The 113013-nt window shown below is 60.8% G+C and carries 108 protein-coding genes, 4 tRNA genes, 2 pseudogenes and 2 riboswitches (1 of these 116 cut by a window edge); of the genes and pseudogenes, 66 read left to right on the top strand and 48 right to left on the bottom strand.

The annotated features are described in order from the left end of the window. The first annotated feature begins 87 nt into the window (after positions 1-87). The 5 genes from G6N82_RS06080 to G6N82_RS06060 all read left to right on the top strand — a co-directional run bounded on the left by G6N82_RS06080 (position 88) and on the right by G6N82_RS06060 (position 6071). Complete coding sequence (locus tag G6N82_RS06080) at positions 88-2232, top strand: TonB-dependent receptor (protein ID WP_165194760.1); 2145 nt, start codon at positions 88-90, stop codon at positions 2230-2232. A 313-nt stretch (positions 2233-2545) separates the two neighbouring features. Then, positions 2546-3340 carry an SDR family oxidoreductase gene (locus tag G6N82_RS06075; RefSeq protein WP_206520311.1) on the top strand — a complete coding sequence of 265 codons (795 nt, stop codon included), beginning with the start codon at positions 2546-2548 and terminating at the stop codon, positions 3338-3340. Between the two features lie 118 nt (positions 3341-3458). Further along, positions 3459-3965 carry a flavin reductase family protein gene (locus G6N82_RS06070; protein ID WP_165198005.1) on the top strand — a complete coding sequence of 169 codons (507 nt, stop codon included), beginning with the start codon at positions 3459-3461 and terminating at the stop codon, positions 3963-3965. Between the two features lie 255 nt (positions 3966-4220). After that, positions 4221-5282, top strand: coding sequence for an alkene reductase (locus tag G6N82_RS06065; protein ID WP_165194758.1), 1062 nt, complete (start codon positions 4221-4223; stop codon positions 5280-5282). Positions 5283-5312: 30 nt separating this feature from the next. Next, the gene (locus G6N82_RS06060; protein WP_165194756.1) at positions 5313-6071 is read left to right on the top strand and encodes an SDR family oxidoreductase; all 759 of its coding nucleotides are present in this window, start codon (positions 5313-5315) and stop codon (positions 6069-6071) included. Positions 6072-6127: 56 nt separating this feature from the next. Here the strand turns inward: G6N82_RS06060 and G6N82_RS06055 are convergent, their stop codons facing one another. The 3 genes from G6N82_RS06055 to G6N82_RS06045 all read right to left on the bottom strand — a co-directional run bounded on the left by G6N82_RS06055 (position 6128) and on the right by G6N82_RS06045 (position 9061). Further along, positions 6128-6685 carry a TetR/AcrR family transcriptional regulator gene (locus G6N82_RS06055; protein ID WP_206520310.1) on the bottom strand — a complete coding sequence of 186 codons (558 nt, stop codon included), beginning with the start codon at positions 6683-6685 and terminating at the stop codon, positions 6128-6130. Between the two features lie 412 nt (positions 6686-7097). Further along, entirely contained in the window at positions 7098-7994 is an 897-nt protein-coding gene (locus G6N82_RS06050; RefSeq protein WP_206520309.1) for an intradiol ring-cleavage dioxygenase, read from the bottom strand. Further along, on the bottom strand, positions 7994-9061 hold the full coding sequence (locus G6N82_RS06045; RefSeq protein WP_165194751.1) for a maleylacetate reductase: 1068 nt from the start codon (positions 9059-9061) through the stop codon (positions 7994-7996). Before G6N82_RS06045 ends, G6N82_RS06050 begins: the two co-directional genes overlap by 1 nt. A 285-nt stretch (positions 9062-9346) precedes the next feature. Here G6N82_RS06045 and G6N82_RS06040 point away from each other — a divergent pair, with 285 nt between their 5' ends. The 8 genes from G6N82_RS06040 (at position 9347) to G6N82_RS06005 (ending at position 19593) form a co-directional block, all read left to right on the top strand. Next, entirely contained in the window at positions 9347-11098 is a 1752-nt protein-coding gene (locus G6N82_RS06040) for a CocE/NonD family hydrolase (protein ID WP_165194749.1), read from the top strand. 350 nt (positions 11099-11448) lie between these two features. Next, a complete protein-coding gene (locus tag G6N82_RS06035) occupies positions 11449-11877 on the top strand; it encodes a heme-binding protein (protein WP_165194747.1) in 429 nt (142 codons plus the stop codon). Positions 11878-11900: 23 nt separating this feature from the next. Beyond that, a complete protein-coding gene (locus G6N82_RS06030; protein WP_165194745.1) occupies positions 11901-13115 on the top strand; it encodes an acyl-CoA dehydrogenase family protein in 1215 nt (404 codons plus the stop codon). A gap of 99 nt (positions 13116-13214) precedes the next feature. Next, positions 13215-13904 (top strand): 3-oxoacid CoA-transferase subunit A, encoded by a 690-nt coding sequence (locus G6N82_RS06025; protein ID WP_165194742.1) that lies wholly within the window; start codon positions 13215-13217, stop codon positions 13902-13904. 14 nt (positions 13905-13918) lie between these two features. After that, positions 13919-14608 carry a 3-oxoacid CoA-transferase subunit B gene (locus tag G6N82_RS06020; protein WP_165194739.1) on the top strand — a complete coding sequence of 230 codons (690 nt, stop codon included), beginning with the start codon at positions 13919-13921 and terminating at the stop codon, positions 14606-14608. Between the two features lie 873 nt (positions 14609-15481). Further along, entirely contained in the window at positions 15482-16696 is a 1215-nt protein-coding gene (locus G6N82_RS06015; protein ID WP_165194736.1) for an EAL domain-containing protein, read from the top strand. Between the two features lie 193 nt (positions 16697-16889). After that, complete coding sequence (locus G6N82_RS06010) at positions 16890-18443, top strand: EAL domain-containing protein (protein WP_206520308.1); 1554 nt, start codon at positions 16890-16892, stop codon at positions 18441-18443. A 547-nt stretch (positions 18444-18990) separates the two neighbouring features. Then, on the top strand, positions 18991-19593 hold the full coding sequence (locus G6N82_RS06005) for a LuxR C-terminal-related transcriptional regulator (RefSeq protein ID WP_165194730.1): 603 nt from the start codon (positions 18991-18993) through the stop codon (positions 19591-19593). On the opposite strand, the gene G6N82_RS06000 is transcribed toward G6N82_RS06005, so the two are convergent. After that, positions 19590-21197 (bottom strand): hybrid sensor histidine kinase/response regulator, encoded by a 1608-nt coding sequence (locus tag G6N82_RS06000; protein WP_241255249.1) that lies wholly within the window; start codon positions 21195-21197, stop codon positions 19590-19592. The genes G6N82_RS06005 and G6N82_RS06000 overlap by 4 nt on opposite strands. A gap of 7 nt (positions 21198-21204) precedes the next feature. Next, on the bottom strand, positions 21205-21747 hold the full coding sequence (locus G6N82_RS05995; RefSeq protein ID WP_165194726.1) for a heme NO-binding domain-containing protein: 543 nt from the start codon (positions 21745-21747) through the stop codon (positions 21205-21207). Positions 21748-22204: 457 nt separating this feature from the next. Between G6N82_RS05995 and G6N82_RS05985 the strand changes: the two genes are divergently transcribed. The 4 genes from G6N82_RS05985 to G6N82_RS05970 all read left to right on the top strand — a co-directional run bounded on the left by G6N82_RS05985 (position 22205) and on the right by G6N82_RS05970 (position 24534). After that, positions 22205-23038 (top strand): MarR family winged helix-turn-helix transcriptional regulator, encoded by an 834-nt coding sequence (locus G6N82_RS05985; RefSeq protein WP_165194720.1) that lies wholly within the window; start codon positions 22205-22207, stop codon positions 23036-23038. Between the two features lie 402 nt (positions 23039-23440). Further along, a complete protein-coding gene (locus G6N82_RS05980) occupies positions 23441-23851 on the top strand; it encodes a hypothetical protein (RefSeq protein WP_165194718.1) in 411 nt (136 codons plus the stop codon). 111 nt (positions 23852-23962) lie between these two features. Further along, the gene (locus G6N82_RS05975; protein WP_165194715.1) at positions 23963-24289 is read left to right on the top strand and encodes a hypothetical protein; all 327 of its coding nucleotides are present in this window, start codon (positions 23963-23965) and stop codon (positions 24287-24289) included. After that, a complete protein-coding gene (locus tag G6N82_RS05970) occupies positions 24286-24534 on the top strand; it encodes a hypothetical protein (RefSeq protein WP_165194712.1) in 249 nt (82 codons plus the stop codon). The genes G6N82_RS05975 and G6N82_RS05970 overlap by 4 nt, the downstream gene beginning before the upstream one ends. Before the next feature lie 141 nt (positions 24535-24675). On the opposite strand, the gene G6N82_RS05965 is transcribed toward G6N82_RS05970, so the two are convergent. Then, a complete protein-coding gene (locus tag G6N82_RS05965) occupies positions 24676-24918 on the bottom strand; it encodes a hypothetical protein (protein WP_165194710.1) in 243 nt (80 codons plus the stop codon). Positions 24919-25035: 117 nt separating this feature from the next. Between G6N82_RS05965 and G6N82_RS05960 the strand changes: the two genes are divergently transcribed. From G6N82_RS05960 to G6N82_RS05945, 4 genes are all read left to right on the top strand, one after another. Beyond that, entirely contained in the window at positions 25036-25314 is a 279-nt protein-coding gene (locus tag G6N82_RS05960) for a hypothetical protein (protein WP_165194707.1), read from the top strand. Next, positions 25311-26663, top strand: coding sequence for a VapE domain-containing protein (locus tag G6N82_RS05955; protein WP_165194704.1), 1353 nt, complete (start codon positions 25311-25313; stop codon positions 26661-26663). The genes G6N82_RS05960 and G6N82_RS05955 overlap by 4 nt, the downstream gene beginning before the upstream one ends. 268 nt (positions 26664-26931) lie before the next feature. After that, positions 26932-28092, top strand: a complete 1161-nt coding sequence (locus tag G6N82_RS05950; RefSeq protein ID WP_165194702.1) for a site-specific integrase — start codon at positions 26932-26934, stop codon at positions 28090-28092. After that, complete coding sequence (locus G6N82_RS05945) at positions 28089-28361, top strand: hypothetical protein (protein WP_165194700.1); 273 nt, start codon at positions 28089-28091, stop codon at positions 28359-28361. The genes G6N82_RS05950 and G6N82_RS05945 overlap by 4 nt, the downstream gene beginning before the upstream one ends. A 501-nt stretch (positions 28362-28862) precedes the next feature. Here G6N82_RS05945 and G6N82_RS05940 read toward each other — a convergent pair. The 5 genes from G6N82_RS05940 to G6N82_RS05920 all read right to left on the bottom strand — a co-directional run bounded on the left by G6N82_RS05940 (position 28863) and on the right by G6N82_RS05920 (position 33618). Continuing rightward, positions 28863-29705, bottom strand: coding sequence for a universal stress protein (locus G6N82_RS05940; protein WP_206520307.1), 843 nt, complete (start codon positions 29703-29705; stop codon positions 28863-28865). Between the two features lie 108 nt (positions 29706-29813). After that, a complete protein-coding gene (locus G6N82_RS05935) occupies positions 29814-31532 on the bottom strand; it encodes a cation:proton antiporter (protein WP_165194696.1) in 1719 nt (572 codons plus the stop codon). Between the two features lie 239 nt (positions 31533-31771). Further along, complete coding sequence (locus G6N82_RS05930; RefSeq protein WP_165194694.1) at positions 31772-32074, bottom strand: antibiotic biosynthesis monooxygenase family protein; 303 nt, start codon at positions 32072-32074, stop codon at positions 31772-31774. A 209-nt stretch (positions 32075-32283) separates the two neighbouring features. Next, complete coding sequence (locus tag G6N82_RS05925; protein WP_165194692.1) at positions 32284-32760, bottom strand: hypothetical protein; 477 nt, start codon at positions 32758-32760, stop codon at positions 32284-32286. 309 nt (positions 32761-33069) lie between these two features. Continuing rightward, the gene (locus G6N82_RS05920; RefSeq protein ID WP_165194690.1) at positions 33070-33618 is read right to left on the bottom strand and encodes a hypothetical protein; all 549 of its coding nucleotides are present in this window, start codon (positions 33616-33618) and stop codon (positions 33070-33072) included. Between the two features lie 136 nt (positions 33619-33754). Here G6N82_RS05920 and G6N82_RS05915 point away from each other — a divergent pair, with 136 nt between their 5' ends. The 3 genes from G6N82_RS05915 to G6N82_RS05905 all read left to right on the top strand — a co-directional run bounded on the left by G6N82_RS05915 (position 33755) and on the right by G6N82_RS05905 (position 35766). Continuing rightward, positions 33755-34807, top strand: a complete 1053-nt coding sequence (locus G6N82_RS05915; RefSeq protein WP_165194688.1) for a transcriptional regulator — start codon at positions 33755-33757, stop codon at positions 34805-34807. 231 nt (positions 34808-35038) lie between these two features. Next, entirely contained in the window at positions 35039-35257 is a 219-nt protein-coding gene (locus tag G6N82_RS05910; RefSeq protein WP_165194686.1) for a hypothetical protein, read from the top strand. Positions 35258-35511: 254 nt separating this feature from the next. Further along, positions 35512-35766 (top strand): cold-shock protein, encoded by a 255-nt coding sequence (locus G6N82_RS05905; protein ID WP_165194684.1) that lies wholly within the window; start codon positions 35512-35514, stop codon positions 35764-35766. Positions 35767-35899: 133 nt separating this feature from the next. Here G6N82_RS05905 and G6N82_RS05900 read toward each other — a convergent pair whose 3' ends face one another. Continuing rightward, positions 35900-36142: a hypothetical protein gene (locus G6N82_RS05900; RefSeq protein ID WP_165194682.1), complete on the bottom strand. Its 243-nt coding sequence runs from the start codon at positions 36140-36142 to the stop codon at positions 35900-35902. 543 nt (positions 36143-36685) lie between these two features. Between G6N82_RS05900 and G6N82_RS05895 the strand changes: the two genes are divergently transcribed. From G6N82_RS05895 to gcvPB, 9 genes and pseudogenes are all read left to right on the top strand, one after another. Then, positions 36686-37672 (top strand): metalloregulator ArsR/SmtB family transcription factor, encoded by a 987-nt coding sequence (locus G6N82_RS05895; RefSeq protein WP_165194680.1) that lies wholly within the window; start codon positions 36686-36688, stop codon positions 37670-37672. Beyond that, positions 37669-38595: a methylenetetrahydrofolate reductase gene (metF, locus tag G6N82_RS05890; protein WP_165194678.1), complete on the top strand. Its 927-nt coding sequence runs from the start codon at positions 37669-37671 to the stop codon at positions 38593-38595. Before G6N82_RS05895 ends, metF begins: the two co-directional genes overlap by 4 nt. Next, positions 38595-39644 carry a homocysteine S-methyltransferase family protein gene (locus G6N82_RS05885; RefSeq protein ID WP_165194676.1) on the top strand — a complete coding sequence of 350 codons (1050 nt, stop codon included), beginning with the start codon at positions 38595-38597 and terminating at the stop codon, positions 39642-39644. Before metF ends, G6N82_RS05885 begins: the two co-directional genes overlap by 1 nt. Further along, positions 39644-42272 (top strand): annotated as a pseudogene (gene metH, locus G6N82_RS05880) (methionine synthase). Before G6N82_RS05885 ends, metH begins: the two are co-directional and overlap by 1 nt. Beyond that, positions 42248-43189 carry a sulfite exporter TauE/SafE family protein gene (locus G6N82_RS05875; protein WP_165194674.1) on the top strand — a complete coding sequence of 314 codons (942 nt, stop codon included), beginning with the start codon at positions 42248-42250 and terminating at the stop codon, positions 43187-43189. Before metH ends, G6N82_RS05875 begins: the two are co-directional and overlap by 25 nt. A 72-nt stretch (positions 43190-43261) precedes the next feature. Next, positions 43262-43361: riboswitch (glycine riboswitch) on the top strand. A gap of 154 nt (positions 43362-43515) precedes the next feature. Further along, complete coding sequence (gene gcvT, locus G6N82_RS05870) at positions 43516-44646, top strand: glycine cleavage system aminomethyltransferase GcvT (protein ID WP_241255211.1); 1131 nt, start codon at positions 43516-43518, stop codon at positions 44644-44646. Positions 44647-44650: 4 nt separating this feature from the next. Beyond that, entirely contained in the window at positions 44651-45022 is a 372-nt protein-coding gene (gene gcvH / locus G6N82_RS05865; RefSeq protein ID WP_165194670.1) for a glycine cleavage system protein GcvH, read from the top strand. Positions 45023-45044: 22 nt separating this feature from the next. Continuing rightward, on the top strand, positions 45045-46406 hold the full coding sequence (gene gcvPA, locus G6N82_RS05860; protein ID WP_165194668.1) for an aminomethyl-transferring glycine dehydrogenase subunit GcvPA: 1362 nt from the start codon (positions 45045-45047) through the stop codon (positions 46404-46406). Beyond that, a complete protein-coding gene (gcvPB, locus tag G6N82_RS05855; RefSeq protein WP_165194666.1) occupies positions 46403-47971 on the top strand; it encodes an aminomethyl-transferring glycine dehydrogenase subunit GcvPB in 1569 nt (522 codons plus the stop codon). The genes gcvPA and gcvPB overlap by 4 nt, the downstream gene beginning before the upstream one ends. Here gcvPB and G6N82_RS05850 read toward each other — a convergent pair whose 3' ends face one another. Both G6N82_RS05850 and G6N82_RS05845 read right to left on the bottom strand, forming a co-directional pair. Beyond that, positions 47972-49273 carry a lipopolysaccharide biosynthesis protein gene (locus G6N82_RS05850; protein ID WP_165194664.1) on the bottom strand — a complete coding sequence of 434 codons (1302 nt, stop codon included), beginning with the start codon at positions 49271-49273 and terminating at the stop codon, positions 47972-47974. It lies immediately after the preceding gene. A 15-nt stretch (positions 49274-49288) separates the two neighbouring features. After that, on the bottom strand, positions 49289-50083 hold the full coding sequence (locus G6N82_RS05845) for an NTP transferase domain-containing protein (RefSeq protein WP_165194662.1): 795 nt from the start codon (positions 50081-50083) through the stop codon (positions 49289-49291). Positions 50084-50155: 72 nt separating this feature from the next. Between G6N82_RS05845 and G6N82_RS05840 the strand changes: the two genes are divergently transcribed. Further along, a complete protein-coding gene (locus G6N82_RS05840) occupies positions 50156-50899 on the top strand; it encodes a hypothetical protein (protein WP_241255210.1) in 744 nt (247 codons plus the stop codon). Here G6N82_RS05840 and mmsB read toward each other — a convergent pair. From mmsB to G6N82_RS05800, 8 genes and pseudogenes are all read right to left on the bottom strand, one after another. Next, positions 50886-51752, bottom strand: coding sequence for a 3-hydroxyisobutyrate dehydrogenase (gene mmsB / locus G6N82_RS05835; protein ID WP_165194657.1), 867 nt, complete (start codon positions 51750-51752; stop codon positions 50886-50888). The two genes, G6N82_RS05840 and mmsB, sit on opposite strands and share 14 nt — an antisense overlap. A 256-nt stretch (positions 51753-52008) precedes the next feature. Further along, positions 52009-52803, bottom strand: a complete 795-nt coding sequence (locus tag G6N82_RS05830) for an enoyl-CoA hydratase-related protein (RefSeq protein WP_165194654.1) — start codon at positions 52801-52803, stop codon at positions 52009-52011. 100 nt (positions 52804-52903) lie between these two features. After that, positions 52904-53956: an enoyl-CoA hydratase/isomerase family protein gene (locus tag G6N82_RS05825; RefSeq protein WP_165194651.1), complete on the bottom strand. Its 1053-nt coding sequence runs from the start codon at positions 53954-53956 to the stop codon at positions 52904-52906. Further along, positions 53953-55099: pseudogene (locus G6N82_RS05820) on the bottom strand (acyl-CoA dehydrogenase family protein). The gene G6N82_RS05825 and the pseudogene G6N82_RS05820 overlap by 4 nt, the downstream one beginning before the upstream one ends. A gap of 48 nt (positions 55100-55147) precedes the next feature. Further along, on the bottom strand, positions 55148-55534 hold the full coding sequence (locus tag G6N82_RS05815; protein WP_165194648.1) for a RidA family protein: 387 nt from the start codon (positions 55532-55534) through the stop codon (positions 55148-55150). Further along, positions 55534-55842, bottom strand: coding sequence for an I78 family peptidase inhibitor (locus G6N82_RS05810; protein ID WP_165194645.1), 309 nt, complete (start codon positions 55840-55842; stop codon positions 55534-55536). The genes G6N82_RS05815 and G6N82_RS05810 overlap by 1 nt, the downstream gene beginning before the upstream one ends. 24 nt (positions 55843-55866) lie before the next feature. Then, the gene (locus tag G6N82_RS05805) at positions 55867-56847 is read right to left on the bottom strand and encodes a polysaccharide deacetylase family protein (protein WP_241255209.1); all 981 of its coding nucleotides are present in this window, start codon (positions 56845-56847) and stop codon (positions 55867-55869) included. A gap of 75 nt (positions 56848-56922) precedes the next feature. Further along, positions 56923-58419 (bottom strand): CoA-acylating methylmalonate-semialdehyde dehydrogenase, encoded by a 1497-nt coding sequence (locus G6N82_RS05800; RefSeq protein WP_165194643.1) that lies wholly within the window; start codon positions 58417-58419, stop codon positions 56923-56925. A 165-nt stretch (positions 58420-58584) separates the two neighbouring features. Between G6N82_RS05800 and G6N82_RS05795 the strand changes: the two genes are divergently transcribed. Continuing rightward, a tRNA-Gly gene (locus G6N82_RS05795) sits at positions 58585-58658 on the top strand. A gap of 62 nt (positions 58659-58720) precedes the next feature. On the opposite strand, the gene G6N82_RS05790 is transcribed toward G6N82_RS05795, so the two are convergent. The 6 genes from G6N82_RS05790 to G6N82_RS05765 form a co-directional block, all read right to left on the bottom strand. Then, on the bottom strand, positions 58721-59074 hold the full coding sequence (locus G6N82_RS05790) for a DUF5056 domain-containing protein (RefSeq protein WP_165194641.1): 354 nt from the start codon (positions 59072-59074) through the stop codon (positions 58721-58723). Continuing rightward, positions 59071-59658 (bottom strand): RNA polymerase sigma factor, encoded by a 588-nt coding sequence (locus G6N82_RS05785; protein ID WP_165194639.1) that lies wholly within the window; start codon positions 59656-59658, stop codon positions 59071-59073. Before G6N82_RS05785 ends, G6N82_RS05790 begins: the two co-directional genes overlap by 4 nt. Next, positions 59651-60013, bottom strand: coding sequence for a DUF6249 domain-containing protein (locus G6N82_RS05780; RefSeq protein ID WP_206520306.1), 363 nt, complete (start codon positions 60011-60013; stop codon positions 59651-59653). The genes G6N82_RS05785 and G6N82_RS05780 overlap by 8 nt, the downstream gene beginning before the upstream one ends. A gap of 64 nt (positions 60014-60077) precedes the next feature. Next, a complete protein-coding gene (locus tag G6N82_RS05775; protein WP_206520305.1) occupies positions 60078-61586 on the bottom strand; it encodes a serine hydrolase domain-containing protein in 1509 nt (502 codons plus the stop codon). A gap of 234 nt (positions 61587-61820) precedes the next feature. Further along, a complete protein-coding gene (locus G6N82_RS05770; RefSeq protein WP_165194634.1) occupies positions 61821-62891 on the bottom strand; it encodes an NAD(P)-dependent alcohol dehydrogenase in 1071 nt (356 codons plus the stop codon). A gap of 118 nt (positions 62892-63009) precedes the next feature. Next, positions 63010-63804 carry an SDR family oxidoreductase gene (locus G6N82_RS05765; RefSeq protein ID WP_165194632.1) on the bottom strand — a complete coding sequence of 265 codons (795 nt, stop codon included), beginning with the start codon at positions 63802-63804 and terminating at the stop codon, positions 63010-63012. A 128-nt stretch (positions 63805-63932) separates the two neighbouring features. Here G6N82_RS05765 and G6N82_RS05760 point away from each other — a divergent pair, with 128 nt between their 5' ends. The 4 genes from G6N82_RS05760 to G6N82_RS05745 all read left to right on the top strand — a co-directional run bounded on the left by G6N82_RS05760 (position 63933) and on the right by G6N82_RS05745 (position 66298). After that, positions 63933-64487, top strand: a complete 555-nt coding sequence (locus G6N82_RS05760; protein WP_165194630.1) for a hypothetical protein — start codon at positions 63933-63935, stop codon at positions 64485-64487. Positions 64488-64643: 156 nt separating this feature from the next. Next, complete coding sequence (locus G6N82_RS05755) at positions 64644-65108, top strand: DNA starvation/stationary phase protection protein (RefSeq protein WP_165194628.1); 465 nt, start codon at positions 64644-64646, stop codon at positions 65106-65108. A gap of 90 nt (positions 65109-65198) precedes the next feature. After that, on the top strand, positions 65199-65822 hold the full coding sequence (locus G6N82_RS05750; RefSeq protein WP_165194625.1) for a 6-phosphogluconolactonase: 624 nt from the start codon (positions 65199-65201) through the stop codon (positions 65820-65822). Next, complete coding sequence (locus G6N82_RS05745) at positions 65810-66298, top strand: NUDIX domain-containing protein (protein ID WP_241255208.1); 489 nt, start codon at positions 65810-65812, stop codon at positions 66296-66298. Before G6N82_RS05750 ends, G6N82_RS05745 begins: the two co-directional genes overlap by 13 nt. On the opposite strand, the gene dinB is transcribed toward G6N82_RS05745, so the two are convergent. Beyond that, the gene (gene dinB, locus G6N82_RS05740) at positions 66295-67431 is read right to left on the bottom strand and encodes a DNA polymerase IV (protein ID WP_165194623.1); all 1137 of its coding nucleotides are present in this window, start codon (positions 67429-67431) and stop codon (positions 66295-66297) included. The genes G6N82_RS05745 and dinB overlap by 4 nt on opposite strands. A 117-nt stretch (positions 67432-67548) precedes the next feature. On the opposite strand from dinB, the gene G6N82_RS05735 reads away from it, so the two are divergent. Next, a complete protein-coding gene (locus G6N82_RS05735) occupies positions 67549-68808 on the top strand; it encodes a multidrug effflux MFS transporter (protein ID WP_165194620.1) in 1260 nt (419 codons plus the stop codon). A gap of 90 nt (positions 68809-68898) precedes the next feature. On the opposite strand, the gene G6N82_RS05730 is transcribed toward G6N82_RS05735, so the two are convergent. The 6 genes from G6N82_RS05730 to crtY all read right to left on the bottom strand — a co-directional run bounded on the left by G6N82_RS05730 (position 68899) and on the right by crtY (position 77192). Beyond that, positions 68899-70452: a carboxyl transferase domain-containing protein gene (locus tag G6N82_RS05730; RefSeq protein ID WP_165194617.1), complete on the bottom strand. Its 1554-nt coding sequence runs from the start codon at positions 70450-70452 to the stop codon at positions 68899-68901. Positions 70453-70583: 131 nt separating this feature from the next. Beyond that, positions 70584-72500, bottom strand: a complete 1917-nt coding sequence (locus G6N82_RS05725) for an acetyl/propionyl/methylcrotonyl-CoA carboxylase subunit alpha (RefSeq protein WP_165194615.1) — start codon at positions 72498-72500, stop codon at positions 70584-70586. 94 nt (positions 72501-72594) lie between these two features. Beyond that, on the bottom strand, positions 72595-73563 hold the full coding sequence (locus G6N82_RS05720) for a phytoene/squalene synthase family protein (RefSeq protein WP_165197995.1): 969 nt from the start codon (positions 73561-73563) through the stop codon (positions 72595-72597). Between the two features lie 32 nt (positions 73564-73595). Further along, positions 73596-74177 carry a TIGR00730 family Rossman fold protein gene (locus tag G6N82_RS05715; protein WP_165194612.1) on the bottom strand — a complete coding sequence of 194 codons (582 nt, stop codon included), beginning with the start codon at positions 74175-74177 and terminating at the stop codon, positions 73596-73598. A 241-nt stretch (positions 74178-74418) separates the two neighbouring features. After that, positions 74419-75984: a phytoene desaturase gene (locus G6N82_RS05705; protein WP_165194608.1), complete on the bottom strand. Its 1566-nt coding sequence runs from the start codon at positions 75982-75984 to the stop codon at positions 74419-74421. Further along, positions 75981-77192, bottom strand: a complete 1212-nt coding sequence (gene crtY, locus G6N82_RS05700) for a lycopene beta-cyclase CrtY (protein WP_346773753.1) — start codon at positions 77190-77192, stop codon at positions 75981-75983. Before crtY ends, G6N82_RS05705 begins: the two co-directional genes overlap by 4 nt. 110 nt (positions 77193-77302) lie before the next feature. Here crtY and G6N82_RS05695 point away from each other — a divergent pair, with 110 nt between their 5' ends. Both G6N82_RS05695 and G6N82_RS05690 read left to right on the top strand, forming a co-directional pair. Next, positions 77303-77890 (top strand): DUF2585 family protein, encoded by a 588-nt coding sequence (locus tag G6N82_RS05695; protein ID WP_165194606.1) that lies wholly within the window; start codon positions 77303-77305, stop codon positions 77888-77890. 60 nt (positions 77891-77950) lie between these two features. Continuing rightward, positions 77951-78877, top strand: coding sequence for a MipA/OmpV family protein (locus G6N82_RS05690; protein ID WP_165194604.1), 927 nt, complete (start codon positions 77951-77953; stop codon positions 78875-78877). Positions 78878-79046: 169 nt separating this feature from the next. On the opposite strand, the gene G6N82_RS05685 is transcribed toward G6N82_RS05690, so the two are convergent. Next, positions 79047-81116: a S9 family peptidase gene (locus G6N82_RS05685; RefSeq protein ID WP_165194602.1), complete on the bottom strand. Its 2070-nt coding sequence runs from the start codon at positions 81114-81116 to the stop codon at positions 79047-79049. Positions 81117-81257: 141 nt separating this feature from the next. Here G6N82_RS05685 and G6N82_RS05680 point away from each other — a divergent pair, with 141 nt between their 5' ends. Next, positions 81258-82532 carry an amidohydrolase family protein gene (locus tag G6N82_RS05680; RefSeq protein ID WP_206520304.1) on the top strand — a complete coding sequence of 425 codons (1275 nt, stop codon included), beginning with the start codon at positions 81258-81260 and terminating at the stop codon, positions 82530-82532. A gap of 18 nt (positions 82533-82550) precedes the next feature. Here G6N82_RS05680 and G6N82_RS05675 read toward each other — a convergent pair whose 3' ends face one another. Further along, positions 82551-83669: a nitronate monooxygenase gene (locus G6N82_RS05675; RefSeq protein ID WP_165194600.1), complete on the bottom strand. Its 1119-nt coding sequence runs from the start codon at positions 83667-83669 to the stop codon at positions 82551-82553. Positions 83670-83802: 133 nt separating this feature from the next. Here G6N82_RS05675 and G6N82_RS05670 point away from each other — a divergent pair, with 133 nt between their 5' ends. From G6N82_RS05670 to G6N82_RS05660, 3 genes are all read left to right on the top strand, one after another. Then, positions 83803-84204 carry a hypothetical protein gene (locus G6N82_RS05670; protein ID WP_165194598.1) on the top strand — a complete coding sequence of 134 codons (402 nt, stop codon included), beginning with the start codon at positions 83803-83805 and terminating at the stop codon, positions 84202-84204. A gap of 79 nt (positions 84205-84283) precedes the next feature. Beyond that, complete coding sequence (locus G6N82_RS05665; RefSeq protein ID WP_165194596.1) at positions 84284-85222, top strand: DUF4189 domain-containing protein; 939 nt, start codon at positions 84284-84286, stop codon at positions 85220-85222. A 185-nt stretch (positions 85223-85407) separates the two neighbouring features. After that, positions 85408-86391, top strand: coding sequence for an NAD(P)-dependent alcohol dehydrogenase (locus G6N82_RS05660; protein ID WP_165194594.1), 984 nt, complete (start codon positions 85408-85410; stop codon positions 86389-86391). Positions 86392-86409: 18 nt separating this feature from the next. Here the strand turns inward: G6N82_RS05660 and G6N82_RS05655 are convergent, their stop codons facing one another. Both G6N82_RS05655 and G6N82_RS05650 read right to left on the bottom strand, forming a co-directional pair. Then, positions 86410-87054 carry a hypothetical protein gene (locus tag G6N82_RS05655; RefSeq protein ID WP_206520303.1) on the bottom strand — a complete coding sequence of 215 codons (645 nt, stop codon included), beginning with the start codon at positions 87052-87054 and terminating at the stop codon, positions 86410-86412. Positions 87055-87120: 66 nt separating this feature from the next. Continuing rightward, positions 87121-87804, bottom strand: a complete 684-nt coding sequence (locus G6N82_RS05650) for a DUF6445 family protein (protein WP_165194590.1) — start codon at positions 87802-87804, stop codon at positions 87121-87123. An 84-nt stretch (positions 87805-87888) separates the two neighbouring features. Continuing rightward, positions 87889-87998: riboswitch (TPP riboswitch) on the top strand. A 35-nt stretch (positions 87999-88033) separates the two neighbouring features. Between G6N82_RS05650 and thiC the strand changes: the two genes are divergently transcribed. Together thiC and G6N82_RS05640 are read left to right on the top strand one after the other, a co-directional pair. Next, positions 88034-89938, top strand: coding sequence for a phosphomethylpyrimidine synthase ThiC (thiC, locus tag G6N82_RS05645; protein ID WP_165194588.1), 1905 nt, complete (start codon positions 88034-88036; stop codon positions 89936-89938). After that, positions 89935-90405: a RidA family protein gene (locus tag G6N82_RS05640; protein WP_206520302.1), complete on the top strand. Its 471-nt coding sequence runs from the start codon at positions 89935-89937 to the stop codon at positions 90403-90405. Before thiC ends, G6N82_RS05640 begins: the two co-directional genes overlap by 4 nt. Positions 90406-90417: 12 nt before the next feature. Here the strand turns inward: G6N82_RS05640 and G6N82_RS05635 are convergent, their stop codons facing one another. After that, positions 90418-90555 (bottom strand): hypothetical protein, encoded by a 138-nt coding sequence (locus G6N82_RS05635; protein ID WP_165192547.1) that lies wholly within the window; start codon positions 90553-90555, stop codon positions 90418-90420. A gap of 129 nt (positions 90556-90684) precedes the next feature. Between G6N82_RS05635 and G6N82_RS05630 the strand changes: the two genes are divergently transcribed. The 6 genes from G6N82_RS05630 to G6N82_RS05605 all read left to right on the top strand — a co-directional run bounded on the left by G6N82_RS05630 (position 90685) and on the right by G6N82_RS05605 (position 93266). Next, positions 90685-90760, top strand: a tRNA-Met gene (locus G6N82_RS05630). Positions 90761-90811: 51 nt separating this feature from the next. Continuing rightward, positions 90812-90888, top strand: a tRNA-Arg gene (locus tag G6N82_RS05625). Positions 90889-90904: 16 nt separating this feature from the next. Beyond that, positions 90905-90979: transfer RNA gene (locus tag G6N82_RS05620), tRNA-Phe, on the top strand. A gap of 42 nt (positions 90980-91021) precedes the next feature. Beyond that, positions 91022-91378, top strand: coding sequence for a hypothetical protein (locus G6N82_RS05615; protein ID WP_165194586.1), 357 nt, complete (start codon positions 91022-91024; stop codon positions 91376-91378). A 217-nt stretch (positions 91379-91595) separates the two neighbouring features. Then, positions 91596-92555, top strand: coding sequence for a sulfotransferase domain-containing protein (locus G6N82_RS05610; RefSeq protein ID WP_165194584.1), 960 nt, complete (start codon positions 91596-91598; stop codon positions 92553-92555). An 84-nt stretch (positions 92556-92639) separates the two neighbouring features. Then, positions 92640-93266, top strand: a complete 627-nt coding sequence (locus G6N82_RS05605) for a protocatechuate 3,4-dioxygenase (protein ID WP_165194582.1) — start codon at positions 92640-92642, stop codon at positions 93264-93266. A gap of 4 nt (positions 93267-93270) precedes the next feature. Here the strand turns inward: G6N82_RS05605 and G6N82_RS05600 are convergent, their stop codons facing one another. Further along, positions 93271-93729 carry a DoxX family protein gene (locus G6N82_RS05600; protein ID WP_165194580.1) on the bottom strand — a complete coding sequence of 153 codons (459 nt, stop codon included), beginning with the start codon at positions 93727-93729 and terminating at the stop codon, positions 93271-93273. A 163-nt stretch (positions 93730-93892) separates the two neighbouring features. Between G6N82_RS05600 and G6N82_RS05595 the strand changes: the two genes are divergently transcribed. From G6N82_RS05595 to G6N82_RS05580, 4 genes are all read left to right on the top strand, one after another. Beyond that, positions 93893-94237, top strand: a complete 345-nt coding sequence (locus G6N82_RS05595; RefSeq protein ID WP_165194578.1) for an HPF/RaiA family ribosome-associated protein — start codon at positions 93893-93895, stop codon at positions 94235-94237. Positions 94238-94305: 68 nt separating this feature from the next. Beyond that, positions 94306-94752 carry a hypothetical protein gene (locus G6N82_RS05590; RefSeq protein WP_241255207.1) on the top strand — a complete coding sequence of 149 codons (447 nt, stop codon included), beginning with the start codon at positions 94306-94308 and terminating at the stop codon, positions 94750-94752. 2 nt (positions 94753-94754) lie between these two features. Then, positions 94755-95120 (top strand): hypothetical protein, encoded by a 366-nt coding sequence (locus tag G6N82_RS05585; RefSeq protein ID WP_165194574.1) that lies wholly within the window; start codon positions 94755-94757, stop codon positions 95118-95120. 30 nt (positions 95121-95150) lie between these two features. Continuing rightward, a complete protein-coding gene (locus tag G6N82_RS05580) occupies positions 95151-95558 on the top strand; it encodes a GFA family protein (RefSeq protein ID WP_165194572.1) in 408 nt (135 codons plus the stop codon). Positions 95559-95567: 9 nt separating this feature from the next. Here the strand turns inward: G6N82_RS05580 and G6N82_RS05575 are convergent, their stop codons facing one another. Further along, positions 95568-97022: a S41 family peptidase gene (locus tag G6N82_RS05575; protein WP_165194570.1), complete on the bottom strand. Its 1455-nt coding sequence runs from the start codon at positions 97020-97022 to the stop codon at positions 95568-95570. 246 nt (positions 97023-97268) lie between these two features. Between G6N82_RS05575 and G6N82_RS05570 the strand changes: the two genes are divergently transcribed. The 3 genes from G6N82_RS05570 to G6N82_RS05560 all read left to right on the top strand — a co-directional run bounded on the left by G6N82_RS05570 (position 97269) and on the right by G6N82_RS05560 (position 99547). Beyond that, positions 97269-97862 carry a YbhB/YbcL family Raf kinase inhibitor-like protein gene (locus G6N82_RS05570; protein WP_346773752.1) on the top strand — a complete coding sequence of 198 codons (594 nt, stop codon included), beginning with the start codon at positions 97269-97271 and terminating at the stop codon, positions 97860-97862. Between the two features lie 27 nt (positions 97863-97889). After that, positions 97890-98135 (top strand): SWIB/MDM2 domain-containing protein, encoded by a 246-nt coding sequence (locus G6N82_RS05565; protein ID WP_165194568.1) that lies wholly within the window; start codon positions 97890-97892, stop codon positions 98133-98135. Between the two features lie 149 nt (positions 98136-98284). After that, positions 98285-99547: a dipeptidase gene (locus G6N82_RS05560; protein ID WP_165194566.1), complete on the top strand. Its 1263-nt coding sequence runs from the start codon at positions 98285-98287 to the stop codon at positions 99545-99547. A gap of 3 nt (positions 99548-99550) precedes the next feature. Here G6N82_RS05560 and G6N82_RS05555 read toward each other — a convergent pair whose 3' ends face one another. Together G6N82_RS05555 and dapD are read right to left on the bottom strand one after the other, a co-directional pair. After that, entirely contained in the window at positions 99551-99706 is a 156-nt protein-coding gene (locus G6N82_RS05555; protein ID WP_165194564.1) for a hypothetical protein, read from the bottom strand. A 70-nt stretch (positions 99707-99776) separates the two neighbouring features. Further along, the gene (dapD, locus tag G6N82_RS05550) at positions 99777-100616 is read right to left on the bottom strand and encodes a 2,3,4,5-tetrahydropyridine-2,6-dicarboxylate N-succinyltransferase (RefSeq protein ID WP_165194562.1); all 840 of its coding nucleotides are present in this window, start codon (positions 100614-100616) and stop codon (positions 99777-99779) included. 156 nt (positions 100617-100772) lie between these two features. Between dapD and G6N82_RS05545 the strand changes: the two genes are divergently transcribed. Then, positions 100773-103154, top strand: a complete 2382-nt coding sequence (locus G6N82_RS05545; protein ID WP_241255206.1) for a S8 family peptidase — start codon at positions 100773-100775, stop codon at positions 103152-103154. A gap of 6 nt (positions 103155-103160) precedes the next feature. Here G6N82_RS05545 and G6N82_RS05540 read toward each other — a convergent pair whose 3' ends face one another. From G6N82_RS05540 to G6N82_RS05525, 4 genes are all read right to left on the bottom strand, one after another. Next, positions 103161-104246, bottom strand: coding sequence for a phosphotransferase family protein (locus G6N82_RS05540; RefSeq protein ID WP_165194559.1), 1086 nt, complete (start codon positions 104244-104246; stop codon positions 103161-103163). Continuing rightward, positions 104246-105334, bottom strand: coding sequence for a Zn-dependent alcohol dehydrogenase (locus G6N82_RS05535; protein WP_165194556.1), 1089 nt, complete (start codon positions 105332-105334; stop codon positions 104246-104248). Before G6N82_RS05535 ends, G6N82_RS05540 begins: the two co-directional genes overlap by 1 nt. Positions 105335-105346: 12 nt before the next feature. Continuing rightward, positions 105347-106681: an acyl-CoA dehydrogenase family protein gene (locus G6N82_RS05530; RefSeq protein ID WP_165194553.1), complete on the bottom strand. Its 1335-nt coding sequence runs from the start codon at positions 106679-106681 to the stop codon at positions 105347-105349. Positions 106682-106776: 95 nt separating this feature from the next. After that, positions 106777-108213, bottom strand: coding sequence for an MFS transporter (locus G6N82_RS05525; protein ID WP_165194551.1), 1437 nt, complete (start codon positions 108211-108213; stop codon positions 106777-106779). Between the two features lie 220 nt (positions 108214-108433). On the opposite strand from G6N82_RS05525, the gene G6N82_RS05520 reads away from it, so the two are divergent. The 4 genes from G6N82_RS05520 to G6N82_RS05505 all read left to right on the top strand — a co-directional run. Next, complete coding sequence (locus tag G6N82_RS05520; RefSeq protein WP_165194549.1) at positions 108434-109627, top strand: acyl-CoA dehydrogenase family protein; 1194 nt, start codon at positions 108434-108436, stop codon at positions 109625-109627. A 3-nt stretch (positions 109628-109630) separates the two neighbouring features. Beyond that, positions 109631-110770 (top strand): acyl-CoA dehydrogenase family protein, encoded by a 1140-nt coding sequence (locus tag G6N82_RS05515; RefSeq protein WP_165194546.1) that lies wholly within the window; start codon positions 109631-109633, stop codon positions 110768-110770. Between the two features lie 13 nt (positions 110771-110783). Next, positions 110784-111593: an SDR family oxidoreductase gene (locus G6N82_RS05510; RefSeq protein WP_165194544.1), complete on the top strand. Its 810-nt coding sequence runs from the start codon at positions 110784-110786 to the stop codon at positions 111591-111593. A 517-nt stretch (positions 111594-112110) separates the two neighbouring features. Continuing rightward, positions 112111-113013, top strand: partial view of a bifunctional diguanylate cyclase/phosphodiesterase gene (locus G6N82_RS05505; RefSeq protein WP_165194542.1) — the beginning only. 1125 nt of this gene lie beyond the right edge of the window; only the first 903 of its 2028 coding nucleotides appear in the window; its start codon is at positions 112111-112113; its stop codon lies beyond the right edge, outside the window.

The following is a 113013-nucleotide window of genomic DNA, read 5'->3' as shown; positions in this document are numbered from 1 at the left end:
GGTCTTTGCTGCTCGCGGTCCCACGGTGAAGATCTGGGCGAAGTTGCGACAGCTAGATCTTGAAAGAGAATCGGACGGGAGAGGGAAATGAATAAGAAGGGTATTTGCGGAGCAGCAATAAGCACCATCGCGCTGACATGGGGAACAGTTGCCTATGCGCAGGACGCAGAAGCCGATCTATCCAATCAACGTGAAGACGTGGGCATCGCTGAAATCATAGTTAGCGCGCAGAAGCGGGAAGAAAACCTACAGAAGACTCCTGCAGCTGTAACGGCAGTAGGCGCCGATACTCTGCTTGATCGTGGTATCGGAGATATTCGTGCGGCGCAGATGGTCGTTCCGGCGGTCCGGTTCCAGGCGGAATCCAACAATACTCAGGTGTTCGTCCGTGGCGTAGGGGCCAATCTGGATTTCCAGAATATTGAACCGGCGGTCGCATTCAATTTCAACGGCGTTTACATGCCACGTGAGGCGACAAGCTCAGCCTTTTTTGATCTCGAGCGCTTGGAGGTTTTGCCGGGTCCTCAAGGCACCCTGTATGGTCGCGGGGCGCTTGGTGGCACAGTCAACGTGCAATTTCGGCGGCCTCGCTTTGAAAATGAGGGCACCGCCATTCTGGAAGTCGGCAACTACTCGTTGATACACGGCACGATGGCGCAAGACTTCGCGTTCTCGGACGATCTGGCTGTTCGTCTTGCGGTCGATTACACAAATCATAGCGGCTATTACACGAGCGGCGCGGAGGCGGCGGATGATGTGGCGGGGCGCATCTCATTTCTTTATGAACCGACCGATGGGTTTTCCGCTTACCTGTGGGCGTTCGGAGCAAAAAAGAACGGCACAACCAATGGGCCGGTGAACCACGACGATAGAGGTGGCGCCTTTGATCTTTACAAAGGGTTTCTTACCAAGAATCCATGGGATGACGTCGGCGCTGCCCAATTCGCGACACCAATCGCTCCCTTCCTGCCATTTACCATTGGCATTCCTACGGCCGAAGACAACTCGTACCACGTCTACTCGTTCGGTGGAGAGATCGGCTATGATCTGAACGAAGATCTCACACTGACCTACATTCCCGGGTACGTGAAACTCGAGTCCGACCCATTCAATTGGGTAAGTGTGTTTCTCGCGCAGAACACGGCATTTGTTGAAATGACGAGCCATGAATTGCGGCTCTCCGGAGACACCGGACCAGTTAATTGGCTTGGCGGGCTCTATTACTACTATCAGGACAATTACGGTGCGTTCATCAATACCTATGGTGGGCCGGCGAATCCAAACCCCTACAATCAATATACGCCCGACATCCGTGAGAACATCATCAAAGGGTCGGGCATATTCGGCCAGGCTACCATAAGCGCAAGCGATCGCCTGCGCTTCACTGTCGGGGGGCGCTACAGTAAAGACAAGAGGTCCGCTAATGGGTTCAATCCCGAATATCGAGCAGCTGATGCTTTGCCGGGAACCGGACCTTTTACGCCTCCGGGAACAGATACGTCATTTGCGTTTCGGAAATCCTATTCTTACCTGGACTGGAAGTTGGGGGTTGATTTTGATCTCACTCCGGACGTCTTGATCTATACGGTCGCGCAGACGTCTCATGCGCCAGGCACCTACAACGCAATCTCGCAAGCCGGTATCGACGCGGGAGACCCCTTCGTCAACTTCACCAATCCCGGCACTCCCTACGACGGCAACGTTGAAGTAGAGGAGCAAAAGCTGACTGCGTATTCGGCAGGTATAAAGAGCAGGATGCTCGACGACACGCTTCAGGTAAATGTGGAAGGGTTTTTCTATAACTACAAAAACCTGATCCAGCAGCAGTTCAGTGTAGCTCTCCTGTTCAATCCAGTTTTCAACGCGCAGAAGCTCGAAATCTATGGCTTCCAGGCGGATCTCGTATGGAAGCCTTCCGTGAACGATCAGTTCAATGGAAGCGTAAGCTACACTCGCGCCCGCAACCAGAAATTCACGACACCGGGGGGACAGGATTATTCAGGCTTGCAGCCGCCATATTCGCCGGATTGGGTGTTGCTGGGTAGCTATACGCATACGTTCGATGTTGGTCGGGATGCCTCGCTGGATGTCAATGTTGCCGGCCGTTACGAGAGCTCCTGGTTCGCTGACTTTGTCCATTCTCCCGGAACCAAACAGGAGGCCGGTGCAAAGTTCGAAGCCTCGATAACGTATGACTCAGGAAAGAACTGGCAGCTCAGGAATCTGGGGTAAGAACCTGACAGACCGAGCAGTGCTGGCGGCGACCTCAGCGGCAGGGATCCCGGGCCCAGCGGCAGGCTATTTGGAGGCTCCGCGGACCTATGGCTTGCGGCTTTCTCTGAACTACTGAGCCGAGGCATTGTCGAGAGGTGGGCGAAATGAGCGTCGCTGATCAGAACTTGGATCTGGCGAGCCAAGACTTCGGCTTGGTTAGGGTGAGGTTTTGGTTACTTCCTCGGATTCGCCGATCTTCCAGTGAAGGATCAGTCGCCAGTTTCGCTGCCTCAAGGCTAGTTGGCTTGGATAAAATGATCGAAACTTCAAAGTGGAATCTGGTGAAAAGGGCGAAGCCGCGATGACGCCTGGAGCACCGATTACTGGCAGGCAGCGAGGCCGGACCATCGTTGTAACCGGCGGTAGCAATGGCATCGGTCAGGCATTCGTCAAACGCCTGGCAGCGGAAGGCGCGGATGTTGTCATTTGCGATCTAGCGGACGGCAGTGAAGCGATTGATCTCGTAGAGGTTGGTACCGGGAGTGCAGTATGGCTTCCATGTGACCTTTCGGATCCGCATTCAATCGAAGCGTTTGGTGCTGAGGTGGAGCGGCGCTCACTCCACGTTGACGCGATTGTCCATGCTGCCGGTATTTACCCATTAAGGCCGATTGAGGACATCGGGTTTGATGAATGGCGGCGAGTATTTGCAGTTAACATCGACTCGTTGTTTCACCTCGTACAGAAGTTCCTGCCTGGCATGCGCTCTCGTGGCTGGGGCCGGATCGTCGGCGTGACTTCGAACACCTTCCAACTCGGTACTGCAAGCCTGAGCCACTATGTGGCAAGTAAAGGCGCGCTAATCGGTTTCATCCGTTCTCTCTCGCGGGAGATTGGCGAAATCGGGATAACGGTCAACGGAATCTCGCCAAGCATTACCCGTACCAAAACTATCGAGGCAGGCCCACAGGGGGCGTTCCTCGAACCCATGTCTCAAATGCAAAGTATCAAAAGAGTGGCTGTGCCAGAGGATTACCCTGGAACGCTCTCCTTCCTGCTTTCAGACGATGCCGCGTTCATCACTGGCCAGAACATCTCCGTCGACGGTGGTTGGACCTATGCTTGAGGCCAACACAGCCGCGAACGCGAACAACGCCATCGCCCAAGCAACCAATAGCTCTGTCGGGCCTGCGATGCACAAGGATCGCAGCCAGTCTCTGCACGGGCCGGGAGGCCGATCCCATATGAATAAACCAGCTTCAATAAATGGTGCGAGATTTCGCCGCGTGCTGGGTAATTACCCAACCGGTGTCTGCGTGGTTACGGCCCTGGAAACGGATGGATCACCGGTTGGCCTAACGATCGGGTCATTCACTTCGGTGTCACTTGATCCCACGCTTGTGGCATTTTTTGCCGACAAGCGCTCGAGCACTTGGGCGCAAATTCAGAACATCGGGCGGTTTTGCGTGAATGTTCTCTCGGATGATCAGGTGGAAATCTGCCGGAATTTTTCCCAAAGGGGCGGTGAGAAGTTCTTCGGGCTACCCTATCGTTTTTCTCCTAACGGGTCGCCTGTCCTCGAGGGCGTCGTCGCTTGGATCGATTGCGATCTGCAGGAAGTCTATGAGGCAGGCGATCACGATATGGCAATTGGAGCCGTAGTCGAGCTCGATACTCCTGAGGAAGCCGAGGCCAGCGAACCTTTGATCTTCTTTCAGGGGAAATTCTGTCGCCTGCAGGCCATCGATTGAGCAACCTGCAAGCGATGCTTCTGGATTGCGCAGAACCCCGTTTTCGGGAGCTTCGGGCTTTTGGGCCTGACCAGCCAAGGCATTGCCAAAACAGAACAGACCTAACCTGTCTGGGATCAGGCCATTGTCATCAACGATTCCAATTTGGAGCTGGTTAGGGCTCCAACGGGCCAAGCCGGCAAGCAAGAAACGACCGGCGGGGAAAGCCGCCGATTGGCTAACTTGCGAACGGCAAACTGGAAGAGGGAGATAGGCATGCTTCAGGACCCGGTGACGATTGGATCGATGCGCCTCCGCAATCGTGCGGTGATGGCTCCGATGACGAGGAATCGCGCTACAATTGATGAGGTCCCCACGCCGATAATGGCAGAGTACTATTCGCAGCGTGCTGCTGATGCGGGCCTGATTATCACAGAATGCTCACAAGTTTCACCGCAAGGACGAGGTTACCTAAGGACGCCCGGTAGCTATTCGCTGACGCAAGTCGATGGTTGGCGACCTATCGTTCAGGCGGTTCAGGAACGGGGCGCAAAGATCTTCCTGCAACTTTATCATAGTGGTCGTCAGTCTCATCCGAGCATGCAGGTGGACGGCGCACTGCCGGTGGCTCCTTCGGCCATCAAGGCCGATGGGCAAATCTTCACGGCGGAAGGACTGCAGGATCACGTGACGCCACGCGCACTTGAACGCGGTGAGATACCCGGCGTTGTCGAGCAGTTCGCGAACGCGGCACGAAACGCACTGACAGCTGGTTTCGATGGGATCGAATTGCATGGCGCATTTGGCTACCTGATCGACCAGTTCCTTCGTGACGGTTCCAATCAGCGAACGGATGAATACGGGGGGACGATCGAAAACCGGAGCCGTTTTCTTCTCGAGATCGTCGACGCGGTGACCCAGGTGTTTCCTGCCGACCGCGTTGGTGTGCGTGTCTCACCGATAGTACGCGCGATGAGCATGTCTGATAGTAATCCCCAGGCACTATTCAACTATTTGGCGGAACAGCTTGGCAAGAGACGGATCGGTTACCTGCATCTTCTCGAGATGGGTGATGATCCGTTTGATTGGCCGGGCCTGAAACAGCGATTTGGGGGAATTTGCATCGCCAATTGCGACTACGACGAAGTTCGAGCGGAAGCTGTTCTTGCGTCCGGACGGGCTGAGCTGGTTTCATTCGCTCGCCTCTATCTTGCTAATCCCGATCTCTTACGGCGCTTCGCTCTCGGAGCACCGCTTAACCAGGTTGATCCCGAGACTTTTTATCAAGGGGAAGAGCGCGGTTACACGGACTATCCGGCACTCAACACGGAAAACTAGCAAAGCCATCAGGAATTGGGAGCAGGTACGATGGGCCGACTTTCAGACAAGGTTTGTATCATAACCGGAACCGGCGGGAGCATGGGGCGGCAGGCGGCCGAGTTATTTGCTGCGGAAGGCGCGAAAGTTGTTGGCTGCGATGTAGACGTGGCGGCTGCCGAAGCCTGTGTTGCCGCAGTGCGGGCAGCGGGTGGCGAGATGACATCCCTACACCCGTGCAATCTCACAAATGTCGATGATTGCCAGCGCCTCGCTGATTGCGCCGTCACGAACTATGGCGGCATAGATGTACTCTATAACAACGCATCGATGGCCTATTTCGGATGGCTCGAAGAGATCAGCGATGATGACTGGCACCGAACGATCGACCAGGAAGTAAACCTCATATACTACATGACGAGAGCAGCCTGGCCCCAGCTCAAGAAGAGAGGTGGTTCGCTCATCAATACTGCATCGGTGTCAGCTTGGATCGCCTACAAGGTACTTCCTGCCATTGCCCATACTGCCGCTAAGGGGGCGGTTCTTGCCATGAGCCGCCAGTTGGCGATGGAAGGAAGCGAACATCGTATCCGCGTCAACACAATTTCACCTGGGTTGATTGAAACCAAGCAGACGAAAGCTTTTTTGGAATTGCCTGACTGGTCGAGCTATATGATCGATAAGATCATGCTTGGACGCCCAGGCCTCCCCAAGGAGGTCGCCTACACGGCCTTGTTCCTGGCTTCAGATGAGAGTTCGTTCATCACAGGCGCCGATATTCGGGTTGACGGCGGAACAACGAGCTGGTGAGGTTTTCGTCGATCGATTTACCGACCTATCAATTTGAAAAGCGTGGCGAGAAATTCTCAGTCGTCGATGTTGCAGACTATTAGGCGCGCTGCCCGATCGATCTCTTCAGCGCTACGCTCAAGGCATTCGGCACGTGTCAACTTACCGAGGCTAAGCCGTTGATAGCTGTCGCCCATCACGAGGTGCATAAAAGCTGGCGCACGCCAGTCAGCCTGCTCCGGCGGGAATATGCCTGACAGAATATGCCTGATGCTTTCGATCGACTTTGCAATCACGATATCGAAAAACATGCGGCCAAGATCGGGAAAGCGTAGCATTTCGCCGAGCAGTGTCTGATAAATCCCGAGGACATCTGGAGCAGTGACGAGGTTAATAAAGGCCGCGCCGTAGCTCTTCAGCTCAGAAATTGCTTCATCTCTCGACGCTGCCGGCTCATGGCTACCAAACTGGTAGATTCCGTCGCACTGCTGGTTAATTGTTTCAATGAAAAGCGCTTCTTTGTCCTTAAAATGGCGATAGACTGTCATCTTGGACACACCGGCTTGCTCCGAAATTCGGTCCATGCTGGCTGCTGCGTAGCCTTCTGAAAGGAAAATCACTTTCGCGGCTTCCACAATATGAGCTCGCTTCTTAGCGACGCGTTCATACCTTGGGTCATCTTCCGCCCATGGCTTCCGCTTCGTTCTCTCCCTTTTCGGACCTACATCACGCCCCATCAATCAGTACCTTCAACAGCCATTCACTGAACAATGCCCATCCCTGCCTGCCCAGGAATGATCGACGGCATACATGTCATTTGCAAGCAATCTATTCCGACCTTGCTAAATGGCTATACCCCAATAGCTCACGTGTCTCTATGATGACCGCACCGCGGCGGAGGTCACCGGCAAGGTATCTTCTCCATTAGAGCAGATAACTTTCTGGGACTTGCCTAAGGGCAATCTAGACGGCTGGATCTTGAAGATTGCTCTCACTCTTTTCATCATCTCCGCACGTCGGCCCTGTTGCTGCTGTATCGCTTGTAATTCAGGCTGTGACCCTTGCTTTCTCCAGGGGTGCGAGCGTGAAATCCCAGTCAATCGCCAAGAATGGGTTTGAAAGCCCGACCTGCTTGGCTTTGTCAGGGTCGTCAACGGACTCGATATTGGCAATCAGCGACGTCTTGACGCCGAAAACGGGATCCTCTGACAGAAAGGGGCAGTCAGGATCAAATATGTGTGTGACCACCGTGTCATGCCCCGGTGCGGTGACTATGAAGTGAATATGGGCAGGACGATTTGGATGCCGATCTAATGCCTCTAGCAATTTCCCTACTGGTCCGTCGTTCGGAATGGGGTACCAGCGAGGTTTCGTGGTCTTGAACCAGTATTTGCCGTCAGGTCCCGTCCGAAATACGCCCCGCAAATTCCACTCTGGCTGGATGCCTCTCTGTTGGACGTCGTAAAAACCGTCGTCATTAGCCTGCCAGACATCAAGCAAAGCCCCGGCAATAGGCTTGCCATCGATGTCGACAACTTGCCCTGAAACCAGCATCGACTCGCCTTTTCCGTCGAGCGAGATATTGCTGCCCATAGGGTAGTGCGGCGCATCGGCGACGTGGAAGGGGCCCAGGACGGTATTTTCAGTTGAGCCGTTAGGTCGCTGATGATTGATTGCGTCAACCAACATCGAGACGCCGAGAACATCCGAAAGTAGAATGAACTCCTGTCTCCAGTCGGAGCATATTTGACCGGTTTCTGTCAGAAATTGGATCGCACCCATCCATTCTTCAGTCGTAAGATTAACTTCCTTTATTGCGGCGTGAAGATGGCTTACGACGACCTCCATGATATTTTGTAGTCGTGGATTAGAATTTTTGCCGATCCGCGAGTTTACCTCATCTACTGAGCGGTCAATGCTGAAGTAAAGTTTGTCTTCGGTCATCAATACTCTCCTAGAACTGGTCGAACACCGTGCCATGCGTTTTCCAGTAATTTTCGAAGGGGGGACGCCTCTATCGGTCGAGGATTCCAATAAGGGTTGGAAACTGCCAAGCGCACGGCGTCGTCTATTTGATCTTGCGACATTCCCAATGCTTTCAGGCTTGACGGGGCTCCCACGGTTTGCGCTAGATCACGCAAAGCCGTGACAGGATCATCACTCATGACAGCCTGAAGTTGCGCGATGACCTCGGGGATTGCAGGTGCATTATAGGCGAGCGCGTGGGGAAGTATGACGGTGTGAGTTTCAGCATGCGGCAGATTGAACGATCCTCCCAAGGTATGGCACAGCTTGTGGTGTAGGCTCATGCCGACGTGGCCAAGGCAAAGTCCGCAAAGCCACGCGCCAAAAAGCGCTTGTGACCGCGCTTCTCGGTTCATCTGATCGTTGACGATTTTGGGGAGTGCCTGATGCAAGGCCGCGATGCCCTCGAGGGCCCAGCCTGACACGATCGGATTTCGCTGGCGGGAGTAGAGAGCTTCGACAGCGTGCGCGATGGCATTGATCCCGCTAGTGCCAGATGTTGCTGCCGGAAGGGACATCGTCAGATCGACGTCGTAGATCACAACTTCGGGAAGGATCTTCGGGCTCGCCTTTGTGGTTTTAACCCCATGTTCGGTTTCGCCCAGAATTGGCGTCATTTCGGAGCCAGCATAGGTCGTAGGGAGAACGATCTGGGGGAGGTCGGTTCTAAAGGCGATGGCTTTTCCCAGGCCGATCGTTGACCCGCCTCCGTAGGATACAATTCCGTCGACCTGGGCTGTCTTGGCGATCTCAATCGCTTCGAGCGTTACATCGATCGGCGTGTGCATTCGAGCGCCGGTAAATACCGCGGCCATGCGGTTTCCAAGTGAATGCGCCGCTGCCCTGGCATCGTCTGCGCGACCTGCTGTCGAAAGCAGCAGCAGACGCCTGCATCCAAGATTATCTGCCTCTTCCGCTAGGGCTTGTACGGCGCCCGGACGAAAAATGACGCGGGCAGGATTGGCCGTGAAGACGAAGTCCATCATGAACTTATGTCAGCGACTGACGAAGTGGGCGCGGGTTTGAACATGATCCTTGATTGCCCCCAAATTGCCCTCTCGCAAAAATCTCTTGAGTCGATACCGTATCGTATATAATGAAGACTGCAGAAGCAAGAGAGTTTTGCAGAAGGGACGTGGGCACGCCCGATTCAGGATGTCGCCAGGATCGGCAAAGATTGCGTTCGTTGCTCTCGATCAGTTCGCTTCGGCTGGCGCAAATCGCAAATGTCGTTGCTCATGTTTTTTGGGGAACGGCCTAGGAGGGTACCTATGTTTTCGACGAAGTGGGCAACATCACCGCGTGAGCATGACGTCATCATTGAGCGGAATGTTCGAATTCGCATGTCTGATGGTGTCTACCTTGACGGCGATCTTTTCAGGCCCGCGTCGCAAGGAGCTTTCCCGGCTATCCTTGGCGTTCATGCCTATGACAATGCGATGCAAAGTGTCCCGACTATGCCCCAGGCAATGCAGGGCAAGAACGCTCAGGCTGAAGCGGGGGATCCCCATTTTTATGTGCGTCGCGGATATGTTCATCTCATCGCCAATGCGCGCGGAACCGGGCGGTCCGAGGGCCTTTACAGCCACTATGGCCCGCGGGACGTAGAAGACATCCGCGAGATCATTGCTTGGCTAGCGGAGCAGCCATGGTGCGATGGAAACGTAGGCATGTTTGGCGTTTCCTACTTCTCGGTTGCCTCAAAGCAGGTGGCGGCCACCAATCCGCCCGCTTTGAAAGCAATTTGGGGGCAATATGGCTATACGGACTTCTACCGCGATAAGTTCTATCATGGAGGCATTCTAGCCCACACGTTCCTCACTTCCTGGGCAAAGCACTTGGCGGGCGTCCGCGTGGACCCCTGGTCACGTCGCAACCTCGGCGACGAGGAATATGAGCGTAGGCTAGCAGCTCTTCGCGCAGATAAGGATATCATGGCGGTCCCCGAATTGGCTGCTGCTGTGCGCAATTCGGAAGACGGTCCCAATCCAATTATCTTGGACGTCCTCCTCAACCCGGAAGACGGTCCCTATTGGCATGAGCGTGCTCCTGATCTCGAAGCGATCAAAGTGCCGATCATGTTGGGCGCATGTTGGGGGATGTACGGACTACACCTGCCCGGCGAGTTCAGGGCTTGGGAGAAGATCACGGCTCCTAAGAAAATGATCGTCGGCCCACCCATTTATCTTGACCGGCCGGTCTACCAATATGCGGAAGCATCGCTTCGCTGGTTCGACCATTGGCTCAAGGGCAATGATACCGGGATCATGGAAGAGCCAGCCATTCAGCTCTTTATGATGAACAGTGGCGGACGGTGGATTGATAGTCAGGAATGGCCACTTCCCGAGACGCGCTGGCACAATTTCTTTCTCCATCGGGATGGCCTGTTGAGTGAACATGAATTCTGGCCCAACGAAGGTGCGACCAGCTTCGAAGACAATAACTTCAATAAAAGGGGTGCGATTGAATTCACTACGCCGCCACTTGTTGAGGAAACCGAAATCGTTGGCCCCGCTAAGCTTACAGTCTACGCCTCGACGACTGACGAGGAGATCTTGCTCTTTGCTAGCCTGTGGGATGTCGCTGAAGACGGAACATCGCGCATTTTGACCAGAGGTTGGTTGCGGGGCACTCTGTCAGGCGTCGACCCGAGTAAATCGTCCGATTGGCAAACCCACCACAGGCTTGCGGGCAAGACACCAATCGAACCGAACGTACCGAAACGTTATGAGATTAACATAATTCCGACGGCCAACCGTTTCCCGGAGGGGCATCGGATACGCTTGAGGATTAGCGCGTCGGACGACGAAGTTCCGGAGAGCTTCCTTGATTTATTGGCGCAAGGGCACCTGGTTCGACAGCGGCCCTCATGGATATCAATCCATCATGATGCCGACCACCCTTCAGCCATTGAACTGCCGATCATCAGCGGCAATCGGATTGGAACCTATATTTCCGGGGGAGGAGCACGCCGCAAGGCAAGTGGCGGCGATCAAGGAAAGCGCGGCTGGGATCGCTGGTAGCCAGTCCCTCTTAAGGGACCTTCGACCTGGCAAAGAGAAAAGACGGTCATCGCTTGATCAGCATTGCTTGCACCAACAGGCACCCCGCTACTTGCCTTTTTGCAATGCAACCGATGCGGGCTGATGTGAACTCTTCGTGATCCCTTGCTGATTGTCGTTGAGGCATTTGCGGCATGCTGCAGTTCCTGACGCTCGTTGAATTGTCGCTTGCCATTATAATCCGATACCGTATAGTATCATCTTATGGATGATCAATGCGGGAGCGAGTCGCGATGGCTGCCATCCGGGGGCCTCGCAAGGCGCGGATAGCGAAATTGGTCTGGACGTTTCGTGATCGAGGGGAGTGACAAATGTCGAAGAATCAAATCAAACTTCAAAGTAGTCGGCTTAGCTTAAAGGGCGCATTAGACGTTATCGAAGCGGGCATGTCGGCGGCCGAGCAACATGGTGCGCCCATGGCCATTTGCGTCGTTGACCCGTCCGGCCTTGCATTGGCTTCTGTCCGCATGGATGGGGCGCCGATGCTTGCGGTCGACGTTGCCAGCAAGAAGGCGTGGACGGCCGCTCAAACAGGCGCGCCCTCTGGAGACGTTATTCATTTCATCTCGGGTGATCCTGGTTCCCATTTGTCGATGCCTCACGTTGACCAGTTTACGGTTGTTGCCGGGGGCCTTCCGATTGTGATCGACGGCGAGCGCCTGGGTGCACTTGGCGTTAGCGGTGCATCGGCGGATCTCGACCTAGCCGTAGCTGAGGCCGCGCTGGCTGCACTTTCCTGACCTTTTCCGCACAGGAGCTTATCATGAACAAGCCATTCGTCAGCACCACAATGGAAGCTAAGAGCGCTACACCGATCGATTTCGCGCAGAGGGCTGCTGCTTTGCGTGATCTTATCGAGCAAGAAACGGCAAATCCTGCCAATGCAAAGTGCACCCCTACGGCCGTGGTCGAGGCTGCCCGTGATGAAGGGCTTTTCTGGCTTCTCGTGCCAGAAAAATTTGGCGGCTCGGATGCCAGTTTGGTCAACTTTGCCAAGGCAATGGAAGAATTGTCTAGCGCGGATTCGTCGGTTGGCTGGACGATCGCTGCCCAAAGTATTGGAACCATGGTCGCCGGCAATTTCTGTAGCGAAGAACATACCGAACGAATGTTCAGTGGTGCGAAAATGCCGATCATGACCGCAACTTATGCGCCGAGCGGTCGAGCGACATATGAAGACGGAACTTACCGTGGATCCGGCACCTACAGCTTCGGCTCAGGCATTGACCATGCAGACTGGGTGTCATCAGCGCTCGTGGTCATGGATGGGGACAAGCCCATGCTGCAAGAGGATGGCAAGCCCAAGATTGTGGGTGCGTTCTTGCCACGTGAAAAGGTCAACGTAACCGGGAACTGGAATGTACCTGGCATGCAAGCGACAGGCAGCTATGACTATGAATTGCCCGAAACGGTCATTCACGAGAGCTGGACTTTCAACCAATATTGGACGGAGCCTACCCAAACCTCACGCGCTGCGTCGGTCGGCACTTTAATGGCTGTTTGTGCGGGCCATGTTGCTGTAGCGCTGGGAATTGCCCGCCGATCCCTCCATGAGGCTGCCCGGGCGGCGAATGCCAAGAAACGACTCTATGCGACCAACGCATTGTCTGACACCCCAACCTTCAAGATCGACTTCGTGCGCCATGAAGCCCTTTATGAAGCAGCTCGTGCCCTGGCATATCAACTGTTAGAAGCTGCTGACGCGAAGATTGCGGCGGGTGGAAAGCTCGATGAAACCGAGCAGCAACGGATCCGTCAGATGACGACATGGGTCCACCAAGTCTGTCGCGACGTGGGCGTCTATGCTTACGGATCGGTATCCTCATCTCTCCGCTTGCCCAGTATTCTGGCTAAGAACGTCATGGATGCTGCAGTCGCTGCCCAGCACTACATCGTGAATGACATGAGCATGATCGATGCTGCCCCATTCGTAATTGAGCGATGGGCAGACGAAAGCGCAAAGAGCGTCGTTTCCTGACCGCCAAATAGTGCACTGGGTCGTCTTCATGCTTCCACTTCTTATCAGAAGTGACCGCGAAGAAAGGCTGGAGTGGCGACGAAGCCAGGGAGAGGTCAAGTGATCGACAAGGCCACACCCAATGCTGAGGCTGCTGTAGCCGACATTTTCGATGGTGCGTCGGTAATGATAGGCGGCTTCGGTACTGCAGGCATGCCAGACGAGTTGATTGATGCCCTAATCGCTCGTGACGTAAGCGACCTCACGATCATCAATAACAATGCGGGCAACGGTGAGCGGGGAGTGGCAGCACTGATCCGTGATGGAAGGGTGCGAAAAATCATTTGTTCCTTCCCGCGCCAGTCTGACTCGCACTACTTCGACGCGGCTTATCGTGCCGGAAAGATCGAATTGGAGCTTGTGCCGCAAGGTAATTTGGCGGCGCGAATACATGCGGCGGGCTCTGGACTTGGTGCGATTTTCACGCCCACCGGCTATGGCACTCTACTCGCCGAAGGTAAGCAGACGCAGGACATTGGTGGTCGCAACTATGTCCTCGAATACCCCATCCACGCTGACTTCGCGCTGATCAAAGCGCATCAAGGAGATCGATGGGGCAACTTGGTTTATCGGAAGACCGCGCGCAACTTTGGGCCAATTATGGCGATGGCGGCTGAGGTCACCGTCGCTCAAGTTAATGAGATCGTGCCGCTCGGTGCACTCGATCCTGAAGCCATCGTAACGCCTGGTATCTTTGTCCAGCGTGTGGTGGAAGTAGCGCCCACCGCAGCAACCCAAGCGGCTGCCTGACCGGGAGAGGTATTATGAAGCGCCTTACCCGCGAGCAAATGGCCGCCCGTGTCGCCCAGGACATTCCGGAGGGCGCGTATGTCAATCTTGGTATCGGCCTTCCAACTAAGGTGGCGAATTACCTACCGGTTGACCGCGAAGTTTTTCTGCAAAGTGAGAACGGTTTGCTTGGCATGGGTCCCGCCCCCGCTTCTGGCGAGGAGGATTGGGAGTTGATCAACGCTGGCAAACAAGCGGTAACCTTGCTGACGGGCGGCTGCTTCTTCCACCATGCAGACAGCTTTGCCATGATGCGGGGAGGGCACATCGACATTTGCGTCTTGGGTGCATTCCAGGTGTCAACGACTGGCGACCTCGCTAATTGGCATACTGGAGAACTAGACGCGATCCCCGCTGTTGGTGGCGCCATGGACCTCGCTATCGGCGCCAAACAGACCTTTGTGATGATGGAACTGCTCACCAAGCAGGGGACAAGCAAGCTCGTCGAACGCTGCACTTATCCGCTGACGGGGCTGGGCTGCGTGTCGCGCGTCTACACCGATCTTGCTGTGTTCGAGACAGGTGCGGAAGGTGCTCGAGTTGTTGAAGCGGTCGACGGTTTGAGTTTGGACGATCTTTGCCACCTCACTGGGGTTTCGCTGCGCCTATCCCACAATTCGAGCAATGCACGCGGATGTACGCAAAGGGTGTTGGCAATTGAATGAACCTCCAAACAACAAGGGAAACGCAGAGGGCGGTGCGCAGCCACCATCGCAAAGATGGTCATGGGCGAAGAAGCTACATGTTCGATTTTTGCGCAGCCCTAGAAGTTGTGGTGAAACGAAACCGGACGACGGCTTCTTTTCGGCCTGGAACTTCAGGAGTGAATTCTAGTCTGCGGCCAAAGCGGCACGCCCACTTTCCGCCAAGTGGCAGACATTGGGCGAGACCAGCCGGATAGATAGAAGCCGCCATTGCGGTTGTCGCAACGGGTACAGCACGGGTCGGATTTTTGGAATTGATCCTATGAAAGCACTTTCACTAGGAAACTGCCCCAAGACGTCGTTTGCACAACTTGGGTCCCGCCTGGGTCAGCAAGGGAACTGCCAGTTCGGGCGTACGTAAATAGCGGTAATATAAGCTGTTTATCTCGGCCTGCCCCTACTTTCGTAATGATGGGGTCACGTGTTCGAGTCACGTAAGCGGCACCACCTGCTTTATGGCACTTCCCCAAGGATAAATCGAAACTTGCTGGCGAACGGTTGTTCGGCTGGTCCGCAGTTTGGGACCTGCATGGGTCGCCTTGGGCAGGGAAGGGTGGCTTTTGGTTGCTAATGGGCGACCCCATCATGACTGCTGATGACTGGTTCAAACTTGCGTGTCGCTGCGGGACAGTCACCTGATCGAGCTACCTTCTGTGCCAGCAGGACGACACATCCATTTTGACGCACAATCCGCCGATAATAGTTCGACGCCATTTTCAACGGATTATAAAGTTAATTATTAGTAAAGATTTAGGCATATTCATATATGTATTTTTCCGTATTGTGAAAATATCTATTCATATCTAATATATTAATTATCAAAGTCTTCGAAGTATGATTAACTTGTCGAAAAAATCAGAATCTAATGGCCAAAGCATAGAGTCTACGATTCAATCCATTCTAGATGGAATCCGAAAATATTTAGCAATGGATGTTGCTTTTGTGTCGCGGTTCACGAATGATGCGAGAGAGTTCCTTTTTGTAAGCGCCGACGATGATATGTCCGGAGTGACTGTCGGTTCGTCAGATCCTTTAGATGAGAGCTATTGTCACTATATCGCCCAAGGGACTTTGCCGGAAATCATCAAAGATGCGGCATCTACTCCGATTGTCTGTGATCTTTCAGCAACACGAAGCTTGCCTGTCGGTGGGCATCTAGGTGTCCCGCTTGTCTTTAGTAACGGTACGACTTTTGGATCGATCTGCTGTTTCTCGCACGAACCGGCTTTCGATCTTAATGAACGGAACCTCAATCTAGTGCAGATCGCTGCCAAGTTGGTCGCAGAGCTCATGGAGCAGCATCTTGAGCGCCAGGCGAGTGACATGCAGGCGCGAGCTCGCATCAGCCGAACTATCGAACGCGGTGACTTCGAGGTTGTCTATCAGCCTATCGTCAGTCTGGCAGATCGCAGCTTGTGGGGTTTTGAGGCCCTGGCCCGTTTCCCTGACGCAGATGACGTTTCGCCAACCAGATGGTTTGAAGAAGCTTTCGAAGCTGGGCTTGCGATTGATCTAGATCTTGCGCTGATCAACCGCGCCGTTGCTATCTTGCCTCGGCTTGATGAAGGTATTTACCTCAGCATAAATGTCAACGCCAGCACGGCGCTTTCAGGCAAACTCACCGAAGAGCTGTCTGGGGCTGAACTGGACAAACTAGTGATCGAACTCTCCGAGCACGATGCTGTCAAAGATTACGGAGCGCTGAACGAGAACCTACGCAAGCTTAAGGGTAATTGGCGGCTGGCAGTAGACGATGTGGGCGCAGGTTATTCGAGCCTGCGTCATATTCTCGATGTTGGACCAGACATCATGAAATTGGACATGACCTTTGTGAGGAATATCGATCGGCGACCGTCTCGCGCCGCGCTTGTAAAAGCAATTGTCACTTTCGCGAAGGCATCGGGTACGTTGCTCATTGCCGAAGGCATCGAAAATTACCAGGAGGCCGAAGAACTCCAGCGCCTTGGAGTCGAATTTGGTCAAGGATACCATTTTGCAAGACCCGCAAGTAAAGAGCAGGCGTTGTCACTCCAAAAGAGAGGCCTGTGAAGAAACGAGAGCGCCAAAATCTCCCTAGGTTCTGAAGGTAATCGCCAGCTCCCTCGTGTCTCGAGCATCAAAAAACTCGCCGGAGTTCTTAAGAATTTTCGTGAGTAGGATAGGCATAACTGCCTAGGCGTCATTCCCGCACAACTTAATCGAACAACGCTATCCCCGGCTCATGGTAGCTTCGGACAAATCGTTGACGTCAATTCTGGTCGCAGCTGGCGTTGCCATGGTGGCGATCACAAGTGTGGCGACTGTAATTTTGACAGCCGGGCTTCAGACAAATGGCTACACTTCTCTTGGCAACTTCTTCCTGATGGTAGCCTGCTCAAGTTCTGCCACAGTCTTCGTTCTGAGCCATACCTACTCTGAGCTGAAGGCGAGAGAACGGCATGCGTCAGTAGAGGCTCGTACTGACGCACTAACTGGCCTCCAGAATCGAAAAGCCCTCAACGAAGAGCTCAACCAACTGGTACTTCAGAGCCAAACTTTGGCTGGATCGGGCTGGCTCGGATTAATCGACCTTAACAACTTCAAGAACGTCAACGACTCGCTCGGCCACGAGAAAGGCGACGAGCTTCTTATGCACGTGGCCAAACGGCTACTCGAGATTGTGCCTGCAAACGAGGCCTTCAGATTAGGCGGAGATGAATTCGCAGTCGTATTTCGTAATCTAACCAAGTCTGATGCCGAGGACATCTGTCGTCGGCTTTATCAGAATGTTGCACGCTCCTACGATCTAGTTGGAACTTACGTCGCAATAGGTTGCAGTATCGGCTTGGCCGAAGTCGAAGTGGGATTGACAAGCTCAGACCTGATGCGTCGAGCGGACCTTGCGATGTACAAGGCCAAGAAATCGCGATCAATCGTGGAAGCTTTTGATCTGACGATGCGTGACGAACTTGTCCGAACTGCGGAACTTTGCAAGCGGCTTCCGGAGGCCTTCGAAAATGAGAAGGCAATTACACTCAAGTACCAGCCGATCATCTCAAGAGATGGAGAGATCGAGGCATTGGAAGTTTTCGTTTGCTGGCGCGATCAACATTTTGGTTTCATTTCACCATACGAAACCAATCATATTGGGAGACTCACCCAGCAAATTGATAACTTGAGTTTTTTTGCAATTTCAAGGTCGTTCAGTTTACTTCAGGCGAGACCTGGGCTGTCGATATGCATAAATATAGAAGCCATGCAGGTCTTGGACACGCGCTTTGCAGAAGCTTTGAAGCAGTTGGTCATAAGCAGTCGACAGGATACATCTAATTTTCAACTCGAAATAGACGAAGCAGAGTGGACCGCTCATGGTCCAAAATGCGGCCCAGTCTTGCGCGGATTGGCAGATGTTGGCTTTACAATCGCCGTCGATAATTTTGGAGTAGGCTCGTCATCTCTCAAGGAACTAAAATCTTTCGGCGTCACTGCGGTCAAGTTCGACCAAAGCTTCCTCACTGCCTCGGGTCAAACGAGCAGCATTGCTTTACTGCAAGCTAGCGTGAAATTGGCGAAAACGCTCGGTATGGAAGTGACCTGTAAAGGAGTGAACAGCCTTGAGGATGAAGTTATGGCGCTTCAGGCAGGGTGCGACTATTTGCAAGGTTCCCTCTATGGGAGACCGGATAATGCAGTTATGTTTCTTCGCGATTTTGGATCCTTGGCCCTAAAGGCAACCGGGTCAGGGCTCTTGAATGGCACTCGCACCAAAATGTCTATTGCTAACGAGCAAATTAGACGTGCAAACGAACGATCCTAAATTATCGCGCGTCAGAATGTCTGGGGCGCCACTTGTCTGGACTGCATAAACTCATCTGAGAACCGGTCATTTGAACTGACCCTTTCCCTTGCCTTTAGCCTTGCTTTTGCCTCTAGGCTCAGCCTCGCCGCTGGGCGCCGCTGATGTGGCGTTATGAGAGAGGATTTCATGAGCTGCGTTGGTCATCTGATGGCTGACAGTGCTACCCAGTTTGAGGGTAGCGATTACCAACGCGCTCCCCATCAGCCCTAAGATTAAGGCATACTCAGCAGAGGCCGAACCCTCCTCGTCGCGAAAAAGAATCTCATACTGACCTCCCCACGCCAGTATCGATACGAGGGCATTAGGACCCTACCACCCCAAATCATTTTCGAATTGAATGCATTGAAGAGGCGGGCGAGCTGATTGCCGCTCACTTACCAATAAGCGGTCAGTATCCAAATGATAAAAGGACCAAAAATCGGCAGCTTATGAGCCAATACGGTAGATTCCATTTTGAGAACGATTCAACTTTCAGCTGAACCTCTCAATCGGTTATCAAGGCCTTATGAAATTTAAACCTGCCATATTTTTGATCGACTCAGATTTTTCCAGTCGCAAGTCAATGTACGATTTGTTGTTTGACAATGGTTTCCATGTTGAGCCATTCGAATCCTTAAATGATTTATTTATCCATCGTTTGTCGCCGCGCCTCACTTTGGTTCATGACATCAAAAATGTGGTTATGGATCTTGCCGAACGTTTGGAGGGCATGGAGGAGCACTGGCCTTTCGCATGCTTTACGCGAGATCTTGATACTCAGCAGGTTGTGAAGGCCGTACGCAATGGAGCCATGGACTACTTTAGCCTACCGTCGGAGGAGGTGGTAGTGCCAGAACGGTTGACTAGGCTTAGAGACTCGCTCACCGATACGAGCCAACACAGAAGGAATTTGTCTCACGCCAAAAACCTTTTGCGAGGACTAACTGCCAGGGAGCGGCAGGTTTTGAAATGCGTATCCCTAGGGATGTCCAATCGCGCAATTGCCGCGAAATATAAGATAAGTCCACGAACTGTTGAGATACATCGCGCAAAGATGATCGCGAAGTTGGGCGCGGCCAATTCACCGGAAGCCGTGAAGATAGCAGTCTCTGCAGGGATAGCCCTCTAATTAGGTCCTTCGTTAGCGTTGAAGTCGGCGCCTAAAAGACGTCGGATGGTCGCCAGAATTTCCTCAATCTTTAAGGGCTTGGCAAGCAACGGAAAGTTATTTCCAAGGGACATCGGCTCATTGCATAGCCCGCTCATCAAAATAACTTTCAAACCGCGACATGCTTCTTGTGCTGCCCGCCCTAGAGCAATCCCATTGCCTTGGGGCATGACTATGTCGGTCAACAGAATATCAAAAGGCCTTCCCTCTGAAAGGTGGCGCCCAATCAAAGCCAATGCTTCATTGGGATTAGTTGCTCCGAGCACGTAAAAACCTTCAGTCTCGAGAAGTTCCGACAAGGCCTCCATTGCATACCGTTCATCATCAACAACAATAATGCGGGGCCGTTCTGCAGCTGGCCCTGGGGGCGTCGATCGTCGATTTATTTCATCGATGCTTGCCGCCCCTTCCTCTTTGGCAATTGGAAAGCGCAAAATCGCCTGAGTCCCTAGGCCGGGGGACGACTGCAACTCAATGGTTCCACCGTGAGCCTCCAAGAATCCTTGTACGGAAGTCAAGCCGATCCCTGTGCCCTTTTCCTTCGTCGAAAAATATGGGTCGAAGGCCTTCGATAGGACGTCTTCGTTCATACCCGCACCAGAATCTGAGATTGTTAGAAGCAAATGCGATGGCTGGGTGAAGTGCTCCTTATGAGACCGGTCAACGGGTTCTGTTTGGGTCGAGATTGTCACATCCCCTGCTTCGACAATCGCGTCACGTGCGTTGAGAACTAGATTTGTCAGGCAGTTCATAAATCCGCTAAGATCTGCGTTTATCAGCACTCCGGGGGCTTGAAGTTTCAGCTTGATGCTTGCGCATCCTCCTGAAATGGCCTCAAAATATGGTAATGAATCATATAAAAAATCATCAATTGAGAATATATTCGCACGCGCACTTGCTGATGAAGACAGAGATAAAAGAGAAAGTGCCATTCCGGAGCTCTTTTCGGAAGTTTCCTCTATTATATTTATGATGCTATCGATCTGAAAATTATCATATTTATGAATTTTTAGTAAATTACAATTCAATTTTATGACAGAAAGATAATTGTTTAAATCGTGCGCCAGGCAACTTGCTACTCTGCTTATCTGGGCTGATAGGGCATCACTTTTCTGGCGTTCAAGAGCCAGGTTCGCGGACAATTCTTTGGCTTCTTTAAGCATGGCATTCTGCATGCTGAGAAGCAGCACGGTATCAATAAACGGATCGTTTGGTGCGAAGTCAGATATACTGAGGCCTGTTAGGTCCCCAGATTCGGGCAGTGATGAGATATTTAAGGCTAGGAGGTAGGCGTCATCTATATCAATGATGCTGCCGGTCAGTTTCAAACGGCTCACGAGCGATCGCAACTCGATAGTTGATCTTCGAGGAAGGTCAGGTCGCGCCGCATGATATTGTGTTGAGTTAGAAACTCTAAAATGAGCATCAAATGGATCACCGGATCTCACATCTGGAACTTGGCGAGAGATGGTTGGCCCGAATGACCGGATGATCCAATGCCGATCGATCAAGAGATAGGCTGGATACAGAAAGGCGATATCGTTCTGGCTGAAGGTAACTGACATCACTCAATTACCGCTCACGAAAATTAACGACAAACTCCAGCCCTTCTCTGTCTTGCTTCGTAAGCGTGACATCACCCACTAGCCCGAAGTGCTCCAAGAGACCTTCAAAGAGACCGGCAACGAACCGTTCGAGGCCATCGCGTTCCGATCGGTATTGGACTCTGAAGCTCTCAAGCCCACTTTCAATGACCATAAAAGATGGCATCCGTGCGCTCGGTAGCGTTCTCACCACTGCTCGGTGCATCTGGTCCAAATTGCCTACGAAGGTGACGATGTCATCGCCAGTGAATTCCATGATTGACTTAAACGAGCCATTGGCGGCGAAACCAATCCAGTATCTGCCGAATGCCATTAAACAATCCGGCATCGTCAGGCCAAGGCGCTCGGAAGCCGCCTTGATTATTTGCATGGTCAACGCGTCATCGTAGACCTTTAAACTGATCTGATCTGCTGCTGTAATTCTTGCTTCACGCTCAAGCGATGCCCATTCGTCAACCCCTAGTTGATTGATTACCATTTCGCGAACAGCACAGTGGATCATTCCATACATATTATAGAATCCGGAATTTATTTAGAATTAGATAACATAATAAAATAAAGCTAAATTTTTATCATCAAACTATATAATCTATCTATCTGATCTTCTATTATTTCTAATTTAGAAATATAGTACGCCTTGTTATCTATGTTTTTATCATTCTCAATTTTCCTGAGCATATTACCTTTTGCTAAGCGAATAACATTGAGTGGTTGCCTTAATAAATGTAAGTCGTCTCGATTGAGTTTCATTTACTTCAATCCTTAGCTTCCTATGCACAGGGTGTTCCGAGGTCAGGCCTGCCGCATCTCGCCCTTTCCTATGCCTTTGATTGCTTGATGATGTGTTTGCCAACAAAAAGTACGAATGTTCTCAAAGTGAGAGCATTTCACCTATCTAGTAGGTTGCGCATTGATATGGCGCGCGAGGGTCCAAGAACGTAACATGGCGAGCGCGACGGCGGATTAAGATGAGCAATTTAATTGACGCGGAAGATGGCATGATCACCTCATGCACCGTGCTTGTCATCGATGATGATGAGGCGTGCCTGCGCGAGTATTGTGAGATAATCGACTCCTTGGGCTATGCTCATCGATCGGCTTCGGGCGCCGCGGAGGCCTTAAGGGCCTTGACCGAGGACAAGACAATTGGGATCGTTGTGACGGATTTGCAAATGCCGGGCATGGACGGCATGGCCCTTCTGGCTGAGATAGACGCGCGTTACACGACAGCTCGCCCAATTGTAACATTGATGGTCACCGGGTTCGGCTCCTTGCAAACAGCCGTTGACGCAATGCGCCAGAACGCGGTCGATTTTCTGGCAAAACCGATTGAGCGTGATGAAATGGTGTCAGCCCTTCGCCGTGCATCAGCCCGCCGTGCGCAATTGCTGGGCCTCTGGAAGCTCTCCGCACTTCAAACCGCAGCAGCAAAAGGCGCTCAACCTAGCGACCTCATTCGCGAAATAAGCGGGGGTGGCCTTAAGGATTTCGTGCGCAACATCATCTTATTGCGGCGAAAAAGGATGGACTTCCTGGACCCCGAGCTTTTTTCAGATCCGGCATGGGACATCTTGCTGGAACTTACCTTGGCAAAGCTGGAGAATACTCCGATTCCGATGTCAAGTGCTTGCGCTGCCACGCAGGTGCCTTTCTCGACGGCTTTCCGCCATGTCGGCAATTTAGTTGCATCAGGCCTCGTCAGGCGGTGGAAAGATGCAAGCGACAATCGCCGCGTCATGGTTGAGCTGGAAGATGATACCCATGCGGCAATGCTGCAATATCTCACGTCGATTAAAGGCTGATATCAAGTCGGACTAGTGATGACCACGTTCGGCAGTGGCGCCCTCTTCGCATCAACACAAACCTCCCATATCGGAATCTATTTTTCTAGCAATGCTATGAGCCGCACCTTACTCGGGCCATACCGAAAGCGAGGAACTCTCGTTCGGGTTGCAAATCGTTGTCGGCGGGTTGGAGGTCTCCTGGCCCGCCGACATTATTGCGTAGTTCAAGCCGAACAAGCGATTCACGATATCGCCGTTGTTGGGTCGTAAGCTGACCAGCCGCTTTCCGACCGCATCAGGCAAGTCCAACCGCGCAAAACGGGGTATCTTATCTGGAGACGGCAAATCTGCCGCCCCCTCCCCCCACCGGGCCCTCGGATGATTTCCGGGGGCTTTTTCTTTGCCTGAAAGGATACCCCAATGCTCATTATCCGCACCGCGGAGGAGTTGGCGCGCACGCTGGCTTCCCCGCTTGAATGTACCTTGCGCGAACGCCTGGAGGCGCAGCGCGCCTATCTAGCCGACTACCTTCACGACTACGCGTTAGAGGAGCTAGCGCTGTTCGTAATTGTCCAGCCGGGCGATCACCTGGAAGACCTCAATGCAACTAGCAGTGTGCGGCTGGTACGGGACGGCGGCACCTTCGCGTTCGAAGTCGAGACCGCAAATCGATACGACGACTGGCTCGAGCTCCTCTTCGTGATCAGCGACGATGGTTTCGGCGTGGTCCTGTTCGTGCCGCTTACCGGGGACATCGATCCCGCCATTCTCGCTGCCTGCCAAGACCAGACCCCGCACCTGGAAATCGTGCCCAGCCGCCCAGGTACGTGAGCACAAACTAGCGAGCTGACTGGTTCTTGCCGGTCACTCGAATTCCAAAACCCAACCAAACCAAACGGCGTCCACAGGGCGCCATTTTTTATGCTCGAAAGGAAAGTTCCTATGTTGAACCTGACCAACGCGGCTGCAATCGACGCAGCCATTCAGACCGTAACCTGCCCGACCCTCAAACGGCTCCTGACCGATCGACTGGCAGATATCCTAACCTGCGAACTGCAGGACCTCACGCACGTCCTGGTGATGGAACCGGGAGACGCCGAAGCAGAGCTTCGTGCATGCCTCGGCCGCGAGCCGCGCGACTGGGACTGGCGCGAACAGCACGGACACTGGTGGGAGCTGATGTACCTCGCCAGCGATGAGTTCGCCTTTATCGTCTTTGCCGAAGAGCCCGCCTTTGGACAGCAGAGCTGCGAAGGTACAGATCGATGAAAGCGCTTGCTTGGCTCGGGGCCGGCATTCTGGCGATCACGCTCCTGAGGGTCGCTGCACAGGCTGGCCTTGTTCTTATTCTCGTGATGGTCGTTGTATGCCTCATTCGCAATCCGGTCGAAACCTTGAAAATTTTCGCCGGCCTCGTGCTGATCGGCGCCATCGCATCCTACCCGCTTGCGGGCCTACTGCTGTGTGCGGCGATCATCTTCGCAGGTGCTTTGGTGCCCCGATCGGACAAATGATCCAGCGAATCGCTCGACCAAAAAGGGTGGGGGTGGGGGCAGCAAACGACCAGTCTGGGCTGCGGCGTATACGGTCGGCCCAGGTGACCAGCCGCCCCCAATGCTGCTGAACATAGCGCAACTTAGGATAGTCGCTCAGTACTAAGCTTTATGCGCTTTCAGCAGTAAAAATAAAGTCTGCCTAGCGAACGCACGTTCAGCAGGAAAAACGCGTAAATACAGCAGTTTGGCGAAGATCAGGCCCTTGCCACGAGGCGCCTGATCGCTATCTCCGTCGATGCCGCGGATCAAAGGAGAAGCGGCCGTATCGACCAGACGAACAGGTCGCTGACGCGAAGGTGTCAGGCTCTTTGAAATTGTGAATACCAAAGAAGCAACGTCCATCCCGGACGGAAGGACGACCCTGCCTACCTCAAAGCGAGGACCCATAAGCATGCTCAGCTCTGCTGAGCGCCAATCCCACAATCGCCACCTTGCTGTGGCCAAAATAGGAGGACAGCAATGTCCCGTACAATAACTAGTGACCATGGCTTCGACATCCTGCGCGATGCAGCCGAACTCAAACTGCGCTTCGATCGGGCAGGCCCCGCTGGCCTGATCAGCTTCGCAAAGGCATGCATCTGGTCGGGTATCAATGAGCCCGACGAGATCATCGCTGAAGCCCGTGCAATCACCGGCGGCCACTTAGCCGCCACACTCGACACCATCCTTATGGAGGGCGAGAACATTCATTGGCGCAAAACCAGCTGCGGGCGGCTGGCGCTGGTGACTATTACATGAGCGCGGGGGCTGACGGTGCCGGGGGATCGCAGGATCCCTCGGCCCATGACCCCCTGTCTACGAGTAAGTCTACGACCCAAGAGGGCAAACTGGAAAGAGCAAGCTTCCCGGACCAACCCCGGTCTCCTGGCAAAGCTCTTCCAGCCACCTATGAGAACTTCCGTCATCTGCTGGACGGCTTCGGCATCAAGGTTCGCTTCAACCTGGTGAAGAAGCGGGTCGATGTCACGATACCGGGGCTCAAGACCGGGCGTCAGAACCGCGACGAAGTAGTTCTGGCTAGCCTCGAAAGTCTCTTGCACCGGCACGAGATGTCGACCGGCTCGATCCGCAGTTACCTGCTGCTGCTCGCTGACCAACATCCGTACGATCCGTTTGCGGAGTGGGTCGACAGCAAGCCCTGGGATGGCACCAGCCGCTTGCCGGAGTTCTACGAAACCCTGGTGCCGGTGGAGGACTACTCGCTTGAGCTGCGCGACGTGCTCATGCGCAAGTGGCTGCTCAGCATCGTGGCGGCGACCTTCAAGAAGCGAGGGTTCAGGTGCCGCGGTGTTCTGACCCTGCAGGGCGCACAAGGTCTGGGTAAGACCACCTGGATCGCCCGGCTGGTCACCCCGCTCAAGCTACGCGAGCAGGTGGTCAAGCTGGGGCACAGCTGGGATCGGGGGCAGAAGGATGCGAAGCTTTCTGCCATCCGGCACCGGATCGTCGAACTCGGTGAGCTCGAAGGCTCCTTCAAATCGCAGATGCCCGCCTTGAAGGCCTTCATTACCGAAACCGAAGATAAGATCAGGCCCCCTTATGGCCGGGTCGAAGCGGAATATCCGCGCACGACAATCTTCGCTGCTTCCGTCAATGATGCGCAGTTTCTCCAGGACACGACGGGCAACAGCCGGTTCTGGACAATTGCGCTGAAGCAGATCGACTACCAGCACAGCATCGACATGCAGCAGCTCTTCGCTGAGGCGAAGGTGCTGTTCGAGGACGGCGAAGAGTGGTGGCTCAACCGCGAGGAAGACGCTCAACTCGAGCAGGTCAACCAAACCCACCGGGTGAAGGGTACGATCGAGACCTTGATTATCGATGCGATCGATCCCAGCCGCGAGGCCTCCTGGGAAGGAGATCGTCTCACGGCCAACGAGGTGCTCGCGCAGCTCGGCTACGACAAACCCACCAATGCGCAGTCCAAGGAAGCCAACGTGGCGCTTCGTGCCTTGCTCGGCGAACCCAAACGGGTGCGAGGCCAGAACAGGTGGTTCGTTCTTTGGAAGGACCGCAAGCAGCACCGCCCTGCGCACCAGCAAGTCGACGTCGAGGATGACGACGACGAAGATGACGATCTGTATTGATCGCTAACCTGCTGCCCCCACCCCCCCACCGGTCTCGCACCTCCAGGCTGGCGAGGGGGAGGGGGGCGGCAAACTCTCACAAAGCCAGCCTGAAGCACCAGCGTGGTCCCAGCCGCCAGGGTCTCACCTTGAGCCCAAACGGTGCGCTGGAGCCCGCTCTCAGCCCGTTTGGGCACGAAAACGCCCATCGCCATGGCTACCCCCATGCCGCGCCCTGCGACGGCCAGAGCGGCTGGCTCTCAACACAATCTCACGAAAGGAACGGCCCATGGCCAAAGTTAAACTTACATCCGCGTTCTGTCGCGACGTCACTTGCCCACCGAACAAACGGAAATTCGTCTATCGCTGCACTGAGTTCACCGGCTTCGGTATTGAGGTTCGGCAATCCGGCAAAACCTATTATCATTATTACACCAAGCCCAATGGCAAGGCTGCGCAACTCAAAATCGGTGGTGTCGGTGATATCACCTTCGACGATGCGAGGCGTCGGTCGAAGGAACTGCGTTCGCGGCTGGTGCTGGGCGGCAATCCTGCTGCCGATAAGGCTAGCCGCAAGGCCATGCTGACCTTCGCCGACCTGTCCGACATGCATGTTGAGCATGCCCAAAACACGCTTCGTTCTCATGCATGTGTGGAAATGACTCACCGGCTCTATTTGAAGCCGCGCTTTGGAAAGCTGCCTCTCGATCAGATCACCCCGCAGGAGATCGAGCGTTTTCTTGCCGAACTGGGCAAGACCCATGCTCCAGCCTCGGTCGATCGAACCCGGCTGGTCATGAACCGCGCTTATACCCTGGGGCGGTCCTGGAAGGTGCCCGGCGCCGAAAGCAATCCGGTCGCAGCCGTTGCACGGCCTCGGTACGATAACAAACGCACCTGTCTGCTATCGCCTGCCGAGGTCGAGAGGTTACTCGAAGCCTGTGCGAAATCAGCGAACCCTCTGCTGAAGCCTATAGTACAGTTGCTTCTGGCCACAGCGGCAAGAAAGCGCGAACTGCTGAATGCCCGGGTCGAGCATATCGATTTCGAGCGTTCTGTTTGGCAAATTCCCATGACCAAGAATGGCCGATCACGTTATGTGCCCCTTAGCAAAGCAGCCATGGCGGTTATCAACGAACTGCCTCGTTATGATGGTTGCCCTTGGCTGTTGCCCAACCCCAAAACCCTTAAGCCCTTCGACAACTTCAAAAGGGCTTGGGCTACTGCGTGCAAGGAGGCCGGGCTTCCGAATCTAGTCCCGCATTCACTCCGGCATGCCGCAATCGGCGCCTTGGTCTCGCAGAACGTTTCGCTTCTCGTTGCCGGGAAGATCGCCGGGCACCTAAGGCCGGAAAGCACAGCCCGGTACGCTCACCTTGCCGACAAGACCCTCGCTGCTGCTGTTGAGGCAGGCGCCAGCAGCCTTGGTCTATCGGAGGTGGCAGAATGAACGAGGCCCTCATCACGCGCCTTGGCGCACTCGATCTGTCGCTTCAGGATAACAAGGTGAACACCAATGACCGCGTTCTTGCACTCATCAGTGCCTGCATCACTGAAGGCGTCGATCAGGGGCCGTCCATTGTTGAAGTACTGGCGCGCTTGGGCTTCGACCGGAGGCACGTTGGCCTGACCTTGAACAAAGGCATTCAGCAGGTCCCCGTATGGCCAAACTGGGGCCGCCGGGACGATGGCCGTTACTACGTCCCTGACCCAACCTGATGCCTTCAATGCCCCCGTGTAGCCACAGCGCTATGCGGGGGCATCTTTCTATCATTTTTTGCCAGAAGCCGAATGTCGGCAAACGACCCAATTGCGGACGTTCGGAATCCTCCATTCAGACTTATGGTTCGAAGTAACTCTTTTGAATGGAAAACCGGTGGAACTTTATCGCGAAAAAGCCGTAGGAATTTACAACTGACTACGTTTTGGGGACAATTTTCGATCTTCTGGGGGACAACAGATGCCTAAGCAAACTACCTCTAGTCCAAGCTTATCCGGCGGCCTGGTACTCCTTGCGGTTTCGTGTGCCAATATTGGCTATGGCCTTTGCATGCTTGTGAACGAGATGGAAAATGCGGCGATTCCACTTGGAATCGGAGCGATGCTTGCTGGTCTTTCAACCATCTTTATCTCGCGCGCTGTCGCACCTGAAAACAGGACGCCGCCCAAGACTGACTAGCGGCAGCATTCGACCCAAAAGCGGACTAAGGCTCTTTGCAGCTATGGCTCGACGTTTTTCGTATTGATAACCAAAATGTCGGAGGCGAGGGTTGTCAGAAGGTCACTTGTAACGCTTCCTAAAGCTGCCTGGCGAAAACCGCTGGTGCCGTGGCTTCCTAAGACAACCAATGTTGCAGCTGGATCATAGTCATGCGAACGAATTTCAGTCGTAAGCGCTTGATGGACTGCTCCGCGAACTAAGCGAAACGTCGCATCCTTCAGGTTTGGGGCTTGTGACTTAAGATCGTCCATGAACTTCGCGAGCCGTTTGCTTTCATCCGCTTCGATCTCCTCAGCCACATATTGGTCGCGCTGAAGTCCTTCGAACGGGACATGCCATGCATGGACGACGTGCAACTGGGCGTCGGGAAAAAGCCGAGCGCCTTCGATTATTGCGTGAGCTGAAGCAGGTGAAAAATCAGTGCCCGCCACAATGTGGCCATATGGCATCCGAGCTCTATTCTTCACCACCAATGTCGGACGATCTGTGTTCCGCAGCACGTAATCGACAGCTGTGCCAAGGAAGTAGTCTCCGAGGGAATTGTAGCGTGCTGGCCCAAGCACGAGCAACTCAACACCCGATGCCCGGGCTTCAGTCGCTATCGCATGGGGAGGGGAACCTTCCGGAAAAGCAGTTTCAATAGGGCATGGCGCCTCACCGATCGTTTGCGCCATTCGGTTTTCGAGACTAGCCCAATCCGCATTGTCCGCATCCATGAAATCCAGAGCATGAATGACGCGTACCGTGCAGTGTCGCTCTTTCCCAAGGAGCAGAGCCCGATCGAGGGCTCGATCAGCCCGCGCACTGAAATCAGTCGCCACAACAATTGGCGCACTCACCATACTGATGCTCCTATTCCAACCGCTATATGATATTCTATATCATATAGCGGTTGGTCATCAATGGGTGGTGTTCAAGTTTCCAGTGGTCTTGAGTGCCTTAGTTTGAGTTCAAACGTCTCCGAGGGCCCGTTCTAGCTCAATCCGACGGCTTGCCGTATCTTCATCTGTGCCAGATTCGATCAAGAGAAGCTCGGCTAGGCGCAAACTCCCTTCAGTGGTTTCAGGTACGGCCCTTGTCGCGCCATGATCTAGAAGGCGCTTCGCGTGACTTTGGTTCCGCGCTCGCGCAAAGATCGGCACACGCGGAGCAATCCGCTTCACTTCAGCAGTAAGATGTTCGGTCGCTTCCTCGTCCGCAATTGTCACAACTATCGCAGACGCTCGATTCAGCCCCGAATCGCGCAATATGGGCAAAAGAGAGGCGTCTCCCAGTCTGACAGGACGTCCTTCAGCCAGCGCCGCTTTAACTACAGTAGGGTCCCGCTCAATTGCGATGTAGCGAAAGTCTTCCCGGTCGAGAACACCCGCAATGGTTTCGCCGACTCTTCCATAGCCCGCAATAATGACGTGCCCTTCGATCTCGTCGTCGACATGATACCAGCCTCCTCGACTGTCGTCTGAATGTTGCAACGCAATAGCAGCGCGCCTCGCCATCTTGTCCATGACTGGCGTAGCAAGCATTGTCAGACCAACCACGATCAACATGAATTGGCCGATTTCAGCTGGGAGGAGCCCAACTGTCACGGACAGCCCGACTACCAGAAAACCAAACTCTCCGGCCTGTCCGAGCACAATGGCAACCTCTGCGGCACGGCCTCGCGGAAGGCTCCAAAGCAAGCAAAGGCCGAAAATGATGGCGATCTTCAGCCCTACAAGCCCGAAGGCAGATGCGACAATCCAGAACGGATTATCCAGTACTATGCGCCAGTCGACCCCCATCCCGACTGACAGGAAGAACAGCCCCATCATGAGCCCCTTGAATGGCTCAATATCGATTTTGACCTGATGACGGAACTCAGTCTCAGCAACGAGCAACCCGGCAAGAAAGGCGCCCAGAGCCATGGATAGTCCAGCAAAGCCAGTAAGCGCGGCAGTACCCAGGACCAGCAGCAAAATGATCGCCACAAAAGCTTCGCGGCTGTTAGTACTTGCGACAATTTGAAGAACGGGACGAATGGCGATACGTCCAACACCATAGATCACAGCTATCGTTATGATCGCTTCGGCAAGCGCCAGCCCAAACCCGACAGCCACATTACCGACGGCCATTGTGCCGAGGACGCTCACAGCGAACAGTATCGGGACAACTGCAAGGTCTTGCATTAACAGGATCGAGAAGGTCGTCCGGCCAGCTGGTGAACCGAGACGCCCGCCTTCAATAAGCAGTTGTGTGACTATCGCCGTAGAAGACAATGCAAGGCAGGCGCCAAGAATGACCGAGGTAGAGAGAGGATTGCCCCAAAAAGAAGCGATGGTTGCAATCGCAGCGCCTGTTACGGCGATCTGCGCACTTCCGAGGCCAAAGACCAGGCGGCGCATTCCCCAGAGTCTCTGAAATGAGAGCTCCAAGCCGATGACAAAAAGTAAGAAGATTACACCCAGTTCTGCCAGCAACGCGACCCCGTCCAGATCGGTAATGACAAGCCACGAGACCGGTTCAAAAGTGGCCTGCAACAAGCCAAGCCCATATGGGCCAATCACGCTGCCCACAATGAAGTAGGCTATGATAGGGCTCACTTTGCGCTGAAGCAGGGGAACGATAAGGCCTGCGACAAAAAGGAATACTAGAACTTCACGGATGTAGGGGACGTGGACTTGGCTCTCCATGCGCTAAGCCTAGTCAAATATCACGCGATGAATAGACCAAGAATAGAACGAATTCGGAAAATTTGGTCGGCGGCGACACGGCGCATTTGAACAACCACGTCGCATTCCAGACTATCGGCTTTCCACCCAACAGCAGCCGCATCTCAGCTTTTAGAGGCGTCCTGATAGCAGACAGACTGCTGTGCTTAGCTTTCAGCCAGTAGAGGTCAGGCTGCTAACGACCCAATTGCGGACCTGTGTCAGCGATCATCCCAAGAGGTGTAGTGATCGACCCGACAATCAGAAACGAACTTTTCCATTCCAGGGGGAATGAACGGACTATTCCAGCTATCCCCTGCGAAGGATTTCAGTGCAGCCTCGTCCTGCCAGCGCGAAATCATCAGATACTCATTAGGAGCCCACTGGCTGGGTTTGTAGATTTCGACGCCCAAGGAACCCAATGCCTGGTTCACAGCAGCGACCGAGATTGAAGCAAACTTCTTTTCGAACTCTCGTCGCATCTCAGTGTGGATACTAACTCTGAAGAGCCTAATGATGGGCATAGCATGACCCTCCTGCACACGCGTTGCCAAGGACGGTTATCGACCCAGCACTTGCGTGTCTATGTAAGTCCGCTTGCCACCCATTAGCTGCCGGCAATTAGCTCCAGGCGGCTTCCTGAAAGCCGACAGTCTGCTTTGTTGCGCCGTCAGCAGATAGCAGTTGGTCGCGTAACGACCCAATTGCGGACGTGTGATCGAGAATGGGCGCGTTAGCCGGAAACGTCCGCGCAGTAGTCTAATCTCTCATCCCTATTCCCATTTACGAGACCATAGTAGGCGTTTTCGCCCTTCCAGATCTCGATCCTTGGATCCTCGGCATCGGGAACAGGTGCATTTGTTGGATCGAACATGATGGCGATGAGGAAATCAGCGGGCGTGGCGTCACCCATATAGGAGTACGAGGTCAGTAGATCTTCGAAGCGACCGGAATCGTCGGTCACCTGCGCCGAAACAAATCCATCTTCGCTTTTGTTCAGGATGATTTCGTACCTGCCAGTCTCAGCTTCGCAATCGAGCCCATAAACGCCGCTTCCAGCTTCCATCGCGGCCGTCGTCTGGATCGTGTTTGCGGTAGCAGCCTCATTTTCAGCGCCATCTTTTTCTGTTGCTACTTCGGCAACTTCATTCCCACACGAGATCAAACATGCTGCAGCCACGGAAACGATGGCGAAATCCCTGATTTTCATCGACACCTCCTACCCTTGCAATCACTTCAGACCGACCCATTGAAAGACTCCAATTTTGCCGCTCGGGCGTCAATCGCTACAATCAATAGCATATGCCTGCCATGGACTCGATTCCAGTCGCTGGGGTTGAGAATATGCTAGCGGCAGCTTTCCACCCAAATGCAGCCCTTGCGGGAACTAGCGCGTCATCCTGAAAGCCGACTGGCCGCTTTGCCACTTGATCCGTCAAAAGCGGACCGGCTGGTAACGACCCAATTGCAGCCGTCCCAGAAACTGGAGCGAGCTCTTTCGGGCTACGCCGGCAGCCTATCACTTCCCCATGTTAGCGGCGCGGTTGAAACACCAGGCGACCGCTAGCCACAGCACCGCGAAGAAGGTTAGAACGCCCCATTCGACCGCGTGGCCCGGCATCATGCCGAGCGCCGCGATGCCGACGGCATATTGACCGAGCGCCAGCAATGCCGCGATCCAGCTGACAGCCCCCGGCCGAAAGCGGGCGACCGATCCAACGAACATCGCGGCGACAACCATAAGGAAGAAAAAGACGTTCACGGAATCCTCATCGCCGATGATCCCGACTGCGGCATTTGACCAGAAGGTCAGAAAGGCTGTCAATCCGGCGACAATGTAACCGATGCGCGCCGCTCCGGGCTGGGCGAATCGTGCTGCCAGCTCGACCACGGTTCCTAAGAAGCCGAGCAGGATCGCGGCGAATACGAAGTCGCTTGCAGTCCATTTCACCTCGCTTGTCAGTTGCATCCCAAGAGCCGGGATCAAGAGCAGGGCCAGCAAGCTGCCCCAGCCGGCTATCCGCCATCCATTGAGTAGCCGGGTGAAGGGCGTGGACTTGTCGTTCATATCGGTGTCTCCAATCTTTCTTACGCCGCAGTCCCTCCTTCAGACACTTGTGAAAGGCATGAGGAATTCATGAGCAATGGCTGAAAAAGCGCTAGATACTTGCCAGCGCGCCACGATGGCACCAGACCGATAACCGATGGACACCCGATCAGGCATCCTGCGTTTCGACGCGTTCGAGCTCGATTGCGACAACCGGCAACTGAGCCGGGACGGGCAGCCGATCGAGCTCGGCAGCCGTTACTTCGACGCGCTGGCGCTACTAGTTGCCCGGCGCGGAGAGCTCGTCACCAAGGAGGCGTTCATGGAAGGGGTCTGGCACGGCATCCCCGTGACAGACGAGGCGCTTACCCAATGCATCCGGACCGTACGCAGGGCGCTTGGGGACGATGCGAGCAACCCGCGCTTCATCCACACGGTGCCGAAGCATGGCTACCGCTTCGCTGCCGACCTGTCCTCGCTGCCTGATGCGGTGGGACGCCTGCGGGTTTCGCCCGTTGCCGGGGCCTGCGCGGCGGCGGGGCTCGCCGCAGGCGCGATCGCTGGCCTGATTTACGGTATCATCGCGGGGACAGGAGGTGGCGCGCAGATCCTGATCCTGTCCGCGATGGTCGGCGCATTGGGCCTGCTTGCCGGCGCGGGCCTCGGTGGAGGAATGGCAGCTGCCCTGACATGGCGCGGGCGTGCCGGATCGTCATTGATCGCCGGGGCAGCGACGGGTGGCCTTCTTGTGGGAGCCTTGGGGAATCTCTTGGGCCGTGAGGGCATAGGGTTGCTTTCTGGGGTGTCCATCGCAAGCGTGACCGGGCCTTTCGAGGGCCTGGTGCTCGGCACCGCGACAGGTTTCGCCGCCTGGGCTGCGCTGGCGGGATGGCGGCATGGCACGGTCATCGTGACCGGCGTTTTTGCAGGGGCTGCCGCATCTGCCCTCATCTTCTTCTCCGGAGGGACGTTGCTGGCCGGATCTTTGCTGGCGCTTGAGGAAGGTGTCCCCGGAACCCGGCTAGACATGGTGTCAGTCGGCTACGCGCTTGGCGAGCAGGGCCTGACGAGGATGGCATTGGGGCTCACGCTGGTTATCGAAAGCCTGATTTTTGTCCTGGCGATCGGGTCAGCCCTTCTCGCCGTGCGCCATCGTTGTCGCGCTCCGACGGGAGCCCAGGAAAAGAACAGGCTCAGCGAGAGAGGCTGAACCTGGATGCAACACTCTAGGTGTGAAGGCATACGAGGTTCCGCTTTCCACCCATGAGCAGACTAATTTGGACCGCCCAGGGCACGCCAAGAGCAGACTGTCGGCTAATCCCGCGCGATACCCGAAAGCGGATCAGCCGCTAACGACCCAATCGCGGACATTGGACGCAGAGCTTGCTCATTGTAACGCTGCTGACAGTCCCTATCTATATTCTGAGAGTGAGGTCATTCGTTGACATACTACCGATTCCATGAAGAAGACGGCTCCGCGGTAGCGATTACTGATGGTATTTCTGGCACAAAACTGCCGAAGCCAAATTCGTCTTGGAAAGCCGATGGCCTTACAGAAGTAATTATCGGCGGGCGATGCAGATTTGGTGTTGAACCAGCTGAGATTATTGCTTCGATTGAACGCGAAGGTTTCTACCTGGCAATTCGTCAGCCAGGATAGGACTGGCCGCTTGAAATGTGCCAAGTGGCTTTGGCGACTCTGCCTTCGACTGACAGCCTGTGAGACGTGCTCGACAAATCCATTCGGCTGTAGGGGTTGTAAACGACCCTTGCCATCGCCATCTTAAGGTCAGCTACCAGTCGCAATCGACGGTCACCGGCTTCCTACTTGTGAAGCTGCCCCCTTCAGTTCCGCCTCTTAGTCGCAGCCGGGTCAATTCTGGCGCGCTGCACGCTTACCTGAAGGAATGATCAATGACCTATTACGGCAAGATCAAAAACTACGACAGCAGCATTGGCAAAGGCCGCATCACCCCTGAAAACGGTGGCGATATTTTGGCCTTCCGCAAGTCCGATCTCAAGGATGAGGACAGCGCTCCGCAGCTGGACCAGCGCTATGGCTATGACGTGAAGGACGCTGACAATGGCAAGCGTTATGCGGTCAATGTCCATCTGCAGGCCGAAACAGCCAATACGGTCAAGGAACAGGCTCGCAATCAGGCCGGCTGATGCAGGTCTGAGCCGGGGGCCTTTGCCCTCGGTTCGCGAACCTTTCCAAACGAATGCAGGTCGCATCTGCACCCATGCGACCCGAGAGATTTAGGAGCACTTGCTCCTGCATCTCCAACTAGAGCCCTCGCCACTAGCTGGCGGGGGCTTTCTTGGTGGTGCCCGCCCGCTGGTTGCGCGCTTGGGCCAAGGCATCGCCAAGGTTGGTGTAGCGATAGGCACCTACGGTATAGCTCGCCACAAGCGTCAGGATGACGCCCAATTCCCGCAAGTCCGCCATGTCCGCAGCCAGCGCCTCGCACTGCGCCAGATCGACCCGGCCCCCTTCGCCGAGCATGTGGGAGTGGCAGCGGGGCAGGAATGTGTCTTGTGTCATCAGGGGGTATCCTCGTCTCGTAAGCGGGAGCGCGAGGTCTCTCAGGCGCAAGAGCTTACTGGCACATTCTTGCGATAGTCTGGATATGGGGCCCGAACGGCAAATTACCACAGATTTCGATCGACTTTATGGTGTCCGCTTCCCACCCAGCTGCGGTCGCGAGAGATCGCCTCTGCGCCTCCCAAAACCAGCCGCTCGCTGAGGTCTGGCTGAGGTCGCCCTACGAAGCCGCACTGAAGTTATGCGCCTTCAGCAGCCAACGCTCCCAGGGCAGCGCTAACGCACTTTGGGTTGTTCGTGGGTCGGTGCGAAGGCGGAGGCTTTGAGTGCAGTTAACATAATGAGATTTATAGGTAATCTGCGCGTAATGCGCTAAATTCGTAATGATGGGGTCACGTGTTCGAGTCACGTAAGCGGCACCACCTCGCCGGCAAAACTTGTGAAATCGGCCGACGACCGGGAGCACCTGCGGTGCGCCGATAGACAGTTCGTGCTCGCTAGCGATTTACAGATATAAAAATATCTTTATATCCTCCTTTCGCAATGAACGTCGAAACGATCCTCAAGGCCTTGGCCGATCCAACACGCCTGCGCATCATGCGCTTGCTGGCGGCGATGGAGCTGGCTGTGGGGGAGTTAGCGCAGGTGCTTGGGCAAAGCCAGCCGCGCGTTTCGCGCCATGTCGGTATCCTGTGCGACGCAGGCCTTGCCGAACGCCGCCGCGAAGGCAGCTGGGTGTTCCTGCATGCCGCCAGCCAGGCCGATGGCGAAGTGCCATTGATCGGCGCTGTGATTCATCTGCTCGCCACGGCTGAGCGCGAAGACGAAGGTTTCGCCCGGCAATGCCTTGAAGACCGGCGCAAGCTTTCCGCCATACGGGCCGCGCGCGAAGAGGCGGCGCAGGCCTGGTTCCAGCGCCATGCCGGCGAATGGGACGAGTTGCGGCGCTTGCACAGCGCCGACGAGCAGGTCGAGCAGGAACTCCTGGATGCGCTTGGCCATGGCGGGCTGGGCCATGTGCTCGATATCGGCACTGGCACCGGCCGGATTGCGGAACTGCTCGCGGATGACGCGGCCAGCATCGTCGCGCTCGACAAGAGCCTTGAGATGCTGAAGCTGGCGCGCGCCAGGCTGCAGCATTTGCCCGCGGGCAAGATCGAACTGGTGCAAGGCGACTTCACCGACCTGCCCTTTGCCGAAGCCCTTTTCGATACGGTGGTGCTGCACCAGGTACTCCATTTCGCGCAGTTGCCCGAGGTGGCGCTGCAGGAGGCTGCCCGCGTCACCCGCCCTGGCGGGCGCATCGCGATCGTCGATTTCGCCGCGCATGGCCGCGAGGAGTTGCGCGAACGCCACGCCCACGCACGGCTCGGCTTTTCGGACCGGCAAATGCGCGACCTGCTGCGCGAGGCTGGCTTCAGCGCCGCTGCTCCGATCGCGCTCGAAGGGGGTGAGCTGGTGGTGAAGATCTGGCTTGGCCAGCGCCGCGACAAGGCCCCCGCAACCACGCTTAAGGAGCAACGGGCATGAGCCCCACCCTCGACCAGATGCAGGAAGCGCGCACCGCGCTCGACAGCCCGCTGTTCAAGGGGCTGCCGGGCGATATCGAGGTATCGTTCGAATTCTTCCCGCCCAAGACCGAGAAGATGGGCGAGACACTGTGGCAGAGTGTCGAGACCCTGAAGCCGCTCGACCCGCGTTTCGTCTCCGTCACTTATGGAGCTGGCGGCTCCACGCGTGAACGGACGCACCAGCAGGTCGTACGCATCCAGAACGAAGCGGGCATTCCCGCTGCGGCGCACCTCACCTGCGTTGCGGCGACCAAGGAAGAGGTCAACGAAGTCGCGCGGCGTTATTGGGAAGAGGGCATTCGCCACATCGTCGCGCTACGCGGCGATCCGCCCGATGGCAGCGGCAAGTTCACCCCGCATCCGGGCGGCTATGCCAATGCGGTGGAACTGATCGCGGGCCTAAAAGAAGTGGCCGACTTCGAGATTTCGGTAGCGGCCTATCCCGAAGTTCACCCGGACAGCCCCGACGCGCAGGCCGATCTCGACAATCTGAAGGCCAAGTTCGACGCCGGGGCGACCCGCGCGATCACCCAGTTCTTCTTCAACACGCGCTGTTTCTTCGAATTCCGCGACAAGGCCGCAGCCGCCGGGATCAACGGCGAGATCGTGCCCGGCGTAATGCCAGTGCTGAGCTTCGCGGCGGTCCAACGCATGAGCGGGCTGTGCGGCACCGCTATCCCGGCCTGGATGGAGGGGCTGTTCGAAGGGCTCGACGAGCGCCCGGAAGCGCGCCAGCTGGTGAGTGCGACCATCGCGGCCGAACTGTGCCGCCGGCTCTATGCGGGCGGTGTGCGCCAGTTCCATTTCTATACGCTCAACCGGGCCGAACTGAGTTACGCGATCTGCCATATGCTGGGCATGCGCCCGAAGGCAGGTCTGTGATGGGGAGCGCACGTGAAAGACTGATTGAGGCCGCTGCGAAGGCTATCCTGATCAAGGATGGGCCCTATGGCACGGCGATCCAGAATGCGAAGCTCGGCGCGGCGGATTATGCCGGAGAGACCGGGCTGGCGCAGGACCAGAAGGGCAATAATGACCTTGTGAACCTGACTCAGCCGCAGGTGATCCGGGCGATCTGCGACAGCTATATTGCGGCGGGCGCCACGGTGCTGGCCACTAACACCTTCAACGCCAACCGCATCAGCCAGGCCGATTACGGCGCCGAGCACCTGGTCCGCGAGATCAATGTCTCAGCCGCGAAGATCATCCGCGAGGCATGCGCCGATGCGACGGCGAAAGATGGCAAGCCGCGCTTCGTGTGTGGCGCGATGGGGCCGACCAACAAGACGCTGTCACTCTCGCCCAATGTCGAAGACCCGGGCTATCGCGAAGTCACTTTCGACGAAGTGAAAGAGGTCTATCGCGAGCAGGCTGCTGCACTGATCGAAGGCGGGGCGGACTTCATCCTGATCGAAACGGTGTTCGACACGCTCAATTGCAAGGCCGCGATCATGGCGGTGAAGGAGCTGGAGGCCGAGCAAGGCGAGGCAATCCCGCTGATGATCTCGCTCACGCTGACAGACCTGTCGGGCCGGAACCTGTCCGGCCACACGGTTGAGGCCTTCTGGTATGCGGTGCGCCACGCGAAGCCGGTGACGATCGGGCTCAACTGCAGCTTCGGCGCGGACCAGCTGCGCCCGCATGTGCAATTGCTCAGCGGGATCGCCGACGCGCTGCTGATGGCCTACCCCAACGCCGGCCTGCCCAACGAGCTCGGCGAATATGATGAGTTGCCCGAAACCACCGCAGCTCTGGTCAAGCAATGGGCCGAAGGCGGCAAGGTCAACATTCTGGGTGGGTGCTGCGGTTCGACGCCTCAACACATCGCCGCGGTGGCAAAGGCGGTCGAAGGCTGCGCGCCGCGCCCTGTGCCAACCCTCGCCCCCGACATGCGCCTCGCCGGACTTGAACCCTTCACGATTGCCGCCTGATGACTGACAGAATGACCGCCCGTTTCGTCAATATCGGCGAACGCACCAATGTGACCGGCTCAGCCGCGTTCAAGAAGCTGATCATGGCGGGCGACTATGCCCGCGCGGTCGAAGTCGCGCGCCAGCAGGTCGAAAACGGCGCGCAGGTGATCGACGTCAACATGGACGAAGGCCTGCTCGACGCCGAGCTGGCGATGACCACCTTCCTCAAGCTGATCGCCGCTGAACCCGATATCGCGCGCGTGCCGGTGATGATCGACAGCTCGAAATGGAGCGTGATCGAAGCGGGGCTGAAGTGCGTCTCGGGCAAGCCGATCGTCAATTCGATCAGCATGAAGGAAGGCGAGGAAGAATTCCTGCGTCATGCGCGGCTGTGCATGCTTTACGGTGCGGCGGCTGTCGTCATGGCGTTCGACGAGACCGGGCAGGCGGACACCAGGGAGCGCAAGGTCGAGATATGTACCCGCGCCTATAAGCTCCTGACCGGGATCGGTTTTCCGCCTGAAGACATCATCTTCGATCCCAATATCTTCGCGGTCGCGACCGGGATTGAGGAGCATGACCGCTATGGCCTCGATTTCATCGAGGCTGTGCGCGAGATCAAGGCGCAATGCCCGCATGCGAAGACTTCGGGCGGGCTGTCAAACCTCAGCTTCAGCTTCCGCGGCAACGAGACCGTGCGCCGCGCGATGCATTCGGTGTTCCTCTATCACGCGATCCCCGCCGGGCTCGACATGGCGATCGTCAATGCGGGCCAGCTCGACATCTATGACGATATCGACCCCGCGCTGCGCGAGGCGTGCGAAGACGTGATCCTGATGCGCCGCCCGGACGCCACGGAGCGGCTGATCGCACTCGCCGAAAGCTACAAGGGGATCGACCCCAAGGCCGAGAAGGAAGCCGAGGAATGGCGCGGCTGGCCGGTCGAGAAGCGGCTCGAGCATGCGCTGGTCAAGGGCATTGACGCGCATGTGGTCGAGGATACCGAGGAAGCGCGCGCCGCGCTTGCCGCCAATGGCGGTCGCCCGATCGAAGTGATCGAAGGCCCGCTGATGGACGGGATGAATGTCGTCGGTGACCTGTTCGGCAGCGGCAAGATGTTCCTGCCGCAGGTGGTCAAGAGCGCGCGGGTGATGAAGAAGGCAGTCGCCCATCTCATCCCCTTCATCGAGGCGGAGAAGGACCTGCTGCCCGAGGAAGAGCGCAAGGCCAAAGGCAAGATCGTGATGGCGACCGTGAAGGGCGACGTCCACGATATCGGCAAGAACATCGTTGGCGTAGTGCTGCAATGTAATGGTTACGAGGTTATCGATCTCGGCGTGATGGTGCCATGGCAGGACATCCTCAAATGCGCGAACGATAACCAGGCGGACATGATCGGGCTGTCGGGCCTGATCACGCCCTCGCTCGACGAGATGGTGACCGTGGCCGAGGAAATGAGCCGCGCGGGCTTCACCATGCCGCTGCTGATCGGCGGGGCGACCACCAGCAAGGTCCACACCGCGCTCAAGATCGATCCGGCATATCCCGGCCCGGTGATCCACGTGCTCGACGCGAGCCGCGCAGTTGGCGTTGCCAGCCGCCTGTTGTCTGACACCCAGCGTGACGAATTCGTCGAGACCACCGCTGGCGAATATGCCCACATCCGCGACGCGCGCGAAGGCAAGGCGCAAAGCGTGCTGCTCAGCCTCGAGGAAGCACGCGCGAACTATTACGACGCCTATCTTAGCGACAAGCCTGCCCCGCCGCTCAAACCGGGCGTGCATGTGTTCGACGATTGGGACCTCGCGGATTTGCGCGAATACATCGACTGGACGCCGTTCTTTCGCGCGTGGGAACTGCATGGCACCTATCCCGCGATCCTCGATGACGAAGTGGTGGGCGAAACCGCGCGGCAGCTAAAGGCCGATGCCGATGCCATGCTCGACCGGATCGTGGCGGAGAAATGGCTGACCGCGCGCGGCGTGGCGGGCTTCTGGCCTTGCGCGCGCGACAGTGACGACGTGACGATCCACCTGGTCGAGGAGGAACGCCATGTCGTGCTCCCCCTTCCTGCGCCAGCAGGTGAAGAAAAGCCGCGACCGGGCCAATATGTGCCTGGCGGACTTCATCGATCCGGCGGGCGACTGGATCGGCGGCTTCGCAGTCGGCATCCACGGGATCGAACCGCATTCGGCGAAATTCCTAGCCGACAAGGACGATTATTCGGACATCCTGCTGAAAGCGCTGGCGGATCGTTTTGCCGAGGCGTTCGCTGAGCGGCTGCATCAGCACACCCGCACCGATCTGTGGGGCTATGCGCCCGACGAGCAGCTGACTAATGAGGCGCTGATCAAGGAGCAATATCGCGGCATCCGCCCCGCACCGGGCTATCCCGCGTGCCCCGACCACTCGCTGAAGCCGATCCTGTTCGAACTGCTCGATGCGCCCGCCAATGCCGGGCTGACGCTGACCGAGAATTTCGCGATGTGGCCCACGGCGGCGGTCAGCGGATTCTATTTCGGGCATCCTGAAAGCCAGTATTTCGGCGTGGCCCGGATCGGGCGCGACCAGCTGGAAGATTATGCGCGACGGCGCGGGGTCGATCTGGCAACGGCCGAACGATGGCTGCGCCCGAATCTCGACTGAGCGCGCTGCCCCCGGGGCGGCTGGTATGGTGGGGCGGCGCGGCGCTGCTGGCCGCCTACGCTGTGCTGTGGGCCACTGTGGCGGTCGATGCCGACTTGCTGCGCCAGCTCTGGTTCCTGCCCGGCGTCGGGGTGATTGGGGCGATCATCGCCAACACCTCGGGCACTGGTGGCGGGGTGGTGTTCGTGCCGGTGTTCAACGCCCTGCGCGAACACGGGGTGATGACGCTGTCGCCGCTGGAGGTGGTCGGCGTGTCGATGGCGATCCAGAGCTTCGGCATGACCATGGGCGCGCTGCGCTGGACCGACCGGCTCTACCACCAGCCCGCGCCCGAGCCGCTCCACGCCCGGGTCCGCCCGCGCGATTTCTTTACCGTCGCTTTCGCGGTGTTGGCGCTGTCGCTCCCCGCCATGCTGTGGACCCAGCGATTCACCCAGTTCGACCAGCAGGACGTGCTGTTCGCCTACAAGGGCTTCTCGATCATGCTGGGGATTGCGCTGATCGCCAGCACCTGGACGGTCAACCTTGCCCGGCCGGAGAAAGAGCGGCTCGAACGGGTCGACCTGATCGTGCTCTTGCTGATCGCCATTCCCGGCGGGGCGATCACCGCGCTGTTTTCGGTCGGGATCGGCGAACTGGTCGCGCTCTACCTGTTCATCCGCCACTATCCGGTGCTGCTGTGCACCGGGGCGGCCTGCCTGATTTCCTCGATCAGCGTCTTGAGCGGGGTGATCTGGCATTTGGAGGCCGGGACGATCCAGTGGGAGGTCGTCCTGCTCGCCGGTCCGGCGGCGGCGCTGGGCGGTTTCCTGGCCCGGCCGATCGCGCTGTGGCTGGGGGCCAGGCGCCTCAAGACGCTCGACGGGAGCTGGATCGTGCTTTCGGCGATCTACCTTCTGTGGCTTAACTGGGGCTAGCCGCGCCTTGGCCGATTGACCGGGCAATCCGGATCGCGCAAGGCGAAGGGGCTGCTGTGGAAGCGATTCTGCAGGCGCGCCAGCGGGAGAGTTCGTGCGGCTCACAAGGCCAAACGACGCCGAAGGAGCAACCGCCCCGGAAACTCTCAGGCAAATGGACCGCAGCGCGTGTCAGCACTCTGGAAAGCGTTTCTGCGGCTGGCAGGGACCACCGAAGGGGAAGGCTGGATATCGATCCGGCTAAGCTCTCAGGTAAACCCGACAGAGGGGGTATGGATCAGGGCTTCGTGGCGGAGCCTTGCGCCTTCTGTGCGGGGACGACTGATTTGAGCGACGAAGACATCATCGAGGAATTGCCGCTGGAAAAGCTGCCGCTTGACGGTTGGCATCGCGCGCGCGGCGCCCGGATGGTGCCTTTCGCCGGCTATGAAATGCCGATCCAATATGAGGGCATCGTCGCCGAGCACGATTGGACGCGCACCAGTGCGGGCCTGTTCGATGTCAGCCACATGGGCCAGCTGCTGCTCTCCGGCCCCGATCTGGATGCCGCAGTCGAGGCTGTCCTGCCGATCGATCTTGCCACCCTGAAAGTAGGCCAGCAGCGCTATTCCCTGTTGCTCGATGAAGAGGGCGGGGTGCTTGACGACCTCATGGTCTCGCGCTGGCCCGAGGCGCTCTACCTCGTGGTCAATGGCGCGACCAAGTGGGACGATATCGGGCATTTGCGCGAATACCTCCCCGACGCAATTACCCTCAATCACCTCGACGAACAGGCGCTGCTGGCCTTGCAGGGGCCCAAGGCGGCCGAAGCGCTCGCCCGCCATGCGACGGGCGAATACCCGCTCTCGGCGCTGACCTTCATGCGGTTCGGTCGGTTCCAGATCGCCGGGCATGATGTGACCATCGCCCGCGCCGGCTACACCGGCGAGGATGGTTTCGAAATCTCGCTGCCTGCAACTGGCGTCACTGAAATCGCGACGCTGCTGTGCGGCGAGCCCGAAGTGAAACCGATCGGCCTCGGTGCGCGCGACAGCTTGCGGATGGAGGCTGGCTTGCCGCTCTATGGGCATGACCTTTCGCCCGAAACTTCGCCGATCGAAGCGGGGCTGGTGTTCGGCATCAACAAGCGCCGCCGCAGCGACGGCGGTTTCCCGGGTGCGGAGCGGATCCTGCGCGAGATCGCCGAAGGCACCGCGCGCCGCTGGGTCGGGCTGTCGCTTGAAGGCCGCTTGCCTGCACGCGAAGGCGCGGAAGTGTATTCCGGCACAGCCAAGGTAGGCACGGTCACCAGCGGCGGCTTCTCGCCCACGCTGGGCCACCCCATCGCCATGGCCTATGTCGATGCAGCCCATGCCGAAGCGGGCAATGCGCTGGAAATCGAGGTTCGAGGCAAGCGCCTTGCCGCCACCGTCACACCCATGCCTTTTGTTCCACACCGCTATTATCGAGGGAGCTGATCTGATGCCGCGTTACTTCACCGATGAACATGAATGGATCGATGTCGAAGGCGAAACCGCCACGGTCGGCATTACCGATTACGCGCAGGAACAGCTGGGCGACATTGTGTTCGTGGAATTGCCCGCTGTCGGCACCAATGTTGACCAGGGCGGGGACGCCGCAGTGGTCGAAAGCGTCAAGGCCGCGAGCGACGTCTATGCGCCGATCAGCGGCAAGGTGATCGAAACCAACGAGAACCTCGAAGAAGACCCGGCGCTGGTGAACACCGATCCCGAAGGCGACGGCTGGTTCTTCCGCATGACCGTCGGCGACAAGGACGAGCTGGAAGGGCTGATGGACGAGAAAGCCTACAAGGCGTTTGTCGACAGCCTCTGACCTGCAAGCGAGAACTGAATAGATGCGTTACCTGCCCCTGACCAATACCGACCGAGGCGCAATGCTCAGCCGGATCGGCGTGCAATCGATCGATGATTTGTTTGTCGACGTTCCGGTTGAGGCGCGGCTCGATGGCCCGATCCGCGACCTGCCGCTGCATGCCAGCGAGATGGCGGTCGAGCGCCATATGCGCGCGCTGTCGAACAAGAACCTCAGCGCAGGTGACGCACCCTTCTTCATCGGGGCGGGCGCCTATCGTCACCACGTGCCCGCCAGCGTCGACCACATCATCCAGCGCGGCGAATTCCTGACCGCCTACACGCCGTACCAGCCCGAAATCGCGCAGGGCACGCTGCAGATGTTGTTCGAATTCCAGACGCAGGTGGCGCGGCTCTATGGCTGCGCGGTCGCCAATGCTTCGATGTACGATGGCTCGACCGCGTGCTGGGAAGCGGTGGCGATGGCGGGCCGGGTCACCCGCCGCAAGCGCGTGGTCCTGTCGGGCGCACTCCACCCTCATTACGCCGAGGTGGTGCGCACCATGGCAAAGTTCACCGACGACGAGATCGCCCACGCCGAGCCGGCGATCCAGCCGGCGCCCGACAATGCCGGGCTGATCGCGCGGATCGACGAAGAAACCAGCTGCGTCGTGGTGCAATATCCCGATATCCTGGGCCGGATCACGGACCTTTCCGAAATCGCCGAAGCTGCGCATGCCAAAGGCGCGCTGCTGGTGGTGGTAAACACCGAACCGGTGGCGCTGGGCGCGATCAAATCGCCGGGCGAAATGGGCGCGGATATCGTTGTGGGCGAAGGGCAGTCGATCGGGGTCGGGCTGCAATTCGGCGGGCCGTACCTCGGCCTGTTCGCGGTGCGCGATCCCAAGCATGTCCGCCAGATGCCGGGGCGGCTGTGCGGCGAAACCGTGGACGCAGAGGGCAAGCGCGGTTTCGTGCTGACGCTGTCCACCCGCGAACAGCATATCCGCCGCGAGAAAGCGACGAGCAATATCTGCACCAATTCGGGCCTGTGCGCGCTGGCGTTCAATGTGCACATGACGCTGCTGGGCGAGAAGGGCCTGCGCGCCCTGGCGGCGGAAAACCACCGGCTGGCCTGCCATGCGGCGGATCGACTGGCAAAGGTGCCGGAAGTGCGCGTGCTCAATGACGTTTTCTTTAACGAATTCACGCTGATGCTGGGCCAGGACGCGCGCACGGTCGTCCACCGGCTGGCGGAACGCGGCGTGCTGGGCGGGGTCTCGCTCGGGCGGCTTTATCCCGGGGTCGAGCGCCTGAGCGAAGGCCTGCTGGTCGCAGTGACCGAGACCGCTAGCGAGGAGGATATCGAGACCTTTGCTCTCGCTCTAGCGGAGGTGTTGGCATGAACGCGCCGAATTCATCAGGCTGGAAGCCGGAAATGACTCCCGCCAGCGGGCAGTCGGGCCCCGCAACGGTAACCGGCAATCGCGCGCTGATGCTGGAAGAACCGTTGCTGTTCGAGATCGGCCGCAAGGATGTGACCGGCGTCGACCTGCCGGAACCAGGCGCGAATTCGTCAGGCCGATTGGGCGGACTGGGACGGGCGGAACCGATCGGCCTGCCCGGCCTGACCGAGCCTGAAACCGTGCGCCACTACACCCGGCTGAGCCGCCAGAATTACGGTATCGACCTGGGCTTCTTCCCGCTCGGCAGCTGCACGATGAAGCACAATCCGCGACTGAACGAAAAAGTCGCGCGGATGCCGGGCTTTGCCGATGTTCACCCGCTGCAGCCGCAATCGACCGTGCGCGGGGCGTTGGAAGTCATCAACGAGCTGGCCGAATGGTTGATCAAGCTCACCGGCATGCATGGCGTCGCGATGAGCCCCAAGGCGGGCGCGCATGGCGAACTGTGCGGCATCCTGTGCATCCGCGCCGCGCTGGAGGCGCGCGGCGATGCGCGCGAGGTGGTGCTGGTGCCTGAAAGCGCGCATGGCACCAATCCCGCCACCGCCGCTTTTGCCGGTTATCGGGTCGAGAATATCCCCGCCAATGCCGATGGGCGGGTCGACCTGGAGGCGCTCAAGGCACGGCTTGGGCCCGATGTCGCCGCCGTGATGATCACCAATCCCAACACTTGCGGGCTGTTCGAACGCGACATGAAGGTGATCTCGGACGCGGTGCATGCAGCGGGCGGCTTCGTCTATTGCGACGGTGCCAACTTCAACGCCATCGTCGGCAAGGTACGCCCGGGTGACCTGGGCGTCGATGCGATGCATATCAACCTGCACAAGACCTTCTCCACCCCGCATGGCGGCGGCGGGCCGGGTTCCGGCCCGGTGGTGCTGTCCGAAGCGCTCAGCCCGTTCGGCCCGCTACCCTTTACCGCGCGGACCGAAGACGGCGTCGTCCACCTGGTCGAGGAAGAGGGCGCGGACAGCTTCGGCCATTCGCAGGCGTTCGGCCGGATGACGGCGTTCCACGGCCAGATGGGCATGTTCACCCGCGCGCTGACCTATATCCTCAGCCACGGTGCGGATGGGTTGAAGCAGGTGGCAGAAGATGCCGTGCTCAACGCCAATTATATCCTGCGCAGCATGGAAGACCTGCTCGATGCGCCCTTTGCCGCGAGCGGGCCGTGCATGCATGAGGCGCTGTTTGGCGACAAAGGCTTTGGCGGCGAACTGACCACGCTGGATCTGGCCAAGTCGCTGATCGACGAAGGCTATCACCCGATGACCATGTATTTCCCACTGGTGGTGCATGGCGCCATGCTGGTCGAGCCGACCGAGACCGAGAGCAAGGCCGCGCTGGACCAGTTCATCGCTGCCTTCCGCTCGCTGGCGGAGCGGGCGCGGGCGGGCGATGCAAGCATGAAGCAGGCGCCCTATTACGCGCCGCGCCGGAGGCTGGACGAGACGCTGGCGGCACGCAAGCCTAAGCTGGTGTGGGAAGACGCGCCGGAAAGTTGATCAGTCGCGCTGCACGGCCGGTTCTGCCGGGTCCTTGACAGGATCGGGCTGTGCGGCCGGATCGACCATGATCCGGATCTGCTGCAGGTTGAGGATCGCGACGTAAAAGCCGATCACCGCCAGGCTGCTTGAGCCCAGCACGGCAAAGGCTGCGCCCTTCGCACCATTCCAGTCGATCGCAGCGTCGAGTAGCACCAGCGCCAGTACGGTCGGCAGCGCCCGCACGATAAAGGCGGTGTGCGCCTTGCCCGCGGCGACCAGCAAGGATTCAAGGCTGGCCCCGACCAGCTCGACCGCACCCGCGATCGCCAGGATCACCATCGCCCAATAGAAGCCTTCGAATTCCGGCCCGGCGACGAAATTGAGGCCCCAGCGTCCCGCAAACAGCGCCACCAGCACCGCCAGCGCGCCGCCAATCAGCGCGATATTGGCCATCCGCCGCGCCATGGCGAGCGCCTCGTCACGGGCATGGACCAGCTCGGGATAGATCGCCTTGGACACGGTCTGGGCCAGCTGCACCAGCGCCTGCCCCAGCTGGCTTGCAACCCGGAAACCGCCTGCCAGCGCTTCACCGCCGAGCGATCCAACCATCAGGATCATCACCTGCTTGCCCGCGACATTGAGGCTGCCGGAAAGGTTGGTCGACCACACGAACCGCCAGGCGTCAGGATGCGCGCGCGGAATATGGCGCAGGCTGATGCGCGAGAGGTCGATCCGCTCATTGCGCGCAGCCACGAACCACAGCGCCAGCGCCACCGCCACTTCGGCGGCGGCCCATGCCATGATGAAGCCCGCTACACTGGGCATGAACAGCACAGCCAGCACCGCTCCCGCCGCCCGGATCGCGGGCTGGACAGCCTCGGCGGCGGTTGAGGTGCCGAACTTGAAGCGCAAGCGCAGCAGGCCAGTGGGCGTGCTGCGGATCGACAGGACGGAGACCACGCAATAGCCGAAAGCCAGCCACAAGAGGTCGCGCGGCAGCGGCAGCCACAGCGGCGCGGTCCACACCAGCACGGCAGCCAGGATCGTCCCCAGCACCACGGACAACATGTCGAGCGCGATCGCAAAGCCGGTGGCATCGGCCGGACCGTCACCATTGGCACCCCAGCGCACCACGAATTGCCAGGTCTGGAAATTGGCGAGGCCAGTCACCGCCTGCCCCAACGCCACGATCAGCGCGAAATAACCGAAGCCATCAAGCCCCAGCGTGCGTGTCGCCAGCGCCAGGTACAGCAGGCTCAGCAGGGCGTTGAAGCCGCGGCCCCCAAGCAACCAGCCGATATTCTGAAGCAGGCGTTTCATGGCGCGGCGGCAGGCTTAGCCCGCAGCGGCCTCTCGCTTGGCCAGCAGGCGTTCCGTAACTTCGAAGGTGCGCTCGTTGTCGACGTCGATCGCGAATTCCCCGTTCGACATCACGATCGGTACCATGTTGAAGCCGAAGCGGCGCGAGACCTGCGCGAAGATCTTTTCCTTGCTGCCCCAGCCGAAATAGAAGCGGATCAGGTTCATCCAGCCAAACGCCTTGGCGATGCGGCGCGGGAATTTCACGAATTGCCCGCCTTCGCGCATGATCTCTGCCGCGGAAAGCGCTTCGCGGGAGCCGATCCAATAGGTGTTGCAGTTGGAATAGCCGCCATCGGTGAATTCGTAGAACTTCTTCTGGCCTTCGGGATCGGCTGCCTGCACGTCTTCCTTGCGGGCGAGCGCGGCGGCACCGCCGGCATTGGCGGCCAGCGCCTTGTCGATGAATTCGGCATAGCCCGCGGCGGTAACCAGGCAATTGTCGGCAGTGGTGATCAGCAGCGGGAAGGTGGCGCCTTCGGCCCCCGAGAAAACGCTGTCGACGATGTTGAACTTGCCTTCCTTGAAGTGCAGGCGACCTTCCGCCAGCAACGCCTTGGCAGTGGGCAGCGTTTCGATCTCGTCGCTGTCATGAGCAACGATGTGAATCGCGTCGACCCGGTCGCACGCAGCGACTTCGCGCAGAACGCGCTCGATCATCGGCACGCCGCGCACCGGCACGACGCATTTCTGGGAAACTCCGGCACGCTGGGCGAGCGGATCGTGGATGCCGGAACGCTTGCCGGCCATGATCAGGGCTGTAACTTTCATCGCGGGGCGTTCCCTACGCTTCGATGCGTTTTGTGCAAGGGCTGTAATGGGCTTGTATTGGGATCAGGGGGCATGCAGGGCAAGGGCATGCGCATCATTTTCAGTCGAAAGGGGTTCGATAGTGCGGCGGGAGGCGGCCCTTCGCCGATCGTCGATGAACGCCCGCTGAGCCTGCCGATCCCCGCGGGCGCTGCCTCGCGCACCACTTATGGCGCCTTGGGGCTGGGCGAGCATGCCGCACGGGCGAGCAGGGGCAGGCTGGGGCCGGACGATTTGTGTCACCATGATCCGATGTTCACGGGTGCGGGCGAATGCCTGTTCGGCCAATGCGGTGCGGCGCAGACCCATCTTGAACGGCAGGGCGTGGGCCGGGGCGATGTGTTCCTGTTCTTCGGCCTGTTTCAGGATTTTGCCGGCGGCGGCGAGCCACACCACCGGATTTTCGGTTATCTCGAAGTGGAAGAGATTATCCCGCTGGCGGGCGGCGCGCCGCAAGAGCTGTTAGAAATCGCGCATCCGCATGCGCTGGCGATGCACCACGGGAATGACGTGATATGGCGCGGGCCGGGGCGGGTCGCTGCGCGCGCATCGGACGCATTGCGGCTGACGGTGCCCGGCGGACCGGTGACGTTGTGGCAAAGGCCCGAATGGCTGAAACGCGGCGGGCTGAGCTATCACGACGTGCCGACCCGCTGGCTGCGCGGCGGGCGCTTGCGCAGTGTCGCGCGCGGGCAGGAATTCGTCGCCGATATCGGGCGGCGTCAGGCTCCGCGCGAATGGCTCGCGCGCATACTGGACGAGATCACAGCGTCTTGATGATCGCGGAGAAATCGAGCTCGCCGTTTTCCTTGGCAAAGGCGTCGTAAAGCTCTTCCGCATGGCGCCCGAGCGGGGTTGAAGCGCCGGATGCCTGCGCCGCTTCCATCGCCAGCTTCAGATCCTTCAACATCAACGCGGTGGCAAATCCGCCTTGGTAGCCGTTGTCGGCCGGCGTGGTCGGCCCGACCCCGGCCACGGGGCAATAGCTGGTCATCGACCAGTTCTGGCCCGAGCTGACCGAGGAAATGTCATAGAATGTCTGCGGATCAAGCCCCAGCTTCTGCGCCATCTGGAAGGCTTCGCAAGTGCCGATCATGTGGATCGCCAGCAGCATGTTGTTGCAGATCTTGGCGGCCTGGCCATTGCCGATCCCGCCCGCATGGATCACCGCCTTGCCCATCGCCTGAAGGATCGGCTCCGCCGCCTCAAAAGCATGGATTTCTCCGCCAACCATAAAGGTCAGCGTGCCGGCATTGGCTGCGGCAATCCCGCCCGAAACCGGCGCATCGACCATCTTGTAGCCTTCTGCGTGCGCGGCATCGGCCACTTCGCGCGCGGTCGCGACGTCAATGGTCGAACAATCGATCAGGGTTGCGGCATGCGGCGTGTGGCCGATCACGTCATCGGTGTAGACGCTCTTCACGATCGCGCCATTGGGCAGCATGGTGACGACCGCTTCCACGTCTCGCACCGCATCGCGGATGTTGGAGAAGGTCTCGCACCCGGCCTCTTTGGCGCGGGCCAGCGCATCCTCGGACAGGTCGAAGGCGCGGACATGGTGCCCGGCTTTGACCAGGTTCGCGGCCATCCCGCCGCCCATATTGCCGAGGCCGATGAATGCGATTTTCATTTGGCTTTCCTATCCCACGCTCTGCGTATACGCACCCCAAGAATGGTGCCGAAAAATGATGTCAAAGTTGCCAGCAATACACCCAGCGCTAGTACTAGCCAATCGACGCTCCGTACTTGCGGAGGCAGACTGAACGTCGCTCCAAACGCCGATGAGGCAATCAAACTCAGCAACGCACCCGGTAGGACGTTCGACCATCTCCACCCACCAACGAACCCTAAAAGAAGGCCGAGAAGCGGGTAGATGACCGGGCTCATTACCGCCCCTTCCACTGGCCTTCGCGCTTCTCGATAAAGGCCGCCATGCCCTCGGCCTTGTCCTCGCTCGCGGTCAGGATCTGGAAGATGCGGCGTTCGACGATCAGACCCTGATCGAGCGTCATCTCGAAGGCCGAATTGACCATTTCCTTGTTCGCGATGGTCGCCATCGGCGGCATTGCAGCGATGGTCGCGGCGGTCTTGATCGTCTCGGCGATCAGCTCGTCATGCGGCACCACGCGCGCCACCAGATTGCTTCGCTCGGCTTCCTCGGCACCCATCATCCGCCCCGTCAGGCACATTTCCATGCTCTTCGACTTGCCGATCGCGCGGGTCAGCCGCTGCGAGCCGCCCATGCCGGGGGCAACGCCCAGCTTGATCTCGGGCTGGCCGAACTTCGCCTTGTCCGATGCGATGATGAAGTCCGCCATCATGGCGAGCTCGCACCCGCCGCCCAGCGCAAAGCCATTGACCGCGGCGATCCACGGCTTGCGGGTCTTCTTCACGATTTCGCTGGTCCAGGGCGCGAAGAAATCGTCGAGGTAGAAATCGGCCGCGGCCTTCTCGCTCATTTCCTTGATGTCCGCGCCCGCGGCAAAGGCCTTGTCGCCGCTGCCGGTCAGGATCGCGCACAGCTGGCTGGCATCGGCCTGATAGTCGGCAAAGGCCTCGATCAGATCGGTCAGCACCTGGCTGTTGAGCGCATTCAATGCCTGTGGGCGGTTGATCGTCAGCAGGGTGACGCCCTTCGTGCCGTGGGCATCTTTTTCGACGGTGATGGTTTCGTAACTCATATTCTTCTCCTGCATCGTCATCGCGAGGAGCCGCAGGCGACGTGGCGATCCAGATAGTTAGCAAGCTGGATTGCTTCGCTACGCTCGCAATGATGAGTCTCTAACTTGATAGCGGCACCCACTCTTCCCCCTCAGGCAAAGGGGCAAATATCTGATCGAGCAGCTCCTCGCTCACGCCTTCGGGGGTGGGCGGATCCCATTTGGGATCGCCGGTCTTGTCGACGATCACTGCGCGAACGCCCTCGGCGAAGTCGGGGCGGGTGAGCACGCGGCTGGCGATGCGGTATTCCATCCGCATATTGTCAGCGAAATCGGTGAGCTTCGCGCTTTCGGCCAGCTGGCGCAGCGCGACCTTGCAGGTCTGGGGCGACTTGGTGCCCAGCGTGTCACGTTCCTTCGCGGCCCAATCGGTATCGGCTGCTTCAAGGCTGGACAGGATATCTTCATAGCGGTCAGAGGCGAAGTGCTTGGCGATCTTGTCAGCATTGCCTTCGATCCGCGCCGGGGGCGGGGTTACGGAGAGCTCCGACAGGATGCCGGAAATCCGATCCGGGTGATCGGCGATCCGTGCCTTGGCTTCCTCAAGCTTGTCATGGGGCAGGTAATGCGTCGCAATCCCGGCCCAGAGGCATTCCGCCCCGTCGAGCCGCGCACCGGTGAGCGCCAGGAACTGCCCCAGCCGACCGACCAGCCGCGACAGGTACCAGCCGCCGCCGACATCGGGGAACAGGCCGATGCCGGTTTCGGGCATGGCAAAGCGCGTGTTCTCAGTCGCGACGCGGAACTTGCACGGCTGCGAAATGCCCACGCCGCCGCCCATGGTGATGCCGTCCATGAACGCCACGATCGGCTTTCCATAGCTGAACATCTGGTGGTTGAGCTGATACTCGTCGTGAAAGAACTTGCGGCCCGACACGCCGCCATCGTTCAGCGCGCTTTCGCGCAGCAGGTTGATGTCGCCGCCTGCGCAGAACCCGCGGCCCTCTGCATGGTCGAGGATGACAGCCTTTACCGCGTCGTCATTGGCCCACTCGCTCAATGCCGCGCTCATCGCATGGCACATCTCGAGCGTCAGCGCGTGCAGCGCCTTGGGACGATTGAGCGAGAGCTTGCCCGCCGCGCCGTCGGTTGAAATCAGCACTTCGTCTGTCATTGCCGCAACAGGTCCCGTCCCACGATCATCCGCATGACCTGATTGGTGCCTTCGAGGATCGAATGCACGCGCAAATCGCGCCAGAAGCGCTCAATCGGATATTCGCGTAGGTAGCCGTAGCCTCCGAACAGCTGCAGCGCATTGTTGACGACGTTCGATCCGCTGTCGGTCGCCAGCCGCTTGGCCATTGCGGAAAAGCGCGACTTGTCCGGCGCGTTGGCCGTGACCTTGCACGCCGCGAGGTAGAGCAGCGCGCGCGCCGCTTCGAGCTCGGTCGCCATGTCGGCCAGCATGAATTGCGTGTTCTGGAAATCGGCCACCGGCTGGTCGAGACTGCTTGCGTTCCTTGGTGTATTTGATCGCTTCATCCAGGCACCGCTGCGCCCCGCCCAGCGAGCACGCGCCGATGTTGAGGCGGCCGCCGTCGAGCCCGGCCATGGCGAAGCCGAAGCCTTCGCCTTCCGCGCCGACCCGGTTCGCCACTGGCACGCGGCAATCCTCGAAGATCAGCTGCGCGGTGGGCGAGGCATTCCAGCCAAGCTTCTTTTCCGGCTTGCCGAAGCTCAGGCCGGGTGTGTCTTTCTCGATCACAAGGCAGGTAATGCCCTTTGACTTGTGCTCGCCGGTGCGCACCATCACGACATAGATGTCGTTGAAGCCACTGCCCGAAATGAACTGCTTGGTGCCGTTCAAGACATATTGGTCGCCGTCGAGCACTGCGCTGGTCTTGAGCCCTGCCGCGTCGGAGCCTGAGCCCGGTTCAGTCAATGCATAGCTGGCGATGTGCTCCATCGTCACCAGCCTCGGCAGATAGCGCGCTTTGAGCTCGGCCCCGCCAAAGCGGTCGATCATCCACGCAGCCATATTGTGGATCGAGATATAGGCGGATGTAGCGGGGCAGCCATAGGCCATCGCTTCCATGATCAGCGCGGCTTCCAGCCGCCCCAGATTGATCCCGCCCGATTCCTCGGACACATAGATCGCGCCGAAGCCGAGTTCGCCGGTCTGCTGGATCACGTCGCGCGGGAAATGGTGCTTTTCGTCCCATTCGGCCGCGTAAGGCGTGATGTTGTCGGCAGTGAAGCGCTGCGCCATCTCCTGGATGGCCAACTGGTCGTCGGTAAGCTGGAACTGGTTCATCATGGCGCCCGCTCTAGCTTCGCGCGCGGCGAGAGAAAAGCCTCGGAAACGCTAGTCGGGCAGGATTGCTTCTGCCTCGATTTCGACTTTCCATTCCGGTCGACAAAGCCATGCTACGCCTAGCATTGTTGCTGCGGGCCGGGCCTCGCCGAAATAGCGGGCATGGACCGCCCCAACCGCATCCTGATCGGCCGAATCGGTCAGCAGCATGCGGGTACGCACGACGTCCTTGGCCGAACCGCCCAATTGCTCGATGGCAGCGACAATGATGTCGCAGCAGCGCGCCGCCTGTTCGGACACTCCCCCGGGCGTTGTCGAACCGTCCGGCTCGACCGGGCCGGTGCCCGCAACCACGATCCGGTTGCCGACCCGCACGGCCCGCGAAAAGCCGAATTGCGCCTCGAACGGCGAGCCTGAGGTGGCGTACTTCCGCTCCATCAGCCGCAGGTGATCTCGATGATCTTGCGCTTGTCGTCATAGCGCACGTTCACCCGGTCAGGGCGGTAGTCCATAGTCCAGGCCGAATTGGGCGCGCCCCAGCGCAAGGTCTGTGCGCCGCTTTCCTTGAGGATCGCTGCGCCCATCTGCTCCGTAGCGTCGTGGCCGATGTGGTATTGCGCCGGTGCTGCGTCGCAAACGCGCTCGGCAGCGGGCGGGGCTTGCGGCGCAGGCGTGCTTTCGGCGGCGCCATAGCTGCCACATGCAGCCAGTGAAATCGCAAGCAGTGGTGCCAGAAGCCTTTTCATGTTCGCCCTTCCAAATTAGATCTCTTATTGCGCTGGCGGCGATGAACCCTGCTTGACCACGCGCGTTTCGAACAGCCAGCTTACCATCGATGTCCCCATCCAGATAGGCGACAATGGCGGATCGATATCCTTCTCCCAGGCCATCGCCCCGGTCAAGGTTCCCCAGCTATAGGGCACATCGGGCATCGCCTCGCCGATCGCGTCGCGATAGGCCTCGTCCGCGGTGACGATGGTCCAGCCGTCGCGGCGCAACTCGGTCACCAGGTCGGCCAGGAACAGCGCGGCGAGATCGGTCTCGTGAAGCAGCAGCACATGTGCGGGCGAACGGCCCAGCGTGCGGCGGGCGAGCGCATCGTGATAGGCAACCCCGCTCAGCTGCGATTGCAGGTACAGTTTGCGCAGGGCCTTCATATCCATATCGCGCCCCGCCTTCTTGGCCTCGACGGTCAGCGCCTCAAGGTGCCAGTCGGACCCGTCTGCTGTGACATAACCGTTGCGCAGGCCCCTTGCGGCCAGCCCTGCGCGCACTGCGTCACGCTTGGCTTTGTCGTCGGCGCCTTCGTCGAGATAGGGAAAGCGGAACCACGGGCGGTATCCCTCGCGCCCGGCCAGCCAGCGCTCCGCCCGGTCGATATCGGCGAGGTATTCAAGAGCCGTGCTTTTGCTCAGATGCTTATGGCTGTGCGAATGGTTGGCGATCACATGGCCCGCCGCGACATAGGCGGCAACGTGAGCTTCGCCATTGGCGCCGTCAGGCGTTTCAAGCCGGCCCGGATTGACGAAGAAGGCGGCCTGCTCGACCTGCGCTTCACGCAGAGCGGCGATCAGGCGTTCGGTCCGTTCTTCGGGCGTGAAGAAGGCGCCCGCCTGCCGGGGGATATCGTCAAAGGTGAGCGCAATGCGCTTGTCATCCGCCTGGGCTGGGGGTGCAGCGCTCAGGGGGGCAGCCACCACTGCCAAGGCAGCGGCGAGCAGGGCAACCGCAAGGGTTCGGACGTACATCATCGCTGCGCTCGCTCCTCGGAAGGTCTGTGCCCCCGTCTAGAGCGCCCGAAGCGAACGGCAATCGGGCGGAAGATACTAGCCCATCGTCGGGATGATGAAGGCGTTGCTGCCGTCGCCGCCGCCGTCGGGCCAGCGCTGCGTGACCTTCTTGGTCCTGGTCCAGAACCTGAGGCCTTCCATGCCGTATTGGTCGATGTCGCCGAAGCCGCTGCGCTTCCATCCGCCAAAGCTGTGATAGGCCACCGGCACCGGGATCGGCACGTTGATGCCGACCATGCCGACATTGACGCGGGATGCGAACTCGCGCGCGGCATGGCCGTTGCGGGTGAAGATCGCGACACCGTTGCCGTACTGGTGCTCGCTGGGAAGGCGCAGCGCGTCTTCGAAGTCCTTCGCGCGGACAATCTGCAGCACGGGGCCGAAGATTTCTTCCTGATAGCTTTTCATCTGCGGGGTGACGCGATCGATCAGCGTGGGGCCGATGAAGAAACCTTTCTCGTAACCCTGCAAGCTGAAGCCGCGCCCGTCGATCACGATCTCGCCGCCCTCTTCCTCGGCGGTGGTGATCCACTGCTCGACGCGGGCCTTGTGCTCGGGCGTGACGACCGGGCCGTAATGGGCCTGCGCATCGGTGGACACGCCCACCCGCAGCGCGTTGATCGCCGGGATCAGCTTTTCACGCAGCTTGTCGGCGGTGTCCTCGCCCACCGGCACCACCACCGGCAGCGCCATGCAGCGCTCGCCCGCAGAGCCGAAGGCCGCACCCGCCAGATCGTTGACCACCTGGTCGAGATCGGCGTCGGGCATCACGATGCCGTGGTTCTTCGCCCCGCCAAAGGCCTGCACGCGCTTCGCGTTCGCCGTCCCGCGCGAGTAAATGTACTGCGCAATGTCGGATGAGCCGACGAAGCTGATCGCCGCGATATCGGGATGGTCGAGGATCGCATCGACCATCTCCTTGTCGCCATGGACGACCTGCAGCACGCCTTCAGGCGCGCCCGCCTCCAGGAACAGTTCGGCCAGCCGCACCGGCACACTGGGATCGCGCTCGCTCGGCTTGAGGATGAAGGCATTGCCCGCCGCGCAGGCCATGCCGAACATCCACATCGGGATCATCGCCGGGAAGTTGAACGGGGTAATCCCCGCGCCAATGCCCAGCGGCACGCGCATCGAATAGACATCGATGCCGGGGCCAGCACTTGGCGTGTATTCTCCCTTCAGCGCCTGCGGGATGCCGCAGGCATATTCGATAACTTCCAGCCCGCGCTGGATATCGCCATGCGCGTCTTCCACCACCTTGCCGTGCTCGCTCGCGAGCAGCTCGGCCAGCGTCTGCTTGTTGGCTTCGACCAGCCGCTTGAATTCGAACATCACCCGCGCGCGCTTTTGCGGATTGGTCGCCGCCCAGGCCGGTTGCGCCGCCTTGGCGGCCTCGACGGCCTTTTGCAGCAGAGCGGCATCGCCCAGCGCAACTTCCGCCTGTACTTCGCCGGTCGAGGGGTTCCACACCTGGTGCTTGCGGGCAGCGGCTCCGCCCGAACCGCCAACAATGAAATGATCAATCTGGCGCATTTTATTCCTCTCAACTGCCCGAATCTTTCCCGGTGCCTTAGCCGTGCTTCTGCGCGAAACCAACGGCTATGGCTGCAAGCGCCGCCATACTGCGCCTGCCGCCCGGCTTCACCTATCTGATTGACCACCTCAAGCGAATGCGGCAAAGGGCCGCGCGGCCGCAATGCGGGTGTAGCTCAATGGTAGAGCAGCAGCTTCCCAAGCTGACGACGAGGGTTCGATTCCCTTCACCCGCTCCAGCGCCGCGTACACCTTATGCACGCAACGTCAGCACGACTTGCAATCGCGCGTTTCCCTGGTCCTATCGAATGGTCTGTCGAGGCCAAGAGCTGCGCCGGTCATCCGTCTCGGCGATGCTCCAGGCCATTGCCAGAACAGCCATGCTCGCGATCGCCACCAATAGCGCCCCAGCAGAAGCTGACAGATCGCCCGAAAGCCAGTCCTGCCAGCCAGCATAGGCGATTGGGGATGAGCGAAGGCTGAGCCAACAGGTCGCCACTCCGCCCAGCGTCCCGATTGCCAAGGGCCAATCCTTGCGTCGCCGCCGGGCGGGAAGCTGTTCCATGACCGACAGGCTAAATCCGCCGTCGGCTACCGGCCCAGCGAACTGTTCGCGCAGAAGTTCGTCCAGAGCATCTTCGATTTCGTCACTCATGACCCAAGTTCCTCCTGTGGTGTCGCCTGCCAGTCGGCCAGCAGCGTGCGCAGCTTGGCCTTGCCGCGCTGCGTGTGAGATTTGACGGTGCCAAGCGGCATCGCCAGCACATAGGCGGCTTCATCATGGCTCAGGCCTAGCTGTACGACATGCAGCAGCACGACTTGCTCCGCATCGGACAGCTGGCGCATGGCGCGCTCGATATCGAGCCGCAGTTCGACCGTGGCGCGCGGCGATGTCTGCTGGTCGAGCGAGTTTTCCTGTGTATCGCGGGCTGTCTTGGGCAGGCTTCGACGGGCCTGCAGAAAGCAGGAATAGGCGATGCGGTAAAGCCAGGTGGAAAAGCGCGCTTCGCCGCGAAACTGGTGCAGCTTGCGCCATGCCAGCAGGAAGGTTTCCTGCGCGAGATCATCGGCCTTGGTCTCATCACCATCAAGCAGGCGCCGCAACTGGGCGCGCACCATGCCCTGGTGCCGCCGCACCAGTTGTTCGAACGCGCGTCGATCATCCGTCAGCAGCGCGCGCGCCACCAACGCATGATCGACTTGAGCCGCGCCCAGTGGAGAGCCAGCTGGCTCAGCCACGCATGTTATCGCGCCGGTTGAGCCACCAGCTCGCGAAATAGCCAAGGCCTGTCATCAGCGGCAACAGGCCAAGGCCCCACAGGCTGGCAAGGCGCTGCCCGTCGTGAAACTCGAACGGCAGGGCCACAAACATCGCCATCAGTCCAATGCCGCCCGCTATCAAGACAAGTGCCCGGCGCCGGTCAGCGTCGGAAGCATGCGGCTCGACCAGCAGGTCATGCGGCAATTCTATGCCCTTGTCCGCAAGCTGCAGGAGCGTGCGATAGCGCTCTTTCGTCAGTTCGGCGCGATAGCGCAGGAAGATCAGCAGGATCGCTACCGGCGTTAGCATGACCACGCCGGGAATAAAGAACATGACAAAGTCCATCAGTGTGACTCCGGAAGAAATTGTACGGATTTTCGTTGGTTATAACACAGGATTAGGGCTTCTGGCCCTGCGAGGCGAGCAGATCGGCGATGCGCTCGCTCAACAGCATGGCCGTCGGCGTATCCCCTTGGTTGCTGGTCACGGCCACCGCAGCACCGGTTTCCCAGACCATCGCAAGATTTGCGCTCATTCCGGGCGCGCCACCGGCATGGCCGCGGATATGACGGCCGTTCGACAGGCGATCGCCGAACCCGGCTGCATATTTGCCCGGACCCACCGGGATGCTATCGTCGAACATCTTATCCAACGTGGCAGGCCTGACCAGTTTCCCTCCTTGCAGCGCGCTGGCGAATTTCAACAGGTCCTCATTGGTGGAATAACCGCCGCCGGCCGGGCTGCCTTTGAAGGGCAGGGTCATCCAGTTGGCCTTCCAGGCGGTAGCAAACGTCCCTTCCTTGAAATAACCTGTCGCCAGCTTCTCCGTGATGTCTTCCTGGCTATCGAAACCGCTGGCGGTCATCCCTGCAGGCGCGAAGACATGGCGCTGGATGTAATCGAAATAGCTCTCGCCCGAGACATTCTCGACAATCCTTCCCAGTAATACGTAACCGGCATTGCTGTAACTCCAGTCTGCACCCGGCTCGAAAACCACGGGCTGGCGGGCAATCAGATCGAGATAGTCCGCCGGATTGACGAAATTTTCGCGGTTCTGGAAGAACTCGGGAACGAAGAAATCGCCCAGGCCAGCGGTATGGCGCAACAGCTGCCACACGGTGATTTTCGACGCAGTGGCCTGATCGGGATATTCCGGCATCACTTCGGCAAGCGAGGTCTCCCATTGCAGCTTGCCCGCTTCGACCAGCTGGGCAATCGCGACCGAAGTGAACATCTTGTTCATCGATCCGATGTGAAATTTCGTCGCATTGTCTGCTTTCACGCCGAATGTCCGGTCAGCCAGTCCGCGGCACTCGTCGAAGAAGGTGGTCGCACCATTCGAAATGCTCAGGCACCCCGAAAAGTCCGTTGTGCGCGCCAGCTGGTCCAGCGCAGCACCTGCCAGATGGGCTATTTCCGCCTGCGAGGCGCCGGTTTCCGGCCAGGCATCATACAATGCAGGATCGTCGATCGGCACCATGTCCACCATGGCCAGCTTTCCCGGTTGATCCGGGTCGGGCAGCAGCACCAGTGCCGCGAGTTGTCCGGTGTGGCGACCCTTGATGGTGACGACCAGCATTCCCGGCGGGCCTTGCGTCCGCGCATCGACAAAGTCGACCCCGCCGCTATCCCGGGCAGCAACGGCGAGCTGCTGGAGAAAGGTCGAACGCATCTCGGGGTCGAGCGATTCGGACAGCACACCTTGCGCCCATGCGCGGATGCTATCCGGGCTGTCGCTGTTGATATGCTCGATCAACGTCGCGCCAATCTCGCCCGTGGGCGTTTCCGGCATGGTCGTACTGATCTCGCCGGCGCTTGCCGATGTGCTGGCGATGGTGGCGGTGAAGGCGAGGAGCGGGGCCAGCAGTGTCGATGCGAACAGAGTGGGCCGGGTAGTAAGCTTCATGGTCGAAATCCCGATAGAGGCCAGATGGCGGTTGGAACTGATTTCGACCGGTTAGATGCGGCATCGGGCATATTTGGATGCAAGAAATTTCGCAGCCGGGTGCAAATCGGCAAATTTGCCCCGCCATCGGCGGGAATCCGCCCTCAAACGGGAGCGACGAACGGCCATCAGGATGGGAAGCCCTGCCGGTTGTTGGCCGGATTTCACCGCAGCAGGCGTTGCACTCCGGATCGCTCAGCTCTGCCGCAAACTTTCCATATCGATCACGAAGCGGTATTTCACATCGCTCGCTTCCATTCGTTCGTAGGCGTGGTTCACGTCCTCGATGCGGATAGTTTCGATCTCCGGCAGGATCCCGTGCTCGGCGCAGAAATCGAGCATCTCCTGCGTTTCGGCGAGCCCGCCGATCCCGCTGCCCGTCAGCACCTTGCGGCCCAACAGCAGCATCGAATGGATTTCCGGCAGCATGTCGATCACGCCCACCAGCACTTGAACCCCGTCAATCCGCAACAGCTGCAGATAGGGCGTGATGTCGTGCCGCACGGGAATCGTGTTGAGCACCAGGTCGAAATAGCCGGCCTTGGCCTTCATCGCGTCCTTGTCCGACGTGTTGAGGAAGGCATGCGCCCCCAGCTTTTCGGCGTCCGCGCGCTTGTCCTCCGTGCGGCTCAGCACGGTCACTTCCGCGCCCATCGCCGCCGCCAGCTTCACACCCATGTGACCAAGCCCGCCAAGGCCTGCGACCGCGACCTTGCTGCCCGGCCCGACCTTCCAGGTGCGCAAGGGGCTGTAGGTGGTGATGCCGGCACACAGCAGCGGCGCGGCTTCGGCCATAGGCAGGCCATCGGGCACTTTGAGCACGAATTCCTCGCGGCAAACGATCCGTTCGGAATAGCCGCCGTAAGTGGGAGTACCGTCGCGCCGGTCAGTGCCGTTATAGGTGCCGGTCATCCCGCCCTGCAGGCAATATTGCTCCAGGTCCTGGTCGCAATGTTTGCACTCCATGCAGCTGTCGACCATGCAGCCGATCGCCACCCGGTCACCCACCTTGTGCCGCGTCACCGCCTCGCCCACGGCCGCCACCGTTCCCACGATCTCGTGCCCGGGCACGATCGGATAGGTCGTGCGGCCCCAGTCGTTACGGGCGGAATGCAGGTCCGAATGGCAGATGCCGCAATGGCTGATGTCGATCAGCACATCGTCATCGCGCAGGCCCCGGCGGGTAATCTCGATCGGGCCGACGCCGCTATCGGGCGCGGTCGCGCCATAGGCACGGGTGGGATAGGCGTTGGTCTGGGTGGTCATTTGATTTCCCTCGCGGCTAGTTCGTCCTCATTGCATTCGGTCTCACGCCTCCGGGTGGGCGGCCTGACCGGCCGACGCGCAGTCGCGCTTTGGCTACCGCAACCAGGAGTATCCTTCATCACTTCGGCGGCATGCGGATCGCGCCGTCGAGCCGGAACTGGTGCCCGTTGATATAGCTGTTGCGCGCGATCTCGCAGATCAGCGAAGCGAATTCTTCCGGGTGGCCAAGCCGTTTGGGGAAGGGAACGCTTGCGTTCAATTGTGCCCACATCGCCGGATTGCGGTCCTTCATCCCCAGCATCAGCGGGGTGGCGAAGATTCCCGGCATCACCGAATTGACGCGAATGCCAAGGTCCATCAGGTCGCGCGCCATCGGCAGCACCAGCCCGTTCACCCCGGCCTTGCAACTGCCATAGATCACCTGGCCGATCTGCCCGTCCTGCGCCGCGACCGAAGCGGTGAGGGTGATGCAGCCGCGCTCGCCATCTTCGTTGAGCGGTTCGGCGTTCGCCATGCCCAGCGCCGAGATGGAGGCGACGCGATAGCTGGCGACGAGGATGCCTTCGGCGCCAAACGCGTAATCCTCGGTCGGCAAGCGCTTGTAGCCGCCCGTTTCCTTGTCCCAGCCCAGCGTCTTGCCGCGGCGGCTGGCCATGGCGCAGTGGACGGTAACCCGTTCTTGCCCGTTGGCGGCGCGCGCGGCGGCAAAGCCGGCTTCGACCGATTGCTCGTCCATGATGTCGACATGGTGGAAGGTGCCGCCGATCGCCGCGGCATGGGCTTCGCCATCCGCATCGTTGATGTCGAAGATCGCAACCTTCAGGCCCGCCTCAGAAAGCGCCTGCGCGCTCGCCCGGCCCAGCCCCGATGCGCCGCCCGTGACCACCGCCGCCATGCCCGGTTCGAGTTTCATTGCCTGCTCCCTTGCTCGTCTCGATTTGGTCCTGCTTAGGACGGTTTAGGGACAAAGATCGCCTGCGCAAATGATGCATGCGGGCGCCAACGCTGGCGGGGCGGCGAGCGGCTTGCTAGGCGCAGGCGATGGACGCCGCGCTGATCGCCTTTCTCGCCTGTATTGCGACCTCGACCGGTGGTCGCGCCGCGCGGACGTTGGGCGCGTTGGTGCAGGCGCATGGCCGGTCACCCGCTTTGCTCGTCACAGCTATTGCATCCAGCCTTGCTGCCACGGCGGTGATGGCGCTGCTCGGGGCGGAACTGGCGAGCCACGTGATCGGGCAGCCGCGCGGCTGGATCGTGGCCGGGGGGCTGCTGCTGGCGGCGGTGGAACTGGCGATTCCGGTCAGGCCAGTGCACCTGCAAGAGCCGACGCTTTCGCTGGGCGCGGCGGCATTGGTGCTGTTCGCCCGGCAGCAGCTCGACGCGCCGCGTTTGTGCGTATTCGCTGCGGCCGCTGCGCTGGCCGATCCGCTGCCCGCACTGGCTGGCGGCGGGCTGGCGAGCGTGGCGGCGATAGTTCTGGCATGGCTCTGGCTGGAAAAATTTTCGCAGCGTCAAAAATTATTTTATTTCATACGCATGGTGCTCGCCGCAATATTGCTCGGGGCAGCGCTATTGATCGCTTCGATTGCTCCATGATTGGCATTTCGATCGACTAGTTCGATCAAAGTGGCCAGCTATTCCCGGAACAAAATCGGGCCTCGATGCATTATATAACTGAACATTCACGAAGCCGCGAACCCTGCATTCGGCGGGTCGATCGCAGGCTGCAACCCCGAAAAGGAGCCTCCGCACATGCTGGACCCTAACAACAATTCGATGACCGCCCTCAACGTTGAAATCAACGCCCTGCTGGCCGATCACTTCGCGCTTTATCTGAAGACGAAGAACTTCCACTGGCACGTGAAGGGCCCGCGCTTCCGCGACCTGCACCTGCTATTTGACGAGCAGGCGATCGAGATTCGCGACCAGATCGATGCGATCGGCGAGCGGGTGCGGAAGAATGGCGGCGACACGCTGACCTCGGTCGGCGCGGTCGCAAAGCACACCCAGATCAAGGACCAGGACAGCACCACGCTGAGCGCGGAGGACATGATCGCGGGATTGCGCGATGATAACCGCAAGCTGGTCGAACGCCTCAAGGGCATGAAGCAGCTCGCTGAAGATGCAGGCGATAACGCCACCGATGGCTTGATCGATGACTGGACCGACATGGCCGAAGAGCGCGTCTGGTTCCTGAGCTCGCTGCTCGAGAACTAATTTACCGCAGGCTCACTGCGTGACGACGAATACATATGCGAATGGGCCGTTTCCGCTAGCCGGGAGCGGCCCTTTTGCTATCAGGGCTGCATGGCCGATGTAACGATAGTGGACGGCGCCGATACTGGCGCGATTGCCGACTGGCTGGATGCGCGGATCGCGGCCGCGCTCGACGCGACCAATGGCGATGTCGCAATCGCCGTTCCCGGCGGTTCGACCCCGTTCCCGATCATGGCAGAACTGGTGACCCGCGATCTTGACTGGTCGCGGCTGGTGGTGTGGCCGGGCGATGACCGGATCGTGCCCGAGGATCACGAGGCGTCCAACACCGGGAAGATCCGCGCGCTGTTCGAACCGGTCGGCGCGCGCATTCATCCACTATCCGAAGACAGCCAGCCGCCGCATTTCGCTGTCGCCTGGCTGGGCATGGGCGGCGACGGGCATATCGCTTCGCTGTTCCCCAACACCGATCCCAAGGTTGACGACCCGCAGGCAGTGCGGCGGCTCACGCCCGATCCGCTGCCCGCGCATGCGCCGTTTGACCGGATCACGCTGACCATTCCCGCGCTGCTCGCGTCGGATTCATTGCTGTTCACGCTGGGCGGCGCTGCGGACAAGCGCGACGTGTTCGACGTGGCGATCCGGCGCGAACACGATTTGCCGATCGCGCGGCTGCTCGGTGCCGCGCGCCAGCCGGTTACATGCTTCACCTGATCATCCGTATCATTCCCGCGGCGGTGCACCGCGCGCTGTTGCCGGTTGCCTACCGCGTGCGGCATCGCTGGAGGACCTGGCGCAAGGTGCCGCTCGCGGGCTGCAATGTGATCCTGACCGACTTGAATGGCTCGATCCTGCTGCTGCAGCACAGCTATGGCCCGGCGGCCTGGTATTTGCCCGGAGGCGGTATCGGCAAAGGCGAGGATCCGCTGGCTGCGGCCGTGCGAGAAGTGCGCGAGGAACTGGGGCTGGAACTGGTGCGGCTGAACGCGCTTGGCACGTTCGATGGCGTGATTTCCGGCTCGCCGCATACCATGCACCTGTTCGCTGCGACGATTGATCTGCACCCGCAGCCGGACGGACGCGAGGTTACCGAGGCGCGCTTTTTTCCGCCGCATTCGCTGCCCGAACCGCTCTCGGGCATGGCGCGCCGCGCGCTGGAGCATTGGCGCGACAATCGCGACGGCAGCTAAAGCAGCGAAAGCTGTGCCTCGTCGCGTGGGCGTTCCTCTGGTTCCTCCGCACCCTCCAGCTTCGAAAGCGTCAGCCCCATCAGCCGGATCGGCATCGGCAGCGGCAGCAATTCGTCAAGCAGGCCGCGCGCAAGCCCTGCGAATTCGCGCTTGTCGGCCACCGGGTGATCCACCGTCTTCGCCCGCGTCACGTTCTGGAAATCGGTGTATTTCATCTTCAGCGTGACCCTGCGGCCCTTGGCCTCGGTCTTCTCGATGCTGTCCCACACGATGTCGATGATGTTTTCGAGCACCTCGCGCAGCGCGGGGCCTGACGAGATATCCTCGCTGAAGGTGCGTTCCCCGCCCACGGACTTGCGGATGCGGTGCGCACGCACAGGCCTCAGGTCGATCCCGCGCGCCGCGCGGTAGAGATAGTCCGCCTGGCTGCCGAAATGCTGGCGCAGGAAGGCGATGTCTTTCGCCGCCAGGTCCGCACCGGTCACGATCCCCAGCCGCGCCATCTTTTCCGCGCCCTTGGGACCGACCCCGTGGAACCGCCGCACCGGCAGGCCTGCGACGAATTGTGCGCCTTCGCCGGGGCGGATCACGCACATCCCGTTGGGCTTGTTCTGGTCGCTCGCCAGCTTGGCAAGGAACTTGTTGTAGCTCACCCCGGCGCTGGCGGTCAGCTGCGTCTTGGCCCGGATCTCCTGGCGGATCAGCTCGGCGATGCGGGTGGCGGAACCGATCCCCAGCAGGTCCTCGGTCACATCGAGATAGGCCTCGTCCAGGCTTAGCGGTTCGACATGCGGGGTGTAGTGTTCGAAGATCCGGCGGATCGTGCGGCTCGCTTCCTTGTAAGCATCGAACCGGTGGCGCACGAAAATCAAATCGGGGCACAGCCGCTTGGCAGTGACCGAGGGCATGGCGCTGCGCACGCCGAATGTGCGCGCTTCATAGCTGGCGGCGGCGACCACGCCGCGCCCACCCGCGCCGCCCACCGCCACCGGCTTGCCGCGCAGCTCCGGGTTGTCGCGTTGTTCCACGCTGGCGAAGAAGGCGTCCATGTCGACATGGATGATCTTCCTGAGGCCGCGGGCTTCCTCAGGCTCCATTGCTCCGATGTCATCGCTGCCCTGCGCATCCGCCATGCGAGCAAATTAGCCGCAATTCTGGCGGTGCGGAACCTTTGTCGTCCTATGGCACTCTCTTCGCACTCGCAAAAAAGCTGCTTCCATTCCGCGGCGCCAGCGCCCAAGGACCTGAATATGCAATCCGGCTCCGCTTCTTCCCGCCAATTTGGCGAGCGCGAATTGATCGTGCTGATGGCTTCGCTGATGAGCCTGCAGGCATTCGGCATCGATTCCATGCTGCCGGCGCTGGGGGTGATGGCGGATGACCTTGGTGCGGGCGGGAACAACCGGCAATATGTCATCAGCGCCTATTTCCTGGGTTCGGGTATCGGCGCGTTCTTCCCCGGCGCCTTTGCAGACCGGTTCGGGCGGCGGCCGGTGCTGTTTGTCGGGCTGATTGCCTACATCGTGCTGTCGCTGGCCTGTTCCTGGGTAGAGGATTTCGAGACGCTGCTGGTGCTGCGGCTGGTCCAGGGGATTGCCTGTGCTGGCTTGAGCGTGGTGCCCACGGCGATCGTGCGCGACCGTGTGGGCGGCGACCGGATGGCGCGGATGATGAGCCTCATCATCATGATCTTCCTTGCCGTGCCGATCGTTGCGCCGGCGATTGGCCAGCTGATCCTGATGTTCTTTAGCTGGCGCGCAATCTTTGACGGGATGGCGCTGATGGGTGTGATCATCGGGTTGTGGGTGTGGCTAAGGCTGCCCGAAAGCCTGACGGAGGACAATATCCAGCAGATCGATCCCGTCACGATCCTCAAGAACATGGGCCAATCGCTCTCCAACCGTGTCTCTGTGGGTTATGTGATCGGCAGCGCGTTGGTGTTCGGATCGCTGTTCGGCTTCCTCAATTCTTCGCAACAGCTGATCGCCGAGAGCTTCGGCGCGGGCAATTATTTCGCGCTGATCTTCGGCGCGTCGATCATCGGCATGGTCATCGCCAGCTTCACCAATTCGCGCATTGTCGAACGGTTCGGCGCGCGCCGGGTGAGCCACACCGCGTTGATCGGCTTCCTGATCGTCAGCCTGCTGCAAGTTCTGTCCGCCAGCCATGAAGGGCAGACGCTGTGGGAATTCGTGCCGCTGCTTGCGCTCAACATGACCATGCTGGGCTTTGTCGGCGCGAACTTTTCTTCGATCGCGATGCAGCCGTTCCAGCAGATCGCAGGCGCTGCCTCGTCGGCGCAAACCAGCGTGCGGATGGTCACCGGCGCGCTGCTCGGCGCGGCGATCGGCCAGGCCTACGATGGCACCGCGCTGCCGCTGGGCATTGCGATGACGCTATGCGCGATCTCGGCGCTGGCGCTGGTACTTTATAGCGAGCGGGGCAAGCTGTTCCGCCGCCCCAACCAGGCGCGGCGCTATATGGAACTGCACGATATCATGCGGCATTAATCGGGGAGCCCACCCCACTGCGACTAGCCTCGCCTGAGGCTCGGCAAGTCTCGCTCCCCTCCCGCTTGCGGGAGGGGTTGGGGGTGGGTTCTAGACTTCGCTCTCCAGCTTCCTCCAGGCAAGCTCCGCGAATTCGCACAGCAAGGGCCGGGTGTCGCGCGGGTCGATGATGTCCTCGACATTAAAGCGTTCCGCGCTGCGGAAGGGCGAAGTGACCTTGCCCAGCCTCTCGCGGATTTCCTCCAGCATCGCTGCGTGATCCTCGGCCGCCTCCAGCTCCGACTTGTAAGCCACTTCCAGCCCGCCCGCGATGGGGAGCGAACCCCAATCGCCCGAAGGCCAGCAGAAGCGGTATTGAAACGCTTCCGCATTGCTCATCGCGCTGCCCGCGATGCCATAGGCGCGGCGCAGCACCACGCTGGCGAGCGGCACCGTGGCCTTGTAGATCGCGTTCATCGCATTGACGCCATAGCGGATCGTACCCGCCATTTCCGCCTCGCGCCCGATCATGAAGCCGGGATTGTCGACGAGGTGGACGATGGGCAGGCGGAACTGGTCAGCCAGCTTCACGAAGCGCTCAACTTTCTCGCTGGTCTTCGCCTCCCACGATCCGCCCAGGAAGCTGGGGTCGCTCGCCACCACCGCCACCGGCCAGCCGTCGAGCCGCGCGAGTGCGGTGATCGCGGCGCGGCCCCACATCTTGCCGATTTCGAACACGGTCCCGGTGTCGAACACCATGTCGAGGCAGCGTCGCATTGAATAGACCGCCTTGGGATCGCGCGGCACCAGGCTGAGCAATTCCTCTTCGCGCCGGTGGACCGGGTCGAGGCAGTTGGAACGCCGCGCCAGCTGGCCGACATGTTCGGGCATGAAGCTGAGGAAGTGCCGCGCGCGGGCGAAGGCCTCGGCCTCGGATCCTACCTCGTCATCGACCACGCCATTGCGGGTGTGGATGTCCGATCCGCCGAGGTTTTCCTTGGCTTGCTCATGGCTGGTGGCGCCGTCGCGATATGCCTCGCCGAGGCCTTCGACCACCGCCGGTCCCGCAGCGAAGATCTGCGACAACCCGCGCACCATGATCGAATAATGGCTGGCAACCGTGCGTGCCGCGCCAAGGCCCGCGGTCGGCCCGAGCGCCAGCGCCACCACCGGCACGGTGTCGAGGTTCTGCACTACATCGCCCCAGCCGGGCACGGCGGGAATATAGGTCGCGCCGATCTGCTCCAGCGTCTTGACCGAGCCACCGCCACCGGTGCCGTCAATCATGCGGATCAGCGGCAGCTTGAGCTCATGCGCCATCTTCTCCGCCTGCACCATCTTGCGGCTGATCCCGGCATCGGCTGCGCCGCCGCGAATGGTGAAATCGTCCGCCGTGGCAACCACCGGCCGCCCGTTGATCGTGGCTTTGCCGAACAGGAAGGGGGCGGGGGTGACGCCGGTGAGGTCGCCGTTTTCGTCATAGTGACCCTTGCCGGCGATCTTGCCGATCTCGCGGAAGGAGCCGGGGTCGCACAAAGCCGCGAGCCGTGCGCGCGCGTCCATCTTCCCGCGCCCATGCTGGCGGGCGACCTTGTCCGCACCGCCCATCTGCTCGGCGAGCGCCTCGCGGTGGCGCAGTTCTTCCAGTTCGCGTTCCCAGGTCATAAATCCTCCCCCATCGGGGGGAGGGGGAGCATGCGAAGCATGGTGGAGGGGTACAGGCCCAATGCGCGTCGTCAGTGGCGGGTGCCCCTCCACCACCCTGCGGGTGGTCCCCCTCCCCGTTTCGGGGAGGATCATTCGCTTGGCTCCACCACGCACAACAGCGCTTCGACCTGGACCTGCGAACCTGCGCTGACCGACAGCCCGGTGACGGTGCCGTCGAACGGCGCGGTGAGGGCGTGCTCCATCTTCATCGCTTCGAGCACCATCAGCCGCTGACCGGCGGTGACGGCCTGGCCTTCGCTGACATCGACCGCGATGACCTTGCCCGGCATGGGGGCGATGATGTCGCCGTCATGCGCGTGCTGATGGCCTGTTCCCCGCGCAGTGAGCGCAAACTCGAATGCAGAGCCTTCATTAAATACCACTGCAGTTTCGCCGATGACCGCCCCGGTCATCACGGGGGCATCGCCCGAGTCAGTGGAATACAGGTCACCGTCTTCCAAAACTACGCGAAGCGTGTCTGACCAAGCCTGATCAAGGTCAATGACCCGCATGTCGTCGAGACTTGAGATCGCTACTGTGTTGCGCTTCGGAGCGTTCAGGCGAAATCCTGCGAGCGGAGCTTCGTTGCAACGGTCGGTGGAAAGCATTGCCGCGACTTTCCATGCCGCCTCGTCGGGCTCGGTTAAAGGGACTAGCTTGTCGCCCTTCCGTTCGATGAAGCCAGTATCCAACGCGGCGTCGCGGAAATCTTCGTCGTCAATCGCGCGGACAACAAATCCTGCGTTCGTCCGCACTGGCCAAACCTCAGTGGTTGCCAGCGCGTATTTCAGATCATCAATAGCTTGCTCGCGAGTATCGCCGTGGCTGACGAGTTTGGCGATCATGGGGTCGTAGAAAGGAGAGATTACCCCGCCCTCTTCGACCCCGGTTTCGACTCGCTCGAGATCGCCAAACTTAAGATGCTCCAACCGCCCCGTACTCGGCAAAAACCCCTTCGCCGGGTCTTCCGCATAGAGCCGGGCCTCGATAGCGTGGCCGTTGATGCTCAGCTCTTCCTGTTTGAGTGGGATCGCTTCGCCGCTCGCCACGCGTAATTGCCATTCTACCAGATCGACCCCGGTGATCTCCTCGGTGACGGGATGTTCGACCTGAAGCCGGGTGTTCATCTCCATGAAAAAGATGCGGTCCGCGCGCAGGCCCTCGCTGGCATCGGCGATGAATTCGATCGTGCCCGCGCCCTCGTAATCGACCGCCTTCGCGGCGCGCACGGCGGCAGCGCAGATGGCTTCGCGGGTAGCCTCGTCCATGCCGGGGGCGGGGGCTTCCTCGATCACCTTCTGGTGGCGGCGCTGGAGCGAGCAGTCCCGCTCGAACAGGTGGACGACATTGCCGTGGCTGTCGCCGAACACCTGCACTTCGATATGGCGGGGGCTGGTGATCCACTTTTCGAGCAGCACCTCGTCATTGCTGAAGCTCGCCTTGGCCTCGCGCTTGCAGCTTTCCAGCGCCGCCTCGAAGTCGGCCGGGGCATCGACCTTGCGCATCCCCTTGCCGCCGCCGCCTGCGACCGCCTTGATGAGCACGGGGTAGCCGATTGCCTCGGCCTCGGCGGTGAGGCGTTCGACCGACTGGTCCGAACCGTCATAGCCCGGCGTTACCGGAACGCCCGCACTGCGCATCAGTTGCTTGGCCGCGTCCTTCAGGCCCATCGCGCGGATGCTGGCAGGCTTGGGGCCGACCCAGATCAGCCCCGCATCGATCACCGCCTGCGCGAAGCCCGCGTTCTCGGACAGGAAGCCGTAGCCAGGATGGATGGCGTCCGCGCCGGTTTCTTTGGCCGCCGCAATGATCTTCGCGCCCACAAGATAGCTCTCGGCAGCAGGCGAGGGACCGATATGCACCGCCTCGTCAGCTGAGCGCACGTGCAGCGCCTTGGCATCCGCATCGGAATAGACCGCGACGGTGGCGATCCCCATCGCGCGGGCAGTGCGGATGATGCGGCAGGCGATCTCGCCGCGATTGGCGATCAGGAGTTTGGTGATCATTCGGGCGGGATTAGCCACACCCTCCGTTCGTGTCGAGCGTAGTCGAGACACGTGAGCGCCATCGCCTCTCGACTTCGCTCGAGGCGAACGGAAATCAGCGTTCCGCCAAATCGCTGCGCCGCCAGCGCGGTTCGTCGCCCAGCTTCGGTGGACGATTGACCAGCGCCTCGAAAAACGCGGCGAGCGCATGGCCGATCTTCTGCGCCTTCGAGGTGTAGACGCGGTGATCCCACGCTGCCGGGCCCCGGGCCAGCACCTCGCGCCCGATCGCAGTGTAGATCCGTGCAGCCGACAGGATCGCCCAGCGGCAGCGGAACGGCAGGCGCGCGGCGCCAATGCGCGAGGAGGCGGCGTGCAGTTCCATCCGCCGCACCAGCCGCCCGGCCATGTCGGCCAGTTCCTGCCGGTGATGCGGCTTGGTGTGCTGGCCCGGCTCGATATCTTCCTCGACCAGCCAGATTTCGGGGATGTAGCAGCGCCCCGCCGCGTCATCTTCCACCACGTCGCGCGCGATATTGGCGAGCTGGAACGCAAGGCCCAGGTCGCAGGCGCGGTCAAGCGTGTCCTCTTCCTCGCGCTTCACCCCCATCACCAGCGCCATCATCACGCCCACTGCGCCCGCGACGTGCCAGCAATAGCGCATCAGGTCTGCTTCGCTGCGCGGGCGCCAGTCGATCGCGTCAAGCTCGAACCCGGCGATCACCGCTTCGGCATCTGCCATCGTCAGGCCCACTTCGCTGGCCACCTGGCCGAAGGCATCGAACGCGGGATCGGCGGTCGGCTGCCCGTCAAGCGCGGCCTGCGTCAGCACGCGGATATGCTTCACCCGCTCGGCAATGTCGGACTGGTCGCCCAGCGCGCCGCCCATGTCCTGCGCATCGGTCAGATCGTCGCAGCGGCGGCACCAGGCATAGAGCATCCACACCCGCTCGCGCGTTTCACGGTCGAACAATCGGCTGGCGGCGGAGAAGCTTTTCGAACCTTGCTTGATCGCGAGACGGCTCTTTTCGACCAGCGGCGCGCGGTTGCGCCCGCCGCCCGGCTCACGCGGAGTGTGCCGCATTGTCGCCGAAGGCACGACCATATTGGCCTCGCTCACAATTCCTCCGCTTTCATGCGGAAGATCGGCGTGTGCGGTTCGTAGGCTTCCATCTTCGCGATCAGGTCACCCATGGTGTCCGAATGGATCAATATGCCCTGATGCGCGGGGCGGACGAAGCCGACTTCGGCCATCTTGGCGTTGAACGCGATCAAATGGTCGTAAAAGCCCATGGCGTTGAGCAGGCCGACCGGCTTCTGGTGATAGCCGAGCTGCGCCCAGCTCATCGCTTCCCACAGCTCGTCCATTGTGCCGACCCCGCCGGGGATGGTGATGAAGCCCTCAGACAGGTCAGTGAAGCGCTGCTTGCGCTCGTGCATGCCCGAAACGGTGTAAAGCTCGGTACAGTCGTGGTTGGCGACTTCGGAATTGAACAAGGCCTCGGGGATCACGCCGATGACCTCGCCGCCTGCCTCCAGCGCGCCGCGCGCCACCGCTCCCATCAGGCCCAGCCTTCCGCCGCCATAGACGACGCCGATCTCGCGCAACGCCAGCGTGCGCCCGACTTCATAGGCAAGCTCGAGATAGCGCGGATCCTCGGGCGTGGCAGACCCGCAATAGACGGCGATACGGTTCATTGAGGCAGTTCTTTCGGTTTTGGCTTGCGCGAAAGTGTTCGTTTCGCCGGATCGTAAGCACCGAACTGTTCGAAGTTCAATCGCGCTTGGCTCAAACTAAACGCCCCATTGGGCCCTCCCCGCACGGCCTCAAGATCGTCTTCGCCTTGGCCGTCGTCTTCCCATAAGCACACCTCACAAACCTCGTATGATGCGGGCTCACCTATCGTGAGGAATCCACAGCATGGGCAGGGACGAAGTCTCATCCCGCCGCCTTTATCGCCAGATCCTCCAGCATCAAGCCCGCCGTCGCCTTCGCGCTGCCGACCACGCCGGGAATGCCCGCGCCGGGATGCGTGCCCGCGCCGACAAGGTAGAAATTGTCGATCACATCGTCGCGATTGTGGCCGCGCAAATAGGCGCTTTGCCACAGCACCGGCTCGAGGCTGAAGGCGCTGCCCAGATGCGCGTTGAGATCATGCGCAAAATCCTTCGGCGCATAGCTGAACTTGGTCACGATCCGGTCATGGATGTCAGGGATCAGGCGCCGCCCGATCTCGTCAAGGATGCGCTTTTCCAGGATCGGGCCGACTTCGTCCCAATCGACCGCGAGCTTGCCCATATGCGCCACCGGTACCAGCGCGTAGAAGGTGCTCTTGCCCTTGGGCGCCATGCTGGGATCGGTCACCGTCGGGTGATGCAGGTAGATGCTGAAGTCCTGTGGCAGCACGCCCAGCTTGTAGATGTCATCGAGCAGGCCTTTGTAGCGCGGGCCGAACAGGATCATGTGGTGCGGGATGCCGGGCCAGGTGCCTTCAAGCCCGAAGTGGACGACGAAAAGCCCGGGGCTGAAGCTCTTGCGCGAGAGCGATTTCGCGTAATCCTTGCCGCGCTTCGACCCGCTCAGCAGGTCGCGATAGGAATGCATGATGTCGGCATTGCTGGCGACTGCATCGAAGCGCTGTTTCCAGCCGCTCGCCGTTTCCACCTCGCTTGCCTTGCTGCCGAAAGTGTGCACCTGCACCACCGGATCGCCCAGCCGGATGGTGCCGCCCAGCCGCTCGAAATGGCGTACCATGCCGGCGATCAGCCGGTTGGTGCCGCCGCGCGTCCACCATACCCCGCCGTCCTTCTCCAGCTTGTGGATCAGCGCATAGATCGCGCTGGTGTTCATCGGATTGCCGCCCACCAGCAGCGTGTGGAAGCTCAGCGCCTCGCGCAATTTCTCGCTTTTCACGAAGCTCGACACCATCGAATAGACGCTGCGCCAGGCCTGTTTCTTGACCAGCGCGGGGGCGGCCTTGAGCATCGATTTGAAGTCGAGGAAAGGCACGGAGCCCAGCTTGACATAGCCTTCCTCGAACACGCCCGCCGAATATTCCAGGAAGCGCTGGTAACCGGCCACGTCTTCGGGATTGAGCTTGGCGATTTCGGCGTTGAGCGAGGCTTCGTCGTTCGAATAATCGAAGTTCGTGCCATCGGGCCAGTTGAGCCGGTAGAATGGCATCACCCGCATCAGTTCGACATCTTCGGCCATGTCGTGACCGGTCAGCTGCCAAAGTTCCTTCAGGCAATCGGGATCGGTCACCACGGTTGGCCCGCCATCGAAGGTGAAGCCTTCCTTTTCCCAGAAATAGGCGCGCCCGCCCGGCTTGTCGCGCGCCTCGACCACCGTCGTCGCGATACCTGCCGATTGCAGCCGGATCGCCAGCGCCATGCCGCCAAAACCCGATCCGATCACGCAGGCGCTGCGCCCTTCATAGCGGGCCGGGTCCACCACTTGCCGCGCACGCAGCGGGGTCTGGGCAATCGGGGTCTGGGCGGTCATCTGTGTTTCTCCAAGGTCAAGGGGTTCCCCTTGCTGGCCAGCGCGCGAAGTGCACGCGGGATAGGTACGGGCGGCCTGCCGATCAGGATGCGGGCCTTGTCGGCCAGCGTCGAATGGCAAGTGTAAAAACGTTCGATCAGCCTTTCAGGCAAACCATAGAACCTCTGGAAAATGTCTACGCGGCGTTCGGGTTCCGCCGCCTTGAACAACATTCGTCCCAGCGCGCGGTAGATCGCGGTTTTGCGCCAGTGCGCACGGGCGCGATTTTCGATGAAAGCGGCGAGCTGCGGCCCGGCCAGATCGCCTCGCGCGGCGATCGCCAGCGCGTTCTCCACCGCGATCGGCACGGTATAGCTGGTGAGCGGGTGGGTAAAGCCGCCGCGCGCACCCGCCATGGCAACGCCGGGCACGCGGATCGACGCCAGATAGGCCTCGAAATCGCCGCCGGTGATCACCGGCAGCACGCCGGTTTCATTGCCGATCGGCACGCCGTCCCCCCAGCCATGGCGCGCGGCATAACGATCGATCCGCCCTGACAGCAGGCTGCGATCGAGCGCCGGGTCATCGGCGTAATAGGTATCCTCAATGAAGACCTCTTGCGCTGCCAGCGGCAGGACATAGACGAAGCGATAGGCCGCGCCATTGCCCGCCGGGGCGGACTGAGTGACGGTTGCGTCCATGATCACCGGACGTTCCAGCCCGTGCGGATCGGGCAGCCGGATATGCCGCCCCATGAACACCTGCCAGCCGCCCAGCAAATGGGCTGAGGGCTGGAAGCTGCGGCAATCGATCACGGCGCGCGCCGGGATGCGCTCGCCGCTTTCCAGCGTCACCCCTTCCGCGTCGAGCGCCGCGACGGCGGTGTTCAGCCGGATCGCTTCGGGCGGAAGCAGGCGCTGCAGTGCGTGGTCGAAATCCTCGCTGGCGAGCGAGCGATAACCGGCATCCAGCGTGCGGCGTAGGCGCGGGAAGGCGACGTCATAGCCCTTGTCCCAATGGACCTGGCGAAACGGCTCCAGCAGCGCCTCGCCCGCGGGCGAAAGGTCGCTGGAAAACCAGCTCCAGCGATGGTTGCCGCCCAGCACGCTGTCGCGCTCGATCAATTGCAGGCGCCAGTCGGGATGCGCACGGTGGATGGCGAGCGCGATCAGCCCGCCGGCCAGCCCGCCGCCCACGATCGCCACATCGGTCATGCGCCCGTTCATCATGCATGGCCCTAGGGCAGGGCGCGCGCCGCGGCAATGGCGCAGCCGCTATCCCCGTCGCCGGAGTGCAAACTGCTTGCGCAAAGTTCGGTGCTGATTCAAAGTTTGAGCCAATGGGCAAGCTTATCCCGCATCGCGCTGCGATCCTCGCTTCCATCGGCATAGCGCTGGTGGCCGTCCTGATCCTGCTGGCGATGGATCGCCCGCCGATCTGCACGTGCGGCTATGTCAAGCTGTGGCACGGCGACATCAATTCGATGGGCAACAGCCAGCATATCGCGGACTGGTACACGCCCAGCCACATCATCCACGGCCCGATTTTCTATGCGTTTGCCTGGCTGCTGTTCGGCAAGTGGAAGCTGGGCGGCGAAGGCGCGGTCAGGTGGGGCCTGCCACTGGCCGTCTTCCTCGAGGCCGCGTGGGAAGTTCTGGAGAACACCCCCTTCGTGATCAACCGCTTCCGCTCGGTCACTGCCAATTGGGGCTATTCCGGCGACAGCGTGCTCAATTCCTTCGCCGATATCGGCTGGATGGCTTTCGGTTTCTATTTGGCGATGCGGCTGCCGATCAAGGTAACGATTGCGCTGGCCATAATCGGGGAAGTGGTGGCCGGGCTGGTTGTGCGCGACGGGCTGGCGCTGACGGTGATCATGCTGCTGTTCCCGATCGATGCCATTGCCCAGTGGCAGGCCGGGGGCTGACCGGCCCGGAACGGCAGCTGCTGCGGCGCGTTGTAACGACGGATCAGGAGCTTTGCCGTCATGAAATTCTGCCTGTTTATCGGACCTTTGGCAATGGGCGTGGCGGCCGTGCCGCTTGCGGCCCAGGATACGGCAGAAACGACCGAAGCCCCCGCAGTCGAAGCGCAAGCGCAGCGCCAGCTTGACGAATTCGCGCCCGGCACAGCGCGCCCGCCGCGCCCGGGGGGAAGTTCGGTCCTGTCGGGTGACTGGTTCGCGATCGGTGGCGGTTTTGTTTACGGCGCGAACTACAGCGGATCGGACGAGTACCGCCTGCTCGCGGTTCCGGTGATTGCCGCCAATTTCAAGAGCGTGGGGATCAGGCCGCGCGCCGCCGGGCTATCGGTCAATTTCCTTGAAGGGATGCGCGGCAAGGTCACCTTTTCGGCTGGCCCGACATTCCGCTTTCGCAGCGACCGCACCGGCAGTTTCAAGGACGAGGTTGTCGAAGCCGCCGGCAAGCTTGACACCGCGTTCGAGCTGGGCGCGCAGGCGGGCGTGTCCTTCAACCGTGTGTTCACCCGGTTCGATCGCGTTTCGCTCGGCCTTGACGTGCAGTTCGATGTGGCCGGGGCGCATGGCGGATCGGTGATCGACCCGGGCGTGTCCTATTCCAGCGCACTGGGTCGCGGGACAGTGGTGGCGCTCAGCGTGGGCGCGCAATATGTCGATGGCGATTTTGCCGACTATTACTATTCGGTCACGCCTGAGCAGTCGGCGGCGAGCGGCCTGCCGCAGTTCAATGCCGACGCTGGCTGGCACAAGGCCGGGGCGACACTGGCGGTGGGGCAGGACCTGAGCGGCGATTTCCGCGACGGCGGGCTGATCATCGGCGGCGCGCTGGGATACCGGCGGCTGCTGGGCGATGCAGCGGAGACGCCCTTTACCGCGCTGCGCGGCGATGCGGACCAGTTCACCGCAATCATGGGCGTCGCCTACGTCTTTTGATCCTGCGCAGCCCATCCGGGCTGCGATCTCCTCGCTCATGCGACCTGACGGTCGCGTCGCTGCGGGCGCGCGGTCGCGCTTGCGGCTGCTAGCGCAGCCGAGACCGTCCCACGCAAAAAGGGGGCGACTTGCGCCGCCCCCTCTTCGATCTCAACGGTGAAGCGAGCGATCAGCTTTCGCTGTCATCCTTGTCCGCGGGCTTGGCGCCCTTGGCACCGTCAGCCAGCGTGGGCCGCGGCGCGGGCATCTTGGCCTTGCGGTTACCTGTCTTGAGGTAAGTGTCGAACCACTCCATCATCCGCAGATTGTAGTCATAGCGTGCGGCCGCCTTGCGGTTGCCATGCCCTTCGCCCGGGAACAGCACCAACCGCACCGGGGTGCCGGGCTTGCGGGTCTTCATGTGACGATAGAGCTCATAGCTCTGCGTGGGCGAGACGCGCGTGTCTTCCGCCCCATGCATGATCAGCAGCGGGGTTTCCGCCTTGTCGACATGGGTGATCGGGCTGCGTTCCATCAGATGGTCCCACTCTTCCCACGGCCACTTGCGTTCGTGGACGAGGTACATCTCGTTGGGAATGTCGGTGGTGCCGAACTTGCTGACATTGTTGGAAATGCCCACGAACATCACGCCCGCGGCGAATTCGGCGGAGTAGTAGGTCGAGCTCCACGCCGTGGCGAAGCCGCCATAGGAGCCGCCGGTCACGCCCACGCGCTTGGGATCGGTCACGCCCATCGCGACCAGCGCGCGCTTGCCATCGACCAGATCGTCGAATTCCTTGCCGGCATAGTCGCCCTGGTGCTGCTTGGAGAAAGCCGTGCCATAAGCGGTCGAACCACGATAATTGGGCAGGAACACGGCATAGCCCTGGCTCGCGGCAACCTGACCGGGTGAGCCGTAGGCGGTCTGCCAGCCGTTCGATTCATGCGCTTCCGGCCCGCCATGGACGTCGAAAATCGTCGGCGCGCCGCCCTTGGGCGCGCCGCCAACCGGTTCGATCAGCACGCCTTCGATCTGCTGCCCGTCACGCGCGGTGTAGGTGATGGTGCGCTGCTTGCCGAAGGTGATTTCGCTGAGCCAGGGGTTATGGCTGGTCCAGCGCTGGAAGGCGCCATCATCAATCACGAACAGCTCAGTCGGGTGGGTCGGGCTGTCCGCCGCGACCGCGATCTTGCCGCCCGCGGCATCCACGCGCGTCAGGATCAGCGAACCAGCGTCGTGTTCGTGATCCACGCTGCCATCGGCTTTGTAGACCCTGAGCAGGCTCTGCGCGCCGACATGGACAACCGTGGCGAGGCGCCCGTCGGGCAGCCATTCGGCATCGACTGTCGCTTCAGGCGCGCCGGCGTTGATCGCGCGGAAGGTGCCGGTGGCAACATCGGCAAGGTGCAGCGTGGTGGCAGCGGGATCGTTCGCATCGATCGCGGCGACCAGCGCCAGCTGCTTGCCGTCAGGCGAGATCTCGACATCGTCGAGCTTGCCCGGCGTCTTCACCACCGTGCGCACGGCGCCGGTCGAAAGATCCACCACATGCACCCGCTTCGAAGTGTATTCATCGTCGATCAGCGGCGTGGGCGCACTTTCGAGGATGCCGGTCACGCCATCGGGGCCGACCTTGAACGCACTGACATAGCCGGGCACGGCGATTTCGCGCGGCGCTTCGTCCACTTCCGGGCCGACCTTGGCGGCGAACATGCGGTTGAGCTTCAGCTCTTCCTCATAGACCACCGCGTCGAAGCCGCCCTTTTTCTGGGCGCTGCGCTGCTTGTCTTCCGCGGCATCGACCAGCAGGTACAGCGTGCCGCCATCGGGCGCCCACTGATAGGTCTGCACGTCGGCATCCTTGACCGCAGCCAGCTTGCGATAGGCGCCGCCGTCAACCGGCACGCCCCACACGGCACGATCCTCGTCCTTCTTGGTCCAGGTGAAGCTGATCATCCGGCCATCGGGTGAAAACTGCACGCTGCCCGGGCTGACGTCTTCCGGCAGATAGCTGCGCGCCATGTCCGGGCCCCAGGCCAGCTTCAGTTCCTGCTTGAAGCTGCCATTGTCCTCACCCTCGGTCACGTCGGGCAAGCTGGAGGTGGTGTAGGCGATCCGGGTGCCGTCAGGCGACACCGCGATCGTGCCCACGCTTTCCAGCTTGGCGACGTCTTCCGGGGTCATCGGACGGGCCGAGGCAGTGGCGGTGATCGAAACTGTTGCGAACAGTGTTGCGGCAGTAAGTGCCAAGCGGTTCATGCGAAAGATTGTCCTCTCGTGATTGTCTGTTGCGCGCCTGATAGCGGCTGCACAGGGAATTTCAAATGATCGAGAGCTGGCAGCCCCCCTTGAAGCTTAAATGCAGAAAGCGCATCAGAGGTCCCGAAAAGGGAGACGAATATGCGAGTGTTTTCAGGACTGATGGTGGCCGCTGCCGCCCTGATGGCAAGCCCGGCATTGGCCGACACAACCGTTATCCATGCCGGATCGGTCATCACCGATGCGGCGGGCCAGCCCAGCGGCCCCGCCACGATCACCGTTACCGACGGACGAATCGTCAGCATCGAAGACGGGTTCCAGCCTACGCCTGAAGGCGCGACCATGATCCACTTGCCCGATCACACCGTGCTGCCCGGCCTGATTGACTTGCATACGCACCTGTCAGGCGATCCCAGCGGTGAATTCTGGCGTGCTGCAACCACTCCCAAGGAATGGAACGTGCTGGTCGCTGCCAAGAACGCCCGCATCACCGCGCTGGCCGGCTTCACCACCGTGCGCGACCTCGGCTCGCGCACCGACCAGGTCACCCAGATGCTGCGCCGCGCCACTGCCGAAGGCATGTTGCCCGGCCCGCGCGTTGTTACGTCGGCGCGCACGATCGCGATCGTTGGCGGGCATGGTGACACCAACGGTTTTGTCGAGCATGTCAATGACGTGCTGGGATCGGATTACACGTGCACCGGCCCCGTCGAATGCGCGGAGATGGTGCGCAAGGCCTCCAAATACGGGGCGGATCTGATCAAGATCACTGCCACCGGCGGGGTTCTGAGCCAGCAGGGGCGCGGGCTCGAAGCGCATTTCTCGGATGCGGAAATGAAGAGCATCGTCGACACCGCCCGTTCGCTCGGCCTCAAGGTTGCGGCGCATGCCCATGGCGCGCGCGGGATGGAAGCGGCAGCACGTGCGGGCGTCGATACGATCGAGCACGGCACCTATATCGACGAAGCCGCGGCCAAGGCGATGCGAGAAAACGGCACGGTGCTGGTGCCCACGCTGATGGCCTTCCAGGGGATCAAGGATCGGCTTGGCCAGGGAATCTATACCCCGGTGGTTGAAGACAAGGTCCGCGCAGTCGGTCCCTATGCCGAAAGCATCATCGAGCGCGCGCGCAAATGGGGGGTCAAGATCGCCTTTGGCACCGATGCCGGCGTGTTCGATCACGGCAAGAATGCGGGCGAACTGGCGCTGATGCGCAAGGGCGGGATGAGCGACCGCGAAGTGCTCGCCAGCGCCACCAGTTTCGCCGCCGAAGTGCTGGGAATGGAGAAAGAGATCGGGCGGCTGTCCCCCGGCTTCTCGGCCGATATCATCGCGGTCAAGGGCAATCCGCTGGCCGATGTCAGCGTGCTGGAGAATGTCGACTGGGTGATGGTGCGCGGGCGCGTGATCGAATGATCCGCTGACCGCGCGGCGTTATTCCACCGCTGCCGCCAGGTTCTCGAAACCGGCGACGAAATCCTGCTTGAACTGCTGCACCACCTGACCGGCGGAGGTCACTTCGCGCACCAGCCCCACGCCCTGGCCGACCCAGTAGGAGCATAGCTCGCGCGCTTTCGGATTGCCGTTCACCGCGGCCTTGTCGATCGCGCGCAGCACCGGTTCGCTCAGCAGGCTCATCAGCGGCATCGGCAGCGCGGGCAGGCCCGCCTCGTCCCACATCGCGTGCCAGCCGGAGCGCAGCTGGCGGCTGTATTTGCCGGTGCGATACTTGCTGCGCACCGTGTCGCGGCTGGTCGCGGCGACCATTTTCTCGCGGAACACCTCGTGCGTTTCGGCTTCGGTCGTGGCGAGCCATACGCTGCCGCACCACGCGCCCGCTGCGCCCATCGCCATCATCCCGGCCATCTGCTTGCCGTTCATGATCCCGCCCGCGGCCAGTACCGGGATGTCCGCGCCCGCATCCTCGATCGCCTGCAGCACTTCGGGGATCAGCACCACGGTGCTCACGTCGCCGCAATGCCCGCCGCCTTCGCCGCCCTGTGCCACGATGATGTCGACCCCGGCCTCGATCTGCTTCATCGCATGTTCCTTCGCGCCGACCAGCGCGGCGACCGGGATGCCGTATTTCTTGCCCGCTTCGATCATTGCCGGGGGCGCGGTGCCCAGCGCATTGGCGATCAGGCGGACGGGGTGGTTGAAGCTCACCTCGAGCAATTCCTGCCCCAGCGAGGTGTTGGGCCGCTGCGCGCCGCGGATCGGTTGCGCGGCATCCTCGCCAATGCCGCATTCGCGCAGTATCTGGCGGGTGAAATCGCGATATTGCGCGGGGATCGCGGCGACGATCTCGTCCGCCGTCACGCTCATGTCGACTGCCTGCACTTCGGGGATCAGCACATCGACGCCATAGGGTTTGCCGTCGATATTGTCGTCGATCCAGCTGAGCTCGGTCTCGAGTTGTTCGGGGGTATAGCTGACCGCGCCCAGCACGCCGAAGCCGCCCGCGCGGCTCACCGCGGCGACCACGTCGCGGCAGTGCGAAAAGGCGAACAGCGGGAATTCGCACCCCACCATCTCGGTCATGCGGAACGGCATCGTCTCTCTCCTCTCGCTCGCTTATCTATCCATGGCACCGCGTGCTGCAAGCGCGACCTGTTACATTTGATCCCGATCAAGGTTTGACCTCGCCGGTTGGGGCATAAGTATGAAGGTAGAGGAGGGAGCCTGCATGTCTGACACATTCGATCCGGTGGCATGGAGCGCCACGCTGATGGGCGCATTCGCCATCGCGGTTGCCATCGGCGCGCTGCGCCAGCCGGGGATCTGGGGCAAGATGGTGGACGAGATCGAGCACTCGCCCGCGCTGCAATTGCTGTGCGGCTTTGCCGAACTGTTCATCGGTGCTGCGATCTACCTGCTCAATCCGTGGGATCCGGCTGACCTGCTGTCGATGGTGATGAAGGCAATGGGCGGGCTGATGATGGTCGAGGCGCTGGTGGTGATGGCCATATCCGACCTCTATTTCCAGGCATGGCTCAAGAACCTGGTGGCGATGCAACGTGGCTGGCCGCTGGTGACCCTGCTGGTGGGGCTGGTGCTGCTTGGCGCGGGAACGATGCGCTTCACATAGACCTGGCCGGCCAGGCATTTGATGGTGTCTCCGGTGTACTAATGCATAGTGCAGAGACGGAAATCCGCGTCGATGCCTTATGGATGGCGGCATGGTTGCGCCGTCTGAAATTCTCCGTGCTATCTTCTCCCATTACCAGCCTGGCAGATTCGCTGCGCTGGTAATCGCGCTGCTGCTGGCCGTATTCGCCGGCCAGCCTGCCTATGCGCAATACGAGGCACACCCTTGCCCCGGTGGCCCGGGCGCCGGTGAGGTGCAGGTGGCGGTGGCCCACGATGGCATGCCATTATGTCGCAGAACCGAGCCTGCGGCGCCGCCTCCACCGCCACGGATCTACAATCTCTTCGGTTCGATCGCCTGGCACCCGGACGCGGATGACGTTTGGATGTCCGGCAATTGGGATGGCCCTATCAGCGGGCAGGAGGAAGCCCTGGCCGCGTGCAATGCCGCCATGGGCGGCGGTTGCAGCTCGATAGGAGAATGGCAGAATTCGTCCATGGCGATCGCACGCGACTGGAACGGCAACCTTTGGAAAGGCTGGGGTGCCAATGGCGGAACGGCCCGCAAGGAGGCGCTGAATGTATGCCGGCAGGATCAGCCGATCCCCTGCGAAATCATCGGCACGTTCTCGTCCGGCAAGCGCCGGCATGCGCCGGATCCGGCACTGGCCCGCAAGCGTTATGGGGCGGGGGCCTGGCCTGAGGGTCAGGCATTGCGGTCTGCCGCCTGGATCGCGACCGGTCGTGCCAGCCAACGCGAGGCGACTGACGCAGCTGTTGCGGCATGCCAACAGGCCAATGGTGGCAAACCATGCGTATATGCGGCCGTAACCGGCAACGGCGTTGTTCAGCCATTCATTGCTGAAGCTGGATGGAAATCATTCCTGCCGGGAACCAGCGCCAAGCGCGCGGCAGAAACGGTCAAGGCCTATTGCAGCCAGAAACGTACCAAATGCACCGTGCAAAAATCCTATGACAGCCGTATTCGCGGCGATTTCGTGCATCGGTTCGATCAGTAAGTCTCTGGTGCGGTGACATCGCAATGCGGTTTGAGCATGTCTAGCCGCATCACCCCCACTTTGGTACGTACTAATACGTTGTAATACTGGTCATTCCCTGCTGCGCGCCCCACAAGGCGTTCACGCGCGCAGCGGGGTGTTCCTCGCCTGCAATCCAGAACAAGGCGCAGCGAGGAAACATGGTGGTGGAAGCGCTTCCGGCGGCAATGCCTGCCTGGACCTGTCGACGATACGGTGGGCCGGAAACTCTCGAACTGGAACGAATTCCGCTACCCCGGATCGGTTCAAACACGGTCCTGATGCGCATGCTGGCGACAACGGTATCCTCCGGCGATGCACGAATACGCGGCTGCCGCTTTCCGCCGGGAATGCACTTCCTCGGGCGGCTCGCGCTCGGCTGGAACGGGTTGCGCCGCCCGGTGCTGGGAACCGAGCTGGTCGGCGAAGTCCGCGCAGTCGGATCGGGGGTAACACGCTTCCAACCGGGGGACAGGGTGATTGCTTTCCCCGATACAAGCATGGGTGCCCATGCGGGCTTTGTCGCGATGGAGGAAGGCGGGCTGATCGTGCCCTGCCCGGCCGATATGCCGCTGGAACGGGCCGCCAGCCTCTGCTTCGGCGGGATGACCGCGTTGCATTACCTGCGCCGGGCCGAAATTCAGCCGGGCGAGCGCCTGCTGGTGATCGGCGCCAGCGGCACGGTGGGCAGCGCGATGGTGCAACTTGCCCGTATCGCCGACGCGCACATCACGGCGGTGTGCTCCACTGGCAATGTCCCGATCGTTGCGCCGCTCGGTGCAGACCGGGTGATCGATTACCAGCGCGAAGATTTCCATGCGCTGGGCGAACAATGGGATGTAATCGCCGACTGTGTGGCGGCGAGCGATTTCCGGCGCGTGCTTCCCGTGCTCCGCCCAGGCGGGCGATACCTGCCCATCGCCGGCGGTTTAGGTGACATGCTGGCGCGGCCGCGCAAGGGGCGCAGGTCGATCGCCGGGCCAGCCGCCAGCGACCCTGCGATGCTGGTGCACCTTACCGCCCTTGCGCAGCAGGGGGAATTTGTCCCGCTGATCGAAAGCATCCATTCCTTTGCCCAAATGTATGATGCACACCGCATCGCGGACAGCGGCCGCAAACGCGGCTCGGTCGTGGTGCTAGGCCCGGCGTAACGTTGCGTCACCCTGCGGCTAGCCTGGGGAGCGGACGTCCTCGACCAGTTCCCAGCAATCCTTCGTCGGATAGAACAGCAGGTAGCCGCCGGGGCCGGTCTGGACGAAGGACCCTTCGCCTTCGTTGATTTGTGGATCGTAATCCATCCGCCCGCTGACCCAGTCCACGCGGGCGCGCCCGTCACTCGCAACATTGATGTCCGGCGCGGCAATAACCAGCAATTGCGCATCGCCATCGGCTGCGTCGAATGCGCGGCGGCTGTCGCTGGTGACCCAATAGGTATCGATCATGGTGATCGGGAACAGGTTGCCAGCCAGATAGCGATCGCGCGTGACCGGCTTGCTCGCGCCGGGCTGGCCGTGCTGTACGCTTGCCGCAGTATGGCGGGCGCGCAGGATCGGCGAGCGCGCATATGCCGCAACGAAGCCAGTGAAATCGTTTTGCCGGCATGCGGCCTCCGCCATCTCCAGCAACAATTTGTCGCTTTCGGTCAGCGGACGCTGCGCGTCTTGCGCAGGCGCCGGGGTTGACGCGGGTATGGCATCCGCTCCAGCTTCGGGCGCCGCTCCGCCTGTCGCATCGCTCGCCTCTGCGGCGGGTTGTTGGCAAGCCGCGCCAGCCAGCAGCAGTGCGATCAAGATTGGGTATCGGAAATCGGGCATTTGCACTCTCGCGCTAAATGCCAAGGGTGCATTGCCGCGATGGCCGAAACAAGTGGGCCCGGTGCACTAGTTACCCCGGATGAACATGTTGATCGTCAGCCGCCCCTTGCGCGGGTCGCTCGAAAGCGCGACGGGGTCGGGGATGACACCCGAATGGAGCTGCCGCCCGCGATAGATGATCATGCGATCGGGCTGCGCCTCGACCTCTTCGATCAGTTCGAACCATTCGCTGTCGCCGTGGTAGTAACGCGGCGGGAGCATGCCGAATTCGGCTTCATCTGCGGCCAGCGCATCGAAGAACGCGCTTTCGCGCTGCGGCGTGATCGCTTCGAATCCGGTCCGGCGCTGCCGATAGAAGGCAGTGCCGCCGCTTTCCGGGCCCAGCAGATAGTGCATTATCCCGATTACCCGGTCGCTGGCGTGGTCGTAATGCGGGATGCGCTGCGGCGGGGTAAGCTCGGCTTCGGGCAGGGTGACCAGCGAGAAGGTCGATGCGTCCATCTGCACGCCGCGCGTCAGCCCGAACACTTGCGCCATGATCTGCATCATCAGCGGACGGCGAAGGTCGAGATAGCCCGGTTCGGCCCAGGCCCTGATGCCGGGATAGGCCGCGCCGGCATGCCGGTATTGCGCGGCATAACCCGCTTCGCGCAGTGCCTCGATCCTGCCGCTGAAGCCGTCGATCACCACCAGCGGCTCGCCTTCGCGGCCGATGCGGCGGACGGATACTTGCGGCTCGGGCAGTGTCATCGCCTTACCGAATGGCGCGCGGCTCAAGCGGTGTCAAATATGCGCCGCGTCGCCTTTACCCGGCGCGCGGTTGCGACTAGAAGCCTTGCATCCCCGGGGAGCCTGCTTTGGCTGAGAGGGATGGGTAAGCACCATCCGACCCGTCGAACCTGAACTGACTAACATCAGCGGAGGGAGTGGAGCGGTGCCTGCCAGAAATCCGCTCTCTCGCTGCAAGGAGAGACTTCGCATGGCCGACATCAACAGCCCCATCGAAATCGGCGTCACCACCGGGCCCATTCGCGGCAGCCGCAAGATCCATGTGGGCGCGCGCACCGGAAGTGGCATCCGCGTCGCCATGCGCGAGATCGACCTTGAGGGCGATGAGCCGAGCGTGCGGGTCTATGACACCAGCGGCCCCTACACCGATCCCGCCGTGCAGATCGATATTGCGAAGGGGCTGGAGGCCAAGCGGCGCGATTGGATCCTCGCCCGCGGCGATGTCGAGGAATATGACGCGCGCGAAGTGAAGCCGGAGGATAACGGCCAGTTGGGGCCGGACCGTTCGGGCGGCGTCCCGCCGTTCCCCAATGTCGCCAAGCGCGTGCTGCGCGCCAAACCCGGCATGAACGTCAGCCAGATGCACTATGCCCGCCGCGGCATCATCACGCCGGAAATGGAATATGTCGCCGAGCGCGAGAACCTCGGCCGCGAAATGGTAAAGGAGCTGATCGCCGCCAACCGCGAAGGCGCGCAGAGCTGGGGCGCGCAGATCCCCGATGTCATCACCCCCGAATTCGTCCGCGACGAGGTGGCGCGGGGCCGCGCGATCATCCCCTCCAACATCAACCACCCGGGATCCGAGCCGATGGCGATCGGGCGCAACTTCCTCGTCAAGATCAACGCCAATATCGGCAATTCCGCCGTGGCCAGCGACGTGGCCAGCGAAGTCGACAAGATGGTGTGGTCGATCCGCTGGGGCGCGGACACCGTGATGGACCTCAGCACCGGCCGCAATATCCACGACACGCGCGAATGGATCATCCGCAACAGCCCCGTCCCGATCGGCACCGTGCCGATCTACCAGGCGCTGGAAAAGGTCGGCGGGATCGCCGAGGAACTGACCTGGGAAATCTTCCGCGACACGCTGATCGAGCAGGCCGAGCAGGGCGTCGACTATTTCACCATCCACGCGGGCGTGCGCCTACCCTACGTCCCGCTCGCCGCCAAGCGCGTCACCGGCATCGTCAGCCGCGGCGGCTCGATCATGGCGAAATGGTGCCTCGCGCATCACAAGGAGAGCTTCCTCTACGAGCACTTCGACGAGATCACGGAGATCATGAAGGCCTATGACATCGCCTATTCGCTGGGCGACGGCCTGCGCCCCGGATCCATCGCGGACGCCAATGACGAGGCGCAATTCGCCGAGCTCTACACGCTGGGCGAGCTGACCCACCGCGCGTGGAAACAGGACGTGCAGGTAATGATCGAGGGGCCGGGCCATGTGCCGATGCACAAGATCAAGGAGAATATGGACAAGCAGCTGGAGGTGTGCGGCGAAGCGCCCTTCTACACGCTCGGGCCGCTCGTGACGGACATCGCGCCGGGGTATGACCACATCACCAGCGGCATCGGCGCGGCGCAGATCGGCTGGTACGGCACGGCGATGCTTTGCTACGTCACGCCCAAGGAGCATCTGGGCCTGCCCGACCGCGACGATGTGAAGGTGGGCGTGGTGACCTACAAGCTCGCCGCCCACGCGGCTGACCTCGCCAAGGGGCACCCGGCGGCCAAGGTCCGCGACGATGCGCTGAGCAAGGCCCGCTTCGAATTCCGCTGGCGCGACCAGTTCAACCTGTCATTGGACCCCGACACGGCGGAGCAATACCACGACCAGACGCTGCCCGCGGAAGGCGCCAAAACCGCGCATTTCTGCAGCATGTGCGGGCCCAAGTTCTGCAGCATGAAGATCAGCCAGGACGTGCGCGATTTCGCCTCGAAGCAGAACCAGGGCGCCGACGGGTTCATCGCCAGCATGCAGAGCGGGGCGGAAGCCGCCGCCGCGAGCCGCGAGGCGGCGCTTAAGGGGATGGCGGAGATGGCGGAGAAATACCGCGACGGCGGGGATTTGTATGTCAAGGCCAACAAGGCATGATGCGCGCGGCCATACTGGCGGCGCTGGCAGCGGTCGCCACCAGCGGCTGCTCGATCAAGCAGGACCCCGATCGGGAAGCGGCGGCAGCCGGGGGCGGCGCCACCTATCACGTCTCTGACCTGCCCTATCCCTTCTCCGACGCGGTGGAGGTGGGCGGCGTGCTCTACCTGTCAGGCGATATCGGCGTGAACGACGCGGGCGACGGCGTGGTGCCGGGCGGGGTGGAGGCGGAAACGCGCCGCATCTTCGCGCGCATGAAGCAAAGGCTGGCGCGGCATGACCTGACCATGGACGATGTGTTCAAATGCACGGTGATGCTAGCGGACATGAGCGAGTGGCCCGCCTTTAACGCGATCTATGCCCAGCAGTTCAAGGAAGGCCGCTATCCCGCACGCTCGGCCTTTGGCACGAACGGACTGGCGCTTGGCGCGCGGGTCGAGCTGGAATGCTGGGCGGTTAGGCGGTGAGGGGGGGATGAATTAACTCCCCGGAACCAGCTTTTCCACCAGCGCCCTGAGTTCGCTCGGCGTGGTGTGGCCGGCGACGATCTCGTGATAGCCGATGCCGGCCTTGCGCAGCGCTTCCTTTTTGACCGCATCGCGCGGACCGGCGCGCATTTTTCTCTTGCTATGTCAAAATCATGCGCCTACGCGATCCGTCCCATGATCGAAACGAAGCTCTTTACCACCGCGCGAATGCCTCTCGTCCTCCGACGAGGGTAGTCGTTCGCGCACGCTGCCCATCGGTGCAGCGTAGCTCAGTGGTCAGAGCGCGGCTCTCATAAAGCCGAGGTCGTCGGTTCAAGTCCGACCGCTGCAACCAAACCGATTTTTCCATCAATCATTCGCATGCATCGCTATGCCTGCGACGCGCGCCCCGGTAGCTCAACTGGATAGAGCGTCCGCCTACGGAGCGGAAGGTTGCAGGTTCGAATCCTGCCCGGGGCACCAAGGTGGAGTTGGTCTTGCCGAAGTAGCTCAGGGGTAGTGCGGTAGATTGAAGATCTGCGCGTCGGTGGTTCGATTCCGCCCTTCGGCACCAATTCCTTTCCTACACGCCCCCATCCGTGCCTTAACCTCGTGGATGAGCACGCCACCCGAACACCCCGCCCCCGATCGCACCCGCTGGACCGGCGAGAAGGCCGCAGCATTCCTCAAGGCCCTGGCCCGCAGCGGCAAGGTCGCAGCCGCCGCTCGTAGCGTCGGCATGAGCCGCGAAGCCGCCTATCGCCTGCGTGCGCGGGCGCCGCAGTTCGCCGCGCTGTGGTGCACCGCGATGGCAGCGGCCGAGGCGCAGCGCGCCGCCGCCCGCCGTCGCCGCAAACCCGTGCATCCCCTGCTGGCACGCGAAGTCACACCTCCCCCGCGCGATGTTGACACTCTGGCCCGCCGCGCGTCACACCTTGCCCCCGCACAGTCACACATCCGGCGTGGAAATTGACACTCCCGCGCGCAAAGTCACACTTTTGCGCCCGACAGTCACAGAAAGCCGCTTTTTGCCCCTGGACCGTGTTCCATGTGTTCCATGGGCGCCGGTTTTCGCGGCGCGATGCCGCGCATGGACAGGCCCGCCGCGCTCGATTATCGTCGCCTGACGGGTCGGCTCCTGTTCCTGGGGAGGGACGATCGATGCGCTTCACAACAGTCCGGAATTCGCGATGAGCGGTGCGCCGCCCCTTGTCCGCCCGGCCACGCGCCATGTGCGCTCACGCTATTTCGACAGCGAAGGGTGGGACGGGTTTCCGATCCGCCCCGACGATATCGTCATCTCGACCTATCCCAAATGCGGCACCACCTGGACGCAGCGGATCGTGGGCATGCTGGTGTTCGGCAGCGCCGATCCCTTTCCGGTGCAGGACAGCTCGCCCTGGCCCGATTTCCGCCTGCCGCCGCCCGGCGCCATGGCAGGGCTGGCCGAAACGCAAACGCATCGCCGCTTCCTGAAATCGCACCTGCCCTATGACGCGCTGCCAGTGCACGAAGGGGTCAAGTTCATCCATGTTGCGCGCGACGGGCGCGATGCGGCGATGAGCTTCTACAACCACAAGGCGAATTACACGCCCGATATCGTGGAGGATATGCGCACCAAGCACGCGCAGGATCCCAAATTCGCGGGCACCGAGTTTGCCTATATTCCCGAGAGCCCGACGCAGCATTTCCATGACTGGCTGGATGGCTGGGAAGACCATATGGGCGACGAAGGGGCGGGGTACTGGCACCTTGAGCGCAGCTTCTGGGAAGCGCGGCATGAGCCCAATGTGCTGCTGGTCCATTTCAACGACCTGAAGGCCGATCGCGCGGGCGAGATGCGGCGGATCGCCGAATTCCTGGAGATCGAGCTGCCGGACGAGGTCTGGACCGACATTGTCGAGGCGGCGGGGTTTGAGGCGATGAAAAGCAAGGCTACGGACTTGCTGCCCAATGCCGGCACGATCTGGAAAGGCGGAGGCAATACCTTCCTCAACAAGGGCACCAATGGCCGCTGGCGCGATGTCTATCGGGCGGAGGACCTGGCGGAATACGAGCGGCGCGTGGCGGCGGAGTTCAGTCCCGCGCTCGCGGCGTGGTGCGAACATGGCCGGCTGGTGGCGGGCGATCCGCGCAGCCTGCCCGATTGAGTGCGGGGTGCGTGCTGGATTTGGCGGCAGCATATGCTATGCCTGCCGGCGGGGTCGCTCCTGGAACAGGGGGGAAGGCCGCTCATGCCTAATCACGGATACATCATTTCGCGCCGCGCATTCACTGCGGGGGCCATTGCCAGTGCGGCAGGGGCCAGCCATGCGCTGGCGCAAACCATCACCACGCCTTCGCCGATCGGCCCGTTCTTCCCGGCCCATTATCGCGGCGAAACCGATGCGGACCTGACGCGGATCGGCATGAGCGCCGAACGCGCGCAGGGGCAGGTGATCGAAGTGATGGGTCGTGTCCTTGACCGGCACGGCAATCCGGTCAGCGGGGCGCGGCTCGATATCTGGCAGGCCAACCACTTCGGCAAATACGCCCATCCGCAGGATACATCGGATTTGCCGCTCGACCCCAATTTCCAGGGTTTCGCCCGGATCAACACCGGCGCGGACGGTAGCTGGAAGCTCACCACGATCAAGCCGGGAGCCTATGGCGACGGGGGCGGACAGCGCACGCCGCATATCCACATGGATGTAAGCGGCAGTTCGGCGCGCAACATCTACCAGATGTATTTCCCGGAAGAGGCCGAGGCGAATGCGCGCGACGGGCTTTATCGCCGCCTTGGCAATGGTGCCCCAACCTCGCTGGCGAACGCGCTGGGCGATTATCGCTATAGCTGGGATATCGTGCTGATCGAGGGGTAGCGGGTCAGGCGCGCGCCGGGCGGTGCGTCCAGGCGAGGCACAGCAGGCCGGTGATCAGCAGGACGCTGTATTCCATGCCGTTGCGCCCGGCGCCGACCACGAACCAGCCGAACGGCAGGTGGACCATCACCATGCCGACGGCCAGGATGGCGGCGTGCAGCAGCGCCAGCGGGGCGACCAGCCGCCCGGCCAGGATCAGCGGCGGGCCGACCAGCTCGATCAACGTCACCGCCAGCGCCACGGCATATCCGAACGGCAGGCCTTGCGTGCCCAGCCACTCGCCGAACAGGCCCACGCCCAGGCCCAGCTCGCCCGCGAAGGCCCGGTGCAGCCCGTGGATGAAGATCAGCACTGCCAGCACGCTGCGCAGCGCCACCAGCGCCTGTACGGACGCCCGTGGATCCGGTGCAGTCGCTTGCAGCGCAAGCAGCCTTCTGGCGGTGAATTCGGGTTGCTCTGCCATCGTGTCTCTACCCCCGGTTGGAAATTTGATGGCAGACTAGCGCGAAATGGCCGCCACGAAACTTCGTCGCGATGTAGCGGTACATCTCCGGAGAAATCGCTGGATTTGCGCACTTCCATTCCCATCTTGAGGTAAGAGAAGACATGATGAGAGGAGCAGGTCGATGCAGTTCCAGTTCAATTCCGACAGCAGTGTGATGGGCACGGAAAATGTCGCCGAGCGGATCGAGGCGCAGGTGCGCCACAAGCTTGAACGGTTCGAGGATCGCCTGACCCGGCTCGAAGTACATGTCAGCGATGAGAACGGACGCAAGGGTGGCGGTGATGACAAGGCCTGTACGATCGAGGCCCGCCCGCGTTCGGGCAAGCCGCTGGGAGTTACCGCACATGCCGCCGATGTCGACAGCGCTGCACGCCAGGCCGCGACCACACTGGCACAGCGGCTTGACCGCCATTTCGGTAAGGCGGAACGCCATGGTCACGACCCGCGGCCCGATAAGGTGATGTGACGCGGCAGATCGCACTTGCTGCGCGCTCCCGGCCTGCCTAGTCTGGTAGGCTAGAGAGCAGGGGAGGCTTGGCGTTGCGCAGTCGCGGATCGGTGACACTGGTGATGGCGCTTGCACTGGCTTGGTCCGCTGCCGCCTGCACAAACGGATCGGGCGAAGCGCCCGGGGACGTGCCCGCTTTCGATGGGATCGGCGAGAATGAAGCGATCACCGCGCTTGGCACTGAACCGTTCTGGAGCGCGAAGATCACTGGCAACACGCTGACCTACTCGACGCCCGACAATATCGACGGCGTGCAGATCGAGGTTAGCCGCTTTGCCGGTAATGGCGGGCTGGGTTTCAGCGGCACGCTGGACGGCGCAGCGCTGAACATGGCGGTGACGCCGGGCGATTGTTCGGACCAGATGAGCGACCGCACCTATCCCTATACCGTTACACTGAAGATTGGCGATGCGCAGCTTGATGGATGCGCATATACCGACCAGCAACCCTTTGAAGGTGAGGAGACACCCTGAACATGAGTGAATATGGAGATGCCGGGCGCGGCTGGCGGCTGTTTTTCTGGATTGCTGCGGCGTTCAATTTCCTGATCGGCCTTGCCGGTATGCTGATGCCCGAATCCTCGATCGACGGGCGCACGATCGGCCTGCTGATCTTTGCATTCGGCCTGGTCTATTTCATCGTGGCGAGCGATCCTATCCGGTATGGCAAGGTGCTGTGGGCCGGTGTGCTGGGCAAGGTAGGCGTCGTCGCACTTCTGGGCCCGTCCGAATTCGGCGGCGAAGGCAGCGCGCTGATCGCGGCGGTGCTGACCGGCGATGCACTGTTCGCCTTCGGCTTCCTGGTGTTCCTGTTCACCAAGGCGGACAGCCAGCCTGGCTAGGCGCGCAGCAGTGCAAGAAGGAGACATCAAATGGGTCTGACCGGAGGCTGCCTGTGCGGCAAGGTGCGCTATGAATTGACCACCGACCCGCTGATGTGCGTCACCTGCCATTGCAAGAACTGCCAGCGGCAGGCGGGCAGCGCGCTCTCGATCATCATCGGCGTGCCTGAAGGCTCGGTGAAGGTCGAAGGTGAGGTCAAGACCTATGACGACACGGGCGATAGCGGCGCCACGGTCAAGCGGCAGTTCTGCGACAATTGCGGCTCACCGGTGTTTACACGCGTGGCGCATCCGCCGGGCGTGATGTTCATCAAGGCCGGGACGCTGGACGATACCTCCAGCCTCAAGCCTGCCTTCCACTGCTACACGAAGAGCAAGCAGGACTGGGTCGACCTGGGCGACATTCCCGGTTTCGAGACTGTGCCCGACGGGCTTTAGGCCTGCGGGTCAGAACAATCCCGGGATCTGGTGCTGGGCGGCAGACGGAGCTTCCGGCTGCAGCAACTGCCGCCCTGCTCCAACCGATTGCGCAGTACGCTGGGTTCCGCCGGAAATCGCGGTGCAGCTGCGGCCTGCGAGGAAGTCGAGCGCGGTGGCGATCGAAGCCTCGGTTGGATCGCCCAGCGGCTTGAGCACGTCATCATTGGCGCGGCAGGTGTTGGTGAAGAATGGCGGGTTTGCATTGGGGTCTGCAAGGCCATTGAAGTATTCGCCCTGGCCCGCGGCATTGTCGGTCTTGAAGGTCACCACGCGCAAGCGCAAGTCGCACGCGGCAACGTCGAATGCGCTCTGCCCCACCGGCTTGCCGGACGTATTGGTGCCGATCAGCGCCATGTTTGGCCGAAGGTAAGCGAGCATCGAATTACTTACGAGCTCGCTGGCTGACGCAGTGCTCGTTGTGCCGATGATTGCCAGCTTGGTCGGGGCGATCGAGTTCGGCTCCGAAAGGAAGTTGCGGGTCGAATTTCGCGAAGCCTTGCTGGCGCGCCACACCGTGTTGCTGAACACCTGGCCTTCGCGGGTGCGGCCAAGCAGGTCGCCCAGCGTCTCGGCTACGACGACCAGACCGCCACTGTTGTAGCGCAAGTCCAGGATGACTTCGGTCACGCCCTGGCTGCGGAAATTGGCAAAGGCCGTGCGCAACTGGTTTGAGGCATCGCTGACGATAAAGGTGCGCAGGTTGATGTAGCCGACCCGCTTGCCGCCATCGTTCAGGATCAAGGCGCCATAGCGGTCGGACACCGGATCGAGCGAGTAATCGGCTTTCGTTATGCTGCGCTCGTTAGTGACGCCGCCAGCCGTACGGAACTGCAAGACCCGGGTCGTCCCGGCGGTCGATGGCCCCAACGCATTGCTGACGGCTTGCGGACCGCCCGATGCCATCAGGCTGCTGACCGACTGCAGGTTGCTGCTCGATGTGCCGATCGCCAGCAATTCCGTGCCGCGGTCTATTCCGGCGGGGAATGCCGGCGCGGTCTCGTAAGCTTCCAGCACGAAAACGCGGTTGTTGACTGTGTCATAGCCAAGCCGAATGCCGAAGCCAGCGTTTGAACCTGAATTGATCAGCGCGTTCTCTTCCGCGATCGACGTGGCGAAGTTGAAGAAGTCATCCTTCCCCGCGGCCCTTGCCGGTGCGGTCAGTGCGTCCATGTAGGCCTGGACTGTCGTGAAGTTCGCCCGGTTGACATTGGTGGCGATCAAATCGGGGAAGAGATACCATTCGTTGATCGCATCGAAAGCGAACTGCTGCTGCTGCGATACTGCACAGGCGGTAGAGGTCGGTGTCGGCGTTGGGGTGGGCGTGCCGCCAATGGGAGGCGCGCTTCCTCCCCCTCCTCCTCCTCCGCAAGCGGCGAGCGAAATGGCAAGTGTTGTGCTTAGGGCAGTGCGACCGAGACCCATCACAGTCCTCTTCGATTGATCGGAAACGCGTTTCCGTTGCGGGGGAAGAAGCGACAACATGCCGCCTCGTTGCGCGCACGGCAATCCCGCAATTTTGGCGTTTGGCCTGCGAAATCGCGACAACCCGGCGAATTACCCACAGTTTAAGCCCGAAAAGCGGGGTAAATTCACCTTAATCGCCTCGTCACACCAGACTTTAGCGCCTAGTTTTGTGTTCGAATATTGCGCGAGAGGGATCGACTACCTGTGTCTGCTTTGCCTGACTGGCTCCATGCTTCCTTGCCGCCCGCGGCTCGCCATGGCGGGCTGGCGATTGCGCGGCTTGGCAGTGAGCGTTCGTTGGGGCGCGGCGGTTTGCAGCTGACCAGTCCGGCGTTCCGTTCCGGCGAAGCGCTTGATCCCAGCTTCACCGCTGACGAGGAAGATGCGGTCGCGCCGCCGCTTGAATGGACCGCGCCGCCCCCCGGCGCGATGGAACTGGTCGTGATCGTGGAAGATGCCACCTCTGCTGGCGATGATCCGCGTTGCCATTGGCTGGTCTGGGGCCTGCCTGGCCAGCGGGGCAAGCTGCTGGAGGGCGAAGTTCCGCCGCGCACCGGCAAGAACGCGCTCGGCAATTCCGAATGGCTCCTGCCCGATCTGCCAGAGGGCGAGACCCATCATTTCGTATTCCAGTTGTTTGCGCTCGAACTGCCGCTGACCCTGATGCCTGGGGCTTCGCGGGCGGACCTGCTCGCAGCAATGGAAGGGCAAGTTGTCGCCAGCGCGTTGCTGGTCGCCCAATACACCCGGTCGCAGGAGGACGAGGAAGACTGGGGTGATGACGACTTCGAATTGTAACGGCCATAACATGGAAAGGAATTGAACATGGCTGGAAACGCGCTGCAAAAGCCCGTGAACCTGTCGGATGCACTTGAAGCAGTGATTGGCAAGGGTCCCATGACCCGCGCCCAGGTCACTTCGAAGGTGTGGGAATACATCAAGGCGAATGGCCTGCAGGACAAGACTGACAAGCGTCAGATCAATCCCGATGCCAAGCTTGGCGCGGTGATCGGCAATGCGCAGATCTCGATGTTCAAGATGACCGCTGCGGTGTCCAAGCACCTCAGCTAAGCCATTGGGCAAAAGACAAGGGCGGCACGGTTCCCTTCGCGGAGCTGCGCCGCCCTTTTTTGTGCCCGCAATTTGGCCAGAGGCTTTTCATTGGCGGCTGCGCCAGTAAGGTTCGTATCCGCTTGCTCGACACACTCCAGGAGAATTTGATGAAGTCCGTATCCATGATCGCGGCTACCCTGCTGCTTGCCGCTCCCGTCATGCTGGCAGCGCAAACGCCGGAAGAGGTCGCCGCGGCAGCACTGCGGGCAGCACCGGTGATGGACGGCCATAACGACGTGCCGATCCAGCTGCGCGGGCGGTTCGGCAATGTCATCGCGGACTTCGACTTCCACGATACGACGGATACGGCAAGCACCGAACCGCGCCGCGCCGCGATGCATACGGACATCGCGCGGTTGCGCGAAGGCAAGGTGGGGGCGCAATACTGGTCGGTCTATGTGCCCGCTTCGCTTGAAGAGCCCGAGGCGGTGCAGATGACGATCGAGCAGATCGACGTCACCAAGCGACTGATCGAACGCTATCCTGACGATTTGCAGCTGGCGCTGACCGCCGACGATGTCGAATCCGCGCTGGCCGCAGGCAAGATCGCCTCGCTGATGGGCATGGAAGGCGGCCATTCGATCGGCTCCAGCCTGGGCGTCCTGCGCCAGATGTATGATCTGGGCGCGCGCTACATGACGCTGACCCATTCGAAGAACACGCCCTGGGCCGACAGCGCCACCGATGCGCCTGCGCATAACGGGCTGACCGATTTCGGGCGGGACGTGATCCGCGAAATGAACCGCCTGGGCATGCAGGTGGACCTCAGCCATGTCAGCGAGAAGACCATGCATGATGTGCTTGATGTGGCGAAGGCTCCGGTGATCTTCAGCCATTCGAGCGCGCGTGCACTCAATGGCCATGCCCGCAATGTCCCGGACAGCGTGCTTCAGCGCCTGCCCGCTAACGGCGGCATTGTCATGGTGACCTTCGTGCCCGGCTTCCTCAGCGAACCCGCGCGCCAATGGAATGCCAATCGCGATGCGGAAAAGGCGCGGCTCGAGGCGCTGTGGCAAGGCCAGCCGGAGCAGGTCGAGCAAGGCTTGAAGCTATGGGACGATCGCAATCCCTTGCCGCAAGCATCCGTCCGCGACGTCGCCGATCACATCGATCATGTCCGCGCAGTGGCCGGTATCGACCATATCGGGATTGGCGGCGATTATGACGGCATCCCGTTTGCGCCCCCCGGGCTTGAGGATGTCAGCGGCTATCCCGCGCTGTTCGTGGAGCTTGCCCGGCGCGGATACAGCCAGGCCGACCTGGAAAAGATTTCGCTGCGCAACGCTCTGCGCGCCTTGCGCGGAGCGGAAGCCTATGCTGCCAGCCAGCGCGGTGCACCGGCAATCGAAACGGTTGTGACCGGAGGCTAGGGCTCAGGCGGTAAGAGCGGGAATGACCCAAACCAGCGTCATTGCGATGATCGCCAGCAACAGCCCGATCGCCAAAACCCAGCGCAGGCCCGTGTTAGTGACGGCTGCGCGTGCGTCATCGTCTTCGATGTGAATTTCGTCACCGTTGTTGTAGCTCATACGGCCTCCCTTTCGAGGTAATCATACCCTAGCCAACGGGGCGCTGTCATCTTCGTTCCGAAACTGCCGGTCAGTCGCGCAGAAGCTCGTTGATCCCGGTCTTGGCGCGGGTCTGCGCATCGACCGTTTTGACGATCACCGCGCAATAGAGCGACGGGCCGGGCGACCCGTCCGGCAGTGGTTTGCCGGGCAGCGATCCGGGCACGACCACCGCGTAGGGCGGCACTTCGCCGCGGTGGATTTCGCCCGTGGCGCGGTCGATGATCTTGGTCGATGCGCCCAGGTAAACGCCCATGGAAAGCACCGCGCCTTCGCCCACGCGAACCCCTTCTGCCACTTCGGCACGGGCACCGATGAAGGCGCCGTCGCCGATGATGACTGGCCCGGCCTGGAGCGGCTCAAGCACGCCGCCGATCCCGGCGCCGCCGGAAATATGCACATTCTTGCCGATCTGCGCGCAGGATCCGACCGTGGCCCAGGTGTCGACCATCGTGCCTTCATCGACATAGGCGCCGATGTTGACGAAGCTGGGCATCAGCACGACGCCCTTGCCGATGAAGCTGCCACGCCGCGCCACCGCGCCGGGCACCACGCGGAAACCCGCTTCGCTAAAGCGGTTGTCGCCCCAGCCGGCGAATTTGCTCGGCACCTTGTCATAGGCTGCTTCGCCGGCCGATCCGCCTTCCATGACGCGGTTGTTGTTCAGCCGGAACGAGAGCAGCACAGCCTGCTTCAGCCATTGGTTGACCTTCCAGCCGCCATTGCCGTCAGGTTCGGCCACGCGCGCGCCGCCGCTGTCGAGCAGACCGATGGCTTCGTCGACGATGGCGCGCACGTCCTGGTCTGCGGGCGTGATTTCGGTGCGGCGCTCCCACGCCTGTTCGATCGCGCTGGCGAGTTCGCTGGACATGTGTGGGTACTCCGCAGGACGTTGGTGGCAATTCAGCGCTGCTAGCGGGCGTGAGGGAGCCCGGCAAGCTTTCCGGCGCACAGAAAATCTTGCTTCGCCGATAACCTTGGACCTATGGCTATCGCTTAACGGGGGCGGGATTAGGAAGGTCGCACGATGCCCACGGCTGTCTCCCCTGTCTTCGCGCGCGTGCGCCTATTGCCAGCGATATCGGCCTTGGCGCTGCTTGCTGCCTGCGGCGGGGGAAGCGGAGCCGCACCGTCGAGCACGCGGCCGCCGCCAACTCCGACACCAACGCCCACTCCAACGCCCGTCCCGACGCCAACGCCCACCCCGACGCCGCCTCCGACGAATTTTGACACGCGCGAATTCCGCGAATCCGATGGGCCCGGCTTCCACAATGCGATCACTGCCTGGCAGGCCGGGATAACCGGCGCGGGATCGATCATTGCCATCGTCGATAGCGGGATCGACAGCGACAGCCCCGAATTCGCGGGGCGCATTCATCCCGCCTCCGCCGATGTCGCGGGTAACCGCGGGATCGATGGCGAGGACGATCATGGCACGAACGTGGCGCTGGTGGCCGCTGCCGCGCGCGACGACACCGGAATTCTGGGCATTGCCTTCAACGCCCAGTTGCTGGCGCTTCGGGCGGATACTCCGGGCAGCTGTGCCAATGATACGCCGCAGGACCCCTCGCTCAGCTGCCTGTTCGATGACCGGGCGATTGCGCGCGGCATTGATGTAGCGGTGAGCAGCGGCGCCAAAGTCGTCAATCTCAGCCTTGGGGGCGGCGCTGCGTCACGTTCGGTGCTCGATGCTGTGGCACGCGCCGCCAACGCCGGAATTGTGGTTGTGGTCTCGGCGGGCAATGGCGGGGACGGCAGCGAGCCTGGGATCGATCCGAACCAGCCCGATCCTTTCGCCGCCAGCCTGCGGCAGGCGGGCGGGAACAATGTGATCATTGTCGGTTCGGTCGATGCCAACGGGCAGCTATCAGACTTCAGCAATCGAGCAGGGAATGCTGCCGCATCTTATCTTTCCGCGCGCGGCGAGCGGATCTGTTGCGTCTATGAAAACGGCCGCCTGTTCGTGGAAAACGTCAACGGGCAGCAGTTCGTCACGCTCTTTTCAGGTACCAGCTTTTCCGCGCCGCAGGTGTCGGGCGCCGTTGCCTTGCTGGCGCAGGCCTTTCCCAACCTTACCGGCGCGCAGATCGTCCAGATCCTGCTCGATTCCGCCCGCGATGCCGGATCGGCGGGCACCGATGCGCTTTACGGACGCGGTATCCTCGACATCGCCCGCGCCTTGGCCCCGGCCGGAACGACGACCATTGCCGGCCAATCTGCAGCCTTCGCGCTGGACCAACGGGTAGCGGTGGGTTCACCGGCCATGGGCGATGCGCTGGGCCGGGGCTCGCTTTCGACCATTGTCACCGATCGATATCGCCGCGCCTACAATCTGGAACTTGGTGCCGGAATGGCGGGAGCCTCCGTGGTTCCTCGCTTGCATGGCGCCGTTGCGCAATATGGCCGATCGCTGGCGGCGGGCGGGCGCGACGTGGCGTTGGCTTTCCAGGTCAGCGACCGGTCCGGAGCGGACCAGTTCCTGCGCCTGACAACCGATGAAGCGGAAAGCGCACGGGTGCTGGCCGCACGGATTGCCGCGCGGATCGCACCGGGCACACAGATCGGCCTGGCAATAGCGCAGGATGCCGACGGGCTGGTGGCGCAGCTCCAGGGCCGTTCGGGAGCGGCTTTTCGGATCGCACCGGGGGTGCAGCGCGACACCGGCTTCCTCCAGCAAGGCGATACGGCGCTGGCGCTGCGGCAGCAGGTTGGAACTTGGGGCGTGACCTTTCATGCCGAGCGCGGCGAGGTGCGGCAAAACTATGCCCCGCGGCTTTCGGAGGTGTTGGACCGGCAGCGCGAGCGGTTGCCGGTGCAAAGCTTCGGCCTGGCATTCGATCGCAAGATGGGAGCGCTGGCGGCGACGCTGGGGCTAAGCTGGCTGCAGGAAGACCGCAGCGTGCTGGGTGCATGGTTCAACCCGGCGCTGGGTCAGCACGGTGCCGACACGTGGTTTGTCGATGGAGCGGCGCAGTGGCAGCTTGGCACCGACTGGACCCTGGGCGGGGCGACGCGCGTGGGGCTCACGCGCGCGCGATCCGGCGATGTCATCGCGCAGGGATCGCGCATGTTCAGCCATGGCTGGGCCATCGACGTAACGCGCAGCAATGTGCTGGCGACTGGTGACAGCCTGGGCCTTCGTGTCAGCCAGCCGCTGCGGGTTGAACATGGCGGGCTGCGCGTAAACCTGCCGACCAGCTATGACTATGCCAGCGAAACGCCGGGCTATGCGATCCAGCGCTTTTCGTTTGCGCCCGATGGCCGCGAAATAGTCGGCGAACTGGCCTGGCAGGGGCCGGTGATGCGCGGGCGCGGCGGGGCGAGCCTGTTCTACCGCCACCAGCCCGGGCACTATAGCAATGCGCCCGCCGATGTTGGCGCGATGGTTAGTTTCAGTGCAGGCTTCTGATCGCGGCTATTCGGGCATTCCCGCCGACAACGCGAACTCGTAAGCCCGCTCAATCAGCGGGGTCACGCGCTCGCTCATTTGCCTGGCATGGGCAGACGATGCCGTGCCGTCAATCACGCGCTTCTTGATCCCCTGCATGATGCCGGCCAGCCGGAACAGGTTGTAGGCGAAATACCAGTCCATCGGCGGAACGGGATAACCCGTGCGCGCGACATAGCGCTCGACCGCTTCCTGCTGGCTGGGGATACCCAGTTCTTCCAAATCCAGCCCTAGCAGGCCCGCGCGGCCATCGGCCGGATTGTGCCAGTTGAGCATCAGATAGCTGAAATCCGCAATCGGATCGCCCAGCGTCGACAGCTCCCAGTCGAGCACCGCGATGATCCGGTTCTCGGTCTTATGGAAGATCACATTGTCGAGCCGATAGTCGCCATGCACCACGCTGGAATTGTGCTGCGGCGGGATCGTTTCAGGCAGCCACTCGATCAGCCGTTCCATATTCGGCTGGTGCTCGGTTTCCGATAGCTTGTACTGCTTGGTCCAGCGGCTGATCTGGCGCGCGCAATAATCGGTCGGCTTGCCATAATCGCCCATGCCGATCGCCTGCGGGTCCTTGAGGTGCAGGTCCGCCATGGTGTCGATCAGCGCGTGGTAGATTTCGCGGCGCTCGTCCTTCGAGTATTGCGGCAAGGCGCCGTTCCACAAGCTGCGCCCATTGGCCATGCTCATCACGAAGAACTTGGCGCCGATCACCTCGGTATCCTCGCACAGGCCAAAAGTGCGCGGTACGGGGAAGCCGGTCGGGTAAAGGCCGGTCATCGCCGCATATTCGCGGTCGACCGCGTGCGCACTGGGCAGCAGCTTGCCGAAGGGCTGGCGGCGCAGCACGTAGGAAGCGTCGGGCGTGTCGATGCGGTAGGTCGGGTTCGACTGGCCGCCCTTGAACTTGGTGTAGCTGATCGGCCCGGCAAAGCCTTCGACATTGGCTTCGAACCATTCGGTCAGCCGATCAAGGTCTAGCCGGTCCTTCTCCGGCACTTCGACCGTGCCGACCATTTCCTTGTCGAAATCGATCGGAGCGGGATCCTGCGCCATCAGTCGAACACCACCACGCTGCGCGCCGAATGGCCGCTGCGCATCTTGTCGAAGCCCTCGTTGATCTGCTCCAGCGGGATCCGCTCGGCGATGATCGTATCGAGATCGAGCAGCCCGCGCATGTAGAAATCAACCAGGCGCGGCAGGTCGACCGGGAAATGGTTCATCCCCATCAGCGCGCCCATCAGCTTCTTGCCGCCGAGCAGGTCCATCGCGCCGAGGCCGACCTTGCAGTCGAGCGGCATCATGCCCAGGATGATCGCCGTGCCGCCGCGGCGGAGCGAGGCGACGGCCAGGTCTGCCGAGGCTTGCCGGCCCACCGCTTCGATCCCGTAATGCACGCCGCCACCGGAAATTTCGATGATCTGCTTGGCGGCATCGGGCGCCATGGCGTCAACCGTGTGGGTCGCGCCCAGCGCCTTGGCCAGCTCGCGCTTTTCCGGGATCGGATCGGCGGCGATCACCTTGCCCGCGCCGGCGATTTTCGCGGCATTGATCACCGCCAGGCCGACGCCGCCGCAACCGATGACAGCCACGGTCTCGCCAGGTACCACCTTGGCCGCATTGAAGATCGTCCCCGCGCCGGTCGTCACCGCGCAGCCGATCACGGCGGCACGGTCAAGCGGCATATCTTTGTCGATCGCCACGCAGGCATGTTCGTGGATCAGCATCTGTTCGCTGAAGGCCGAAAGGTTGAGCATCTGCATCACAGGCGAGCCATCGGCGCGGGTAATGCGCGGCGCGCTGCCCGATCCCCGCCGCGTGTCGGCGCCCATGCACAGCGCCATCCGACCTGTTACGCAGAATTCGCAATGCCCGCAGAAGGCGCTGAGGCAGGAGACCACGTGGTCGCCCGGCTTCACTGTCTTCACTTCGCTGCCCACCGCGCGCACCACGCCTGCCGCCTCATGGCCGGGAATGGCCGGCAGCGGGTGGGGATAGGCGCCGTCGATGAAATGCAGGTCCGAATGGCACAGGCCGCAGGCCTTGGTGTCGATCAGAACCTCATGCGGGCCGGGATCGGCCAGCTCGACCTCGCCGATGACGAGGCCTTGGCCGGGTTGTTCAAGAATGGCTGCTTTTGCCAATGGTCCGCTCCCTTAACGCGCCACGCCCATATCGCCCGAGCTGAAGCCCGCCTCGCCCATTGTCGGCGCCTTGCCATCGCGCAGGGCGTTGGCGGTCGGCCCGGGCTGCGGCATGTGCTTGGCGAATTCCATCCGCGCGATCGAGCGGGCGTGGACTTCGTCCGGCCCGTCAGCCAACCGCAAAGTGCGCTGGTGGGCATAGGCATTGGCGAGGCCATAATCGTCCGACACGCCGCCGCCGCCATGCGCCTGGATCGCATCGTCAATGATCCGTAGCGCCATATTGGGCGCCTGGACCTTGATCATGGCGATTTCCTGCTTGGCGCTCTTGTTGCCGACCTTGTCCATCATGTCGGCCGCTTTCAGGCAGAGCAGGCGGGTCATGTCGATATCGATCCGGGCGCGGGCAACCCGCTCTTCCCACACCGAATGCTTGTAGATCGGCTTGCCGAACGCTTCGCGCTCTTGCAGGCGGCGGCACATCTTGGCGAGCGCTTCCTCGGCGACGCCGATGGTGCGCATGCAGTGATGGATGCGGCCCGGGCCAAGGCGGCCCTGCGCGATCTCGAAGCCGCGCCCTTCGCCCAGCAGCATATTGGTCACGGGCACGCGCACGTCCTTCAGCTCGACTTCCATGTGGCCGTGCGGGGCGTCGTCATATCCGAACACCGGGAGGTGGCGCAGGATGTTCACACCCGGCGCGTCCATCGGCATCAGGATCATCGATTGCGCGGCGTGGCGCCCGGCGGAAAAGTCCGTCTTGCCCATCACGATCGCCACCTTGCAGCGCGGATCGCCCACGCCGGATGACCACCACTTGCGACCGTTGATGACGTAGTGGTCACCGTCGCGCTCGATCCGGCATTCGATATTGGTTGCGTCAGAGGAGGCGGTATAGGGCTCCGTCATCAGGAAGGCCGAACGGATTTCGCCGTTCATCAGCGGGCGCAGCCATTCTTCCTTCTGCTCAGCCGTGCCATAGCGGTGGAACACTTCCATGTTGCCGGTGTCCGGCGCGGAGCAGTTGAACACTTCACTGGCAAAGCCGATGCGGCCCATTTCCTCCGCGCAGAGCGCATATTCGAGGTTGGTCAGGCCTGGCCCTTCGAATTCGAACGTGTCGTCGACATGGTGGTGGCTGTCATTGCGCGGCGGCATGAACAGGTTCCAGATGCCTTCGGCCTTGGCCTTGGCCTTGAGGTCTTCGACCACCTGGATCACCTTCCAGCGCTCGCCCTCGGCATCCTGCGCCTTGTAGGTGGGAACTGCGGGGCGCACGTGGCTCTCGATGAAGTCGCGCACCCGATTGCGCCAGTATTGCTGCCGTTCGGTGGGTTCGAAATCCATGGGGGCGTTCCTCTCAAGTCCTGATTTGCAATCGAATCTGTTGGGGCGACCGTGGCAGAGCCAATCCGCCGCGCCAAGCTCTCATTTGTACAATGTCACGGGGTTATCGCATGCGCGTCGGGATCGGCGCGCGCGGCCGCGTTGAGCGTGGCAAGTCGCGTTTCGTGCTCATGCCGGCTGATCGGGAAGCGGCCCAGCCAATAGGCCGCGATACAGGCCAGTACGATACTCGCTCCGCAATAGAGCGCGATCATCTTTACGATCACAGCCTGCTCGATCGCGCCCGGAACAGCGTCGAAGGGCAGCTGCGAAGCGGCGACGATCTGGCCGGTCAGGAAGATGCCAAGCCCGGTGGCGCACTTCTGGACCAGCCAGTTGCCGGAATAGAACGCGCCCTCGGCACGCCGCCCGGTCTTTTCCAGATATGCTTCGACGATCTCTGCAATCATCGACGATGCGGAAATCATCACCACGATCCCCATCGTGTTGCCCAGCAGGTGTAGCGCCAGGTACAGCCCGGTGGAGGCCCAGGTGCCGACTTGCGGCCACACCCCTGACAGCAACAAGCCATAAGGCAGCAGAAACAGAACCAGTGCCGAAAGCGCACCGATCGCGGCACTTTTGGGCTTGCCGAAGCGGCGGTGCATGGGGCTGACGATGAAGAACATCAGCACGACAGACAGGAACAGGATGCCGGGGAATGCCGTCAGGGCTGCGCGGTCGAACTGCCACACGAAGACATTGAGATAATTCGTCATCGAGAACGACATGCCCTGGCTGACATAGGCAGCCAGCCCGCCTAGCGCGAAAATGACGAAAGCACGTTCGCTGAAGGCCTCGATAATTTCCGAAAAAGCTGTCTTGAGCGAGAATGGCGGAGGCTTGGTTGCCGGATAACCGGCAACAAGGCGGTGCTGCCCGAAGGCGGAGCCCATCACTGAAACGGCCATCAGGATGGCGCCGAAAATCCCGAATAGCGCGTAACCGTCGCGCTGCAGCAGTCCCTCCGGCCCCGGCATGAAAACGGTGTAGGCCAGCACCATCATCAGGATCCCGCCCGACCAGCCCGACAGATAGCGATAGCGGAACAGCGTGGTGCGCTCGTCATAGTCGGCGGTAATCTCTGGCAGCAGGCTGACCGAGGGCACTTCGCAGGCCGACAGCAGCACCCGCACGACCACCGCGATGCCCAACAGGCCCCAGAAGGTCGGCGGCTCGGCACCCGGCGGCGACCACAGTGCGATCCAGGCGAAGGCCAGCGGGATCGGCGCGAGATACAGCCATGGCAGCCGACGGCCCCAGCGTGTGTAGGTCCGGTCGGACAGATGGCCCAGGATCGGATCGACCACGGCATCCACCAGCAGCGCCACCAGCAAGGCGAGGCTGACCACGCCTGCGTCCATGCCCAGCACCTGGTTGTAATAGAGCAGCAGGAAGAAGCTGAAGCCCGAATCCTTCACTCCGAACGCGACTGCGCCGAAGCCGTGGATCAGCTTCAGCCGCAGCTGCAGGGAGCCTGTGACAAGGCTCACGCCGCCAGGCCTCCGGCGCAGCGAATCATCGCGAAACCACTCATCAAGCCTCTCCTCTCGATTGACGTTAGCGTAAGCGAACGCGCGGCCCCGTCAACGTAAACACGCTGACGCTACGGCATGGCCAGTGAGCACTTCGCCGCGAAATCCGTCCTTGCTTGCAACCCGTCAATGCCCCTAACGTAAGCGTCAATCAGGAGACATGAGAGGAGAGTCGGACATGTCCGATCTGGATAGCTTCCGCAGCGAAACTCGCGCCTGGCTTGAAGCCAATTGCCCCCCCGAAATGCGCGAACCGGTGCGTGACGAAGACGATGTTTACTGGGGCGGGCGCAACGCCAGCTTCAAGAGCGACGCACAGAAGGCGTGGTTCGAAGCTTGCGTGGCCAAGGGCTACACCGTCCCCGCCTGGCCCAAGGCATATGGCGGGGCTGGCCTCAATCCGGCCGAGGCGAAGGTGCTGCGCGAGGAAATGAGCCGCATCAACGCCCGCCCGCCGCTGTCGAGCTTCGGCATCTGGATGCTTGGCCCGGCGCTGCTGCACTTCGGCACCGAAGGCCAGAAGCAGCGCTTCCTCAACGAGATCGCGCGCGGCGAAATTCGCTGGTGCCAGGGCTATTCGGAACCGGGCAGCGGCTCCGACCTCGTCTCGATGCAGACTTTCGGCGAAGACAAGGGCGATCACTGGGTGGTCAACGGCCAGAAGATCTGGACCTCCTATGCCGACAAGTGTGACTGGATTTTCTGCCTCGTCCGCACCGACAAGGATAACAAGTACCAGGGCATCACCTTCATGCTGTTCGACATGGAGACGCCCGGGGTCACCACCAAGCCGATCAAGCTGATCAGCGGCAACAGCCCGTTCTGCGAAACCTTCTTCGACGATGTGGCCGTGCCCAAGAGCTATGGCGAGGATTGCCCCGGCTTTGTGGGGCAGATCAACCGCGGCTGGGACGTCGCAAAGTACCTGCTTGGCCACGAGCGCGAGATGATCTCGGGCGCGGGCGGCGGCGACCGTACCGCGGCGATCGGTGCGGCGATGAAGCGCGCTACTGCCAAGGAAGGTGGCGAGCTTGACCCGATCCTGCGTGCCGAGCTGGCGATGTTCGATGTCGATGCGCTGGCCTATGCCTGCATGGGCGAGAAGTTCCTCGACGAGATCAAGGTCGGCAAGGCGCATCCGGCGCAGCCCAACATGATGAAATATGCCGGGACCGAGCTCAACAAGCGCCGCCACGAGCTGATGATGAGCGTGGGCGGATCGCGCAGCCTGGAGTGGGACAGCGATGACACCGACGGCGGCAAGCCGGCGCGCAACTGGCTGCGGACCAAGGCCAATTCGATCGAAGGCGGCACCAGCGAAGTCATGCTGAACGTCATTTCCAAACGCATTCTCGACCTGCCGGGAGCCTGATCCATGCCGCTGTATCATAATGAAGACCAGGCGATGCTGGCCGAAACCGCGAGCCAGTTCATGGCCGAGGAAGGCGCCATCGCCAAGCAGCTGCGCCATTGGCGCGACCGCGAATGCAAGGACGGCTTCGGCCACGCGCTGTGGAAGCAGATGGCCGAACTCGGCTTCACCGGCATCCTGGTGGGCGAGGAAGACGGCGGGCTGGGCATGGGCCATGTCGAAGCCGGGATCGTGCTCGAGGAAATCGGGCGCAACCTCACCCCTTCGCCGTTCCTGACCAGCTCGGTACTGGCGGCGACGGCGCTGAAGCACGCCAGCGAAGACCTGCGCGGGCGCTACCTGCCCGGGCTCGTTTCGGGCGACAGCGTGTTTGCGGTTGCGGTGGACGAAGGCGCCAAGCACCGGCCCGAGCGGATCGCGTGCAAGGCCGAACGCTCGGGCAACGGCTTCAAGCTGTCGGGCAAGAAGGACTTCGTGATCCATGGCGCGAGCGCCGACATGATCGTGGTCGCCGCGCGCACTTCGGGCAGCGACAGCGATGCTGACGGCGTCACGCTGTTTGCAGTGCCCAAGGATGCGGCGGGCATGAACCATAACGCCGTGCGGCTGGTCGACAGTTCGATGGCGACGCATACCACTTTCGACAATGTCGAACTCGATGGCGATGCGGTGATCGGCGAAGTCGATGGCGGGCGTGAAGTGCTCAATGCGCTGTTGATGGCGGGCCGGGTCGGTTCTGCCGCCGAAGGCGTGGGTGTCGCCCGCGGTGCGATGGACATGACGATCGACTATCTCAAGCAGCGCAAGCAGTTTGGGCGGCTGATCGGCGAATTCCAGGCGCTGCAGCACCGTGCCTCGCACCTCTATTCCGAAGTCGAGATCGCGCGTGCGGCGGTGATCAAGGCCCAGCAACTGCTCGACGCGGGCAGCGAGAAGGCCGATCTGATGGCCTCGGTCGCCAAGGCCAAGGTTGCCAAGGCGGCTGGCCTTGCGGTCAAGGAAGGCGTGCAGATGCACGGCGGGATCGGCATGACCGACGAATATGACATCGGGCTCTACATGAAGCGCGACCGCGCGCTGCAGGAGTTCCTGGGCGATGCCTATTACCACGCCAACCGCGTGGCCGAGCTGAGCGGGTACTGAGGGGATCAGAGCAATGGATATCCAATCACTCTTCGGCCTCGACGGGCGCATCGCGCTCGTCACCGGCGGCTCGCGCGGGATCGGCAAGATGTTCGTCGAGGGCCTGCTCGCGGCGGGCTGTGCGCGGGTCTACATCTCGGCCCGCAAGGTCGAGCAGATGCAGGAGACGATCGACGAATTCGGCGCCGATCGGGTGATCGGCATTCCGGCCGACCTGTCGCAGATGGACGGGATGCAGCAGCTCGCCGATGCGATCGCCGCGCGTGAAAGCCAGCTCGATATCCTGATCAACAATGCGGGTGCGGCCTGGGGGCAGGATTACCTCGAGTTCAGCGAGGCGGGCTGGCACCGCACGATGGACCTCAACGTCAAGACCCCGTTTTTCCTGACCCAGAAGCTGCACAAGCTGCTGGTCGCATCGGCCTCGTCAGGCCGCCCGGCCAAGGTGATCAACGTCTCTTCGATCGACGGTTTCCGCATCAATCCGTGGGAAACCTACGCCTACCAGGCTTCGAAGGCGGGCGTGGTGCAATTGACCCGCCGCGTGGCCGCGCGGCTTATCAAGGACAATATCGTCGTCAGTTCGATCGCGCCGGGCGCTTTCCCGAGCGAGATGAACAAGGCGGCGAAGAATGCTCCTGAGGCTTCGGCTGCGGGCATCCCGGCGAAGCGGATCGGCACCGCAGAAGACATGGCGGCGGCGGCGATTTACCTGTGCAGCCGAGCGGGCGATTATGTCGTCGGAGAGACCGTGATCGTCGATGGCGGCGTGGTAAACGCCTATCTGCCGGATTATTTTAACGACCCGGCAGGCGGGCACTAAGTTTACTGCTATTCCACCTGCGCCATTCCAGCCTGTGCCGGCCTGCGCGCAAAGCACTGTAAAATAACCATAACAAACAATCCCTGTCCGGCACCAACGCACGCCGCAACGGGGCTCGTGCTCCAAAGGCTGCCAGCAAATCGCCATGTGCCGTTCCTGCGAGGGCAAAGGGAAGGTTCCGTTTACCTTAACTGGTTATGACAGGACCGGTTGAGGGAACATGTTTTGCTGGAACTGGTACAAAGATTCTTTGTGAACGAGCGGCTGCGGCACGCGGTCATCGCGATCGTCGTTGCGGCGATGGCGGCGTTCATCACGATCTTGCGCCCGATCGATGTTACTATCTGGTCGCTGCAGTCCAAGCTATTCAATCATAGTCCGAGTGGCGAAATTGTACTCGTGACGGAGCGCTCGGATCGGTCCGACAAAACCGGTGCCGAGTTCAATCGGCATCTCGGTAACGCGCTTCGATCGCATGAGCCAGGCAGGCGTCAGCCGGATCGTCATCGATACTCCGATGCAGTTGAGCGGCAATTCCAGGGTCGATCGCGACCTGCGATTGGCGCTGGAGCGCAACAGGGAGCGTGTCATCCTGTCGCGGCCGATCCGCGACGATATCGATGAAAACCGGCTGATCGAAGATGGAAGTGAGTTCTTCGAGCGGGGGATGCGTATCGCCGCCAGCGATATCCAGCCGGACTTCCTTGGGTTTGTTTGGGGCATCGAGTCGGAGTATTCGGACGGAAGGTCTGCCTATCCTGCGGTCTGGAATGTGATTGCCCATGGCGGCGCTACGACAGAAGCGATTTTTCCCGACTATTCCGTCGACACAAGCCAGGTTCCCCAGATCGACCTATCCGAACTCGCAAGAGGCAACGGCCTGGCACTGAATGCTGTGCAAGACAAAACCGTGGTCATCTGGGGAAGTGGACGCGACAGGCGCGCGATCAAGGCTCCTGATGCGAACTATGGCGATGTATCCGCTGGCCTGATCCAGATTGTGGCGGCGGAGACCGCGCTGCGCAATTCAGGGCAGTTTGTTGGGTCATCGATAACAATTGCTGCATTCGGCTTGCTGCTCCTGCTGGGTCTCGGGATAGTGCGTGGGCGGCGCAACCGAATGCTGGTGTATGGGCTCTGGGTAGCTGCCCTCGTCACTTTCTTTGTTCTCAGCGCCTATCTTGGCTTGCGCGTAATGCTATCGGAGGCGCTTTTTCTCGGCACCTTCTATGCGACATTGCGCGCAATCTACAATTACCGGCGCCGGCATATCTTTATCGATCCGCGCAGCAAGTTGCCGAACTTTGCGGCCTTGCGCCGAGATCTCGAATGCCAGGAAGATGTCGCTGCATTTGCTATCGTCGTGGCAAAGGTGGCACGCCTTGACGCGGTGCTGGCGACCCTCAGCCAAAGCGAACAG

Source organism: Altererythrobacter sp. BO-6, assembly GCF_011047315.1.
In the GTDB taxonomy this organism is placed as follows: domain Bacteria; phylum Pseudomonadota; class Alphaproteobacteria; order Sphingomonadales; family Sphingomonadaceae; genus Erythrobacter.
The sequence above is the reverse complement of the archived record's forward strand: the minus strand, read 5'-3'. Positions and strand labels throughout refer to the sequence as shown.

Bases quoted from the DNA above. Each gene is read 5' to 3' on its own strand.
- G6N82_RS06080 (WP_165194760.1), top strand. From the start codon at position 88: ATGAATAAGAAGGGTATTTGCGGAGCAGCAATAAGCACCATCGCGCTG.
- G6N82_RS06070 (WP_165198005.1), top strand. From the start codon at position 3,459: ATGAATAAACCAGCTTCAATAAATGGTGCGAGATTTCGCCGCGTGCTG.
- G6N82_RS06065 (WP_165194758.1), top strand. From the start codon at position 4,221: ATGCTTCAGGACCCGGTGACGATTGGATCGATGCGCCTCCGCAATCGT.
- G6N82_RS06060 (WP_165194756.1), top strand. From the start codon at position 5,313: ATGGGCCGACTTTCAGACAAGGTTTGTATCATAACCGGAACCGGCGGG.
- G6N82_RS06050 (WP_206520309.1), bottom strand. From the start codon at position 7,994: ATGACCGAAGACAAACTTTACTTCAGCATTGACCGCTCAGTAGATGAG.
- G6N82_RS06045 (WP_165194751.1), bottom strand. From the start codon at position 9,061: ATGATGGACTTCGTCTTCACGGCCAATCCTGCCCGCGTCATTTTTCGT.
- G6N82_RS06040 (WP_165194749.1), top strand. From the start codon at position 9,347: ATGTTTTCGACGAAGTGGGCAACATCACCGCGTGAGCATGACGTCATC.
- G6N82_RS06035 (WP_165194747.1), top strand. From the start codon at position 11,449: ATGTCGAAGAATCAAATCAAACTTCAAAGTAGTCGGCTTAGCTTAAAG.
- G6N82_RS06030 (WP_165194745.1), top strand. From the start codon at position 11,901: ATGAACAAGCCATTCGTCAGCACCACAATGGAAGCTAAGAGCGCTACA.
- G6N82_RS06020 (WP_165194739.1), top strand. From the start codon at position 13,919: ATGAAGCGCCTTACCCGCGAGCAAATGGCCGCCCGTGTCGCCCAGGAC.
- G6N82_RS06015 (WP_165194736.1), top strand. From the start codon at position 15,482: ATGATTAACTTGTCGAAAAAATCAGAATCTAATGGCCAAAGCATAGAG.
- G6N82_RS06005 (WP_165194730.1), top strand. From the start codon at position 18,991: ATGAAATTTAAACCTGCCATATTTTTGATCGACTCAGATTTTTCCAGT.
- G6N82_RS06000 (WP_241255249.1), bottom strand. From the start codon at position 21,197: ATGTCAGTTACCTTCAGCCAGAACGATATCGCCTTTCTGTATCCAGCC.
- G6N82_RS05995 (WP_165194726.1), bottom strand. From the start codon at position 21,747: ATGTATGGAATGATCCACTGTGCTGTTCGCGAAATGGTAATCAATCAA.
- G6N82_RS05985 (WP_165194720.1), top strand. From the start codon at position 22,205: ATGAGCAATTTAATTGACGCGGAAGATGGCATGATCACCTCATGCACC.
- G6N82_RS05980 (WP_165194718.1), top strand. From the start codon at position 23,441: ATGCTCATTATCCGCACCGCGGAGGAGTTGGCGCGCACGCTGGCTTCC.
- G6N82_RS05975 (WP_165194715.1), top strand. From the start codon at position 23,963: ATGTTGAACCTGACCAACGCGGCTGCAATCGACGCAGCCATTCAGACC.
- G6N82_RS05970 (WP_165194712.1), top strand. From the start codon at position 24,286: ATGAAAGCGCTTGCTTGGCTCGGGGCCGGCATTCTGGCGATCACGCTC.
- G6N82_RS05965 (WP_165194710.1), bottom strand. From the start codon at position 24,918: ATGGACGTTGCTTCTTTGGTATTCACAATTTCAAAGAGCCTGACACCT.
- G6N82_RS05960 (WP_165194707.1), top strand. From the start codon at position 25,036: ATGTCCCGTACAATAACTAGTGACCATGGCTTCGACATCCTGCGCGAT.
- G6N82_RS05955 (WP_165194704.1), top strand. From the start codon at position 25,311: ATGAGCGCGGGGGCTGACGGTGCCGGGGGATCGCAGGATCCCTCGGCC.
- G6N82_RS05950 (WP_165194702.1), top strand. From the start codon at position 26,932: ATGGCCAAAGTTAAACTTACATCCGCGTTCTGTCGCGACGTCACTTGC.
- G6N82_RS05945 (WP_165194700.1), top strand. From the start codon at position 28,089: ATGAACGAGGCCCTCATCACGCGCCTTGGCGCACTCGATCTGTCGCTT.
- G6N82_RS05940 (WP_206520307.1), bottom strand. From the start codon at position 29,705: ATGGTGAGTGCGCCAATTGTTGTGGCGACTGATTTCAGTGCGCGGGCT.
- G6N82_RS05935 (WP_165194696.1), bottom strand. From the start codon at position 31,532: ATGGAGAGCCAAGTCCACGTCCCCTACATCCGTGAAGTTCTAGTATTC.
- G6N82_RS05930 (WP_165194694.1), bottom strand. From the start codon at position 32,074: ATGCCCATCATTAGGCTCTTCAGAGTTAGTATCCACACTGAGATGCGA.
- G6N82_RS05925 (WP_165194692.1), bottom strand. From the start codon at position 32,760: ATGAAAATCAGGGATTTCGCCATCGTTTCCGTGGCTGCAGCATGTTTG.
- G6N82_RS05920 (WP_165194690.1), bottom strand. From the start codon at position 33,618: ATGAACGACAAGTCCACGCCCTTCACCCGGCTACTCAATGGATGGCGG.
- G6N82_RS05915 (WP_165194688.1), top strand. From the start codon at position 33,755: ATGGACACCCGATCAGGCATCCTGCGTTTCGACGCGTTCGAGCTCGAT.
- G6N82_RS05905 (WP_165194684.1), top strand. From the start codon at position 35,512: ATGACCTATTACGGCAAGATCAAAAACTACGACAGCAGCATTGGCAAA.
- G6N82_RS05900 (WP_165194682.1), bottom strand. From the start codon at position 36,142: ATGACACAAGACACATTCCTGCCCCGCTGCCACTCCCACATGCTCGGC.
- G6N82_RS05895 (WP_165194680.1), top strand. From the start codon at position 36,686: ATGAACGTCGAAACGATCCTCAAGGCCTTGGCCGATCCAACACGCCTG.
- metF (WP_165194678.1), top strand. From the start codon at position 37,669: ATGAGCCCCACCCTCGACCAGATGCAGGAAGCGCGCACCGCGCTCGAC.
- G6N82_RS05885 (WP_165194676.1), top strand. From the start codon at position 38,595: ATGGGGAGCGCACGTGAAAGACTGATTGAGGCCGCTGCGAAGGCTATC.
- G6N82_RS05875 (WP_165194674.1), top strand. From the start codon at position 42,248: ATGGCTGCGCCCGAATCTCGACTGAGCGCGCTGCCCCCGGGGCGGCTG.
- gcvH (WP_165194670.1), top strand. From the start codon at position 44,651: ATGCCGCGTTACTTCACCGATGAACATGAATGGATCGATGTCGAAGGC.
- gcvPA (WP_165194668.1), top strand. From the start codon at position 45,045: ATGCGTTACCTGCCCCTGACCAATACCGACCGAGGCGCAATGCTCAGC.
- gcvPB (WP_165194666.1), top strand. From the start codon at position 46,403: ATGAACGCGCCGAATTCATCAGGCTGGAAGCCGGAAATGACTCCCGCC.
- G6N82_RS05850 (WP_165194664.1), bottom strand. From the start codon at position 49,273: ATGAAACGCCTGCTTCAGAATATCGGCTGGTTGCTTGGGGGCCGCGGC.
- G6N82_RS05845 (WP_165194662.1), bottom strand. From the start codon at position 50,083: ATGAAAGTTACAGCCCTGATCATGGCCGGCAAGCGTTCCGGCATCCAC.
- G6N82_RS05840 (WP_241255210.1), top strand. From the start codon at position 50,156: ATGCAGGGCAAGGGCATGCGCATCATTTTCAGTCGAAAGGGGTTCGAT.
- mmsB (WP_165194657.1), bottom strand. From the start codon at position 51,752: ATGAAAATCGCATTCATCGGCCTCGGCAATATGGGCGGCGGGATGGCC.
- G6N82_RS05830 (WP_165194654.1), bottom strand. From the start codon at position 52,803: ATGAGTTACGAAACCATCACCGTCGAAAAAGATGCCCACGGCACGAAG.
- G6N82_RS05825 (WP_165194651.1), bottom strand. From the start codon at position 53,956: ATGACAGACGAAGTGCTGATTTCAACCGACGGCGCGGCGGGCAAGCTC.
- G6N82_RS05815 (WP_165194648.1), bottom strand. From the start codon at position 55,534: ATGGAGCGGAAGTACGCCACCTCAGGCTCGCCGTTCGAGGCGCAATTC.
- G6N82_RS05810 (WP_165194645.1), bottom strand. From the start codon at position 55,842: ATGAAAAGGCTTCTGGCACCACTGCTTGCGATTTCACTGGCTGCATGT.
- G6N82_RS05805 (WP_241255209.1), bottom strand. From the start codon at position 56,847: ATGATGTACGTCCGAACCCTTGCGGTTGCCCTGCTCGCCGCTGCCTTG.
- G6N82_RS05800 (WP_165194643.1), bottom strand. From the start codon at position 58,419: ATGCGCCAGATTGATCATTTCATTGTTGGCGGTTCGGGCGGAGCCGCT.
- G6N82_RS05790 (WP_165194641.1), bottom strand. From the start codon at position 59,074: ATGAGTGACGAAATCGAAGATGCTCTGGACGAACTTCTGCGCGAACAG.
- G6N82_RS05780 (WP_206520306.1), bottom strand. From the start codon at position 60,013: ATGTTCTTTATTCCCGGCGTGGTCATGCTAACGCCGGTAGCGATCCTG.
- G6N82_RS05775 (WP_206520305.1), bottom strand. From the start codon at position 61,586: ATGAAGCTTACTACCCGGCCCACTCTGTTCGCATCGACACTGCTGGCC.
- G6N82_RS05770 (WP_165194634.1), bottom strand. From the start codon at position 62,891: ATGACCACCCAGACCAACGCCTATCCCACCCGTGCCTATGGCGCGACC.
- G6N82_RS05765 (WP_165194632.1), bottom strand. From the start codon at position 63,804: ATGAAACTCGAACCGGGCATGGCGGCGGTGGTCACGGGCGGCGCATCG.
- G6N82_RS05760 (WP_165194630.1), top strand. From the start codon at position 63,933: ATGGACGCCGCGCTGATCGCCTTTCTCGCCTGTATTGCGACCTCGACC.
- G6N82_RS05755 (WP_165194628.1), top strand. From the start codon at position 64,644: ATGCTGGACCCTAACAACAATTCGATGACCGCCCTCAACGTTGAAATC.
- G6N82_RS05750 (WP_165194625.1), top strand. From the start codon at position 65,199: ATGGCCGATGTAACGATAGTGGACGGCGCCGATACTGGCGCGATTGCC.
- G6N82_RS05745 (WP_241255208.1), top strand. From the start codon at position 65,810: ATGCTTCACCTGATCATCCGTATCATTCCCGCGGCGGTGCACCGCGCG.
- dinB (WP_165194623.1), bottom strand. From the start codon at position 67,431: ATGGCGGATGCGCAGGGCAGCGATGACATCGGAGCAATGGAGCCTGAG.
- G6N82_RS05735 (WP_165194620.1), top strand. From the start codon at position 67,549: ATGCAATCCGGCTCCGCTTCTTCCCGCCAATTTGGCGAGCGCGAATTG.
- G6N82_RS05730 (WP_165194617.1), bottom strand. From the start codon at position 70,452: ATGACCTGGGAACGCGAACTGGAAGAACTGCGCCACCGCGAGGCGCTC.
- G6N82_RS05725 (WP_165194615.1), bottom strand. From the start codon at position 72,500: ATGATCACCAAACTCCTGATCGCCAATCGCGGCGAGATCGCCTGCCGC.
- G6N82_RS05720 (WP_165197995.1), bottom strand. From the start codon at position 73,563: ATGCGGCACACTCCGCGTGAGCCGGGCGGCGGGCGCAACCGCGCGCCG.
- G6N82_RS05715 (WP_165194612.1), bottom strand. From the start codon at position 74,177: ATGAACCGTATCGCCGTCTATTGCGGGTCTGCCACGCCCGAGGATCCG.
- G6N82_RS05705 (WP_165194608.1), bottom strand. From the start codon at position 75,984: ATGACCGCCCAGACCCCGATTGCCCAGACCCCGCTGCGTGCGCGGCAA.
- crtY (WP_346773753.1), bottom strand. From the start codon at position 77,192: ATGATGAACGGGCGCATGACCGATGTGGCGATCGTGGGCGGCGGGCTG.
- G6N82_RS05695 (WP_165194606.1), top strand. From the start codon at position 77,303: ATGGGCAAGCTTATCCCGCATCGCGCTGCGATCCTCGCTTCCATCGGC.
- G6N82_RS05690 (WP_165194604.1), top strand. From the start codon at position 77,951: ATGAAATTCTGCCTGTTTATCGGACCTTTGGCAATGGGCGTGGCGGCC.
- G6N82_RS05685 (WP_165194602.1), bottom strand. From the start codon at position 81,116: ATGAACCGCTTGGCACTTACTGCCGCAACACTGTTCGCAACAGTTTCG.
- G6N82_RS05680 (WP_206520304.1), top strand. From the start codon at position 81,258: ATGCGAGTGTTTTCAGGACTGATGGTGGCCGCTGCCGCCCTGATGGCA.
- G6N82_RS05675 (WP_165194600.1), bottom strand. From the start codon at position 83,669: ATGCCGTTCCGCATGACCGAGATGGTGGGGTGCGAATTCCCGCTGTTC.
- G6N82_RS05670 (WP_165194598.1), top strand. From the start codon at position 83,803: ATGTCTGACACATTCGATCCGGTGGCATGGAGCGCCACGCTGATGGGC.
- G6N82_RS05665 (WP_165194596.1), top strand. From the start codon at position 84,284: ATGGATGGCGGCATGGTTGCGCCGTCTGAAATTCTCCGTGCTATCTTC.
- G6N82_RS05655 (WP_206520303.1), bottom strand. From the start codon at position 87,054: ATGCCCGATTTCCGATACCCAATCTTGATCGCACTGCTGCTGGCTGGC.
- G6N82_RS05650 (WP_165194590.1), bottom strand. From the start codon at position 87,804: ATGACACTGCCCGAGCCGCAAGTATCCGTCCGCCGCATCGGCCGCGAA.
- thiC (WP_165194588.1), top strand. From the start codon at position 88,034: ATGGCCGACATCAACAGCCCCATCGAAATCGGCGTCACCACCGGGCCC.
- G6N82_RS05640 (WP_206520302.1), top strand. From the start codon at position 89,935: ATGATGCGCGCGGCCATACTGGCGGCGCTGGCAGCGGTCGCCACCAGC.
- G6N82_RS05635 (WP_165192547.1), bottom strand. From the start codon at position 90,555: ATGCGCGCCGGTCCGCGCGATGCGGTCAAAAAGGAAGCGCTGCGCAAG.
- G6N82_RS05615 (WP_165194586.1), top strand. From the start codon at position 91,022: ATGAGCACGCCACCCGAACACCCCGCCCCCGATCGCACCCGCTGGACC.
- G6N82_RS05610 (WP_165194584.1), top strand. From the start codon at position 91,596: ATGAGCGGTGCGCCGCCCCTTGTCCGCCCGGCCACGCGCCATGTGCGC.
- G6N82_RS05605 (WP_165194582.1), top strand. From the start codon at position 92,640: ATGCCTAATCACGGATACATCATTTCGCGCCGCGCATTCACTGCGGGG.
- G6N82_RS05600 (WP_165194580.1), bottom strand. From the start codon at position 93,729: ATGGCAGAGCAACCCGAATTCACCGCCAGAAGGCTGCTTGCGCTGCAA.
- G6N82_RS05595 (WP_165194578.1), top strand. From the start codon at position 93,893: ATGCAGTTCCAGTTCAATTCCGACAGCAGTGTGATGGGCACGGAAAAT.
- G6N82_RS05585 (WP_165194574.1), top strand. From the start codon at position 94,755: ATGAGTGAATATGGAGATGCCGGGCGCGGCTGGCGGCTGTTTTTCTGG.
- G6N82_RS05580 (WP_165194572.1), top strand. From the start codon at position 95,151: ATGGGTCTGACCGGAGGCTGCCTGTGCGGCAAGGTGCGCTATGAATTG.
- G6N82_RS05575 (WP_165194570.1), bottom strand. From the start codon at position 97,022: ATGGGTCTCGGTCGCACTGCCCTAAGCACAACACTTGCCATTTCGCTC.
- G6N82_RS05565 (WP_165194568.1), top strand. From the start codon at position 97,890: ATGGCTGGAAACGCGCTGCAAAAGCCCGTGAACCTGTCGGATGCACTT.
- G6N82_RS05560 (WP_165194566.1), top strand. From the start codon at position 98,285: ATGAAGTCCGTATCCATGATCGCGGCTACCCTGCTGCTTGCCGCTCCC.
- G6N82_RS05555 (WP_165194564.1), bottom strand. From the start codon at position 99,706: ATGAGCTACAACAACGGTGACGAAATTCACATCGAAGACGATGACGCA.
- dapD (WP_165194562.1), bottom strand. From the start codon at position 100,616: ATGTCCAGCGAACTCGCCAGCGCGATCGAACAGGCGTGGGAGCGCCGC.
- G6N82_RS05545 (WP_241255206.1), top strand. From the start codon at position 100,773: ATGCCCACGGCTGTCTCCCCTGTCTTCGCGCGCGTGCGCCTATTGCCA.
- G6N82_RS05540 (WP_165194559.1), bottom strand. From the start codon at position 104,246: ATGGCGCAGGATCCCGCTCCGATCGATTTCGACAAGGAAATGGTCGGC.
- G6N82_RS05530 (WP_165194553.1), bottom strand. From the start codon at position 106,681: ATGGATTTCGAACCCACCGAACGGCAGCAATACTGGCGCAATCGGGTG.
- G6N82_RS05520 (WP_165194549.1), top strand. From the start codon at position 108,434: ATGTCCGATCTGGATAGCTTCCGCAGCGAAACTCGCGCCTGGCTTGAA.
- G6N82_RS05515 (WP_165194546.1), top strand. From the start codon at position 109,631: ATGCCGCTGTATCATAATGAAGACCAGGCGATGCTGGCCGAAACCGCG.
- G6N82_RS05510 (WP_165194544.1), top strand. From the start codon at position 110,784: ATGGATATCCAATCACTCTTCGGCCTCGACGGGCGCATCGCGCTCGTC.